Origin of the sequence: Roseateles oligotrophus, assembly GCF_014204525.1 — a bacterium.
GTDB lineage: Bacteria > Pseudomonadota > Gammaproteobacteria > Burkholderiales > Burkholderiaceae_C > Paucibacter_A > Paucibacter_A oligotrophus_A.
The window spans coordinates 113,696-199,780 of record NZ_JACHLP010000008.1 but is presented as its reverse complement, the minus strand read 5'-3'; the positions used below and the strand labels follow the sequence as shown (position 1 = coordinate 199,780).

At 65.1% G+C, this 86,085-nt stretch carries 72 protein-coding genes, 2 tRNA genes, 1 other RNA gene and 1 pseudogene (1 of these 76 running past the window's edge); 41 read left to right on the top strand and 35 right to left on the bottom strand.

The features are described 5' to 3' along the window. The 4 genes from HNP55_RS24010 to HNP55_RS19305 form a co-directional block, all read left to right on the top strand. The coding region (locus HNP55_RS24010; protein WP_221439686.1) for a hypothetical protein at positions 1 to 339 on the top strand (339 nt) is incomplete at its 5' end. Continuing rightward, positions 324 to 611, top strand: coding sequence for a hypothetical protein (locus HNP55_RS19315; RefSeq protein WP_221439685.1), 288 nt, complete (start codon positions 324 to 326; stop codon positions 609 to 611). The genes HNP55_RS24010 and HNP55_RS19315, both read left to right, overlap by 16 nt. A 127-nt stretch (positions 612 to 738) precedes the next feature. Beyond that, positions 739 to 1,128 carry a RidA family protein gene (locus tag HNP55_RS19310; protein WP_184303198.1) on the top strand — a complete coding sequence of 130 codons (390 nt, stop codon included), beginning with the start codon at positions 739 to 741 and terminating at the stop codon, positions 1,126 to 1,128. 68 nt (positions 1,129 to 1,196) lie between these two features. Then, a complete protein-coding gene (locus HNP55_RS19305; RefSeq protein WP_246448539.1) occupies positions 1,197 to 1,451 on the top strand; it encodes a type II toxin-antitoxin system ParD family antitoxin in 255 nt (84 codons plus the stop codon). 47 nt (positions 1,452 to 1,498) lie between these two features. On the opposite strand, the gene HNP55_RS19300 is transcribed toward HNP55_RS19305, so the two are convergent. Continuing rightward, on the bottom strand, positions 1,499 to 1,912 hold the full coding sequence (locus tag HNP55_RS19300; RefSeq protein WP_184303191.1) for an SRPBCC domain-containing protein: 414 nt from the start codon (positions 1,910 to 1,912) through the stop codon (positions 1,499 to 1,501). A 131-nt stretch (positions 1,913 to 2,043) separates the two neighbouring features. Between HNP55_RS19300 and HNP55_RS19295 the strand changes: the two genes are divergently transcribed. The 4 genes from HNP55_RS19295 (at position 2,044) to recD (ending at position 12,002) form a co-directional block, all read left to right on the top strand. Beyond that, on the top strand, positions 2,044 to 2,616 hold the full coding sequence (locus tag HNP55_RS19295) for a hypothetical protein (protein ID WP_221439684.1): 573 nt from the start codon (positions 2,044 to 2,046) through the stop codon (positions 2,614 to 2,616). A 149-nt stretch (positions 2,617 to 2,765) separates the two neighbouring features. Beyond that, positions 2,766 to 6,311, top strand: coding sequence for an exodeoxyribonuclease V subunit gamma (recC, locus tag HNP55_RS19290; protein WP_184303185.1), 3,546 nt, complete (start codon positions 2,766 to 2,768; stop codon positions 6,309 to 6,311). Further along, complete coding sequence (recB, locus tag HNP55_RS19285) at positions 6,304 to 10,053, top strand: exodeoxyribonuclease V subunit beta (protein ID WP_184303181.1); 3,750 nt, start codon at positions 6,304 to 6,306, stop codon at positions 10,051 to 10,053. Before recC ends, recB begins: the two co-directional genes overlap by 8 nt. Continuing rightward, complete coding sequence (gene recD / locus HNP55_RS19280; RefSeq protein WP_184303178.1) at positions 10,050 to 12,002, top strand: exodeoxyribonuclease V subunit alpha; 1,953 nt, start codon at positions 10,050 to 10,052, stop codon at positions 12,000 to 12,002. The genes recB and recD overlap by 4 nt, the downstream gene beginning before the upstream one ends. Before the next feature lie 10 nt (positions 12,003 to 12,012). On the opposite strand, the gene HNP55_RS19275 is transcribed toward recD, so the two are convergent. Next, a complete protein-coding gene (locus HNP55_RS19275; RefSeq protein WP_184303175.1) occupies positions 12,013 to 13,680 on the bottom strand; it encodes a methyl-accepting chemotaxis protein in 1,668 nt (555 codons plus the stop codon). 314 nt (positions 13,681 to 13,994) lie between these two features. On the opposite strand from HNP55_RS19275, the gene HNP55_RS19270 reads away from it, so the two are divergent. Continuing rightward, the gene (locus HNP55_RS19270; protein ID WP_184303172.1) at positions 13,995 to 14,246 is read left to right on the top strand and encodes a hypothetical protein; all 252 of its coding nucleotides are present in this window, start codon (positions 13,995 to 13,997) and stop codon (positions 14,244 to 14,246) included. Between the two features lie 18 nt (positions 14,247 to 14,264). Here HNP55_RS19270 and HNP55_RS19265 read toward each other — a convergent pair whose 3' ends face one another. The 3 genes from HNP55_RS19265 to ispB form a co-directional block, all read right to left on the bottom strand. Continuing rightward, positions 14,265 to 14,867, bottom strand: coding sequence for a 2-hydroxychromene-2-carboxylate isomerase (locus HNP55_RS19265; RefSeq protein ID WP_184303169.1), 603 nt, complete (start codon positions 14,865 to 14,867; stop codon positions 14,265 to 14,267). A 176-nt stretch (positions 14,868 to 15,043) separates the two neighbouring features. Next, positions 15,044 to 15,120, bottom strand: a tRNA-Pro gene (locus HNP55_RS19260). A 104-nt stretch (positions 15,121 to 15,224) separates the two neighbouring features. Then, positions 15,225 to 16,187 carry an octaprenyl diphosphate synthase gene (ispB, locus tag HNP55_RS19255; protein ID WP_409993759.1) on the bottom strand — a complete coding sequence of 321 codons (963 nt, stop codon included), beginning with the start codon at positions 16,185 to 16,187 and terminating at the stop codon, positions 15,225 to 15,227. A 339-nt stretch (positions 16,188 to 16,526) separates the two neighbouring features. Between ispB and rplU the strand changes: the two genes are divergently transcribed. The 4 genes from rplU to proB all read left to right on the top strand — a co-directional run bounded on the left by rplU (position 16,527) and on the right by proB (position 19,557). Further along, on the top strand, positions 16,527 to 16,838 hold the full coding sequence (gene rplU / locus HNP55_RS19250) for a 50S ribosomal protein L21 (protein ID WP_058720709.1): 312 nt from the start codon (positions 16,527 to 16,529) through the stop codon (positions 16,836 to 16,838). 45 nt (positions 16,839 to 16,883) lie between these two features. Beyond that, a complete protein-coding gene (rpmA, locus tag HNP55_RS19245; RefSeq protein ID WP_184303166.1) occupies positions 16,884 to 17,141 on the top strand; it encodes a 50S ribosomal protein L27 in 258 nt (85 codons plus the stop codon). A gap of 215 nt (positions 17,142 to 17,356) precedes the next feature. Then, positions 17,357 to 18,439, top strand: a complete 1,083-nt coding sequence (obgE, locus tag HNP55_RS19240; protein WP_184303163.1) for a GTPase ObgE — start codon at positions 17,357 to 17,359, stop codon at positions 18,437 to 18,439. Further along, the gene (proB, locus tag HNP55_RS19235; RefSeq protein ID WP_184303160.1) at positions 18,436 to 19,557 is read left to right on the top strand and encodes a glutamate 5-kinase; all 1,122 of its coding nucleotides are present in this window, start codon (positions 18,436 to 18,438) and stop codon (positions 19,555 to 19,557) included. The genes obgE and proB overlap by 4 nt, the downstream gene beginning before the upstream one ends. A gap of 73 nt (positions 19,558 to 19,630) precedes the next feature. Here proB and HNP55_RS19230 read toward each other — a convergent pair whose 3' ends face one another. Further along, a complete protein-coding gene (locus HNP55_RS19230; protein ID WP_184303157.1) occupies positions 19,631 to 20,287 on the bottom strand; it encodes an RNA pyrophosphohydrolase in 657 nt (218 codons plus the stop codon). A 144-nt stretch (positions 20,288 to 20,431) separates the two neighbouring features. On the opposite strand from HNP55_RS19230, the gene HNP55_RS19225 reads away from it, so the two are divergent. The 3 genes from HNP55_RS19225 to HNP55_RS19215 are packed head-to-tail and all read left to right on the top strand — an operon-like array spanning position 20,432 to position 23,942. Further along, a complete protein-coding gene (locus HNP55_RS19225) occupies positions 20,432 to 22,174 on the top strand; it encodes a proline--tRNA ligase (RefSeq protein ID WP_184303154.1) in 1,743 nt (580 codons plus the stop codon). 23 nt (positions 22,175 to 22,197) lie between these two features. Further along, complete coding sequence (locus HNP55_RS19220) at positions 22,198 to 23,295, top strand: DUF418 domain-containing protein (protein WP_184303150.1); 1,098 nt, start codon at positions 22,198 to 22,200, stop codon at positions 23,293 to 23,295. After that, on the top strand, positions 23,292 to 23,942 hold the full coding sequence (locus HNP55_RS19215) for a transglycosylase SLT domain-containing protein (RefSeq protein WP_184303147.1): 651 nt from the start codon (positions 23,292 to 23,294) through the stop codon (positions 23,940 to 23,942). Before HNP55_RS19220 ends, HNP55_RS19215 begins: the two co-directional genes overlap by 4 nt. Here the strand turns inward: HNP55_RS19215 and HNP55_RS19210 are convergent. From HNP55_RS19210 to HNP55_RS19190, 5 genes are all read right to left on the bottom strand, one after another. Then, the gene (locus tag HNP55_RS19210; protein WP_184303144.1) at positions 23,939 to 24,532 is read right to left on the bottom strand and encodes a UbiX family flavin prenyltransferase; all 594 of its coding nucleotides are present in this window, start codon (positions 24,530 to 24,532) and stop codon (positions 23,939 to 23,941) included. The two genes, HNP55_RS19215 and HNP55_RS19210, sit on opposite strands and share 4 nt — an antisense overlap. Before the next feature lie 7 nt (positions 24,533 to 24,539). Further along, positions 24,540 to 24,851 carry a Grx4 family monothiol glutaredoxin gene (gene grxD, locus HNP55_RS19205; protein ID WP_184303141.1) on the bottom strand — a complete coding sequence of 104 codons (312 nt, stop codon included), beginning with the start codon at positions 24,849 to 24,851 and terminating at the stop codon, positions 24,540 to 24,542. A 93-nt stretch (positions 24,852 to 24,944) separates the two neighbouring features. Beyond that, a complete protein-coding gene (locus HNP55_RS19200; protein ID WP_184303138.1) occupies positions 24,945 to 25,613 on the bottom strand; it encodes a hypothetical protein in 669 nt (222 codons plus the stop codon). A gap of 102 nt (positions 25,614 to 25,715) precedes the next feature. Continuing rightward, complete coding sequence (locus HNP55_RS19195) at positions 25,716 to 29,282, bottom strand: AAA-like domain-containing protein (protein WP_184303135.1); 3,567 nt, start codon at positions 29,280 to 29,282, stop codon at positions 25,716 to 25,718. Further along, the gene (locus HNP55_RS19190) at positions 29,279 to 30,784 is read right to left on the bottom strand and encodes an AAA-like domain-containing protein (RefSeq protein WP_184303133.1); all 1,506 of its coding nucleotides are present in this window, start codon (positions 30,782 to 30,784) and stop codon (positions 29,279 to 29,281) included. Before HNP55_RS19190 ends, HNP55_RS19195 begins: the two co-directional genes overlap by 4 nt. 113 nt (positions 30,785 to 30,897) lie before the next feature. On the opposite strand from HNP55_RS19190, the pseudogene HNP55_RS19185 reads away from it, so the two are divergent. Then, a pseudogene (locus HNP55_RS19185) lies at positions 30,898 to 32,448 on the top strand (peptidoglycan D,D-transpeptidase FtsI family protein); the annotation flags it as partial. Positions 32,449 to 32,479: 31 nt separating this feature from the next. Here HNP55_RS19185 and prmC read toward each other — a convergent pair. From prmC to hemA, 3 genes are all read right to left on the bottom strand, one after another. Beyond that, positions 32,480 to 33,415, bottom strand: coding sequence for a peptide chain release factor N(5)-glutamine methyltransferase (prmC, locus tag HNP55_RS24415; RefSeq protein ID WP_246448538.1), 936 nt, complete (start codon positions 33,413 to 33,415; stop codon positions 32,480 to 32,482). Further along, the gene (gene prfA / locus HNP55_RS19180; RefSeq protein ID WP_184303126.1) at positions 33,415 to 34,521 is read right to left on the bottom strand and encodes a peptide chain release factor 1; all 1,107 of its coding nucleotides are present in this window, start codon (positions 34,519 to 34,521) and stop codon (positions 33,415 to 33,417) included. Before prfA ends, prmC begins: the two co-directional genes overlap by 1 nt. Before the next feature lie 111 nt (positions 34,522 to 34,632). Further along, a complete protein-coding gene (gene hemA, locus HNP55_RS19175; RefSeq protein ID WP_184303123.1) occupies positions 34,633 to 35,946 on the bottom strand; it encodes a glutamyl-tRNA reductase in 1,314 nt (437 codons plus the stop codon). Between the two features lie 142 nt (positions 35,947 to 36,088). Here hemA and HNP55_RS19170 point away from each other — a divergent pair, with 142 nt between their 5' ends. Further along, positions 36,089 to 36,367: a hypothetical protein gene (locus HNP55_RS19170; protein WP_184303120.1), complete on the top strand. Its 279-nt coding sequence runs from the start codon at positions 36,089 to 36,091 to the stop codon at positions 36,365 to 36,367. On the opposite strand, the gene miaB is transcribed toward HNP55_RS19170, so the two are convergent. From miaB to HNP55_RS19150, 4 genes are all read right to left on the bottom strand, one after another. Further along, a complete protein-coding gene (gene miaB / locus HNP55_RS19165) occupies positions 36,351 to 37,697 on the bottom strand; it encodes a tRNA (N6-isopentenyl adenosine(37)-C2)-methylthiotransferase MiaB (RefSeq protein WP_184303117.1) in 1,347 nt (448 codons plus the stop codon). The genes HNP55_RS19170 and miaB overlap by 17 nt on opposite strands. 81 nt (positions 37,698 to 37,778) lie before the next feature. Beyond that, positions 37,779 to 38,165, bottom strand: a complete 387-nt coding sequence (locus tag HNP55_RS19160; RefSeq protein WP_184303114.1) for a hypothetical protein — start codon at positions 38,163 to 38,165, stop codon at positions 37,779 to 37,781. A gap of 100 nt (positions 38,166 to 38,265) precedes the next feature. Beyond that, a tRNA-Met gene (locus tag HNP55_RS19155) sits at positions 38,266 to 38,342 on the bottom strand. 109 nt (positions 38,343 to 38,451) lie between these two features. Next, a complete protein-coding gene (locus HNP55_RS19150; RefSeq protein WP_184303111.1) occupies positions 38,452 to 39,357 on the bottom strand; it encodes a delta(1)-pyrroline-2-carboxylate reductase family protein in 906 nt (301 codons plus the stop codon). A gap of 198 nt (positions 39,358 to 39,555) precedes the next feature. On the opposite strand from HNP55_RS19150, the gene ftsY reads away from it, so the two are divergent. Next, on the top strand, positions 39,556 to 40,689 hold the full coding sequence (gene ftsY / locus HNP55_RS19145; protein ID WP_184303109.1) for a signal recognition particle-docking protein FtsY: 1,134 nt from the start codon (positions 39,556 to 39,558) through the stop codon (positions 40,687 to 40,689). 174 nt (positions 40,690 to 40,863) lie between these two features. On the opposite strand, the gene ffh is transcribed toward ftsY, so the two are convergent. Beyond that, a complete protein-coding gene (gene ffh, locus HNP55_RS19140; RefSeq protein WP_184303107.1) occupies positions 40,864 to 42,249 on the bottom strand; it encodes a signal recognition particle protein in 1,386 nt (461 codons plus the stop codon). A gap of 51 nt (positions 42,250 to 42,300) precedes the next feature. Between ffh and HNP55_RS19135 the strand changes: the two genes are divergently transcribed. From HNP55_RS19135 to HNP55_RS19105, 7 genes are all read left to right on the top strand, one after another. Then, positions 42,301 to 43,155 (top strand): inner membrane protein YpjD, encoded by an 855-nt coding sequence (locus tag HNP55_RS19135; RefSeq protein WP_184303105.1) that lies wholly within the window; start codon positions 42,301 to 42,303, stop codon positions 43,153 to 43,155. 15 nt (positions 43,156 to 43,170) lie between these two features. Next, positions 43,171 to 43,425: a PP0621 family protein gene (locus tag HNP55_RS19130; RefSeq protein WP_184303103.1), complete on the top strand. Its 255-nt coding sequence runs from the start codon at positions 43,171 to 43,173 to the stop codon at positions 43,423 to 43,425. Beyond that, positions 43,422 to 45,395 (top strand): two-component system sensor histidine kinase NtrB, encoded by a 1,974-nt coding sequence (locus HNP55_RS19125; protein WP_184303101.1) that lies wholly within the window; start codon positions 43,422 to 43,424, stop codon positions 45,393 to 45,395. Before HNP55_RS19130 ends, HNP55_RS19125 begins: the two co-directional genes overlap by 4 nt. 10 nt (positions 45,396 to 45,405) lie before the next feature. After that, complete coding sequence (locus tag HNP55_RS19120; protein WP_184303099.1) at positions 45,406 to 46,956, top strand: sigma-54-dependent transcriptional regulator; 1,551 nt, start codon at positions 45,406 to 45,408, stop codon at positions 46,954 to 46,956. A gap of 951 nt (positions 46,957 to 47,907) precedes the next feature. Further along, on the top strand, positions 47,908 to 50,802 hold the full coding sequence (locus HNP55_RS19115) for a ribonucleoside-diphosphate reductase subunit alpha (protein WP_184303097.1): 2,895 nt from the start codon (positions 47,908 to 47,910) through the stop codon (positions 50,800 to 50,802). Between the two features lie 420 nt (positions 50,803 to 51,222). Beyond that, a complete protein-coding gene (locus HNP55_RS19110; RefSeq protein ID WP_184303095.1) occupies positions 51,223 to 52,404 on the top strand; it encodes a ribonucleotide-diphosphate reductase subunit beta in 1,182 nt (393 codons plus the stop codon). 350 nt (positions 52,405 to 52,754) lie between these two features. After that, positions 52,755 to 53,411: a histone gene (locus tag HNP55_RS19105; RefSeq protein WP_184303092.1), complete on the top strand. Its 657-nt coding sequence runs from the start codon at positions 52,755 to 52,757 to the stop codon at positions 53,409 to 53,411. 147 nt (positions 53,412 to 53,558) lie between these two features. On the opposite strand, the gene HNP55_RS19100 is transcribed toward HNP55_RS19105, so the two are convergent. The 12 genes from HNP55_RS19100 to HNP55_RS19045 all read right to left on the bottom strand — a co-directional run bounded on the left by HNP55_RS19100 (position 53,559) and on the right by HNP55_RS19045 (position 64,694). Further along, the gene (locus HNP55_RS19100) at positions 53,559 to 54,881 is read right to left on the bottom strand and encodes a zinc-ribbon and DUF3426 domain-containing protein (RefSeq protein WP_184303089.1); all 1,323 of its coding nucleotides are present in this window, start codon (positions 54,879 to 54,881) and stop codon (positions 53,559 to 53,561) included. Between the two features lie 60 nt (positions 54,882 to 54,941). Further along, positions 54,942 to 55,835, bottom strand: coding sequence for a 50S ribosomal protein L11 methyltransferase (gene prmA, locus HNP55_RS19095; RefSeq protein ID WP_184303250.1), 894 nt, complete (start codon positions 55,833 to 55,835; stop codon positions 54,942 to 54,944). A gap of 20 nt (positions 55,836 to 55,855) precedes the next feature. Beyond that, positions 55,856 to 57,205 carry an acetyl-CoA carboxylase biotin carboxylase subunit gene (gene accC / locus HNP55_RS19090; protein WP_184303087.1) on the bottom strand — a complete coding sequence of 450 codons (1,350 nt, stop codon included), beginning with the start codon at positions 57,203 to 57,205 and terminating at the stop codon, positions 55,856 to 55,858. Positions 57,206 to 57,214: 9 nt separating this feature from the next. Beyond that, positions 57,215 to 57,685 (bottom strand): acetyl-CoA carboxylase biotin carboxyl carrier protein, encoded by a 471-nt coding sequence (gene accB, locus HNP55_RS19085; RefSeq protein WP_184303084.1) that lies wholly within the window; start codon positions 57,683 to 57,685, stop codon positions 57,215 to 57,217. Between the two features lie 127 nt (positions 57,686 to 57,812). Beyond that, complete coding sequence (aroQ, locus tag HNP55_RS19080; RefSeq protein ID WP_184303081.1) at positions 57,813 to 58,256, bottom strand: type II 3-dehydroquinate dehydratase; 444 nt, start codon at positions 58,254 to 58,256, stop codon at positions 57,813 to 57,815. 155 nt (positions 58,257 to 58,411) lie between these two features. Further along, positions 58,412 to 58,987, bottom strand: a complete 576-nt coding sequence (locus HNP55_RS19075; RefSeq protein ID WP_184303079.1) for a TlpA disulfide reductase family protein — start codon at positions 58,985 to 58,987, stop codon at positions 58,412 to 58,414. After that, positions 58,984 to 59,619 carry a hypothetical protein gene (locus HNP55_RS19070; protein ID WP_348648733.1) on the bottom strand — a complete coding sequence of 212 codons (636 nt, stop codon included), beginning with the start codon at positions 59,617 to 59,619 and terminating at the stop codon, positions 58,984 to 58,986. The genes HNP55_RS19075 and HNP55_RS19070 overlap by 4 nt, the downstream gene beginning before the upstream one ends. Then, entirely contained in the window at positions 59,616 to 60,368 is a 753-nt protein-coding gene (locus tag HNP55_RS19065) for a transglycosylase domain-containing protein (RefSeq protein ID WP_184303075.1), read from the bottom strand. The genes HNP55_RS19070 and HNP55_RS19065 overlap by 4 nt, the downstream gene beginning before the upstream one ends. Next, complete coding sequence (aroE, locus tag HNP55_RS19060) at positions 60,365 to 61,240, bottom strand: shikimate dehydrogenase (RefSeq protein ID WP_184303072.1); 876 nt, start codon at positions 61,238 to 61,240, stop codon at positions 60,365 to 60,367. The genes HNP55_RS19065 and aroE overlap by 4 nt, the downstream gene beginning before the upstream one ends. 13 nt (positions 61,241 to 61,253) lie before the next feature. Next, positions 61,254 to 62,111, bottom strand: a complete 858-nt coding sequence (locus tag HNP55_RS19055; protein ID WP_184303070.1) for an energy transducer TonB — start codon at positions 62,109 to 62,111, stop codon at positions 61,254 to 61,256. A gap of 2 nt (positions 62,112 to 62,113) precedes the next feature. Next, positions 62,114 to 64,162 carry a ribonuclease catalytic domain-containing protein gene (locus HNP55_RS19050; protein WP_184303067.1) on the bottom strand — a complete coding sequence of 683 codons (2,049 nt, stop codon included), beginning with the start codon at positions 64,160 to 64,162 and terminating at the stop codon, positions 62,114 to 62,116. A gap of 58 nt (positions 64,163 to 64,220) precedes the next feature. Further along, complete coding sequence (locus HNP55_RS19045; protein WP_184303064.1) at positions 64,221 to 64,694, bottom strand: hypothetical protein; 474 nt, start codon at positions 64,692 to 64,694, stop codon at positions 64,221 to 64,223. Between the two features lie 85 nt (positions 64,695 to 64,779). On the opposite strand from HNP55_RS19045, the gene HNP55_RS19040 reads away from it, so the two are divergent. The 5 genes from HNP55_RS19040 (at position 64,780) to HNP55_RS19020 (ending at position 73,979) form a co-directional block, all read left to right on the top strand. After that, on the top strand, positions 64,780 to 65,550 hold the full coding sequence (locus HNP55_RS19040; RefSeq protein WP_184303061.1) for a Crp/Fnr family transcriptional regulator: 771 nt from the start codon (positions 64,780 to 64,782) through the stop codon (positions 65,548 to 65,550). Positions 65,551 to 65,830: 280 nt separating this feature from the next. Then, on the top strand, positions 65,831 to 69,025 hold the full coding sequence (locus tag HNP55_RS19035) for a TonB-dependent receptor domain-containing protein (protein ID WP_184303058.1): 3,195 nt from the start codon (positions 65,831 to 65,833) through the stop codon (positions 69,023 to 69,025). Positions 69,026 to 69,191: 166 nt separating this feature from the next. After that, positions 69,192 to 70,076, top strand: a complete 885-nt coding sequence (locus HNP55_RS19030; protein WP_184303055.1) for a Slam-dependent surface lipoprotein — start codon at positions 69,192 to 69,194, stop codon at positions 70,074 to 70,076. A gap of 149 nt (positions 70,077 to 70,225) precedes the next feature. Then, positions 70,226 to 71,671: a porin family protein gene (locus HNP55_RS19025; RefSeq protein ID WP_184303052.1), complete on the top strand. Its 1,446-nt coding sequence runs from the start codon at positions 70,226 to 70,228 to the stop codon at positions 71,669 to 71,671. 133 nt (positions 71,672 to 71,804) lie between these two features. Continuing rightward, positions 71,805 to 73,979 (top strand): prolyl oligopeptidase family serine peptidase, encoded by a 2,175-nt coding sequence (locus HNP55_RS19020; RefSeq protein WP_184303049.1) that lies wholly within the window; start codon positions 71,805 to 71,807, stop codon positions 73,977 to 73,979. A gap of 21 nt (positions 73,980 to 74,000) precedes the next feature. Here the strand turns inward: HNP55_RS19020 and HNP55_RS19015 are convergent, their stop codons facing one another. Both HNP55_RS19015 and HNP55_RS19010 read right to left on the bottom strand, forming a co-directional pair. Continuing rightward, positions 74,001 to 74,156, bottom strand: a complete 156-nt coding sequence (locus tag HNP55_RS19015; RefSeq protein WP_184303046.1) for a hypothetical protein — start codon at positions 74,154 to 74,156, stop codon at positions 74,001 to 74,003. Between the two features lie 146 nt (positions 74,157 to 74,302). Beyond that, positions 74,303 to 74,857, bottom strand: coding sequence for an outer membrane beta-barrel protein (locus tag HNP55_RS19010; protein WP_184303044.1), 555 nt, complete (start codon positions 74,855 to 74,857; stop codon positions 74,303 to 74,305). 314 nt (positions 74,858 to 75,171) lie between these two features. On the opposite strand from HNP55_RS19010, the gene HNP55_RS19005 reads away from it, so the two are divergent. From HNP55_RS19005 to HNP55_RS18995, 3 genes are all read left to right on the top strand, one after another. Further along, positions 75,172 to 75,339 carry a DUF3149 domain-containing protein gene (locus HNP55_RS19005; RefSeq protein WP_184303041.1) on the top strand — a complete coding sequence of 56 codons (168 nt, stop codon included), beginning with the start codon at positions 75,172 to 75,174 and terminating at the stop codon, positions 75,337 to 75,339. A gap of 62 nt (positions 75,340 to 75,401) precedes the next feature. Beyond that, complete coding sequence (locus HNP55_RS19000) at positions 75,402 to 75,881, top strand: hypothetical protein (protein WP_184303037.1); 480 nt, start codon at positions 75,402 to 75,404, stop codon at positions 75,879 to 75,881. Further along, entirely contained in the window at positions 75,878 to 76,759 is an 882-nt protein-coding gene (locus HNP55_RS18995) for a DUF2145 domain-containing protein (protein WP_221439682.1), read from the top strand. Before HNP55_RS19000 ends, HNP55_RS18995 begins: the two co-directional genes overlap by 4 nt. Here HNP55_RS18995 and alkB read toward each other — a convergent pair. Then, the gene (gene alkB, locus HNP55_RS18990; RefSeq protein WP_184303034.1) at positions 76,756 to 77,394 is read right to left on the bottom strand and encodes a DNA oxidative demethylase AlkB; all 639 of its coding nucleotides are present in this window, start codon (positions 77,392 to 77,394) and stop codon (positions 76,756 to 76,758) included. The genes HNP55_RS18995 and alkB overlap by 4 nt on opposite strands. Before the next feature lie 23 nt (positions 77,395 to 77,417). On the opposite strand from alkB, the gene rnpB reads away from it, so the two are divergent. From rnpB to HNP55_RS18975, 3 genes are all read left to right on the top strand, one after another. Next, positions 77,418 to 77,790, top strand: an RNA gene (gene rnpB, locus HNP55_RS18985) — RNase P RNA component class A. Positions 77,791 to 77,873: 83 nt separating this feature from the next. Beyond that, the gene (locus HNP55_RS18980) at positions 77,874 to 79,079 is read left to right on the top strand and encodes a multidrug effflux MFS transporter (RefSeq protein WP_184303031.1); all 1,206 of its coding nucleotides are present in this window, start codon (positions 77,874 to 77,876) and stop codon (positions 79,077 to 79,079) included. A gap of 181 nt (positions 79,080 to 79,260) precedes the next feature. Beyond that, positions 79,261 to 80,214: a carbonic anhydrase gene (locus HNP55_RS18975; RefSeq protein ID WP_184303029.1), complete on the top strand. Its 954-nt coding sequence runs from the start codon at positions 79,261 to 79,263 to the stop codon at positions 80,212 to 80,214. On the opposite strand, the gene HNP55_RS18970 is transcribed toward HNP55_RS18975, so the two are convergent. After that, a complete protein-coding gene (locus HNP55_RS18970) occupies positions 80,215 to 82,527 on the bottom strand; it encodes an ATP-binding protein (RefSeq protein ID WP_184303026.1) in 2,313 nt (770 codons plus the stop codon). A gap of 347 nt (positions 82,528 to 82,874) precedes the next feature. Here HNP55_RS18970 and mraZ point away from each other — a divergent pair, with 347 nt between their 5' ends. The 4 genes in view from mraZ to HNP55_RS18950 are tightly spaced (at most 5 nt apart) and all read left to right on the top strand, a layout consistent with a single transcriptional unit that may run on beyond the window. Continuing rightward, positions 82,875 to 83,303, top strand: a complete 429-nt coding sequence (mraZ, locus tag HNP55_RS18965) for a division/cell wall cluster transcriptional repressor MraZ (RefSeq protein WP_184303242.1) — start codon at positions 82,875 to 82,877, stop codon at positions 83,301 to 83,303. Beyond that, on the top strand, positions 83,303 to 84,313 hold the full coding sequence (gene rsmH, locus HNP55_RS18960) for a 16S rRNA (cytosine(1402)-N(4))-methyltransferase RsmH (protein ID WP_184303023.1): 1,011 nt from the start codon (positions 83,303 to 83,305) through the stop codon (positions 84,311 to 84,313). The genes mraZ and rsmH overlap by 1 nt, the downstream gene beginning before the upstream one ends. Positions 84,314 to 84,318: 5 nt before the next feature. Beyond that, on the top strand, positions 84,319 to 84,624 hold the full coding sequence (gene ftsL / locus HNP55_RS18955) for a cell division protein FtsL (RefSeq protein WP_184303020.1): 306 nt from the start codon (positions 84,319 to 84,321) through the stop codon (positions 84,622 to 84,624). Positions 84,625 to 84,626: 2 nt separating this feature from the next. Continuing rightward, positions 84,627 to 86,085, top strand: the 5' portion of a protein-coding gene (locus HNP55_RS18950) for a peptidoglycan D,D-transpeptidase FtsI family protein (protein WP_184303239.1). The gene runs 341 nt beyond the window's last position; 1,459 of the gene's 1,800 nt are visible here — the first part of the coding sequence; the start codon lies at positions 84,627 to 84,629; the stop codon falls past the right edge of the window.

The window sequence follows — 86,085 nt, the reverse complement described above, 5'->3', positions numbered from 1 at the left end:
AACGCGCGGCGGCTGAACGCGCGGCGGCTGAACGCGCGGCGGCTGAACGCGCGGCGGCTGAACGCGCGGCGGCTGAACGCGCGGCGGCTGAACGCGCGGCGGCTGAACGCGCTTCAGAACTCCAGGCCCAAGCAGAGCGAGAAGCAAAGCGCGCTCGCGCCCGAGCCCGGGTCGCTGCGAGAAGCACCGAGCGCAAAGCCCAGCAAGCCAGAGCCCTGGCTGCGGCTCAGCAGGCGGCGGCCCAGGAGGCCGCCGAACGCGAAAGCGCGCGCCTGGCCCGCGAAGTGCAAGCCGAGCGCGAGCGCGCCGAGCTGGCGGCTTTTTTGCACATCGACCTGAAGGCGGGCGAAGCCAATGCCGGGCCTGCGCCACTCGATCTTGGCCAGATCCAGCTGCCCGAATTCTCGGCCCAGCAGCCGCAAGCCCAGGCGCTGAACCTGGCCAGCATCCACCTGCCCCAGACCCCGCAAACGCCGGCCCTGGACCTGGGCGTCTTGGGAGATCTGAGCCAGATGCTGGCCAAGGTCACGCAAAGCTCGCGCCAGGCCGGCCCCGAGCCCGAAGCCCTGGATCTGCACAGCGTGGTGAAGGCGGCGCAGGGGCGACGCTGAGCCCGCGCACAAACGCCGGAAGGCGTTTGTGGCTGGCGAAGGCCCAGCTGCGATACACGCGGATGGGCTGAGCCGAGCTTGGACGTGGCATGCTGTGCCCCTCACAGCCACTCTTGACCCAACAGCCATGCAAACCCAAAGAACCCTGATCAGCTCCGGCTCCAGCTTCGAGGCCGAGATCGGCTACTCCCGCGCCGTCGTCCAGGGCGATTGGGTGTTCGTCTCGGGCACCACCGGCTTCGACTACGCCAGCATGACGATTGCCGAGGGTCTGCCCGAGCAAACCGAGCAGTGTCTGAAGAATATCGAGGCGGCTCTGCAGCAGGCCGGCGCCAGCCTGCAAGACGTGGTGCGCGTCACCTATGTGCTGCCCAAGGGCGATGAGTTTCCTCAGTGCTGGCCGATTCTGCGCCGTTACTTTGGCGACATCCGCCCCGCCGCCATGATGATCTCGGCCGGCCTGGCCGACCCGCGCATGCGCATCGAGATCGAGGTGACGGCTTTGAAGCGGGCTTGATGCTGGGCGCCTGAGCTGGCTGGTAAATGTGTTTTGGAGCCAAGAACATGCCCACACGGAAGATTGTCTTGAGCGAGCATCAACACGAGTTGGTGGAGACTTTGATTCGGTCCGGGCGCTACCGAAGCGCTGGCGAGGTGCTGCGCGACGGCTTGCGCCTCATCGAGGAGCGCGAGCACATTCATCAGGATGCCAAGCTCAGGGCACTCCAGCAAGCGGCCCATCAGGGCTGGGCGGATATTTCGGCCGGACGCTACGTCGATGTTGCCGACGGTCAGCTGGAAGACTTCATCGGGAAATTGGGTCGGAGCGCCAGTTCCTGATCCACTTCTTCGAGCCCGATCTGGTGGCGGTGGGCCGGGTGCTGGCTTCAGCCCTGCCGCTTCGTCTCCACATGCCGCGCAAAGCTGTCCAGAATGGCCTGCCAGCCCGTGCGCTGCTGCTCTTCGCTATGGCTGGCTTCACCGTCAAACGTAACCGTTACGCTGACGCCCGCCGGTCCCTCGGAAAAATCAACAACACCCAGCCTATCGCCGAAACGGTAGGCCAGATGAGTCGGTGCCTGCACGGCCGTGTACTCGCCCGCGAAGTCAAAGCCGAAGGAGCCGTCCTTGGCTTCCATGCGTGAGGAAAACTTGCCGCCCACGCGCAGATCGACGCTGGAGGCGGTGGTGTGCCAGTCCGGCGAGGCGGTGTTCCAGACCTTGATGTCCGCAGGCGAGTTGTAGGCGCGCCAGACTTCGGCGAGCGGGGCTTTGACGAGGGTGCTGACGGTGATTTTCATGGGAGTTTTAGGATGGGGGAAGGGCCAAATTCTGGCATCGAGGCTAAACCGCAGTACTTTGCGACTGCCCACTTTATTGGAAGGCTGGCCCGGCTGTTCCGCATCACGGCATAACCGACTGAAGGTCGAACTTGCGCAGGGTCACAATAGCTGGCAGTTATTCCATTGAACTTCTGCATATGCGCCGATTTTTTGCTGTGGCATTGTTTGTTCTTCTCGGCCTTTTCCCATTGATGAGTATTCGTGCCTTCGTCGTAGCTGAACCCTTTGGCGCGCTCGGTACTTCTTTGCGATTTCAGCCCGGCGCTGTCGCATTGCAGGCAGTTGAGCGCGCTAAGTTCGCTAACTTTGTTCACCTGCTGCTGTATCGTTATCCAACTCCTGTGCATGAATGCGATATCGAGGTGTTCGTCTTTGTAGGAGATAAGGTTAACGGAGCATCTGCCTCGTTGGAAGCGCAGGACGAGCTGTTTGAAAAGCGCGTGTCCTATCTGCGTGAGCTGCTTCAGCTATACGGACTTTCCAAGCGGATAGGTCACCTGATTCCCCCTTCTAAGGTTGGCGGTGGGCTAAGCGCTGAGATTGATTCTGTTGACATCGAGATCAAGTATTGGATTCACCAAACTGAAGGCGAAATCTCTCAGGATCATGTTGATTGCAAGTGGCCTTTGCCACCAAGAAAGTCAGCTGACGTTGTGAGTTAGAGAAGGCCAGTTTATCTTTCCATGTCCGAAGCCTGGGCGATTTGTTTTACTTTTCAGGCTTGCCCCGACTGACAATGCCAACAGGCTAGCGGCTCACAGCTTTGCCGCAGCAAATTATTCAATAAATATCGTCGCCGCTTTACCGCCTTATGACTGAGCGTCCCCCCGCCGATCTTCCTAATCTCACGCCCATCACCCCCGGCCTGCTGGTCCTGCACGGCAATCGCGCCGAGCTTTTGGGCGAGGCGGTGTTCGAGTGGTTGCGGCGCCAACCCCTGGGGCCGCTGGAGGAAGAGATTTTCCTGGTGCAGAGCAATGGCGTGGCCGAGTGGTTGAAGATGCTGCTGGCCAGCCAGACCGGCATCTGCGCCGCCACCCGGGTGGAGCTGCCGGGGCGCTTTCTGTGGCGGGCCTATCGGCAGCTGCTGGGGCGTTCGGCCGTGCCGGCGGAGTCCATGCTGGACAAGCTGCCCATGACCTGGCGCCTGATGCAGCTGCTGCCGCAGCTGCAAGCGCAGCCGGGCTATGAGCCGCTGGCCGGTTTTTTGCGCCTGGGCGGCATGGAGCGGCGCCTGCAGCTGGCCCAGCGCCTGGCCGATTTGTTTGACCAGTACCAGGTCTACCGCAGCGATTGGCTGGACGCCTGGGGCCAGGGCCATGACGTGTTGATTCAGCAGAGCGGCCAGGATCTGCACAACAGCCCCAGCCTGCCCGCCGATCAGCGCTGGCAGCCCTTGCTGTGGCGCGCCTTGCAGGCGCCGCTGACTGCCACGGAGCGCGCCGCCAGCCGGCCGCAGCTGCACCAGCGCTTTGTGGCCGCCTTGCAGGCGGGGCGCGCGCCCGTCACGCCCATGGCCCGCCGCGTCGTGCTGTTCGGCATGACCCATGTGCCCATGCAGACCCTGCAGGCCCTGGCCGCCTTGTCGGAGCGCTGCCAGGTCTTGCTGGCCATCCCCAACCCCTGCCGCTACCACTGGGCCGACATCATCGAGGGCCGCGAACTGCTCAGGCAGAGCCGCCGCCGCCAGCCCTTGCGCAAGGGCCTGGACCTGGCCGAGCTGGGCCTGGAGGCCATGCACCAGCATGCCCACCCCCTGCTGGCCAGCTGGGGCCGCCAGGGCCGCGATTTTGTGCGCCAGCTCGACGCTTTTGACGACGCCTTGCAGGCGCAAGCCCGTTTTGCCCAGGCCAAGATCGATCTGTTTGACGAGGGCGAGGGGGCGCACTGGCTGGGCCAGGTGCAGGCCCGCATCCGCGACCTGGTGCCCCTGGCCGAGCATGAGCCCGTGGCGCTTGATGCGGACGACCGCTCCATCGTCTTCCACATCGCCCACGGCGCCCAGCGCGAGCTGGAGGTCTTGCAGGATCAGTTGCTCAAACGCCTGGCCGAGGGCGGTTTGCAGCCGCGCGATATCGTCGTTATGGTGCCGGACATCGACGCCTTCGCCCCCGCCATACGCTCGGTGTTCGGCCAGTACGGCCGGGGCGACTCGCGCTTCATCCCCTTCGATATTGCCGACCTGAAGGAGCGCGGCCACAACCCCTTGATGATCGCGCTGGAGTGGTTGCTGCGCCTGCCGCAGCAGCGCTGCCGCCTCAGCGAGGTGCGCGATCTGCTGGACGTGCCCGGCCTGGCCGCGCGCTTCGGCCTGGTCGCCGCCGACCTGCCGCGCCTGAGCCAGTGGATGGAGGGCGCCGGCATCCGCTGGGGCCTGAACGAGGCGCAGCGCTCGGAGCTGGGCCTGGCCGCCTGTGGCGAGCAGAACAGCTGGGTGTTCGGCCTGCGCCGCATTCTCTTGGGCTATGCGGTGGGCGACACCACGGCCCAGGCCGAAGCCTTCCAGGGCATTGCCGCCTACCCCGAGGTGGGCGGCCTGGACGCCGCCTTGGCCGGCTGCCTGGCCGATCTGCTGGGCGCCTTGCAGGCCTGGCGGGAGCTGGCGGCCACCCCGGTCGCGCCGCTGGTCTGGGCCGAGCGCGGGCGCTGGTTGATGGAGGCCTTTTTCCTCGCTCAGGACGAGCAGGAACGCCAGACCCTGAGCGCTTTGCAGACGGCGATGACGCAATGGCTGAACGCCTGCGACACGGCCGAGTTTGCGCAAGACATCGAGCTGCCGCTGGCGCGCGAGGCCTGGTTGACGGGCATGGACCTGCCCACGCTGAATCGCCGCTTCAAGGCCGGCGGCCTCACCTTCTGCACCCTGATGCCGATGCGGGCCGTGCCCTTCGAGCTGGTCTGCTTGCTGGGCATGAATGATGGCGATTACCCGCGCCGCAGCCGCCGCAGCGACTTCGACCTGATGGGCCTGCCCGGCCAGCAGCGCCCCGGCGACCGCTCAGGCCGGGACGACGACCGCCAGCTGATTTTGGAGGCCTTGCTGTCGGCCCGCCAGCAGCTCTACATCAGCTGGAGCGGCCGCAGCGTGCGCGACAACAGCGAGCAGCCGCCCTCGGTGCTGGTCTCGCAGCTGCGCGACTACCTGGCCTCGGGCTGGGGCGCGGCCGAGGTGGCGGCGCGCACCGTCCACCACCCGCTGCAGCCCTTCAGCCGCAGCTATTTCGAGATCAAACCCGGCGCGGCGCAGGCGCAGGACTTGTTCACCTATGCCCGCGAGTGGCGCCAGGCCCATGCGCAGACGAATGGCGTTATGGAAGCGGACAGCCTGGCCGGCCAGGTGGCGCTGGGCTCGCGCGAGCTGCCGCTCAATCTGGCGGCCTTGACGGCATTCCTGAAGAACCCCGTGAAGAGCTTTTTCCAGCAACGCCTGGACGTGCGCTTCCGCGATCAGGAAGAGGCCCTGGAGGACGACGAGGCCTTTGGCCTGGGCGGCCTGGATGAATGGGCGCTGCTGAGCGAGCTGAGCCACGAGGTCTTGATGAGCTTGGAGGCGCTTGGGGAGGCCGCCGATGACGTCGACGAGGCCTTGCTCGGCGATCTGATCCAGGAGCAGACCCGCCGTGTGCAGGCCGCCGGCCGCCTGCCTCTGGGCGAGCTGGGGCGGCGTGCCGAACGCCAGCTGGGGCAGACCCTGCTGCCCATGTTGAAGGCCTGGGTGGAGCTGCAGTCGCTCTTCCCGGTCAAGGCGGCGATGGCGCGCCTGCAATTTGAGGCCACGGCCGAGGATGGCGCCACGGTGCATCTGGACGACTGGTTAGATGGCCTGCAGGCCGCGCCCGCGGCCGAGCAGCTGGTGTGGCTGACGCTCTCGCCCAGCCGGCTCTGCGCCGATGAAAAAAACCGCACACCGCGCGCCGACCATTTGCTCGCCCCCTGGCTGCGCAGCCTGGTGGCCAGCGCCTGTGGCGAGCCCGCCCTGGGCGTGCTGGTGGGGCGCGATGCGCAGATCCAGGTCAACCCCTTGCCGCAGGACGAGGCCATCGAATGCCTGAACGCCTTGCTGCAAAGCTGGCGGCAAGGCATGGACGAGCCCCTGCCGTTTGCCGCCAAGACCGCGCTGGCCTGGGTGGCCGATCAGCGCGATGTGGCCCAGGTCTACGAGGGCGGCGGCTTTGGCGGCCTGAGCGGCGAGGGCGAGGAAGCCTGCCTGGCGCGCAGCTTCCCCGACTTTGCGGCCCTCAGCGCCGACGGCCGTTTCGAGCAGTTCGCCAAGCTTTTGTTCGAGCCCATGCTGCAGTGGATGCATCGCAGCGTAAGCCTGAGCCTGCACGGCAGTGACGAGATTTCTGATGACTGAAGCACTCCATCCTCTGCGCTTCCCACTCTGGGGCAGCCGCCTGATCGAGGCCAGCGCCGGCACGGGCAAGACCTGGACCATTGCCGCCCTCTATCTGCGCCTGGTGCTGGGCCATGGCGAGCAGGCCGACTCGGCCGAGCCGACGGCCTTCCAGCGCCCCCTGTTGCCGGCCGAGATTTTGGTGATGACCTTCACCCGCGCGGCCACGCGCGAGCTGTCGGACCGCATCCGCTCCCGCCTGCTGGAGGCGGCGCGCTGCTTCCGAGGTGAAGGCGATGAGGCCGATTACGACGAGTTCTTGCGCGATCTCTTGCAAGCCTACCCGGCGGGTGCCCAGCGCGAGCGAGCCGCCTGGACCCTGGCCCTGGCGGCCGAGAGCATGGACGACGCGGCCGTGCACACCATCGACGCCTGGTGCCAGCGCATGTTGCGCGAGCATGCCTTCGACAGCGGCTGTCTGTTTGACGAAGAGCTGCAGGGCAATGAGGGCGAGCTGCAGATCCTGGCCGCCCAGGACTATTGGCGCAGCGAGTTGTACCCCCTGCATGCGGCCGAGCTGGAGCAGGCCCTGGGCATCTGGCCCCATGTCGATGCCCTGGCCAAGGACGCGCGTGGCCTGTTGGACTTCACCATGCCCGCGGCGGCGGGCGCGGGCAGCTTGGGGGCCTTGATCGAAGAGCTGAGCCTGCAGCGCGCCACCGCCCTGGCCGATTTGAAGCAGGGCTGGGTGGAGCGCGCCGCTGAAATGCAGCGTTGGCTGGACGGGTGTTACGCCCTCAAAAACTGCCCCTTCGACAAGCGCTCGCTCAATCAAAAGAATTACAGCAGCTGGCTGGCCGCCTTGGCTAGCTGGGCGGGCGAGGACAGCAGCGCGCCCGGCGCTGCCACTTACCCGGATATGAAAACAGGCCTGAGCCGCTTCAGGCCCGAGGAGATGGAGAAGGCCTGGAAGCCCGAGGCCGTGTTTGAGCTGCCCGAGCATTTCGCCGCCTTCGGGCGCTTGATGCAGGCCTTGCAAGCCCTGCCCGACTTGGCGGCGCTAGCGCGCCAGCATGCCACGGCGCGCATCCAGCAGCGTCTGGCCGAGTTGAAACTCAAGGCCGGCACCTTCGGCTTTGCCGATTTATTGAATCGCCTGGACCGGGCCCTGGACCCGGCCTTGAATGGGGCGGCCGCCGAGCGTTTGCGGGCCCGCATGCTGGCCCAGTACCCGGTGGCCTTGATCGATGAGTTCCAGGACACCTCGCCCCTGCAGCTGCGTATTTTTGAGCGCCTCTACCGCATCGCCGAGCATCGCAGCGACACGGCGCTGCTGCTGATCGGCGACCCCAAGCAGTCCATCTACGGCTTTCGCGGCGCCGACATCTACAGCTATCTGCGGGCCCGCCGTGCCACCGAGGGGCGGCATTATGTTCTGGGCACCAACCACCGTTCCACCCAGGCCCTGGTGCGGGCGGTGAACCATGTCTTCGAGCGGGCCGAGCGGCGCGAGGGCGAGGGCGCCTTCATGTTCCGCCGGCCGGACGACGACCCCTTGCCCTTCGAGGCCGTGGCCGCCAAGGGCCGCAAGCAGCGCTTTGTGTGTGGCGATGGTGAGCAGCCCGCGCTCAGCCTGGCGCTGGATGCCGAGCTGCGCGACGGCGCCAGCAGCCAGCGTCTGTTTGCCGCCCATTGCGCGCAGCGCATCGTGGACTTGCTGAACGACAGCCAGGCCGGTTTTCTGGACAGCGAGACCCAGGCCTTTGTGCGCCTGCGGCCGGCCGATATCGCCGTGCTGGTGCGTACCGGGCGCGAGGCCGCGGCGCTGCGGCGCGAGCTGCGGCGGCGCGCCGTGGCCTCGGTCTATCTCTCGGACAAGGACTCGGTCTTCAATAGCGTGGAGGCGCAAGACCTGATGCGCTGGCTGAAGGCCGTGGCCCAGCCCCTGGACAGCGTGCTGGTGCGCGCGGCCCTGGCGACGCGGACGCTGAGCTTGTCCCTGGCCGAGCTGAGCGTGCTGGCGGCGGACGACGAGGTGTTTGACCGCCGCAGCGAGGAGCTCAAGGCCTTGCGCCAGGTCTGGCGTGGGCAAGGTGTTTTGGCCATGTTGCGCCAGACCCTGCATCTGCTGGACCTGCCGGCGCGCTGGCTGGCCAGCGAAGACCAGGGCGAGCGGCGGCTGACCAACGTCCTGCATCTGGCCGAGATGCTGCAAAGCGCCAGCCGCCAGCTGGAGGGCGAGCAGGCCTTGATCCGCTGGCTGGCCGGCCAGATCGCCAGCGCCGGCCTGCGCGGCGGGGAGGAGCAGATCCTGCGCCTGGAGAGCGATGCCGATCTGGTCAAGGTGGTGACGGTGCACAAGTCCAAGGGCCTGGAGTACCCGCTGGTTTTCCTGCCCTTTGCCTGCGCCTTCCGCGGCGTGGACGGGCGCAGCAGCCATGTGTGGGTGGCGGACGAGCAGGGCGAGGCCAGCCTCCATCTGCAGCTCACGCCCGAGCTGATCGCCGCCGCCGACCGTGAGCGTCAGCGCGAGGACTTGCGCCTGCTCTACGTCGCCCTGACCCGCGCCCGCCACAGCCTGTGGCTGGGTGTGGCGGCGATCAGCCAACGCGGCAGCAAGGACAGCACGGCCCATCGCAGCGCCCTGGGCTATCTGCTGGCCGGGCCGCACAAGCTGAGCGGCGAAGGCCTGGCCGAGCAAGTGCATCTGCTGGCCCAGGGCCAAGCGGAAATGCGGGTGCTGGAGATGCCGGGCCAGCCCGCGCTACCCGGCCGCTTGCTGCCTCGCGCAGCGCCGCCGGCGCTGCGCGAGCTGCAAGCTTATGACGCTGAATTTGAGCGGCGCTGGACGATAGGCAGCTTCTCCGCCCTGGTGCGGGCCCTGCCGCATGCCGGGGCTGCGATCACCGCCGTGACCGTGGCGGCGGCGCGTGAGGATGAGTCCGAGCAAGCCGCCACGTCGCCAGAGCCTGTGCAGACCGAACCTGCAGAAACCGAGGCGGCCCCTGCGCCCTGGCATGCCTTCCCACGGGGGGCTCTGGCCGGCAATTTCCTGCACGATCAGCTGGAATGGCTGGTGAGCGAGAAAGCGGCCCAGGGCGGCAGCCTCGGCGACTCGGCCGAGCTGCGTGCCCTGCTGACGCGCCGCTGCGAGCGCGGGCTGTGGGCCGGCCATGCCGAGGCCCTCGTGGCCTGGCTGACGCAGGTCTGTGCGACCGAGATTCCCGGCGTCGGCGCCAGCCTGGACCAGCTCCAGCGGCCCCTGCCCGAGATGGAGTTCTGGTTCCCCAGCGAGGGCCTGCTGGCCAGCCAGCTGGACCGGCTCTGCCGCCAGCATCTGCTGGCCGGTCATGCCCGCCCGGCCTTGCCGCAGCGCGAGTTGCGCGGCATGTTGATGGGTTTTGCCGACCTGGTGTTCGAGCAGGGCGGGCGCTTCTACGTGCTGGACTACAAGTCCAATGCCCTGGGCGATAGCGATGCCGACTACGGCGAGGCCGCGCTGGAGGGCGCCATGGCCCAGCACCGCTACGAGGTGCAGGCCGCCCTCTATCTGTTGGCCTTGCATCGCCTGCTGCGCGCCCGCCTGGGCGAGGCCTACGAGCCGGCCCGACAGCTGGGCGGCGCCGTGTTCTTTTTTCTGCGTGGCCTCAAGCACCCGGGCCGGGGCTGTTACACGGTCGCCCCGCCGCTGGACTTGTTGGAGAAGCTGGATGCCTTGTTCCGTGAGGATGCTTTGTTGAGCGTGGAGGAGCTTGCCCAATGAGCGCGGCCTTGATCAAGAATTTGCAGGCCTGGCGCGAAGCCGGCTGGCTGCGCCGCCTGGACCCGGCGTTTGCCGCCTTTCTGCAGGAGCTGGAGCCCGGCGCGCCGCCCGCCTTGCTCTTGGCCGCCGCCCTGCTGAGCCATCTGGAAGGGCGGGGCCATAGCTGCCTGGACCTGGCCCATCTGCTGCAGGACGCCGAGGATCTGCTGAGCTGGCCCGCCGAGGCCATGACGGCTCTGCAGGCGCAGCTGGCCGAGCTGCCGCCCAGCCTGGCCGATTGGCTGGGCCAGCTTTCTGGCAGCGCCTTGGTGGAAATCCGCGCAGAACGCGAGGCGGCCAACACGCCGCTGGTTTTGCGCGGCAGCCGGCTTTACCTGCGCCGTTACTGGGTTTACGAGCAGCGGGTCGCCCGCCAGGTGCTGGGGCGTTGCGAGTTAGGCGCCGAGGCCCTGGATCAGACGGCCTTGCGTCAGCGCCTGGATCTCTTGTTTCCGCCCAGCGCTGTTTTTGACTGGCAGAAATTCGCCTGTGCCGTGGCCTTGCGCGGCCGCTTTGCCGTCATCACCGGCGGACCGGGCACGGGCAAGACCTATACGGCCGCCCGCCTGCTGGCCCTGCTGTTCGCGCTGGATCGCCGGCCCCAGCATCTGCGCGTCGGCCTGGCCGCGCCCACCGGCAAGGCGGCCGCCAGGCTCAAGCAGTCCATCGCCGCGGCCTTGATGGACATCCCGGCCGGCTTCGATTGCGGCCTGCCGCGGCCGGAGTTGGCCCAGGCCCTGGGCGCGGCCCGCACCCTGCATTCGCTGCTGGGGGCAAGACCCGACACCCGCAAGCTGCGCGCCGACGCGGCCACGCCGCTGGCGCTGGATGTGCTGATCGTGGACGAGGCCTCGATGATTCATCTGGAGATGATGGCCGGCCTGCTGGAAGCCTTGCCGCCCACGGCCCGGGTGATTTTTCTGGGTGATAAGGACCAGCTCGCCTCGGTGGAGGCCGGTGCGGTGCTGGGCGATCTGTGCAGCGAGGCGCAGGCCGGCGCCTACTCGGCGGAGACGGCGGCTTTCGCCCTGGCCACGACGGGGCGTGCCCTGCCGCCCGAGTACCAGCTGCCGCCCTTGCTGGCACCTAAGCCCCTGTCTCAGCAGACGGTGATGCTGCGCGAGAGCCGGCGCTTCGGCGGCCCCATCGGCCAGCTGGCGCTGGCGGCCAATCGCGGCGATGGCAAGGCGGCGGCCGCCTTGTTGAAGCAAGGCGCTGCGGATCTGCTGTGGCTGGACGCTCCCGGCCCGCCCCAGGTTCTGCAACTGGCCGAGCGCGGCCGTGCCGGCGCGCCCGGCGGCTACCGTGTGTATCTGGAGCTGCTGCGCCAGGGCCCAGCCACGCCGGACCGGGCCGGCTTTGAGGCCTGGGCCTGTGCGGTGATCCAGGCCTTCGAGCGCTTCCGCCTGCTCTGCGCCGTGCGCGAGGGCGAGTGGGGTGCGCAAGGCCTGAATGCGGCCGTGGAGGGGGCGCTGATCCAGCAAGGCCTGCTGAGCAAGAACGGCGAGTGGTATGCCGGCCGGCCCGTCATGGTGACCCGCAATGACACGGGCCTGGGGGTGTTCAACGGCGATATCGGCATCGTGCTCAAGCCTTTTGGCGAGGGGGGCTTGCGGGCCTTTTTTCTTGACGGCAGCAGCCTGCGTTCGGTCTCGGTCAGCCGCCTGGCCGATGTGGAGACGGCGTTTGCGATGACGGTGCACAAGTCCCAGGGTTCGGAGTTCGAGCACACGGTGCTGGTGCTGCCCGACAAGGCCAGCCATGTGATGTCGCGCGAGCTGGTGTACACCGGCATCACCCGGGCGCGCAGCGCCTTCACCCTGGTGACGGGCTGGGCGCCCGGCTTCGCCTGGGCCCTGGGCCGCCGCACCCGCCGCGCCAGCGGTTTGCTGGACCTGCTGGGCGGCTGAGGCGCTGGTCTCAAGGCAGGTTGAAGCGCTCGACCTGGTCGGCCAGGCCTTGGGCCTGGCGCTGCATGGCCGCGGCCGCGGCCACGGTCTCTTCCACCAGGGCGGCGTTCTGCTGAGTCATGCGGTCCAGCTCGGCCACGGCCTGGCCGATCTGGTTGATGCCCAGGCTTTGCTCACGGGCTCCGCCGGCGATTTCATCCAGCACCTGGTCCACCTGCTGCGAGGCGCTGACGATGTCGGCCATGGTCTGGCCGGCGCGGCGCACGATGGTGGTGCCGCTCTCCACCTGCTCGACGCTGCTGCCGATCAGGCCTTTGATCTCCTTGGCCGCGTCGGCGCTGCGTTGGGCCAGCATGCGTACCTCGCTGGCGACCACGGCAAAGCCGCGCCCTTGTTCGCCGGCACGGGCGGCTTCGACGGCGGCGTTCAGGGCCAGGATATTGGTCTGGAAGGCGATGGCGTCCACCGTGCCAATGATCTCGCCGATGCGGGCCGAGGCGCCGCGTATGCCGTCCATGGTCAGGGCCACTTCCTCGATCACGCGGGCGCCGTCGCGGGCCACATCGGCATTGCGGCGTGCCACCTCGGAGGCTCCGGCGGTGAGGGCGGCCGATTGCTTGATGGTGGCGCTGATCTGCTCCATCGAGGCGGCCGATTCCTCTAGATTGGCGGCCGCCTGTTCGCTGCGGGCCGACAGATCTTGCGCGCCGCCGGTGATCTCGCTGCTGGAGTGCAGGATCTTGTGGCTGGACTCGCGCACGCCGCGCACCATCTCGCGCAGCGCGCCCTGCATGGCGCTGAGCTCCAGCATCAGTCCTGAGACCTCATCGCGCCCCCAGGGCTTGGGCGTGGTGCTCAGATCGCCGCTGCTCATGGCTTGCAGGTGGCGGCGGGTTTCCGCCAGGCCGCCGTTCATGACGTGGAAAAAGCTCAGGAAGAGATAGCCGGTGCCCAGCAGCACAAAGGCGGCGACGGCACCGGACAACTCCAAGCGGTGCAGCGTGGCCGTGCGCAAATCGTCCACATAAATGCCGGTGCCGACGATCCAACCCCAGGGCTCAAAGCCTTGCACATAGGAGAGCTTGTCGACCGGCTCCTCGCTGCCGGGCTTGGGCCATTGATAGGCCACAAAGCCCTTGCCCGACTCCTTCACCTTGGCGACAAAGGCATTGAAGAGGGCGAAGCCCTTGGGATCTTTGTGCTTGGACAAGTCCTTGCCATCCAGCTCGGGCCTGGTGGGGTGCATGACCATGCGCGGCTGCAAATCGTTGATCCAGAAGTACTCGCGCTCGTTGTAGCGCAGCTTGGCGATCTGCTGCTTGGCCAGGGTCTGGGCTTGTTCGCGGCTCAGCTTGCCCTCGGTTTCCTGGGCATGGGCCCAGCTCAGAATGCCCTGCGCCAGCTCCACATGCTGGCGGGTGGCGTCCATGCGGGAATGCATGGCTTGCTCGTTGAAGGCTTGCAGCAGCCAGATCATCAAGGCCAGTATGGGCAAGATGAAGCCCAGGCTGATGACGGTGGCCTTGGCCTTGAACCCCATATTGCGGAAGACGCGCACACCGGGCGCCCACATGCCATGGTGAGAAAAGTAGCCATCACTCTCGACGGCCTTGAATCTTGTGAATTGGCCGGGAATGTTGATGGGCTGCGGCAGACCCAATGGCGGACTGAAAGACATAGCGTTAACTCCTCACAGATCTCGCGCTGTTCTGATGCAGTCGTCGAGATGCTCCCCGTGAGTGGGGCTATCGGTCAGCGCGGTCCGCAATGTGAAGGCTATTTGCGCCTCACTCGTGCGAGGTCGGGCCTGGCGTGGCAAATTCGGCAGAGCGTCCGGATTTGCGCGTTCAGCCTCCCCCAAAGCTTAGGGGGCAGAAATGGCGGGGCGCGGTGCTGGCTAGCAAGACCTGACCCCGCTTCGATTTATGCGCAAGCTGTTCGGCGCGCCTGACGGCAGCCATTACATTGAAGCCTGTTCAACAGGAGTTCCGCATGGCCAACACGCCCGCCCCTCACAACGCGAATGCTTCGCGCAAGATCGACGTCAAACACATCGCTTCCGACAGCGGCGTTGCCGTCGAGGCTTATGACACCTACGACACGGACGAAGAGACGCTGGCCGCCGCCCATCGTTTTGCCGCCGGCTTGCTCCAGCGGGTGGCGCAGATCTGCGAGGCCCAGCCTGGCAAGACCTTGGACGCGGCGGCCTTGCGCGGCCTGGCCGCCGGCCTGCTGCCCAAGTAAGGGCCTAGCCGGTCTTGCTTAGTAGGGGCCGCTGGCGAGCCAGCGTTCCAACTGGGGCAGGCGATCATTGCCCCAGAAGCGCTCGCCCTCGACGATGAAGAAGGGCGAGCCGAAGACGCCACGAGCTTCCGCCATATCGACCTCGGCCTTCAGACGCGCGCGGCTGGCGGAGGCGCTGCTGGCCTCGTGGAAGTCTTCTTCTGAAATGCCCATCTCGGTGGCGATTTCCTGCAGCACCTCGGTGGCCGCGATATTGCGGTCATCGACAAAATAGGCTTGCAGCACGCGCTGCGCAAAACTGCGGCCCTGTTCGGGGCTGCGGTCATTGACCCAGTGGAAGAGGCGCGCCGCCTGTTCGGTGTGCAGGCCCAGGGTGGAGGGGGTGTTGTACTTGATGCCTTCGAAGGCGGCCAGGCGTTCGGCGTCGCGCCTGATGTACTCGCTGCGCATCACGCTCTTGGGAATGCGGATGCGTTCCAGCGAGGTGAAATTGGCGTCCAGCACGATGGCATGCCAATTGACGGCACGGCCATGGCGCTCGGCGATCTTGTCGATGGCGGCGGAGGCGACATAACCGTAGGGCGAGGCGAAGTCGAAGTAGAAATCAATCGGCGCGGACATGGCGAGGGGGCTCCATCAGTTTGGCGCGGATTGTAGGGGCCAGCCTAGTCGAGCTGAATACGATCAAGGATCGCCTGTGTCCCACTGAGGCAGACGACGCAGAAACCGCGTATTTGGCGCAGCCGAATGCAAAAAGCCCAAGTGACTTATTCACTTGGGCTTTGCCGTTTTGTTCCTGGTCGGGGTGAGAGGATTCGAACCTCCGGCCTCTACGTCCCGAACGTAGCGCTCTACCAGGCTAAGCTACACCCCGATTTTTTTGATCCGATACACCGCTCTTTCTCAAGAGCGGCTGCCGGGCTTCAGGGGAAGCGGCGGCTCGGATGCTTTTTCAGCGCGGATCTGCGAACAATTCTTTTAGAAAGACCGCTCAACCGACTGAGCCGCAAATTCTAGCAGAGATTCGCGCCACTGATTGGCTGGTAGCAGCTTCAGGCAATCTTTGGCTAAATTGGCTTCGGCTCTGGCGGCTTCACGAGTGGCTTCAAGTGCGCCGGTGGCGCGCACGATCTCGACGATCTCGCTGAGCTTCTCCAGCTCGCCATGTTCGATGGCGTGGCGCAGCAAGGCTTTTTGTTCGGGCGTGCCGCGTTCCATGGCGATCAGCAAGGGCAGGGTGGTCTTGCCTTCGCGCAGATCGTCGCCCACGTTCTTGCCCAGGGCGGCGCTATCACCTTCGTAGTCCAGCACATCGTCGATCAGCTGGAAGGCGGTGCCCAGGGCGCGGCCATAGCCGGCGCAGGCTTCTTCCACCTCGGGGCCGGCTTCGGCCAACACGGCGCCCAGGCGAGCACTGGCTTCGAACAGCTTGGCGGTCTTGTAGCGGATGACGCGCAAGTAACTCTCTACCGTGATGTCCGGGTCGTGCATATTCATCAGCTGCAAGACCTCGCCCTCGGCGATCACATTGGTCGCCTCGGCCAGCACGTCAAGCACCCGCATGCGGTTCACCGACACCATCATCTGGAAGGCGCGTGAGTAGAGGAAGTCGCCCACCAGCACGCTGGCGGCATTGCCGAACAAGGCATTGGCGGTCTTTTTGCCGCGGCGCAGGGATGACTCGTCCACCACATCGTCGTGCAGCAAGGTGGCGGTGTGGATGAACTCCACCACGGCGGCCAGCTCGAAACGGCCGGGCTTGTCATAGCCCAGGGCGTTGGCGAACAGCAGCACCAGCTTGGGACGCATGCGCTTGCCACCAGCGTGCACGATATAACCCGCGATCTGATTGATCAGCGCGACGTCCGAGCTCAGGCGCTTGGCAATCACGGCATCCACTTCCAGCATTTCTGCTGTCAGGGTGGTGAGTGCCTCGCTCAGGGCGGGACGGGTGGAGGGGGACGAAGCAGACGCAGCGTGCACTCTCGGCTCTCATTGGGACGAAAGCGCGATTATAGGAACAGCGAGAAGGCCGATTCCCCGGCGGCGCTGCTTTGTCGGTGTGGCCCGTCGCTCCGGGTCGGGTCTAGGGAATCTTGCTTGTGAGTCGAGTAATGCGTGCTATACTCGCGGGCTCTGCCGCTTTCAGGGTTGCAGGGTATAGGTCTGTGTGCGCACTTCGGGGTGTTTGCCTAGGCGCTCAGGCTTGGGGCTCAGCAATGAACCCGGAGCCATGCCAGGAGGCTGTCGCCACAGATAGGTTTAATTGAAAGGGCTGATATGTACGCGGTCATAAAAACCGGCGGTAAGCAATACAAAGTTGCGGCCGGCGAAAAGATCAAGATAGAACAGATTGCTGCGGATGTTGGCCAAGAGATTGTGATCGACCAGATTCTGGCTGTCGGTAACGGCGCTGAATTGAAGATTGGCACTCCCTTGGTTGCGGGCGCAAGCGTTTCCGCCACAGTTGTGGCTCACGGTAGGCACGACAAAGTGCGCATCTTCAAGCTGCGCCGTCGCAAGCACTACAAGAAGAGTCAAGGCCATCGCCAGAACTTCACCGAGCTGTTGATCAGCACGGTGAACGGCTGAGCGCCGAGGTCTTCTTCTTTAGCTAACAGTTCAAGGAGCTAATCCATGGCACAGAAAAAGGGCGGCGGTTCCACACGGAACGGCCGCGACTCCAAACCAAAGATGTTGGGTGTGAAGGCCTTCGGCGGCCAGACCATCTCTGCAGGTTCCATCATCGTGCGTCAGCGCGGTACCAAGTTCCATCCCGGCAGCAATGTCGGTATCGGCAAGGACCACACGCTGTTCGCCTTGGTCGACGGCCAAGTGTCGTTCGCCATCAAGGGTGAGAAGAGCCGCCAAACCGTGTTCGTCACCCCGGTCTGAATTTAATTCAGACGTCGTGATGACACTCTTCGCCGATGGGGGCAGCAGCCGCCCGCCGGCGACCCAAAGCCCCGGCTCGCCGGGGCTTTTGCTTTTTTGCGGCTGACCTCTAGCGGCAGCGGGTTCTGAAGATCCGGCTTGCCCTAAAATTAGGCACTGGCCCAGCGCCAGTCCCCGCAGCCGCTTGCAAAGCGAACAAGGCTTAGAACAAAGATATGAAGTTCATAGACGAAGCCACCATCGATATCGTGGCCGGCAATGGTGGCGCCGGCTGTGCGAGCTTTCGCCGCGAGAAATTCATCCCCTTCGGCGGACCCGATGGCGGTGACGGCGGGCGCGGCGGCAGTGTGTTTGCCGTCGGCGACATCAATCTCAACACCTTGATCGACTACCGCTATGCGCGCCGTCACGAGGCCCGTAACGGCGAGGCCGGACGGGGCTCGGACTGCTATGGTGCGGCCTCTGACGATGTCATCCTGCGCATGCCGGTCGGCACCATCATCCGCGACCTGGAAACCGATACCGTGATTGCCGAGTTGCTGGAACCGGGCGAGAAGGTCCTGCTGGCCAAGGGTGGCGACGGTGGTTTCGGCAATCTGCATTTCAAGACCAGCACCAATCGCGCCCCGCGCCAGAAGACGCCCGGCTGGCCCGGCGAGGCCAAGAAGGTCAAGCTGGAACTGCGCGTGCTGGCCGATGTGGGCCTGCTGGGTCAGCCCAATGCGGGCAAGTCCACGCTGATCACGGCCGTCTCCAATGCGCGACCCAAGATCGCTGACTATCCCTTCACGACGCTTTATCCAAATCTGGGTGTGGTGCGCGTGGGCCCGGAAAAGAGCTTTGTGGTGGCCGACATCCCCGGCCTGATCGAAGGTGCGGCCGAGGGAGCCGGTCTGGGCCACCAATTCTTGCGCCATCTGCAGCGCACCCGTTTGCTTTTGCACGTCGTTGACCTGGCGCCGTTTGACCCGGCGGTGGACCCTGTCGCCGAGGCCAAGGCCATCGTGGCCGAGCTGAAGAAGTACGACGAGGCCTTGTATGACAAGCCGCGCTGGCTGGTGCTGAACAAGCTGGACATGGTGCCCGAGGACGAGCGTGCCAAGCGCGTCAAGGACTTCCTCAAGCGCTACAAGTGGAAGGGCCCGGTGTTCGAGATCTCGGCGCTGACACGCGATGGCTGCCAGGGTCTGGTGCACGCCATTTATGACCATGTGGCCTCGGCCCAGCGCGTCATCAACGAAGTGGATCCGCGCTTTCCCGAGGGCAAGCCCGCTGCGGCCGAAGACGAGGCGGTATGAGCAGCGCGCTGAGAGGCGCGCGGCGCATTGTCGTCAAAGTGGGTTCCAGCCTGGTGACCAACGAAGGTCGCGGGGTGGATGCCGAGGCCATCGCCAACTGGTGCCGCCAGTTGGCGGCCTTGGCGGCCGATGGACGTGAATTGATCATGGTGTCCAGCGGCGCCATTGCCGAGGGCATGAAGCGCCTGGGCTGGACCACCCGGCCCAAGGAGCTGCATGAGTTGCAGGCGGCGGCGGCGGTGGGCCAGATGGGCCTGGCCCAGATGTATGAGACCAAGCTGCGGGAGCAGGGCATGGGCAGCGCGCAAGTGCTGCTGACCCATGCGGACCTGGCCGATCGCGAGCGCTACCTCAATGCGCGCTCCACCCTGCTGACCCTGCTGCAGCATCGCGTGCTGCCGGTCATCAATGAAAACGATACCGTCGTCAACGACGAAATCAAGTTCGGCGACAACGACACCCTGGGCGCCCTGGTGGCCAATCTGGTCGAGGCCGATGCCTTGATCATCCTGACCGACCAGCGCGGCCTTTACTCGGCCGATCCGCGCAAAGATCCTCAAGCCCGTTTCATCGACCAAGCCCAGGCCGGTACGCCCGAGCTGGAGCAGATGGCCGGCGGCGCCGGCTCATCCCTGGGGCGCGGCGGCATGATCACCAAGATCCTGGCGGCCAAGCGTGCGGCGGGTAGCGGTGCCAACACCGTCATCGCCTGGGGCCGCGAGCCCGATGTGCTCTTGCGCCTGGCTGCGGGCGAGGCGATTGGCACGGCCTTGCTGGCCAGCACGCCCAAGCTCGCGGCGCGCAAGCAGTGGATGGCCGACCATCTGCAGCTGCGCGGTGCGGTGTTGGTGGATGCCGGTGCGGCGGCCAAGCTGCAAGGCGAGGGCAAGAGCCTGCTGTCCATCGGCGTGCAAGAGGTGCAGGGTGACTTCCAGCGCGGCGATGTGATTGCTGTGCGCGACGGCGCCGGTGTGGAGCTGGCCCGGGGCCTGACGAATTACTCCAGCGCCGAGGCTCGCCTGATCGCACGCAAGCCTTCCAGCGAGATCGAGCGGGTGCTGGGCTATGTGGCCGAGCATGAGCTGATCCATCGCGACAATCTGATCCTGCTCAGCTGAACTCAGCCGCGGCGGAATGAAAAAAGCCGACGCTTTGCGCCGGCTTTTTGATGTGCAGACGAGGCTGCAGTGCTCAGTCCTGCGGCTCCGCCATGCCCTTGCCGGGCTCTTGCTGCGGCAATTGCGCCTCGTCGGTTTCGGGCGGGCATCCCGGCTGGCGGTGCCGTGGCCTTTCGGCGCTAGCATCGCCCGCTCTTTGCTGCCCGCCGCCGTGATGCGGGCGCATGCCCGAGCGCAGATAGCGGTTGTGCTGGTTGATGCGCGGCAGATAGCGGGCCAGCTCGGTCAGCGCGTTCTCGTAGACCCCGCGCTTGAACTCGATGACCGCGTCCAGCGGCACCCAGTACTCGTTCCAACGCCAGGCGTCGAACTCGGGGTGATTGGTGGCGCGCAGATTCATGTCCGAGTCGCGGCCCATCAGCTGCAACAAGAACCAGATCTGTTTCTGGCCCCGGTAGTGGCCACGCGCATCGCGGCGTATGAAGTGATCGGGCACCTCATAACGCAGCCAATCGCGGGTGCGCGCAATGATGCGCACATGGTCGGGTACAAGCCCCACTTCTTCGTGGAGCTCGCGATACATCGCCTGCTCTGGCGTTTCGCCATAATTGATGCCCCCTTGCGGGAACTGCCAGGAATGGGTGCGGATGCGTTTGCCCCAAAACACTTCATTCCGGTGGTTGAGCAGGATGATGCCGACGTTGGGGCGGAACCCTTCACGGTCGAGCATAATCAACCTCGAATCTATAGTTGGTTTGATTATTGCATTGGGATGCCACCCCGGCATCGTCCTCGCTTACCCTGACCCCACCCTTTTCATACCCCTGGGTTTTGCTGTGTTCAGCGAAGCCTTTTTGCCGAGTCCCGCGCCGCCATGAAAGCCAGCCAGTTTTTCGTTTCCACGCTCAAAGAAGCCCCTGCCGACGCCGAAGTGGTCAGCCACAAACTGATGATGAGAGCCGGCATGATCAAGCGCCTGGGTGCCGGCATCTACAACTACATGCCCATGGGCTTGCGTGTGATCCGCAAGGTGGAAGCCATCATCCGTGAGGAGATGAACCGCGCCGGCGCGGTGGAGTTGCTGATGCCCGTGGTGCAGCCCGCCGAGCTGTGGCAGGAAACCGGCCGCTTCGACAAGATGGGCCCCGAACTGCTGCGGGTGAAGGACCGCCATGGCCGTGACTTCATCATCCAGCCTACCTCCGAAGAGGTGATGACCGACATCGCCCGCCAGGAGCTGCGCAGCTACAAGCAGCTGCCCAAGAATTTCTATCACATCCAGACCAAGTTCCGTGATGAGCGCCGGCCCCGCTTCGGCATCATGCGCGGCCGCGAGTTCACCATGAAGGATGCTTATTCCTTCGATCGCGATGTGGCTACCGCGACGCTGAGCTACCAGAATATGTACGCGGCTTACCAGCGTATCTTCGGCCGCTTCGGCCTGGAGTTCCGCGCCGTGGCCGCCGACACCGGCGCCATCGGCGGCGAGCTCTCGCATGAGTTCCAGGTCATCGCCGACACCGGCGAGGACGCCATCGTCTATTGCCCGACCAGCGACTACGCCGCCAATATCGAATTGGCCGAGGGCCTGGCCTTGCTGGCCGCCCGTGGCGCCGCCACGCAAGACCTGACCCTGAGCCCCACACCCGGCAAGAGCACTTGCGAGGATGTGGCGGCCTTGCTGGGCCTGCCGCTGACGCAGACGGTCAAGTCCCTGGTGCTGGCCAGCGATGAGCTGGACCAGGACGGCGCCATCGTCAAAACCACCATCTGGCTGCTGCTGCTGCGCGGCGACCACGATCTGAACGAGGTCAAGGCCGGCAAGATTGAAGGCTTGAAGAACGGCTTCCGCTTCGCCACGGCGGCCGAGATCGAAGAGCACTTCGGCAGCAAGCCCGGCTATCTGGGCCCGATCAAGCTGCTCAAGCCCGTCAAGGTCGTGGCCGACCGCACGGTCGCGCTGATGAGCGATTTCGTCTGCGGCGCCAACCAGGCGGATCACCACTTCACCGGCGCCAACTGGGGTCGTGACCTGCCCGAGCCCGATCTGGTGGCCGACATCCGCAATGTCGTGGCCGGCGACCCCTCGCCGGACGGCAAAGGCGTGCTGGCCATCCAGCGCGGCATCGAGGTGGGCCATGTCTTCCTGCTGGGGACCAAATACTCCAAGGACATGAACGCCACCTTCCTGGACGAAAACGGCAAGCCCCAGCATATGGTGATGGGCTGTTACGGCATTGGCGTGACCCGCATTCTGGGCGCCGCCATCGAGCAGAACCACGACGAGCGCGGCATCATCTGGCCCGAGGCCATCGCGCCCTTCAGTGTCGTGGTCTGCCCCATCGGCATGGACCGCAGCGAGGAGGTGAAGGCCGCCGCGCAGCAGCTGCATGACGATTTGCAGGCCCTGGGCGTGGATGTCTTGCTGGATGACCGCGGCGAGCGCCCCGGCGCCATGTTTGCCGACTGGGAGCTGGTGGGCGTGCCGCATCGTGTGGTGATTTCCGATCGCGGCCTGAAGGAGGGCCAGGTCGAATACCAGGGCCGCCGTGATGCCCAAGCCACCAAGCTGGGCTTGGCCGAGGTGCTGGACCTGCTGAAGACCAAGCTGGCGTGAGCCGGCAGCGGCCCGAGCCGCCCATGCGGCGAGAGTCGGTGGTCGACGGCTTGCGGGCCCTGGCCTTGTTGGCGGTGATCGCGGTGAACTGGATGGGCTATGCCAGCCTGCCCGAAGCCGGGCCCCTGGGTGCGGCGCTACCCGCCAGTTCTTGGCTGGCCCAGGCCAGCCTGGCCCTGGTGGCGGCCTTGCTGGCGGGCAAGGGCATCACCTTGCTGGCTTTCTTGTTTGGCTACGGCCAGGGTTTGTCGCGCCGTGCGCGGGGCCAGGCGGCCTTGCCGCACCGGCGCCGCCGCATGCAGCGTCTGCTGCTTCTGGGCCTGTTGCATGGTGTGTTCATTTATATGGGTGACATCCTCACCCTGTATGCCATCAGCGGCTTGTTGATGCTCGCTTGGTCGGACCTGCGCCTGCGCCAGCTGTGGCGCCGCTTGATCGTGCTGCTGGCGCTGGAGCTGCTGCTGAGTCTGGCGATCGCGGTCTGGCTGTTGCAGGGCGGCTGGGTCGAGAAATCTGCCGAATTTCGCTCCCTGGCTCAAGCCAGCGGCTGGTGGGACTGGATCCGGCTCAATGGCGGCAGCTTTCTCGCGGGCGCGCTGGGTCAGTTGCTGCTGGCCCTGCCGTTCTTTATGGGCATGATGACGGCCGGCCTGATGGCTGCCCGCCTGCGTCTGTTCAGCCATCGCCGTTGGCGCGGCCGCCTGCAGCGCTGGGCGAGTACATGCTTCTGGCCCGGCCTGGTCTTGAATCTCGTCTGGGGCCTGAGCTTGTGGCAGGCTTTGCGCAGCCAGAATGAGCGCCTGGAGCAGCTGTGCTGGACGATTTACATCTGGCTCGCGCTGTCCCTGCTGGTGGGCTTGGTGCCTAGGCTGGTGCTGGCCGCCCAAGGCGGTGCGCGCTTTATGCAGTACTTGGCGCCTGCAGGCCGCCACACGCTGAGCATCTATATCGGCAGCTCCCTCTTGAGCCTGCTGCTGCTCAGCGGTGTGGGTCTGGGTCTGGGCCTGTCTTGGGGCACGGCGACCCTGCTGGGCTTGAGCCTGCTTTACTGGGGCTTGTGGATGGGCGTGGCGCCCCGTATCAAATTTCGTTTGCCGCTGGAGGCGTGGCTGTCACGATGACAAAGCAATTGAAGAAGGCGTTGAGGCCGGCGGCTGTGTCGCGCCGCGGCCTGCTCTTGGCTGCCGGGGCCTGCGGCTTGCTGCCACGTTATGCTGAGGCCGGTGCCCAGATCGAGGAACCTCTGATCGACTCCGTGCGCTCGGCCCTGAGCGCCTCCATCGCCAACAGCGCGCCGCCCAAGCCCAATTTCGCCGATGTGGAGCAGCGCCTGGTCTATCTGCGCTGGTTGGGCGTTATGAGCGAAAAACTCAAGCGCCGCAAGAGCGAGACGCAGACCCGTATCGAGTTCCTGGAAACGGTCTGGTACGAGTCCCGGCGGGCCGGCCTGGAGCCCAGCCTGGTGCTGGGTCTGATCCAGGTGGAGAGCGGCTTTCGCAAATACGCCATCAGCTCGGCCGGTGCGCGCGGCTATATGCAGGTGATGCCCTTCTGGGCCAATCTGATCGGTGATGGCCAGGCCTCGCGCCTCTTCCATATGCAGACCAATCTGCGCTTTGGCTGCGTCATCCTGCGCCACTATCTGGACCGGGAGAAGGGCAATATGTTCCTGACCCTGGGCCGCTACAACGGCAGCCGCGGCCGGGCCGAGTATCCCGATGCCGTGTTTGCTTGCCGCAAGCAGTGGTTGCAGGAGGGGGAACGTTAGGGCCGGGCCTGCAAACCCGCCCAGGCCTTGGGCTCGGCACCGGCCACGCCGGCCAGCTCCAACACCCGCTCGGCGCTTTCATTCACCAAGTCCTCAATGCTTTGCGGCTGGTGATAGAAGGCGGGCAGCGGCGGGAAGATGATGGAGCCCATCTCGGTGGCGGCCGTCATATTGCGCAGATGGGCCAGGTTGAAGGGCGTCTCGCGCACCATCAGGATCAGGCGACGGCGCTCCTTCAGCGTGACGTCGGCGGCGCGGGTCAGCAGGTTGTCACCAAAGCCGTGGGCCACCGAGGCCAGGGTCTTCATCGAGCAGGGCGCCACCACCATGGCGGCGGTGGCAAAGCTGCCACTGGCCACGCAGGCACCGACATCGGCGGGCGAGTATGCATGGCTGGCCTCGGCCTCCAGGGCTTTGCGGTCCAGGCCCAGTTCGTGGTGGGCATTGAGCACACCGGCCGGGGTGACGATCAGATGCGTCTCCAGGCCTAACTCCCGCCCTCGGCGCAGCAGGCGCAGCGCATAGGCCGCGCCGGTGGCGCCGGTGATGCCGACGACCAGGCGCTGCGGCGTGGCAGCGTGAGGGTTCAAGCCGCCCTCAGGCCGCCAGGGCTTGTTGCAGTTCGCCGGACTCGTACATCTCCATCATGATGTCCGAGCCGCCGATGAACTCGCCCTTGACGTAGAGCTGGGGGATGGTGGGCCAGTTGGCGTAGTCCTTGATGCCTTGGCGCACTTCGGCGTCTTCCAGCACATTGAAGGTCGTCAGATCGCTCACGCCGGCGGCCTTGAGGATCTGGATGGCGCGGCCGGAGAAGCCGCACATGGGAAATTGCGCCGTGCCCTTCATGAACAGGACCACGCGGTTGCCCTTGACCAGCTCATCGATGCGTTGCTGAACGTCGCTCATTTGATCTTCACCCCAAAATAATTGAAACCAGGGTGGGATTATCGGCGAGCTTGCATGCCCTCAGCTTGACCAGGCATTCAAGCGGCGGCAATTTCAGTAGCTATAGGACAGACCCAGCTGCAGCACCGGCTTGAAGCGCAGGTCGCGCATCAGCTCTTCCATGCCCTGGCTGCGGCTATTGCCCAGGCGCAGACCGCCCAGGCCGCCCAAGCCGGTATCGCTCAGCAGGCCCAGATCGGCGCTGAAACCCCAGCCGCCCCGCAGGGATTGGCCGGAATAACCCAGGCCCAGATAGGACAGGGAGGCGTTGGGATCGCCGCCCTCCAGGGCGGGCGCGAGCGCGCTCAAAGCACTGCGCTGGCTGAGCGAGAAGTTCTGCCCCAGCCGGCTGCTCTGCCCCAGGCCAAAGCCTTGCTGGCTTTGGGAGATGGGGCCCAATAGCATGCCGCCGGTGGCACGCAGGCCGCCTTGCACGCCACGCAGGCCGGAGCCGGTGAGGAAGTAGTCGCCCATCAATTGGGCGCTGAGTAGACGCGAGCCGCTGTAGCGGGTGTTGTCGAAGCCGGTATTGCTGCTGGTGTCCAGGCTGCCCAGCTGCAGGCGGGCCTGCCATTTGGGCGCCTCCGGCGCTGCGGCCGAGAAATCGGCCGCCAGCAGGCTGGTGTGCAGGGCCAGGGCTGTCAAGCCCTGCATGCTCAGGGCGAGCAGGCGTGGCATGGAGCGCGGGGGGCGAGCCGAAAGAGGCGTGGACGCGGTCTTCATGGCGATCTCCTGCAGCAGTATTTCGGGTTTGATACTACGCCTCAGTGTCCGGAATGGACGCCAAATTTCTCGGGGGATGTGCCTGTTTTTGCACAGATTGACTCAGTCAGATCGGGGCTTGTTGCATTCGCCGGGGCGTATGGCCGAGGATCTGGAAAAGTAGACGATGCACTCGGCAGCGCTGAGTTCCCGTTTGAGCGAGGCAGCTTGCTTGTTGAGCAGGGCTGAGATTTCGTCGCTGCTGCGGCGCGCACGGCTGACATCCCAGGTCCGCAGCAGGCCCTCTTGGTCCAGGGTCAAGGCCCGCCTGCCGTCGGGGCTCAAGCGCACGAGTTTCAGTCTGCCGGCATGGCCGCGCAGCTCGATCAGCCTGGCATTGCTCGCCACGTCCCAGATGTCGACCCGACCCTCATCGTTGCCGCTGATGGCGTTTTCGCCATTTGCATCCAGGCCTGCGCTGCTAATGGAGCCACCCTTGGAGCCGACGGCGAGCGAGGCCAAGGCCTTGCTTGCCAGGGCGTCGTAAACCCAGACCTCTCGTTCCGATTCGCGGGCAATGAAGCGCATTCCGTCGCCGTGCATGAGGGTGTCGTTGACTGAGCCGGGGGCGAGTGTCGCCAGCGGGGTGTATTCGCCGCTGCGGGTATCGAGCGAGAGCACCCGCCTTGCTGCGTCAACCAGTACAAGTCGCGCCCCGGCGCTGAAATGCAGCAGCCGGGTTCTGGCGCCTGCGTCAACGGGCGGCACTGCAAGGCCAGGCGGCGGTTCAAAGTCGCGTATCAAGCGGCCGTCCATGCCGCTCCAAAGACGCAGCTTGTTTTTGGCGTCACTGCTCAGCAGTTCCTTGCCGTCTTCGGAAAAGATGGCCGTCGTGATCGGCGTTGCCTGTTTGAGTGTGAACAAGGTCTGGCCACTCAAGCCGTCATGGGCCACCCCGCGTCCGTCGGCATGAATCGTCAGAACTCGGCTGCCGTCCCGGTTGAAGCTGCCGCCGACAATGCTTTGTTGACCGGTTGTCGAGGCCAGGGTGATAGAACGCAGCTGCCGCCCATCCCAACGGTGAAGCCCGCCCTGCTCGTCCAGATACAGCAGCTGGCCCGACGAGCTTAGAAATACCCGGGCCTTGACGCCTGCCGGCAGCGTCAGCGAACCATCTCCGATGGGTCGTAAAAAATCATCGCGAAGTTGCACCTCTTGCGCTGCTTGCAGCGCGATCGTGCGACCGTCATCACTGAATCGAGCATCGGTGATGCTGGCGCCGTTCGCCGGGAGTTCTGCCATCAGCATGCCGCGATCGATGGACCATAGGCTTGCGGCGCCATAGGCATCCAGTGCCAGCGCTTTGCGTCCATCGGCTGTGAGCGCCGCGTATTCAACGGCTTGGCCGCGCGCACTCTGGGCCACCAACTGGCCCGCGGGCAGACTCCAGACTTTGCTCAGCCCGTCCTCGCCGGCGCTGACCAGGCGTCGACCGTCGGCGCTATAGCCCAGGGCGTGGACCGCCCCACCATGCGCTGCAAAGGCACTGGACAGCTTGTGTGTTGCAAGACTCCAGATCCTGATCATGCCCAACTCGTCAGCCAGGGCGACGGTCTTGCCATCGGGTGCGAGGGCGGCCGAGCGAACGGTTTCGTTCTGCGCATTCAGCCAGGCGCTGCGCGCGCCGCTGCGGGCATTCCAAAGGCTGGCACCTCCATTCCAAGCCGCGGCGATGATTTGACTGCCATCGGGTGTCATCAAGAGTATGTTGATGGGCCTTGGCGCCAACTTGATGCTGCGTTCCTGTGTGTAGCCGGTGCCGGAGAGTACGAGGAGGGTGCCGTCCGCAGCCCCCAGACACAGCGTGGCGCCGTCTCTGCTGGTGGCCAAACGAAGTTGCGGGCCGGCCTGGGATTTGAGTTGGTAAATCATCCGGCCGGTGGCGGACGCCAGAACCTGGACATGACCCTGGGCATTTGCGAGGCTGAGGGATTGCCCGTCCGGGCTGAACAGGGCGGCGTCGATGCGGGCATGCTGAGTCGGCAGGATGCGTGCCGCCTCCGCAGGCTGGCGCAAGTCCCACAAACGAGCTTGACCCCGTAAATCACCGGCGAAGAGGTAGCGACCATCCGGTGAGAATGCCAGTTTGGAGACGGTGCCAGGCAAGCCCGACAAGTTAGTTTGCTCGCCCGAGTTGGTATCCCAGAGATGGACGCCAGGCTTGTTGCCGGCGTAGGCGACAAGTCTGCCATCGGGGCTCAGTTGCACGATATGGGCTTTGAGCTCACCACCTCCCACGGGGTTGGAGGCCTCGGCCAGGTCGGCTGCATGGATGGCTGTGGCGCGCACGACGCGGTTGTGGCGGTCGGCCTGCAAAGCATGGTTGGCCAGCAGCAAGCCCAGGCCTATTTCGCCTTGCATCAATTCACTCTGTGCTTTGATGGCCAATTCGCCCGCCTGAGCCGAGCGTTCGTTCTGCTGGGCGATGCTTGCGCTTAGCTCGGCCCGGTGTTCTGCGCGCACGGCGATCAAAGCCGTCACGCCGAGCACGGTGGCGGCACTGAGCGACAGACCTAGCGCGGTCAACCAGCGGCGATTGGCGGCCAGCCAGCTCTTCTTGCGGTTCTTGCGGATCCAGTCCTGCCCGAACAAACGGCGGTAGACGCGGTTGCGCATCACCAACTGATCGTCCTCGCGCCGCACAATGCCCGACAGCCTGAGCCGGTTGTGAACCGGTGAAATATCCCGGTAGCTCACCGGCTTGTTGTGCAGAACTCGCTCGTAGACATTCAGCATTTCCTCTTGTTCATCGGCAGGTGCTGCGAGCAGGTATTGAGAAATGAACTGGAAATGCGGGTCCGAGGGCCCGGCGTCGCTGAGCAAGATTTCGCCCACTCGCTGGCCGATTGCGCCGATCTCGGGCAGGGGCCTGGCATCAAGCTCGGCACACACTCTTTGGCAGAGATAGGGTTGGCCGCCGGTCCAGCCCTGCAGCTCCTCTTGCAAGACCTGCTTTTCCTGCGCGCTGCCGTCGAGCGAATGAATGAGCCGGCTGATCTCGTCGCTATCAAAGTCGGTGAGTTCAATCTTGATGCCGATATTGAAGGGGGTACGCGTCGGATCCTTGATCAACTCCGAGGGGCTGGCCACGCCGAGCAGCACAAAGGAGATTTTTTCGAACTGCGGGTTGGCGGCCCTGGCGTTGTGGGTGGCCCTGAGGGCGGCGAAGAAATCGTCGGCAAAAGGCAGCTTGATCGTGGTGTCTATCTCGTCAATGAACACGACCAACTGCGATTGCAGCCTTGGCAGAAGGCTGTGTGCCAGGAAGAAGACGAAGCGTTGGGCATGCGATAGATGCTCATGCCGCCCCCACCAGTCAAACAGCTGCGGCTCTGTTTTGCAGACCTCCTCGAGCTCGCTCAAGATGCCCAGATACCACTGGTCTGCCGTGACGCCTTGGGTGCCGATTTCCGTCAGATCTATGGCCGCGACGGCGATATGGTTAGCCTCCAGCGCTGCCTTGGTCTTGGCCACCAGGCTGGACTTGCCCATTTGCCTGGAGGTCAACAAGAAGGCGAACTCGCCACGTTCGCACAAGTCCAGCAATTCCCTATCGGCCGCCCGCTCTACATAGCAGGGGCTCTCTGGTGCGAGCGTGCCGCCGGCGATGTATTTGGACGAGAGCCTCACGGTTTGGTAACGCGCCGGAAATAGTTGTCGTACAGCGGGTTGCGCGCCAGCAGGCGCCCGCCGATCTCTTTCACAATGCCGCCGGCAATCAGGCGATGGCGAGCCTCGTTGTCGGCCTCGCCCGATCTAAGCGCGTTGCGCAGGGCATCGATCAGGCCCGGACGCAGATGCAGGCGCGAGAACAGGGCACGCAGATGGTCGCCAAAGGGGCCGGTCTCCGACGCGGCCTCGCCCAGCAGATCTGCAAAGCTGTAGCGCCGCTTGGTCAGCAGGTACAAGGCCTTGCGGCTCAGGTAGGGATGGCCGCAGAGCAGGGTTTGCAGGGCCTGCAAATCCGTTGGCGAGAGTTGCATCTGGTGGCGTTGCGCCAGCTTCAGGGTGTCGGCGAGGGTGAAGTCCTCCAGCTTGACCGTGGTGCCGACATTGAAGGGCGACTGGGTCAGGCTTTCGATCAGCATGGCCGGTTCGGTGGAGATGGCCGTGGCCAGGCAGAATCGGCGCCATTCGGGCTTGGTCTGGCGGCAGTTGTGCCAGCTGCGCAGCATGCCGAAGAAGTCCGACCGGGAGGGCGATGCGAGCAGTGCGTCGGCCTCATCCAAAGCCAGCAGCAGGCCTTGATCGTTCAATTGCGGCAAGATGCGCCGCTCCAGAAAGCGGCGGCATTTCTGGGTCTCGGACAGGGGGCCTTGCCAGTGCTGATCGACCTGGCATTCCAGGCCGAGCGCGTCCTCGATGAGTACGCAGAACTGGTGATAGAGCCGTTTGGGGTCGACAAGCTCCTCGTGGCCAAAGGCCTGGAAGTCGATAAAGGCAACGGCCACGCCGGTGCGGCGGGCTCTGGCCATGACACGGCCCAGCAGCGAGCTTTTGCCCATCTGGCGTGCCGCCTGGATGGTCAGGGTATAGCCCGCATGGTTTTGTTCATCGGCGACGATGTGGTCGCCATCGCGTTCGAGGTAGAACACGGACTCGGCCGCCATCGTGCCCTCGGGGGCTTCCAGGCACAGCAGGGGGTTGGCCGAGGGCAGCGGAATTTCCGCGGCAAGTCCGGTCTTGGCGATGCCGGGAGCTGGCAGTTGGGCATCGTGTTCGATGGCTGCCAGCAACTCGGTCGTGATCCTGGCGGTATCGGATTCGCTGCTGCAGAACGCGTAATTGAGCCGGTTGAGGATGGCGCCCAAATCGTAGGGGAGTTGGCCGTCGTAAGCCAGGCGTACGGGCAGCAAGTGGGGTCGTCCGTGGGCTCGCTGTGAGGCGTGGGCCAGGCGGGCTTCTTCGGCCACCATTTGGCTTTGCATCGATTGTTCGGAGATCACCAGGACAAAGAAATCGGCCGCCTTGATCTCGTCGCTGATGCGCTGCACCCAGTCTTCGCCCACCCGCATGCTGAGGTCGATGAAAAGGTGGTGGCCCCGCTCGCGCAAGGCCTTGCTGAGCGCGTCCACAAAGGCGGCATCGGCCGCCGTGTTGCGCTTGTAGCTGATAAAGATCCGCTTGGACACCGAAGCTCCCCCGGTTCATCGCTGAGACAGGAGGAACATAGCAGAGGTCTGAGGCGAGTTGAAAGCTCGATTACGATTGCCTGAAGGAGCGCGTTCCGCATGGAGGGCAGCTGATGGCGGGCAATCAAGCTTGGGTGCAGGCGCCGTTGGCGGCTTTGGGGCGGGGCCTGCGGGTAGATTCATTTTCCAGTCGACCGGCGCCTTGGCGCACGCGCGGCATGGTCTGGTTTTTCGGCGTTTTACTGGGTGCTTTGCTGGCGCGCAGTGCGCAGATCCAGATTGTCAATGCCGACTTCTATCTGAAGCAGGGTGAGGCACGCTATCTGCGTGCCCTTGAACAGGAAGCGGTGCGAGGGCGCATCCTGGACCGCAATGGCGAGATCCTGGCGATGAGCGCGCCCGCTGTTTCGCTCTGGGCCAGCCCCGAGCTTTCGGAACAAGACCCTTCGAGATTGCGACAGCTGGCGCGTGTACTGGGTCTGAGCGAGCTCGAACTGGCCGCGCGGCTTGCGCCCAAAGCCAATTTTGTCTGGCTCAGGCGCCATGCCGATGACGCGCTTGTGGAGGCCGCGATGGCGCTGAAACTCCCGGGCCTGCTTCGGACGGAGGAGTACAAGCGGGTCTATCCCAGCGGGGCCGTGGCGGGGCCGGTGCTGGGCCTGACGAATCTGGATCAGCGAGGCCAGGAAGGGATCGAGCTGGTTTTCGAGCAGAGTCTGCGAGGGCAGGCCGGCCGGCGCTTGGTCAGCGCCGATCGATTGGGCCGCGCGGTCGAAGAAGCGGCGGCCGGCGCATCGGTCCAGTATGGGCAGGATTTGTTCTTGAGCCTGGATTCGGTGGTGCAGTACCACGCGTTCAGCGCCTTGCGTGATCTGGTGGAACAGAGTGGGGCTAAATCGGCCAGCTTGGTGGCGCTGGATGCGCGCAGCGCCGAGGTGCTTGCGATGGCGAGCTATCCCAGCCAAGACCCGCAGCAGCGCCGCGAGTTCAGTCCGGATCATATGCGCAACAAAAGCGTGACCGATCTGTTCCAGCCCGGTGGCTTGGTCCAGCCGCTGTTGGCGGCGCTGATGTTGGACGCGGGTCGGGTCGGCGCGGAATCCATCCTGCGAGCGGAGTTCAGGAGCTTTGGTTTTGAGGGTTTGACTTTTACGCGCCCGCCGTCTCTGGACTCCCCCACCTTGGCACAGGCCCTGGCCTCGGCCTGTGACATCTGTGTCGCCCAACTCGCCCTGGAGTTGCAGCCCCGCGAGCTGTTTGACTTCTACACACGCCTGGGCTTTGGGCGGAAGCCGGTGATCGAGTTCCCGGGGGCGGTTGCCGGATGGGTTGCGCCGGTAAAGAACTGGGGGCCGCAGGGGCAGGCCAAGCTGGCCTTGGGTTATGGGCTCAACACGAGCTTGCTGCAATTGGCCCGTGCCTATCTGGTCTTGACGGCGGATGGCCAGGCGGTGGAGGCCACCTTGCGCAAGAATCCGCAAGCGGTTCAGCCGCTGCCGGTGGTTTCCGCGAGTGTGGCCGCCCGCGTGCGAGAGATGATGGGGGATGCGCCTCGCAGGGGGGAGGCCAGCACGCCCAACTACCCGCTGATCGGGCGGGGCGCGATTGAATCCAAGCTTGGCCAGGCAGGGTATAGCAAGAGCAAGTACCGGGCGCTTTTCCTGGGCATGGCGCCCGCCGATCAGCCCAGGCTCATCATCGCGCTACTGCTGGATGAGGCCCAGTTGCCCCAGTCGCAGAGCCTGTGGAGCCTGGCTCGTTTGAGCGAGGGTCTGGCGGATCGCACGCTTTGGCGCCTGGGTGTGGTGCCCAGCGGCCCCCGCTCACCCGGGCCTGCTGGCCCAGGTCCCGGCGAAAGCCGACCTCGGCAAAGCCGCGTTGGCGCAGGGCGGCCGTGACGGCCTCGGCCTGGTCGTAGCCATGTTCCAGCAGCAGCCAGCCGCCGGCGTGCAGGTGTTCGGGCGCGCCTTCGATCAGGGTCAGCAGATCGCGCAGGCCGTCGCCGCCGGGCGTCAGGGCGCTGAGGGGTTCGTGGCGCAGCGCCGGCAGATGCGGGTCTTCACCCGCGATGTAAGGCGGGTTGCTGACGATCAGCTCAAAGCGCTGGCCCGCCAGGGGTTGCCACCAGTCGCCCAGGTGGAATTGCAGAGGGAGGCTCAGCCGGCGGGCATTTTCTTGCGCCACTGCCAGGGCCGCGGCGCTGAAGTCCAGGGCATGGACCTCGGCGGCCGGGTGGCTGGCCTTCAGGGCCAGGGCGATGGCACCGCTGCCGGTGCCTAGATCGATCAGGCGCGGCGGCTGGCTTTGGGCGGGCCGGGCGCGCAGGATCTCCAGCGCCCAGTCGATCAGGGTTTCGGTATCGGGGCGGGGCACCAGGGTGGCGGGCGTCACCTTCAAGAGCAGGCCGTGGAACTCCTTCTCGCCGACGATATAGGCCAGGGGCATGCCGGCGGCGCGTTGCTCAAACTGCGCCAGCAATGCGGCCGCGACGGCCGCGGGCAGGGGCGCATCGTCGTGGCTGATCAGCCAGGCCCGGCTTTGCTGCAGGGCGCGGCCCAGCAGCAGCTGGGCGTCCAGCCGGTCCAGGCCCAGGCCTTGGGCGTGGACTAGGGCGGCGCTGACGGTTTGCATCAGTTCTTGCCTCCCTCTTCCAGCAGGGCCAGTTGTTCGGCGGCCTGGGCGGCCTGCAGGCCGGCGGCCACATCGTCCAGATCGCCGTCCATGATGGCACCGAGCTTGTAGAGGGTTAGGTTGATGCGGTGGTCGGTCAGCCGGCCTTGCGGGAAGTTGTAGGTGCGGATGCGGTCGCTGCGGTCGCCGCTGCCGATCAGGCTTTTGCGCATGGCGGCGTCCTTGGCGGCGCGCTCGTTGCGGTCCTTGTCGCGCAGGCGTGCGCCCAGCACGGCCATGGCCTTGGCCTTGTTGCGGTGCTGGCTGCGGTCGTCCTGGCACTCGGCCACCAGGCCGGTGGGCACATGGGTGATGCGCACGGCGCTGTCGGTTTTGTTGATGTGCTGGCCGCCGGCACCGCTGGCGCGGTAGGTGTCGATGCGCAGGTCGGCCGGGTTGAGCGTGACCTCCTCGGCTTCATCGGGTTCGGCCAGCACGGCCACGGTGCAGGCGCTGGTGTGGATGCGGCCCTGCGATTCGGTGGCGGGCACGCGCTGCACCCGGTGGCCACCGGATTCGAATTTGAGGCTGCCGTAGACGCGGTCGCTGGGCGCGCCCTCGATGCGCACGACCAACTCCTTGTAGCCGCCGAGGTCGGACTCATTGGCCGACAGAATCTCCGTGCGCCAGCCCCGCCGCTCGGCATAGCGCAGATACATACGGGCCAGATCACCCGCGAACAGGGCGGACTCATCGCCACCGGTGCCGGCGCGGATTTCCAGGAAGGCCGGGCGTTCGTCGTCCGGGTCGCGCGGCAGCAGGGCCAGTTGCAAACCCTCGTGCAAGCGCGTCATCTCGGCCTGGGCCCGGCCGATTTCTTCCCTGGCCATCTCGGCCATTTGAGAATCACCGGGGTCATCCAGCCAGGCCTGCGCCTCGGCCAGATCGGCCTCGCATTGCTGGTACTGGCGGTACTGGCCGACCAGCTCGGCGGCTTCGGCTTGCTCGCGCGTCAGGGCGCGGTAACGCTTCATATCGGCGGCGGTGTTGCCGTCGGCCAGGATGGTGTCGAGCTCGCTCAGGCGGTAGGCGAGGCGTTCAAACTGCTGGCGCAGAGAGTCTTTCATGGCGGGTTCGGTCGGAGGGGCGGAGCAGGAAGTCGCCAGATCGCAGCAGGGCGGGGCGCAGGGTGGCTGCGGGCAGGCCGGAGGCCGCCGCAGCGGTGACATCAGGCTTCGCTAATGCTCGTCCGAGCGTTCGACCGCTTGGGCCGGGTTGCGGCTGCTGCCGCGCAAAAACAGGCGCGACACGGTTTGCGCCATCTGCACTCGCTGCTCGCCTTCGCTGGCGTGCAGCTCGGCCAGGGCGCCGTGCAGCATTTTTTGCGTGAGGCCGCGGGAGAGGGCGTCCAACACCTCGTCCACATCGGCGCCCTTGGCCAGTAGCTTGCGGGCACGCGCCATTTCTCTCTCTCTCCACTCATCGGCCTGGGCGTTCAAGGCCTGGATCAGGGGCACGGTGTGGCGCTGGCCCAGCCAGTGCACAAAGCTCTGCACACCGGTCTCGATGATGGCCTCGGCCTGTTGCACCGCGGCCTGGCGCTTTTCGCCCGCGGTCTGCACCAGATTGGCCAGTTCGTCGACGGTGTAGAGGTAGACATCGTCCAGCTTGGCGACTTCGGGCTCGATATCGCGCGGCACGGCCAGATCGACCATGAAGATGGGCCGGTGCTTGCGGGCCTTGAGCGCGCGCTCGACGGCGCCCAGGCCGATCAGGGGCAGGCTGCTGGCGGTGCAGGAGATGACGGCGTCGAACTCATGCAGGCGTTGCGGCAGATCGGCCAGGCGTATCGATTCGGCGCCCAGGCGGCCGGCCAGCTTTTCGCCACGCTCCAGCGTGCGATTGGCCACGGCCATGGACTTGGGCGTGCGGGCGGCGAAATGGGTGGCGACCAGTTCGATCATTTCACCCGCGCCGACGAAGAGCACCTTGATCTTGCTGAGGTCCTCAAACAGCTGGCCAGCCAGGCGCACCGAGGCGGCCGCCATGCTGATGGAGTGGGCGCCTATTTCGGTGGAGCTGCGCACCTCTTTGGCCACCGAGAAGCTGCGCTGGAAGAGTTGGTGCAGGGTCGTGCCCACCGTGCCGGCCTGATCGGCCTCGCGCACGGCCTGCTTCATCTGGCCGAGGATTTGCGGTTCGCCCAAGACCATGGAGTCCAGGCCACTGGCGACGCGGAAGGCGTGGCGGGCGGCGGCGCTGCCCTGCAGCACATAGGCATGATCCATCAGGGCGCTGGGGCCTACACCGCCGATCTGGGCCAGCCAGTCGACGGCGGGCTGCACCATGCTGCCGTCGCCCGCCACATAAAGCTCGGTGCGATTGCAGGTGGAGAGGATGGCGGCCTCGGCGCCTTTGCCGAGCCTGGGGCTTTGCAACTGCTGGCGGAAGCCCAGCAAGGTGGGGGCCAGCTGTTCCAATGTGAACGCAAACCGGCCGCGCAAATCCAGCGGCGCGGAGTTGTGGTTCAGACCCAAGGCAAAGACTGACATGAGGGGATTATAAAATTGACATCTGTCAGACCAAGGCCGAGAAGCGTTGTCTGGCGGCAAAACTTGGGGCTTTGGACTTGATTTAACTCAAGCCTTGCTCGTTTCCACGCACCTTCATCGCAGCCCTGGGCCTCTTTCCATCTTGAGTCCACTCGACGCCATCTGGCATCTCGCCAACTTCTTTGCCCCCGCCTGGTGTGTTGCCGCCCTGCTGGCCTCGGCCTGCAAGCTGCTGTGGCGGCGTGAAACCCGGGGCCTGGCCTGGCTGCGCTTGCTCAAATGGGGCGGCGCGGGCGGCAGCCTGGGCCTGCTCCTGGCCTTGGCCGTGCTCGGCCATGACGGCAAGATGATGGCTTATGGGCTGATGCTTCTGGGCATCAGCCTGCCGCAGTGGTGGCTGGCCTTCAGGCCGGCAAAGTAGCGCCCTCGCTCGTCAAGACCTCGGCGCGCAGGGAATGCGCAAAAGCCTGGGTGATGGTCACATCCACCAACTGGTTCATCAGGCGGGGCTGGCCCTTGAAGTTGACGATGCGGTTGCACTCGGTGCGGCCCATCAGTTCGCTGGCGTCCTTGCGGGCATTGCCGGTGACGAGGATGGTCTGGGTCTTGCCCACCATGGTCTCGCTGATGGTCAGGGTATTGGCCTCGATGGCGGCCTGCAGCTCTTGCAGGCGCCTGACCTTGGTTTCGTACGGCGTCGTGTCTTCCAGATTGGCTGCCGGCGTGCCGGGGCGGGGGCTGAAGATGAAGCTGAAGGAGGCATCGAAGCCGATGTCGTGCACCAGCTTCATCAGCTTGGCGTGATCGTCCTCGGTCTCGCCGGGGAAGCCGACGATGAAGTCGCTGGCGATGCGGATGTCCGGCCGGATGGCGCGCAGTTTCTTGATCGTGCTCTTGAACTCCAGGGCGGTGTAGCCTCGCTTCATGGCCATCAGCAGGCGGTCGCTGCCATGCTGGACCGGCAGGTGCAGATGGTTGACCAGCTGCGGCACCTTGGCATAGGCATCGATCAGGCGCTGGCTGAATTCGTTCGGGTGGCTGGTGGTGAAGCGCAGGCGTTCGATGCCGGGGATATCGGCGCAGTATTCCAGCAGCAGGGCCAGATCGGCATGCTCGCCCGTGCCGCCCATCTTGCCGCGGTAGGCATTGACGTTCTGGCCCAGCAGATTGAACTCCACCACGCCCTGGTCGGCCAGGCCGGCGATCTCGGTCAGCACATCGTCGAAGGGGCGCGAGACCTCCTCGCCCCGGGTATAGGGCACGACGCAGTAGCTGCAGTATTTGGAGCAGCCTTCCATGATGGAGACAAAGGCCGAGGCCCCCTCCACCTTGGCGGGCGGCAGATGGTCGAATTTCTCGATCTCGGGGAAGCTGATGTCCACCTGCGGGCGGCGCTCGTCGCGGCGGGCCGCCAGCATGGCGGGCAGGCGGTGCAGGGTTTGCGGGCCGAACACCACGTCCACATAGGGCGCGCGCTCGATGATGGCCGCGCCCTCTTGCGAGGCCACGCAGCCGCCCACGCCGATCAGCACGCCTTTTTCCTTCAAGTGCTTGACGCGGCCCAGATCGCTGAACACCTTCTCCTGCGCCTTCTCGCGCACCGAGCAGGTGTTGAACAGGATCAGGTCGGCTTCGTCGACGTTCTCGGTCTTCTCATAGCCCTGGGCGGCGCCCAGCACATCGGCCATCTTGCCCGAGTCGTACTCGTTCATCTGGCAGCCGAAGGTTTTGATAAAGACTTTTTTGCTCATGATCGGGGTGCTCTTGGTTTGCTGGCGGGCCTGAACGGCCAAGCTGGCAGCAGAGTTTTTAGAAACAGCTGACGCTGAATTTCAGCGCTTGGTCCAGGTCTGCGTGCCGGGCTCGAAGCTCCAACTGGCAGTTTCCTGTGGCGTGCGGGGCCAGGTCTTGTTGGCCAATTCGGCGGGGTTCAGCACCCACACATCCATCAGCAGACCGGCGGGGTCCAGTGTGTAATGCACCGTCAGCTTCTGGCCGGCCACGCTGGCGGGTGGCAGCAGCATATGACCGTCGCTGCGCAGGCGTGAGCCGGGGGCCAGGCGGGCGGGCTTGCCGTTGAGTAAAACGTCGGGTGTCTGCTGCACCACCAGTTCGCCGCGCAGGGCTTGGGGCGGGAAGGGGCGATGGCTTTGCGCCAGCGCGGCTGCAGAACAGCAGATGGCGACAGCCGCGAGCAGAGAGTGGGCACAGCGGGTCATGGTATTTGTCCAGGGGCTGCGTGAATCGGGCAAAGATTTGTTTTCAGGCCTTGAAAACAAAACAGCCCAAGGTTTTGGCCTTGGGCTGTTTCTCTTTTTTTGGTGGCGCTTCAGGGATTCGAACCCCGGACCTGCGGATTATGATTCCGTCGCTCTAACCGGCTGAGCTAAAGCGCCTCAAGCCCTCTACTATAGCAGCACTTTTTTGGGCTCCGCAAGAGTTTTTAGAAAAAAGTTCAGAAATCTTGTTTTGGGCGCTGGGGCAGGGCGCTGATCCGTCGGCGTATCAGGCTTGCGTGGCCAGGGCCACGCGCACGGCCGCCAGATCCCAGGCGGCGTGGCCCACGGTTTTGAAGAGCATGGGGCGGCGCAAGGCCGTCTGCCCGTCCAGGGCTTCGGCCAGCGGGTGGACCCGGCTCCAGTCAACCCCGGCCTGGAGCAGGTCACCCGCTTCGTGGCGGGCGCCTTGCAGATCGTCGACCCAGAGCTGGCGGCCGCGCACCTGGGCGGCGGGCAGCTCGGCCATCTGCGGCGTGAAGCTGCCCAGGCCGACGATCAAGGTGTCTGGTGCCACCTCCTGCGGCAGCACGGCACTGAGGGAGGTGGTGGCGGCGACGGCCACCGTCGCGCCCTCCAGTGCCTGTTCCAGCGGCAAGGCCTTGATGGGGCTAATGCCTTGCTCACTCAGGCTGGCGGCGAAGAGTTTGCTCTGCATCGCGCTGCGGCCCACGCAGCGCAGCTCCACGCCGGGCCAGCGTTCGCTCATGGCGAGGGCATGCATGCGGGCCTGGCTGCCGGTGCCCACCAGGGCGATGCTGGCGGGCGCTTGTCCCAGCAGGGTTTCTATGCCCAGCAGGGTGACGGCGGCGGTGCGGCGGGCGGTGATGACCGAGCCGTCCAGAATCATCAGCGGCGTGCCGCTCACCGCCTCGCTGACGATGACCCGGCCCTGGATGGTGGGGGCCCCCAAGGCGCGGTTGGCGGGGGTGACGGCCACCAGCTTGGTGACGGCGTAGCGCGAGTCGGTGCAAGGCATGGCCAGATAGCTGCCGCCCTCCGGCAGGGGCAGGACGGTGCGCGGGCTGGCATGGATGCGGCCATCGCGCAGATCGCGCATGGCTTGCGCCACGGCGGGGATCAATTGATCAAAAGGCAGCAAGGCGGCGGTGGCCTGGGCTTCATGGATTTGCATGGCTTGCGTCTTTGCTTCTGATGGGGGCGGGGCCGGCGGCAGATCGCTTGCACAAGGCTTGCAGAAGGGCCGCCGAAGGCTCGGCCGATTATGATTCGGGACTTCGGGTCGGGGCGTCCAGCATCGGCCCCTGCGCTGGGCCCGCTGCCGCAAAGATTTGCTTTGCAAGGCCAGGGACCCAGGAATCTAGGCGTTTAGATGTTCAGTTTCTTCAAGAAAAAATTCGGTGCCTCGCCACCTCCTCCATCGCCAGCGCCCGCCCTGGAGCCTGTGCCTACACCCTGTGCGCAGCCTGCGGAACCCAGCCCGCCCGAGCTGAAGCCCGAACTCAAGCCCGCGCCGCCGCTGGCTCCTGCGCCCGCCGCTGTGGCGATAGCAGCCGCAGAAGCCCCTGTTGTCGAGATCGCCGCCGCGCCGGCGCCCGCGCCGGAGCCGCGCCGCAGCTGGATGGACAAGTTGCGCCAAGGCCTGCGCAAGACCGGCTCCAGCATCGCCCAGGTCTTCACCGGCACCCAGATTGACGATGAGCTCTACGAGGAACTGGAGGCCGCGCTGCTGATGGCCGATACCGGCGTCAAGGCGACCGAGTTCCTGCTGGCCGATCTGAAACAGCGGGTCAAGGACACGAAAGCCACCGATCCCGGCGCCGTGCGGGCCTTGTTGGTGGAGTCGCTGACCGCATTGCTCAAACCCCTGGAGCGGGCCCTGGTCGTGGGTCAGCACAAGCCCACGGTGATGATGGTGGTAGGTGTCAACGGCGCCGGCAAGACCACCAGCATCGGCAAGCTGACCCGCCATCTGGCCGAGGCCGATCAAAAGGTGTTGCTGGCCGCGGCCGACACCTTCCGTGCCGCGGCGCGTGAGCAGCTCTCGGTCTGGGCCGATCGCACCCAGGTGCAAATCATCAGCCAGGAGGGCGGTGATCCGGCTTCCGTGACCTTCGATGCGGTCAATGCCGGCCGTGCGCGTGGCTGCGATGTGGTCCTGGCCGATACGGCCGGCCGCCTGCCCACCCAGCTGCACCTGATGGAAGAGCTGAAGAAGATCAAGCGCGTGATCACCAAGGCCCAGGCCGAGGCGCCGCACGAGGTGCTGCTGGTGGTCGACGGCAACACGGGCCAGAACGCGCTCAGCCAGGTCAAGTCTTTTGACGACGCGCTGGGCCTGACCGGCCTGATCGTCACCAAGCTGGACGGCACGGCCAAGGGCGGCGTGCTGGCGGCGATTGCCCGCGAGCGGGCCATACCGGTCTACTTCATCGGCGTGGGCGAGAAGCTGGAGGATTTGCAGACCTTCAATGCCAGGGAGTTCGCTCAGGCGCTACTCGAATAAGGCGTTAGCGCCCACTGCCGGGCCGCCCCAAAGTGGGCGCCCTAAAAAGCAAACAGGGGCCAAGGCCCCTGTTTGCTTTTACCCCCTCGGGGGGTGGGCTGCGTACCCGCAGGCCGGGGGCTAGCGTTCTCGCCTCGGGGGTAGGTGGGCTGCGTACCCGCAGGCCGGGGGGCCTCACATGCCCGGCATCATGCCCTTCAGCCCCTTCATGCCGCCCAGCTTCTTCATCATCTTCATCATGCCGCCGCCGCTCATCTTCTTCATCATGCCCTGCATCTGATCGAACTGGTTGAGCAGGCGGTTGACGTCCTGGATCTGCACGCCAGCACCCGTGGCGATGCGGCGTTTGCGGCTGGCCTTGCTCTTGCCGTCCATCAGCAAGGCGGGTTGGCGGCGTTCCTTGGCCGTCATCGCGTTCAAGATGCCTTCCATGCGCTTCATATCGCGCTCGGCCCGGTCCATGTCCTGCGGGCCGGCTTTGGCCGTCATCTGGGTGGGCAGCTTGTCCATCAGGCCGGAGAGCCCGCCCATCTTCTTCATCTGCGAGATCTGCGCCAGGAAGTCGTTCAGGTCGAAGCCGCTGCCGCTCTTGAGCTTTTCGGCCAGCTTGGTGGCGGCGGCCACGTCCACGCCCTTGGTCACTTCCTCGACCAGGGCGACGATATCGCCCATGCCCAGCACGCGGCCGGCGTGGCGTTCGGCGTCAAACACCTCCAGGCCGTCGATCTTCTCGGACGTACCCGCGAACTTGATCGGCGCGCCGGTGATCTGGCGCACCGACAGGGCGGCACCGCCGCGCGAGTCGCCGTCCAGCTTGGTCAGCACCACGCCGGTCAGGGGCAGGGCCTCCTTGAAGGCCTTGGCGGTGTTGATGGCGTCCTGGCCCTGCATGGCATCGACCACGAACAGGGTTTCGACCGGGCTCAGGACGGCGTGCAGATCGCGGATCTCGGCCATCAGCGCTTCGTCGATGGCCAGGCGGCCGGCGGTGTCGACCAGCAGCACATCGAAGTAGTGTTTTTTGGCGTAGTCGATGGCGGCCAGGGCGATCTCGCGCGGCTTTTGATCGGGCGCGGAGGGGAACCATTCGGCGCCGGCCTGGGCCGTCACCGTCTTCAGCTGCTCGATGGCCGCCGGGCGGTACACGTCGGCCGAGACCGTTAGCACCTTTTTCTTGCGCTTCTCGATCAGGTGCTTGGCCAGCTTGGCGGAGGTGGTGGTCTTGCCCGCGCCCTGCAGGCCGGCCATCAGGATGACGGCGGGCGGCTGGGCGGCGAGATTGATGTCGGCCACGCCCTCGCCCATGGTGGCGGCGAGTTCCTTCTGGACGATGGACACCAGCACCTGGCCGGGGTTGAGGGAGGCTATCACCTCGGCGCCCAGGGCCTTGTCCTTGACGCGATTGATGAAGTCGCGCACGACGGGCAGGGCTACGTCGGCCTCCAGCAGAGCCATGCGCACTTCGCGCAGCATCTCCTGGACATTGCTTTCGGTGATGCGGGCTTGGCCGCGCATCGTTTTCACGAGGCGACTGAGGCGGTCGGTCAAATTGGAAGCCATGGAGGGGTGGCGCTGTCGCAAGAGCGGGGCGCGCAAAAGTACACTGTGACCATGATTTTATCGTTCGCATCTTCAGGTGCCGCCAACTGGGTGTTGGCGGGCGCCAGTTTGTTGGCCGCCCTGGCCTATGGCTGGGTTGCAGTGCGGGCCAGCGGGACCGAGGCGGGCCAGGGTCGGGCCGATTCGGCCGGCCTGCTTTTGCTGGCCTGGGGCGCGCATCTGCTGGCCTTGCTGGTGGATGTGTCTGGTGTCGGGCAGGCGCTCAGCGGCACCCGCTTTGGCTTTGCCCCGGCCCTCTCGACCACGGTCTGGCTGGTGCTGGCCGTCTATATGGTGGAGAGCCGCTTCCTGCCCCTGCCCGGCGTGCGCCGGGTGCTGGCGTTGATGTCGGCGGCGGCGGTCTTGCTGGCCTTGGCATTTCCGGGTGAAAGCCGGCCTCTGGCGGGTTCGCCCTGGGCGCCCCTGCACTGGCTGCTGGGCCTGGCCTCTTACGGCTTGTTTGGGGTGGCGGTCTTGCATGCGGCCATGCTGAACCGGGCCGAGCGCATGCTGCGGCTGCTCAAGCCGGGTTCGCCCAATGCCGGCCCGGTGGCCCCGCCCTTGATGCCTTTGCTGCGTCTGGAGCGCCTAACCTTTCAATTCGTCGGCGCCGGTGTGGCGGCTTTGTCGGTGGCGATCTTGCTGGGCTGGTGGTTCACGCCGCACTGGCATTGGGATCACAAGAACTTTTTGGCCGTGCTGGGCTGGCTGGTGCTGACCGGCCTGCTGACCGGCCGCAAGGTGTTTGGCTGGCGTGGCCGGCGGGCCACCCGCTGGCTTTATTTCGGCGCCTTGCTCTTGCTGCTGTCCTATGCCGGCTCGCGCTTTGTGCTGGAAGTGGTGCTGCAGCGCCACCTGGCTGTCTGAACCGGAATCCGCTCGATGTTGAAGTTTCTGTTCCTGATCCTCTTGCTGGGCCTGGTGTTCTTTCTGCTGGGGGTCAAGCACTCGCGTCCTGCTCAACCCAGGAAAGAGGCGCCCGAGCCCAAGCCCACCGCCGCACCCCAGGACATGGTCAGTTGCGCGCAATGCGGCCTGCATCTGCCGGCCGAGGAGGCCTTGCCGGGGCGTGGCGGGCTGTTCTGCAGTGCCTTGCATCGCCAGGCCTATGAGGCGGAGCATGGCGGCGGCGCATGAGTGCTGAACCCACGCAATCCTGGTTCGGTCCGGGGGACGACAAGCCCAAGCCCATGTCGAAAAAGCGCTCGGACGACAGCGTGCAGTCCTTGTGGGAGCAAGACCCGGGCGAAGACTTGGAGAGCGAGTCTCGGCCGGGCGAGGATGCGGCGGCGATTGCCGCGATGGCGGCCGGCCGCAGCGAAGCCGCGCCCAGCGAGAGCGGTGCCGAGTCGCAGTTCTTTTTTCAGCAGGCGCGCCGCTTGGTGAATAGCGGCGGCAATGCCTTTGCCCGCCTCTACCGCGCCTTTCTGGGCGCGCGCGCGGCCCTGGGTCTGGCCCTGGTCGCGACCCAGACCATCGGCGGCTTGCTGGGGGCGCCGGCGCCGCCGTGGACGCTGGTGGTGTGCATGCTTTATGCGGTGCAGGCCATGGTTCTGTGGCTGTGGCCACCCTTGCAGAAAGGCGCCTCGGCGCGCAGCATGGCGCGCGTTTCCAGCCCGCCCTGGTGGACCAGCATAGGCCTGGACCTGCTCGTGTTCGGCGTCTTGCATGCTTTTGATCGCGGGGTGAGCGTCAATTACGGCGCCATGCTGGTGATGCCGGTGCTGATGGCGGGCGTGCTGACGCCGCGCCTGCTGGCGCTGGCGACGGCGGCCTGTGCCGCCTTGCTGATGCTGGGCGTGGCCGGTTGGGCCGTGCTGGCCGGGGCCGATGTGGGCCTGCGCATGACGCAGGCCGGCCTGGTGGGCAGCGGCTTCTTCGTCATCAGCCTGCTGGCCAGCGAGTTGGCCAGCCGCCTGGCCAAGGAGGAGCGCGCCGCTCGCGGCAGCATGGAGTTCGCGCGCCAGCAGGCCCAGCTCAATCGCCTGGTGATCGACGAGATGCAGGAGGGTGTGATGGTGGTGGACCGGCGCGGCCGGGTGCGCGCGGCCAACCCGGCCTCGCGGGCCTTGTTGGCCGATGGCACGGTGGTGCGCAGCGCGCCTTTCCAGCTGCGCGGGGTCAGGGCCTGGCACCCGCTGGTGCAGGCGGTGGAACAGGCTTTTGCCGACGGCGCCTGGCCCGAGGGCGGGCGCGATGTGGAGCTGCAGTTCGACTCCGGCCTGCCGCGCTGCCTGCGCCTGCGCATGCGCTTCACCCGCCGTCGCGCGCCCGACACCAGTGAAGATTTGTGTGTGCTGTTTTTGGAGGACAAGCGCCGCGTGCAGGCCCGCATCCAGCAGGACAAGCTGGCGGCCATGGGCCGGGTGTCGGCCGGCATCGCGCATGAGTTCCGCAATCCGCTGGCGGCCATCGCCCAGGCCAATGCCCTGTTGCTGGAAGATGCCGTCGAACCTCGCAGCCAGCAGCTGACCCGCATGGTGGCCTCCAATGTGCAGCGGCTCAAGCGCATCGTGGACGATGTGCTGGAGGTGGCGCCGGGCGCGGTGTCGGCGGCGCTGCCCGTCGATGCGGCCGCCCTGGTGGGCGAGACCTGCCTGGAATGGGCGCGCACCAATCAGCTTGCCCCCGGCCCCGCCGATCCGCTCGGCTGCAGCCTGCCCCTGCATCCCCTGATCGTGGCTTTCGACCCCGAGCATCTGCGCCGGGTGCTGGTCAATCTGCTGGACAACGCCTGGCGCCACGCCGAGCGCGGGCCGGGCTGCATGCAGGTGCGGCTGGAGCAGGAGGTCGAGCCGGCGCCCGAGCTGGCCCAGCCGCCGCTGGCCGATCCCCAGCCCTGGGTGCGACTGAGCGTGTTCAATCGGGGCCCGGCGATTCCGCCCGATGTGGAGCGGCATCTGTTCGAGCCCTTCTTCTCCACCCGCAGCCGGGGTTCGGGCCTGGGCCTGTACATCTGCCGCGAGCTGTGTGAGCGCTATGGCGCCAGCATCGACTACCAGCGCCGTCACGACCTCACCCCGGCGGGCAATGAGTTCAGCCTGCGCCTGCGTTTGCTGGCCGCTCCCTCGGCCCCGGCCGCCCCCGGTCGCCACCCTTCCCATTGAGCGTTAGCGCATGAGCACAACAAGCCCCTTCAGCCTTCTGGTGGTGGACGATGAACCCGATCTGCGGACCTTGTACGAGCTGACGCTGCTGCGTGAGGGCTATGAGCTGGAGACCGCGGGCACGGTGGAAGAGGGCTTGCGGCAATTGAAGCGGCGCGATTTCAGCGCCGTCATCACCGATATGCGCCTGCCCGATGGCAGCGGCCTGGATATCCTGCAATGGCTGGAGGCCCAGGGGCGCAAGGAAAAAACCCTGGTGATCACGGCCTATGGTTCGGCCGAGAACGCGGTCGAGGCCTTGAAGGCCGGGGCCTACGACTATCTGACCAAGCCGGTGGATCTGCGCCAGTTCCGCCTGGTGGTGGCCTCGGCCCTGGGCCGGGTGCCGGCCGTGGCGGCGACGGTGGTGCCGGCCAATCTGCCGTCGGAGTCGCAGGCCGCGCAGCCTCGCACTCCGGCAGCGACGCCGCTGGCGGGCGCACCCGGCAAGCCCGCTCCGGCGGCTGCTGCACCCGCAGCGGCGCTCAAATTGCCGGTGACGGCCTTGTCTCGCCTGGCCGGCTGTTCGGCCGCCATTCAGGAGCTGCGCCAGCTGATCGAGAAGGTGGGCCGCAGCATGGCACCGGTGCTGGTGCAGGGCGAGTCCGGCACCGGCAAGGAGCTGGTGGCGCGCGCCATCCACGACAGCGGTTCGCGCCTGCGCCAGCGCTTTGTGGCGGTGAACTGCGGCGCCATTCCCGAGGCCTTGCTGGAGGCCGAGTTCTTCGGCTATCGCAAGGGCGCTTTCACCGGCGCCAACGAGGACCGCGAGGGCTTTTTCCAGGCGGCCGATGGCGGCACGCTTTTCCTCGATGAGATCGGCGATTTGCCCCTGACCATGCAGAGCAAGCTCTTGCGCTCGATTCAGGAGCGCTCGGTACGGCCGGTGGGCGCGGTGCTGGAGGCGCAGGTCAATGTGCGCATCCTCAGTGCCACGCACAAGGACTTGAGCGCCGAGGTGGCGGCCGGCCGCTTCCGCCAAGACTTGTTCTACCGCCTCAACGTCATCCAGCTGCGCGTGCCGCCGCTGCGCGAGCGCATCGAGGATGTCGCCCTGATCAGCGACAAGGTGCTGGAGCGCATCGCGGCGGATGCCGGCGTCTCGCCCGTGCCACGCCTGACGGCGGCGGCGCTGGCGCTGCTGCAGCGCTATGCCTTCCCCGGCAATGTGCGCGAGCTGGAGAATCTCTTGCATCGCGCGCTGGCGCTGGCGGGTGGCGAATGGATTGATGCGGGCGATCTGGGCCTGCCCGAAGCCATGCTGGGCGGCCTCGATGAGCCGCTGGAGCCGAATTTGGCCTTGCCCGTGGGCTTGTTGCCCATCGAGCCGGCGCAAGGCCGGGAGCCCTTGCCCAGCGATCTGGTCGTCTATCTGGACGAGGTGGAGCGCGACATCCTGCTGCGCGCCCTGGCCCTGCACCGCTTCAATCGCACGGCCGCGGGCGCCAGCCTTGGGTTGTCGCTGCGTCAGATCCGCTACCGCATGGCCCGGCTGGGCATCACGGACGCCGAGGACGCTTGAGGCTGGGATTTACCCTTGCCGCGCGCGGGCTCTTGCTGGGTCTTGGGCGGTAGCGGCCCGTCTCAAACCGCTTCCGGCGGGTGATTTGCCGGCGGTTTTCTTGGCGGCCCCACGGCGTTCAAGTCTTGCCCTAGCGGCTTCGCAGCGCCAGTATTGGCGCGGCTTTGCGAGGCATTCCGGCCGCAAGGCCAAGCGCCATGCGGGCTGCTTTGCGCAGGGCCCCAAGCCATCGGGGTGAGCGCGCCGCAAACGGCTCTGCGGGCAGCTTCTAGGCCCGGCAAACAGCCGTGCAAACGCCGCTTTTCAAGGCGCTGGCTAGCGCGGCAATTCAGCCAGGTCAAGCGGGATTGATACGCTAGCCCTAGTGCTTGAATGGCTTGAAGCCCCCAGATATAGTGCGCCGCATGGTATGCTTCAGACCTGACTTCAGCACCTGGGAACGCGCTCTTTGGCGTGCGTTCCGGGCGGCCGAGTTGCAAGATTTTTTCCCGGCTTCGGCTGGCATCAAGAGGGGCTTTGCAGCCCCTCTTTGCACGCCCGGGGGAGGGTCGAGCAAGGAAGTCCAGGGTCTTGCCCCATCCGTCTTTTTCATCCCGCCTAGCGATTGCCTGGCCGCGCGTGCTTTTGTGCACCGCGAGCCGGCTCCGGCCGGCGGGATGCAAGGGCCGGATTCGGCCAAGTTCGGCCCCCGTGGCCAGATGGGACAAGCTGTGACCTCACCTTGCTTTGATGCAAAAAAGCTCGGGTTGCAGCCCCGCGCCGTTCAGAGCAGGACGACGGCGAAGGCGTGGAATGGAGCTTCGGATGCCCCTCCGACTCAGCAAAAAGAAACAACAAGTCAACAACATCAAATCTCAAAAATCCAAGCACCGCAAGGCCGCCGAACCGGCCAGCCTGCAGCAGGCTTTGATTTCTGATTCTCCCCAGACCAGCCAGGAAAGGTTTTTAGCAATGCAAACTCAAGTCGATCAAGCCCAGCCCGAAGGCGCCAGCCAGCAAGGCCCCGTGAGCGCGAGTCAAGGCGCATCGTCGGCCTTTCTGGCGTATCACATCCTGCGCCGCAATGGCGCGGTGGTGTCCTTCGAGCCCAGCAAGATCGCCGTGGCTTTGATGAAAGCCTTTCTGGCCGTGCATGGCACGACCGGCGCGGCCTCGGCCAGCGTGCGCGAGACGGTGGACGGCCTGACCGAAGCCGTGGTGCGTGCCCTGGTGCGCTCGCGTCCCAGCGGTGGCACCTTCCATATCGAAGATGTGCAGGACCAGGTCGAACTGGGCCTGATGCGCGGCGGTCACCACGAAGTGGCGCGCGCCTATGTGCTGTACCGCGAGCGTCGCAATCAGGAGCGGGCCCGCCAGGTCGAGCAGGTCGCGCCCGTGGCCTCGGCCGCGCTGACGGTGATCGACGGCGGCATCCGTGTGCCGCTGGACCTGGGCCATCTGCAAAGCCTGATCGTGTCGGCCTGCGCCAATCTGGGCGCCGACGTGAAGCCCGAGCCCATCCTGGCCGAGACCAAGCGCAATCTGTACGACGGTGTGCCCATCGACGAGGTCTACAAGGCCTCCATCCTGGCCGCCCGCACCCTGATCGAGAAAGACCCCGGCTATAGCCGCGCCACCGCCCGCCTGCTGCTGCACACCATCCGTCGTGAAGTGGTCGGTGGCGAGATCAGCCAGGAGCAGATGCAGGAGCGCTATGCCGAGTACTTCCCCAAGTACATCAAGAAGGGCGTGGCCGCCGAGTTGCTGGACGAGAAGCTGGCCCAGTACGACCTGGCCCGCCTGGGCGCGGCGCTGAAGGCCGAGCGCGATCTGCAGTTCGACTACCTGGGCCTGCAGACCCTGTACGACCGCTACTTCCAGCACATCGCCGACCAGCGCATCGAAATGCCGCAGGCCTTCTTCATGCGCGTGGCCATGGGCCTGGCGCTGAATGAAGTGGACCGCGAAACCCGCGCCATCGAGTTCTACGAAGTGCTGTCCAGCTTCGACTTCATGAGCAGCACGCCGACGCTGTTCAACTCCGGCACGCGCCGCTCGCAGCTGTCCAGCTGCTATCTGACCACCGTGGCCGACGATCTCGACGGCATCTACGAGGCGCTGAAAGAGAACGCCTTGCTGAGCAAGTTTGCCGGCGGCCTGGGCAATGACTGGACGCCGGTGCGGGCTCTGGGTTCCCACATCAAGGGCACGAATGGCAAGTCGCAAGGCGTGGTTCCCTTCCTGAAGGTGGTCAACGACACGGCCGTGGCCGTCAACCAGGGCGGCAAGCGCAAGGGCGCCGTCTGCGCCTATCTGGAGAGCTGGCACCTGGACATCGAGGAGTTCCTGGAGCTGCGCAAGAACACCGGCGATGACCGCCGCCGCACCCACGATATGAACACCGCGAACTGGATCCCCGATCTGTTCATGCGCCGTGTCATGGACGGTGGCGACTGGACCCTGTTCAGCCCCTCCAATGTGCCGGACCTGCACGATCTGTTCGGTGCCGCGTTTGAAAAGGCTTACTGCGAGTACGAGGCCAAGGCCGACCGTGGCGAAATCAAGCTGTTCAAGCGCATGCCCGCCAAGGACTTGTGGCGCCGGATGCTCTCCATGCTGTTCGAGACCGGCCATCCCTGGATCACCTTCAAGGACGCCTGCAATGTGCGCTCGCCCCAGCAGCATGTGGGCGTGGTGCACTCCAGCAACCTCTGCACCGAGATCACGCTGAACACCAACGACAGCGAGATCGCCGTCTGCAATCTGGGCTCGGTCAATCTGCTCCAGCACTTGAAGGACGGTGGCGTTGACCACGAGAAGCTGAAGAAGACGATCTCGACGGCCATGCGCATGCTGGACAACGTGATCGACATCAACTACTACGCCGTCAAGAAGGCGCGCGACTCCAATCTGCGCCACCGCCCGGTGGGCCTGGGCCTGATGGGCTTCCAGGATGCGCTGTATGCGCTGCGCACGCCTTACGCCTCGCAGGCCGCGGTGGAGTTCGCCGACCGTTCGATGGAAGCCATCTGCTACTACGCCTACCAGGCTTCGACCGAGCTGGCCGCCGAGCGGGGCCGTTACAGCTCCTACAAGGGTTCGCTGTGGGACCAGGGCATCCTGCCGCTGGACTCGCTCGACCTGCTGGCCAAGGCACGTGGGGGTTATGTCGAGGTGGACCGCAGCACGACGCTGGACTGGGATGCCTTGCGCGCCAAGATCCAGCAGCACGGCATGCGCAACAGCAATTGCGTGGCGATTGCACCGACGGCCACCATCTCCAACATCATCGGCGTGGATGCCTCGATCGAGCCCTGCTTCGGCAATCTCTCGGTCAAGAGCAATCTGTCGGGCGAGTTCACCATCATCAACGAAGCGTTGGTGCGTGATCTGAAGAAGCTGGGTCTGTGGGACGACGTGATGGTCATGGACCTCAAGCACTTCGACGGTTCGCTGCGCCGCATCGACCGCGTGCCCGAAGAGCTCAAGGCCTTGTATGCCACCGCCTTCGAGGTCGAGACGCAATGGCTGGTGGAAGCCGCCGCACGCCGCCAGAAGTGGATCGACCAAGCCCAGTCGCTCAATATCTATATGGCCGGTGCCTCGGGCAAGAAGCTGGACGAGACCTACAAGCTTGCTTGGTTGCGTGGCCTGAAGACCACCTACTACCTGCGCACCATCAGCGCCTCCTCGGCCGAGAAAAGCACGGTGACCAAGTCGGGTCAGCTCAACTCGGTGGCCTCGGGCGCCGCGCCCAGCATGGTGTCGGCGCCCGTCGCAGCGGCTGCGCCGGTCGAAGAAGCACTGCCCGCCACCGATATGAAGTTCTGCTCGATTGACAACCCGGACTGCGAGGCCTGTCAGTAAGAGGGTCATGCTTGGCCAAGGCTTGTGACGAAGTCACAAGCGGCGGCCAAGCATCAGTCGACGAGCGCACACATCGCACAAGGTCTGCGTGAATGGGGCGGCTTGCGGAGCAAGCCTCCTTCTGCATACACCCGGCGCGCCGGGTGCGAGTGAATTGAAAGTTTGGAGTTTGGCCGAGAGCCCCGTGTTCATCGGGCCAAACTCGAATCGAGATCTGCGTATCGCCTGCGTCGCAGATCTCTTGAGCCACACCCTCGGGGCCTAGCCAAAAGAGCAGCAGGCGCTCAGAACCGCGATGAACAGCGGTGACTGAGCGACTTGGACGATGCGAGCGAGCAACGCAGATCGCATCTCCATGTCAAGAAGTCCTTGGTGTTTGAACGCAACACTCTGATAATTCGATCCGATAGGAAGGCCACTATGTTGGTTTGGGAAGAAGACCTGAAGCACGCTGAAAAAGCACATGCAAATACCGCGACCGGCAATGCTGCGAACGCGGGTGCAGACGTCACCAAAAATGAAGCGACGAGTTCGCCGGCAGCGCCGAGCGCTGCAGCAACGCAGCCCGTGCTGAGCGCAACGACGCATCGCATCAAGGCCGCCGACAAGCGCATCATCAACGGCCAGACCGACGTCAATCAGCTGGTCCCCTTCAAGTACAAATGGGCCTGGGAGAAGTACCTCGCCACTTGCGCCAACCACTGGATGCCGCAAGAAGTGAATATGTCGCGCGACATCGCCTTGTGGAAAGACCCTAACGGTCTGTCCGAAGATGAGCGCCGCATCATCAAGCGCAATCTCGGCTTCTTCGTGACGGCCGATTCACTCGCCGCCAACAATATCGTGCTGGGCACCTACCGCCACATCACGGCGCCCGAGTGCCGCCAGTTCCTGCTGCGCCAGGCCTTTGAAGAAGCCATCCACACCCACGCCTACCAATACATCGTGGAGTCGCTGGGCCTGGACGAATCCGAGATCTTCAACGCCTACAACGAAGTCAAGTCCATCCGTGACAAGGACGAGTTCCTGATCCCCTTCATCGGCGCGATCATGGACCCCAACTTCCACACCGGCACCTTGCAAACCGACCAGACGCTGTTGAAGAGCCTGATCGTGTTCGCCTGCTTGATGGAAGGCTTGTTCTTCTACGTGGGCTTCACCCAGATCCTGGCCATGGGCCGGCAGAACAAGATGACCGGCGCGGCCGAGCAGTACCAGTACATCTTGCGCGATGAGTCCATGCACTGCAATTTCGGCATCGACCTGATCAACCAGATCAAGCTCGAGAACCCGCAGCTGTGGACGCCCGAGTTCAAGGCCGAGATCAAGGCCTTGTTCATGAAGGCCGTGGAACTGGAATACGCCTACGCCGAAGACACCATGCCGCGTGGCGTGCTGGGCCTGAATGCCTCGATGTTCAAGGGCTATCTGCGTTATATCGCCAACCGGCGTGCGACTCAGATCGGCTTGGATGAGCTCTTCCCTAACGAAGAGAACCCCTTCCCTTGGATGAGCGAAATGATCGACCTGAAGAAGGAACGCAACTTTTTTGAAACCCGCGTCATCGAATACCAATCCGGTGGCGCACTGAGCTGGGACTGACTGTGGACAGGAGGCAAGCCCTGCGGCTTGTCCCCTGCCTCGGTCAGGCCAGGTGGCCTGCAAGCCACCTGGCTGAACTCGGACACAAGACCCGCAAGGGGCTTGTGCCTGGTTTAGGCCAAGGCGCTTGCAAGCGTCTTGGCTGACTGTGGGCCGGAAGCCCTTTCAGTCCCCGCTCAAGAACGACGAAGTAATAGATTTGCCGAGCGCAGCCATGGCCGCGCTTGGAACCGAATTCTCCGCACTGGGGCGCTCTCCTTAAGCGACATCTGGGCGGTGAATAGCTGTGTGAGGCTGAGCTAGCGTCGACCCCGCACAGTGCTTTTTCCACTTGATCAAGGAGAACTGAAATGGCAACTGCAAAGAAAGCACCGGCTAAGAAGGCCGCCGCTCCCGCAAAGAAGGCTGCTGCACCGGCAAAGAAGGTCGCTGCTGCTCCCGTGAAGAAGGCCGCTGCGCCTGCTAAGAAGGCTGCTGCTCCCGCCAAGAAGGCTGCTGCACCTGCGAAGAAGGCTGCCGCTCCCGCCAAGAAGGCCGCTGCACCTGCGAAGAAGGCTGCCGCTCCTGCCAAGAAGGCCGCTGCACCTGCGAAGAAGGCCGCCGCTCCTGCCAAGAAGGCCGCTGCACCCGCGAAGAAGGCTGCTGCTCCCGCCAAGAAGGCCGCTGCACCTGCGAAGAAGGCTGCCGCTCCTGCCAAGAAGGCCGCTGCACCTGTCAAGCCGCCGGTCAAGAAGGCTGCTGCACCTGTCAAGCCTCCGGTGAAGAAGGCTGCCGCACCCGTCAAGCCGCCGGTGAAGAAGGCTGCTGCACCCGTCAAGCCTCCGGTCAAGAAGGCTGCCGCTGCCGCTCCGGCCAAGAAGGATGCTGCGCCCGTCAAGCCGCCGGTGAAGAAGGCAGCTCCTGCTGCCAAGAAGCCGGCTGCCAAGCCTGCTGCTGCTGCGCCCGCTGCCAAGACGGCACTGAGCCCCCAGGCTGCATGGCCCTTCCCCACGGGCAACAAGCCCTGAGCGATTCATCGCTCTGTGACGAGGGAGAGGGGTACAGAAACGGTCCCTCTCTGACGTCAGCGAAACCCGGCTTCGGCCGGGTTTTTTTTCATCCGCCGGTCAAGGGCTGGCCAAGGACGGGGAGGGCGGGCGAAGCCTAAGTCCTGTTCAGGGGTAGAAGATTTCGACGCTATAGCCGCTGACGCGCTGCTCGCCGGTCGATAGCAGGATTTGCAGCGGCAGTTCGCTACCCGCGGCTATGGACTCGTGCTTGCCGCTGGGCGCGGCTGCGCTGGCGGCCGAGGCCGCGCTGGCCGCCACTGCGGCGGCGGCCAAGCCCGGTGCCGAGGCTGCCGGCGGGTTCAGCCTGAACTCCGCGGGTGAGAGCATGCGGCGGCCCACCAGGGCGCCGGAGGCATTGGTCAGGCTCAGCTCCACCCAGGGTGTGGCCAGCTCATACCGGCTTTTATTGCGCAGGCTGATGGCTAGCTGATAGTGGTTGCCATTGCTGCCCGGGCTGAGTTGGCTCAGGGCCGTGCTTTCCACCACCATCTGCTCGATGCGTTGCCAGGGTTTGATCTGGCAGCCCGTCAGCTGGCAATAGGCTTGCAAAGCGGGCCGGCTGGCGGGTGCGACGGTGGCGATGGCATCGTGGAAATGCTGCAAAAGCTGCACGCCCAGGCCGGCGATCAGCAGGCCGCAGGCAAAGCCCGTGACCAGGCGCACGGGCCTGCGTTGCCAGGCGCCGCCGCTGGCCGGCTTGCGCAAGAACTCGGGCAGGCTGGCTTCAGCCGTATCGGCTGCGGCCGGTGCTTGTTCGGTCGCTGCGGTCTTGCCGCGCGGTGTCGCTGCGGCGATGGTCTTGGCAGGTTTCTCCCCGGCGGCATCGTCCTTGGTGGCTTTGTCTTTGCTCGCCAGGCCGCTGCTCAGGCTCTTGGACAGCACGACGTCGGGCTTGTCGTCCGCCAACGGCGGATCGATCAGGACGGCCGCAGGCGGCGTAGGGGCTTGATCATCGCCCTCAAACCATTGCGGTTCCAGGCGCGAGTCGGCGAAGGCGGGCTCGGCGGCCGGGCGGTAGGCGGGCGGCTGGCCGGGATGCTCGCTGTCGAGCACATCGGCTTCGGCCCAGCTGCTGTGCTGGGCCTGTGCTTTGGCCCTGATAACCTCCAGCTCCTCCGGCGCCGGCAACACATCTTCCTCCTCCTGATGCCAGGGCGCATGGCCAGGCGGTGTGGGGGCGTGGAAGGAGGTGCTGGCTTGCGGGCCGGGCTCAAAGCCGATGTGCGCCGGAGGCAGTTCTTGGCTGCTGTCCTGGGCCGCAGCGGGCCAGGGCGGCGGGGCTTCGCGGTCGATGTCGAAAAGCTGTTCGCCGGCGTCAAAGACTTCGGCGCAACGGCCGCAGCGAACATAGCCGTCGGAGATGCGGAGTTGATCCTGCACCACCCGAAAGATGGTGCCGCAAGCGGTACAACGGGTGGCGAGACTCATGGCCGAATCATGCCATGAGATCTCGCGGCGGCCTGGCGTTGCGGCTCCATCGGGCGGGGTTCAGATGCGCTGTGCGCTCATCAGGATCCAGCCCTCTTCGCTGTCGCTGACTTCCAGCTTCAGCCAGGGGGCGTAGGCCTCCTTGAGCTCATCGGCCTGGCGCTCCAGGATGCCGGCCAGGATCAGATGCGCGCCAGGCGCCAGATGCGCGCACAGCAGGGGCGCCAGCAGCTTGAGCGGCGTGGCCAGGATATTGGCCATCACCAGCGGGTACTCGCCCTGGGCCGCATCGGGCAAGGCGGCGCGCAGCGTCACTTGGTTGGCCTCGGCATTGGCCTTGCTGGCGATGATGGCGGCGGGGTCGATGTCCACCGCGTCGATATTCTGCGCGCCGTGCAGCGCCGCACCGATGGCCAGAATGCCGGAGCCGCAGCCGTAGTCCAGCACGCGCTGCCAGGTGGGGGCCAGGTCTTGATGGCGGGCGATCCAGCGCAAGCACATGCGGGTGGTCGGGTGGGTGCCCGTGCCGAAGGCCAGGCCCGGGTCCAGGCGCATGATCTGCCGGGCCTGCGGCGGGGCCTGATGCCAGGAGGGCACGATCCAGAACTCGGGCGTGATCTCGACCGGCTGGAACTGCGATTGCGTCAGCCGCACCCAGTCCTGCTCGGCCACGGCCTGGATGGCCTGCACATGCACGTCCTGGGCCCAGTCCTGGGCCAGGATCAGGGTGGCGCACTCGGTCGCCTCGGCCTCGTTCGGGAACAAGGCCTTGACGACGGAGCGCTGCCAGCCGCCGCGTGGTGCCGGCATGCCGGGCTCGCCGAACAAGGCCTTTTCGGCATCGGTATCAGCGTCGGCGTCTTCCACCGACACGGCCAGGGCGTCCAGTTCCATCAGCGCATCGCTGACGGTTTCGACATCGTCCTCGCCGCAGATCAGCAGCAACTCATGCAGGGTGGCAGGGTTGGGATCGCTCATCGTTTGTGCTGGCTCATCCAGCCCTCGAGGTAATGGATGTTGGTGCCGCCTTCGACGAACTTGGCATCCACCATCAATTCACGGTGCAGGGGGATATTGGTCAGGATGCCTTCCACCACGGTCTCCGACAGGGCGATGCGCATGCGGGCCAGGGCCTGCTCGCGGGTGTCGCCGTGCACGATGATCTTGCCGACCATGGAGTCGTAGTGCGGGGGCACGAAGTAGTTGGTGTAGACATGCGAGTCCACCCTAACGCCCGGGCCGCCCGGTGCGTGCCACATGGTGATGCGGCCCGGCGAGGGCGTGAACTTGAAGGGGTCCTCGGCATTGATGCGGCACTCGATCGCATGGCCGCGCATGGTGATATTGCGTTGGGTGAAGGGCAGCTTCTCGCCGGCGGCCACGCGGATCTGCATCTGCACGATGTCGACGCCCGTGACCATCTCCGTCACCGGATGCTCCACCTGCACACGGGTGTTCATCTCGATGAAGTAGAACTCGCCGTTCTCGTACAGGAACTCGAAAGTGCCCGCACCGCGGTAACCCATCTTGCGGCAGGCGGCCGAGCAGCGGTCGCCGATCTTCTCGATGATGCGGCGCGGGATGCCGGGGGCCGGCGCTTCTTCCAGAATCTTCTGGTGGCGGCGCTGCATGGAGCAGTCGCGCTCGCCCAGCCAGACGGCGTTCTTGTGCTCGTCGGCCAGCACCTGGATCTCGATATGGCGCGGGTTCTCGAGGAACTTCTCCATATAGACCTCGGGGTTGCCGAAGGCCGCACCGGCTTCCGCCTTGGTTGTCTGCACCGCATTGACCAGGGCCGCCTCGGTGTGCACCACGCGCATGCCGCGGCCACCGCCGCCGCCGGCCGCCTTGATGATGACCGGGTAGCCGATGGAGCGGGCGATCTTGACGATCTCGCGCGGGTCATCGGGCAGGGCGCCTTCCGAGCCGGGCACGCAGGGCACGCCGGCGCGGATCATGGCCTGCTTGGCCGAGACCTTGTCGCCCATCATGCGGATGGACTCGGGGGTCGGGCCGATGAAGGTGAAGCCGCTGCGCTCCACGCGCTCGGCGAAGTCGGCGTTTTCGCTCAGGAAGCCGTAGCCGGGGTGGATCGCCTCGGCGTCGGTGACCTCGGCCGTGGCGATGATGGCGGGCATCGAGAGATAGCTTTGTGCGGAAGCGGCCGGGCCTATGCAGACGGCCTCGTCGGCCAGCTTCACATACTTGGCTTCGCGGTCGGCTTCGGAGTACACCACCACCGACTTGATGCCCAGCTCGCGGCAGGCGCGCTGGATCCGAAGAGCAATCTCTCCTCGGTTGGCGATAAGAATCTTTTTGAACATCGCGAGACCTTATTCGATGACGAACAAAGGCTGGCCAAACTCGACCGGCTGGCCGTTCTCGCACAGGATCTTGGTGATGGTGCCCGAGAAATCGGAGTCGATCTCGTTCATGATCTTCATCGCTTCGATGATGCAGATGGCCTGGCCTTGCTTGATCTGCTGGCCGACTTCGGCGAAAGGCTTGGCATTCGGGCCCGAAGCACGGTAGAAGGTACCGACCATGGGCGAGGTCACGATATGGCCGGTCTCGGCTGCGGGGGCCGCGGGCGCGGCGGCGGCAGCCACGGGGGCGGCAGGAGCTGCGGCAGCCACCGGCGCTGCGACGGGCGCAGCGGCAGGCACTTGCATCATCATGGGCACGGCAACGGCGCCATCGGACTTGACGATGCGCACCTTGCCATCGGCCTCGGTGATTTCAAGTTCAGAAATATTCGACTCGGACACGAGGTCGATCAGGGTCTTGAGCTTGCGCAGATCCATAAGGTTTCTCCAGCGAGATGTTTTGTGTTTTAGGGGAATCAAATCCCGGTGGCGCGGGCGCGCCCCGTCGGGATGCAAATTCGGACAGCGACGAATTTGAACTAGCTGCTTGACGACTTCGGTGCGCTCAGCCCAATTTGCTGAGTGCAAACGCCAGGGCCGCTCGGTAACCTTGCGCGCCCAGGCCGCAGATCACGCCTTCGGCCAGATCCGAAAAATAGCTGTGATGCCGGAAGGCCTCGCGTTTATGGACATTGGACAGATGAACTTCAACAAAAGGCAGGGCAACCGCAGCCAGGGCGTCCCGCATGGCCACACTGGTGTGGGTATAGGCCGCGGGGTTGATGATGATGAACTGGCAACCGTCCGTGCGAGCGGCCTGGATGCGGTCGACCAACTCCCCTTCGTGATTGCTCTGGAAGGATTTTAGCTCAGCCCCTGCATTGGCGGCGATCTCGGCCAGATCAGCATTGATCTGCGGCAAAGTCAGCGCGCCATAGATCTCCGGCTCGCGGCTGCCGAGCAGGTTGAGGTTGGGGCCGTGAATGACAAGAATCTGTTTCTGCGACATCGTCGAATCGTGTTGCCAGCCTTAGAGTGGCGCCACTAGAAGCGAAGAAGGCCGGACTTTACGCGTTTTGAAGCCTGTTCAAGCGGCTTCCTTGTAAATAAATTGCTTGACCGCGACCCGGCTTTGCGCCAGCCAAGGCGTCGGGCGGCGCTCGATCAGGCCAGTTTGCCCCGGCCAAGAGGGCGCAGTTCCTCCAAGGTAGTCGCCCCCAATTTTCGCCACATTACCCGGCCGTTCGCAGCAAATGCCACGGAAAACGGCAGGCCGCCCTGGCTATTGCCCAGGCTGCGGCTCAACTCCGTGCCCGCCAGTCCGGCCAGGCCTTGCGGGAAATCCAGCGCCAGTTTTTGCTGGAATTCACGCACCGGCGTTGCTGCGTCAAGCGCCAAACCCAGCACCTGCCAACCTTCTTTTTGGAACTCGCGATGGAACTGGGCCAACTCGGGCAGCTCCTTCACACAGGGCGGGCACCAGGTGGCCCAGAAGTTCAGCAGCAGCGGCTTGCCGCGGAAATCGGCCATGAGCAGATCCTTGCTGCCGCTTGCTGCGTCGGCGACGGGGCGCTCAAAGCGGGCGGCCCAGAAGCTCTGCTCGGCTGGGCTCAGGCTTGGATTCTCGGCCAGATGGCGGCGCCAGGCCAGGCCCAGGCCGGTGGCGCCGGCGGCCAAGCCGGCACCCGCGAGCAGGAGTTTGCGGCGCCCGCCGGTGGCTGGGCTGTTTTCATGGCTCATGTCTTGGCACCTTGTTCCTCGGGGCTGTTGCCATCATCTTCCAGCAGCTTTTGCAGGGCGTTCAGATCGCCCCGCTCGCTGCGTCCGCGCGAGTCAAGTTTGAGCGCGCCGCGCAAATCGTCGAAATCGAGAATGCTCAGATGGACGGTGACCCGCTCCTGCAAGGCCGGGCAGGGCGCGGCGATGGAGAGCATGTCCACCTCCCGGCCGCGCGGGCCGCTGGTGGCACCGACCTCGTAATCCACATTCATATTGATCAGCGCGATCTCTGTCGATTTGCTGTCATCGCAAAACAGCTGCAGATGAATATTGTTCAGCCTTGTCGCCGTGCCACGCCAGACCGCGCCGCAGAGGTGCGGCCGGAACTCGGCCAGCCGCGCCATCCAGCGGGCCGCCAGCTCGCGCAGGGCGCGCAGCTCGGCCGGCTGGGTGTCGGCGCAGAACAGGGCCAGGTAGTCGCGCACCTCGTCTTCCAGCTCGTCATTGCTGGGCAGGGCGGCGCGGGAGTTGCGCGCCAGGCCCAGTTGTTTGAGGGCGCGCTGCTTGGCCGGGCCGTACTCCAGGCCTTCTTCCACCACCAGGCGGGCGGCGGTGGCGGCGATTTCGCTGCTGATGGAATGTTCGGAGCTCACGGCAATTCGACGGCGGGCATGCGGGCTTCGATGGTAGCCGCGCGGGATAAGAGATAGTCCGAGCCCGGGCGCTTCTCGAAGCGCTTGGGCGCGGGCAGCATCACCGCCAGCCGGGCGGCCTGTTTGCTGGAGAGGCGGCCGGCGTCCACGCGGAAGTAGTGTCGCGCCGCGGCCTGGGCGCCGAACACGCCCTCGCCCCACTCCACATGGTTGAGGTAGATCTCCAGGATGCGATCCTTGCCCAGCAGGCCCTCCAGCATCAAGGTGATCAAAAACTCCTGGCCCTTGCGCAGCAGATTGCGCTCGCCGCTCAGAAACAGATTCTTGGCCAGTTGCTGGGTGATGGTGGAGCCGCCGACGATCTTGGCCGCAGGCAAGGCCTTGGCCGTGGGCGGCAGCCGGGCGGCGCGCTTCTCGGCCAGGGCCTGGGCTTTCTGGTTTTTCTCCCAGGCTTTTTCCAGCGCGTCCCAGTCCACCCCGCTGTGCTCGACGAAGGCGGCGTCCTCGCTGGCGATCACCGCCCGCTTGAGCTGGTTTGAGAGGCCATCGCCGTCCACCCATTGCTGGCTCCAGGCGATCTCATGCTTTTCCACCGCCAAGCGCCAGATTTCTGAGCGCTCAAAGCTGGTGGATTGCGGGGCCAGCACATTCATCAAGGCGATGCGGCCGGCAAAATAGAGCTGCAAGGCCAGCAGGCTCAGCAGCAGCAGGGCGGCCAGGCGGAGCAGGGAGCTGCCCAGCGACTTCATGGCTTGGCTTCTGCCAGCTCTTGCCGCAGCTGGCGCAGGACGGCGGCGGAGTCAGGCCTGGCGCCACGCCACAGCTCAAACGCCTCGGCCGCCTGCTCGACCAGCATGCCCAGGCCGTCGCGCGGTTCGGCGCCTTGCGCGCGGGCCCAGTCCAGAAAGGGCGCGGCGGCCGGGCCATACATCATGTCCAGGGCCAGCGCACCGGGTCGCAAGACCTCGGGCGAGACGGGCACGCCTGCGCCAGCCAGGCTGGCACTGGTGGCGTTGATCAAAACGTCAAAGCCTTGGCCGCAGTCTCGCAAAGCGTGGGCGCTGAGACGCACGCCATGTTCGAAGCTCCAATTCGCGTGTTGATCGACCAAGGCCTGGGCCTTGTCGACGCTGCGGTTGGCGATGCAGATCTCGGCGGGCCGCCGCGCGATCAGGCTGCCCAGCACGCCGGCCGAGGCGCCGCCCGCGCCCAGCAGCAGCAGGCGCTGGCCGGCCAGCGGGCGCTGGGCATTGATCTCGATATCGCGCACCAGGCCGGCGCCGTCGGTGTTGTCGCCCAGCCAGCCGCCCTCGCTGGCTGCATCAAAGCGCAAGGTGTTGACCGCGCCGGCCAATTGCGCTCTTTGCGTCAGCCTTGCGGCCAGGGCATGGGCCTCGAATTTAAAAGGCACGGTGATATTGCAGCCGCGCCCGCTGGCCGCCGCAAAAGCCTGGACGGTGGAGGCAAACCCGTCCAGCGGGCAGAGCAGGCGCTCGTAGCTCATGGCCTGAGCCATGCCGCATTGGCGGGCAAACTCGGCGTGGATCGCGGGTGAGCGGCTGTGCGCCACCGGGTTGCCGGCCACGGCGTAACGGGCCAGATGCTGGGTTGGGTCGCTCATGGAGAAGCCTTGCTCAAGGGTTGCTGCCGCTGACGCTGGTCTCCAGCCCGTCTTCACGGGTGAAGCGGAAGCGCGAGGTGATCACCAGCACCTCGGCGCCCTGGCGCATGGCCGGGGTGAAGTTGCCAAAAGGCGAGGCGGCTCGCACGATGGCCACGGCCCGGCGGTCCAGATGGGCGTTGCCCGAGGGCGCGACGACATCGGTCTCTATCACCCGGCCACCTTGATCCACGTGGATGTTCAGGGTTAGCTCGCCGTAGAGCTTGCGGCCCTTGTGCTCAGGGAAGTCGCGGGTGCCGCGCTCCTCGATGCGCTGGCGCAGATGGTCGTAATACAGCGCGTAGACCACCTCGCGGGTGGCCGGGCTGATGTAACGCTTGCGTGGGCGGGCACTTTCCTCGTTGACGCGTTTTTCGATCTCGGCCAGCAACTGCAGCAGGGCGCGGCGGCGCTCGGTCTGTTCGCGGGCGTCTTCCGAGCCCTTGTCGCGCCGCGGGTCGGGGGCGGGCAGCAGGGCCAGCTCGCGCCGTACCTGGGTCAGCAGCTGCTGCTCCTGCTCCTTCAGCTGGGCGATCTGCGTGTGCTGCGTCTCCACCGCCTCGCCCACTTCCATCAGCTTGGAGGGCGGCAGGGGCGAGGTGGCCCGGCCCGCCTCCAGCTCGCCGCCGCCCGCCAGATTGGCCTGGGCCAGGGCGGTGGCCTGGGTGGGCGCCTCGCTGCTGCGGCTGTTGACGAGGATGACCTCCAGCGGCGTGTCCTGAAACAGCCGGTCAAAGCGGTTCGGATCCACCAGGCGCAGCGTCAGCAGGCCGCCGTGCAAAAGCAGGGAGGCCGCCAGCGCGATCTGGAGGGTGGAAGGACGCCAGGCCATCGTCAGGGGGTGGCGGCTTCGGTAGCGGTGGCCGCGGCCTCCTCGCCTTCCGTCATGTCCAGGGCCAGGGTCAGCGGCCCGGCGCCGGCTTCCTCATCCTCGTCCTCGGCCTCGGCCTCGGCCTCGGGGGCTTCCGTCAGCACCTCGTCCAGGCGTTCGATCAGGCTGGCGTGCACGTCCAGCGTCATCTCGTCGGTGCCGGTGATGCGCACCTTGACGTGGGCGCCGCGCGGCAGCGGCTCGCAGCCCAGGGCCTTGAAGACCAGGGGCAGGGTGTCGGCGCGCACCAGGCCGTCCTTCATCACGGTGGCGGTCAGCTCGCTGATCTGGTTCTGCACCAGATAGCGCAGGGTCCAGAAGCGCTCGATACCGTTCTGGAAGCCGTTGTAGGCGCTGTAGGCCGCATCAAAGCCCGAGATGATGGAGAAGAGCTGGGCATCCTTGGGCTTGAAGGGCGCGACCAGGGCCGCCGTGCGGCCATTGCGCGCGCAGGCAATGATTTGCCACTGATTGACCAGGTCCACATAGCGGCGCAGCGGCGAGGTCGACCAGGTGTACTGGGCCACGCCCAGGCCGGCATGGGGCTGGGCGCGGGTGCCCATGCGTACCTTGATGCCCGGGGCCATGCTGGCCTGGCTGCGGTAGATGCCGGGCAGGCCCAGCTCATTGATCCAGGCGCCCCAAGTCGAGTTGGCCAGAATCATGGCCTCGGCCACGATCAGGTCCAGCGGCGCGCCGCGCACGCGGGTGCTGATGCTGACCTGCTCGGTCCCCTTGGGTTCCGTCGCCCCGCCCGAGTCCAGGCGGAAGTTGTAGTCCGGCCGGTTGAAGCTCTCGGGCTTGCCGCGCACCACTTCGCGCTGCTTCTTCAGCGCCTGGGCCAGGCGGAAGCAGAAGGCCAGCTCGGCTGCGAAGGCGTAATCCGCTACTTCAGCGTCCGTCAGCGTGGCCTCGGTGATGACGGCATCCAGCTGGTCGTGGCGCAGATTGGCGGCAATCCGTACCCGCTCCAGCCGGGTCTCGCTGCTCTGTATGGCCAGCGTGGCCTCGTCCAGCGTGAAGTAGATGGAGACGGCCGGGCAGTCGCGGCCCTCGATCAGCGTGTAGGCCTGCACCACCTCGTCGGGCAGCATGGTCAGCTTCCAGCCCGGCATATAGACGGTGGACAGGCGCTCGCGCGCCACCTTGTCGATGGCCGAATCCGGCTGCACCGCCAGGCCGGGCGCCGCGATGTGCACGCCGAAGGTGATGGTGCCCGTGCCCAGGCCCTGGACGGACAAGGCGTCGTCGATCTCGGTCGTGGCCGAGTCGTCGATGGAGAAGGCCTGCGCGCTGGACAGCGGCAACTCATCCTTGATCTCCGGCGCCAGCAGCTTGGGGAAACCCACGCCCTTGGGGAACTGCTCGAACAAAAAACGCTTCCAGTGGAACTGGTAGGCGCTGCTGATGGCGCCGGCGCCTTGCAACAGGTCCAGCGGCGCCTTGTGCGAGCGGCGGGTGGCCTCGACCACGGCCTTGTACTCGGGGCCGTTCTTGTCGGGCTTGAACAGAATCTTGTAGATCTGGTCGGCAATCGGCTGCGGGCAAGTGCCGGCCGCCAGCTCGGTCGCCCATTGCTCGATTTGCAAGGCCTGCTGGCGCTTGCGTTCGATGCCTAGCAAGGCGGCCTTGACGGTTTCTTCCGCGGCCTTTTTGAACTGGCCCTTGCCGGCGCGGCGGAAGTAATGCGGCGCCTCGAACAGGCGGAACAGCGCGCCCACCTGATGGGCGGTGCTGCACTTGGCGTCGAAGTAATCGCGCGCCAGATCGGCAAAGCCGAACTCGCCCTCGGGGGCAAACTCCCAGGCCAGGTCGAGGTCGATCTCCTGGGCCAGGCGCTGGCCTTCAGAAATCAACTCGGCGGGCGAGGGTTTTTCAAATTTAAGCAGCACATTGGCTGCTTTTACTTTGACGCGCTTGCCCGACTCCAGCTCGATCTGCATCGAACTATCGGCTTCAGACATCACGCGGCCGGCGAGAAATTTTCCGGCTTCATCGAACAGTGCAAACATATGGCCCGGATTGTCGCCGATTGCCGGGTTGGGTTTGGCGGGCGGCCGCCGCGAGCGCTCAATTGCTGAATCTGGCCCAGGCAGGCGGGTAGTACATGCCCTTGGCCAGCAGCACGATCAAGACCATGTGGATGAACACCGACAAGTGGGTGTACTTGAAACGCTTGTTGCTCATGCCGCCGCACAGCGAATAGCGTATTGCGACCACAAAGTGCACCAGCACACTGACGGCCAGCAGTATTTTGATGCTCAGCAGCAGGCCGAACAGGGAGTCCGCCGTGCCGCCGAGGGCGCCCAGCAGGGCATGCCGGTGGGTGCCCAGTGCCATCGCAATACCCGATAGAAACAAGGTGGCGACGAACCAGGGCATGAGTTTGCGGCCACGGTGGTGGATGCCTTCTTCGACCAGGGTCATGTAGGGGGGAGGCAGGTTCTTGCGTATTCCCTCCAAGATCAGCACTTCGAAGCTGACGATGCCGATAAACACGATGGCGCAGAACAAATGCAGCGTGACTAGCAGGCCATAGCTCACGGATGATCTCCTGTTGTTAATGATAATCATTATCAATAATGATAAACTGTCGCTTTACTCGACTCAAATGACAAATGTCAATTCAATGGACGCGCTGACCCCGCTGTCCGCCTTGCGCGGCTGCATCTTGTTTGAGGGGGTGGATGACGCTGCGCTTGAGCGATTGGCGATGACGGCGCAGCCACTGCGGCTGGACAGTGGCCAACAGGTGTTTGCATCGGGCGACCGGGCGGAGCGTTTTTATGCGCTCATCAGTGGAGAGGTGCAGCTCTATCGTCCGTCTTTTGGGGGTGAGGACATCCTGTTCCAGATATTGGGGGCGGGTGAATTGCTGTCCGAGGCGGCCATGTTTTTGGTGCCGTCCCGTTACCCATTGACGGCGCGCACCAGCAAGGAAACCCGGCTTTATGCCTATTCACGCGAGGCCTTGTTGGCGCTCTGCGATGCCGCGCCGGGCTTGATGCATACCCTGCTCGCCGCGCTGGCGAAAAGGCTGTATCAGGCGGTGAACCGCATCGAGAATCTGTCTTTGAACAATGCCGGCCAGCGGCTGGTTTCTTATTTGCTGCAATTGCATCGGCATCAAGGGGCGCGCTGGATCAATATGCCGGTCAATATCGATTTGCCGGTGAATATTGCGGTGCTCGCCGGCCAGTTGGCGATGACGCCGGAGACCTTGTCACGGCTCTTGCAGAAGTTCCGGCAGCAAGGCTTGCTCAGTGGCAAGGGGCGCACGCTGGTGCTGCTCGATCCAGCAGGCCTGTGCGATTGCGTCGGCCTGGCACCGCCCGAGGATGTGGGTGAAGTGATGCCGCCCATGGTGGGGTGTTGCGGCCTGGGATCGACGCGCCGCTGATGCGCCCCTGGATGGGGCAGGCTGACATGAACAGCCAGCATGGTCACCGCTCCAGCCGACGCTGCGCAGACTCAGGCTCTGACTCCGCCCGGGACTCCCATGCACGCGCGGAGCTTGCTCAGCCTTTGTGCGAGGGCCGAGCCGCAGCTCAGCTGATTCTGAGCGCTTGACAATTGTCATAGGGGCCCGCTTGCCCTCCTTCATATAGTAATGATTCTCAATTTCATTTGCGACCGCAAGGTGGTTGCCAATCGTTTGGAATCTTGGAGGAGGAGTTGTGATGCCGTTTACGCCGAAGAAGTTGGCGCTGCTGATGTCGAGTCTGTACGTACTGTGTCCGGTCGCGTCGGCGCAGGTGGTGGAGCCCCCTCAGCGGGCGGACAAGGAACAGGCCGTCAAAGACAGCAAGATCGAGTTGCCCGTCGTCGTGGGTGTCGGCAAGGTGGACAAGGACGCCGATGGGCACAAAAAAGTCTACGACGCCAATGTCACCACCCTTTACATGGGCCGAGAGGATCTGGGTCGCGTCCAAGCCACCAACGCCGCCGATGTGCTCAAGGGCATGAATGGCGTGTACAGCATGGACGCGCGCAACGGCACCTCCATAACGCCAAATGTGCGAGGTCTGTCGGGCGAGGGGCGAGTGCCATTGACCGTGGACGGCACCGAGCAGTCCACCAACGTCTGGCTGCAGGTCTATGGCGCGGGTAACCGCAACTATGTGGACCCGGCCATGTTCCGCAGCATCATGGTGGAAAAAGGCCCCTCCCTGAGCGCGGGTGTGAAGAGCGGCGTGGGCGGGGCGATCAATGTGCGCACCCTGGAGGCGGCCGACATCATCCCTGCCGGGGAGCGCCTGGGCATCGAGTTCAGGGCCGGGCTTGCCGGCAACAGCATCAAGCCGCAGGCGGATGCCAACGCTTATTTTGGTCAGGACTACCGGTCGATTCCCGGTGCCGTTCTGGGCATGGACAATAACGTCAACATTCCCCAGCCCGTGCCGCGAACCAAGGGCGGTGGCGACATTCTTGGCCTGGCCGATCACTCGGAGATGATTTCGGTAGCGGCCCGCAACCAGCTGACCGACCTGCTGTTCTCCTACAGCCAGCGCAGCAAGGGCAATTACTTCGCCGGCCGCCGCGGCACGGAGGATTACACCCACAACGACGCTTTTGCCAAAGACACTGCGGCCTACTACCCCAATCTGACCAAGCTGTACCACGCCGGCAACGAGGTGCTCAGCAGCTCCAGCAGCAGCAAGACCTGGCTGCTGAAAAACAACTGGCAGCTGCCCCATGAGAACAAGCTGGGTTGGAGCGTGATGCGCTCGGACCTGGGCTTTGCCGAAACCAGCCCCGGCCAGGCCGTTGTCATGCTGGGCATGGCCGAGGCGCTGGCCGCGCAGGGTTCCAACGAGCAACTGGTGGGCGAGTTTCCGCGCTCCGACTTGCGCCTGGATACCTACAGGATCACCCACGAGTGGAAGCCCAAGGGCTCGCGCTGGATCGACCTGCAAAGCAATCTGTGGATGACCAAGACCGATGGCGTGCGCCACCAGAGCGGCGGCGGCGTCTACTACATCAAGAAGAGCCCCGAGCTGGATGCCTATAGCCGCCACTTGGCCGACTGGAACGCCTGTATCAAGGGGCCGGACTGGGCCAATGGCCTGCCCAGCGGTGCGCCGGCATTCAGCTGCTATACCGATGAAAAATTGAACCCCCATCTGGGCGCGACCCAGCCGGTGGAACCCGCCCATGATGGGCGCATTTTTGCCGGTAGCTCACAGTGGACCCGCCATGACCGCAAGGGTTTTGACTTCCGCAATCTCATGCGTCTGTCTGAGCGCTTGCAGCTGACCGTGGGCGGCGCCTTCCAGCGCGAGCGCCTGGACGAGCGGGTGGCCGATGTGCAGCTCAGCGGCGGCATGGGCCCCGGTGGTGCGATGTTCCATTACGGCACCACGCACTACGGCCCGCGCTCCGGGACGCGCAGCGAATCCTCGGGCATGTTCAATTTTGAATGGGCCCCGAAATCCTGGCTGGCGCTGAGCGCCGGCGCCCGCTACAACCGCTATTCCGCCTTTGACGAGGGGCTGGCCGAGCGCCGCCGCAACAAGGTGGCGAGTGCGCAGGCGCTCAAGCGCAAGGTGGGCGTCACCCTGGAGTACGGCACGCTGTGGTCGGAAGAGGAGATGAATGCGCTGCGCAAACATGTGGAGCTGAGCAAGGAGGCGCAGAACAAACTGACCCCTGAGGATTACCGTGCTTGGCACGAAGATGGCATCACCACGCCCAATATGGCTGCCTACGAGGAAATCGCCGCTGCTTGGCGTAAATGGCTGGCGGGCCGCGAGGGATTTCTTGGTCGCACAGGCGCCCACTACTGGAAGAACACCGCTTTTGTGCCCATGGCCAATGGCAAGCTGGTGGCCTCACAAAGCCCGTTTGCCGGCGACGCGATCGACCTCAAACAGACCGTCCGCAACGCCCAGGGTCTGGAGGGTGAATTCGGCGTGACGGTTCCTAACGAGCTTGCCACCACGAGCCGCGGCAAGGCGGTTTATGAGGAGGTTGCGGAAGACCAGGCCTGGGCGGCACCGCGCAAGCAATCCGGCCATGCCTGGTCGCCGGTGATCTCGGCCACGGCCAGCCTGACGCCCCATGGCAAGGTCTTTATGCGCCATGCGCAGATGACGCGCTTCCCCAGCATCTTCGAGGTGGCCTCTACCTCGGTGGGCCTGGACGGCGTGGGCGCCTTGAGCGTGGCCGGTGCCAGCAAGCCCGAGCGCAGCATCAACTGGGAGCTGGGCTACGCCCACGACCTGACCCAGTTCTTTCCCGGCATCGCCCTGGCCGATGTGCGCCTGAGCTATTACAACACCGTGATCAAGGACTTCATCGAGCGTGACGGCACGCTCAGTGTCATCCAGTTCGACGAGAAGAAGGTCAGCGGCATCGAGCTGCAGTCGAATTTGGACAGCGGGGGCTTCTTCGGCAGCCTGGGCGCCACTTACCGCCTCAAGCAAGAGCTGTGCGACGCCGACTACGCCTATGGCATGGACGTGTATTACAAGCGCATGCCCACTTGCATGAGCGGCGGCTTCGCCGACATGCTCACCGCCACCAGCCTGCAACCCAGGTACTCCATCAACACCGAGCTGGGCGCCCGCGTCTTCAATGACCGACTGGTGTTCGGCCTGCGCTCGGTCTACCACGCCAAGGCCGAAAACCCTCAGCTGAACGCCTTGCTCAACACCTATGGGAAAGAGCTCTGGACGGAAAACAGCATGCGGCAGATGTACTGGCACTCGGTGCTGCTGCACGACTTTTTCTTGCAGCTGGATGTACACAAGCGTCTGGATCTGAACCTCAAGCTCAGCAATCTGGCCGATCGCTACTACCTGGACCCCATGTCCAAGATCCCCGTCCCGGGGCCGGGCCGCACCCTGAGCATAGGCTTGAACCTGCGCTACTGAACCCCAGGGCCGGCGCAAGCCTGCGCCGGCCGCCGTGAGGGCTCATCCAAGAACTCGGGGCAAACCAGCTTGTCGCCAGAGCCGCCCCGGTGTTTTGCTGGTTTTGCAAAACCAGCCGTGCTCAAGTTTTTGAGCATTCATCCGTCAACTTTCAAAGAAAGAACTTATGAAGAAGCATGTACTGGCTGTGGCCCTATCCTTCGCCGGAGTTAGCACCTTTGCAGCCACCGTGGAGGGCGATTCATCCGATCTGGCCAAGGTGAAGCCAGGTCAATCCACCCTGTTTGGTTCGGCCAATGCCGGCCTGTCCTTCAACAACACTTCCACCGTGATCGACCTGGCGGGCGGCCCGGTCTTGCAGGTCAGCAAGGCCATCGCTCGCGGCGTGGAGGCCAATGGCAAGAGCTATATCAAGGGCCGCGATGTCAACTTCCTGGCCGGCATTCTCTTGGGTGACAAAAAAATCGCCCAGGTGTGGCACAACGAGGTGAGCCATGACGGCGCCAGCACCAGCATCCATAGCGCACGCCAGATGATTGTGCCGCCCCTGCCCTTCATGCCCAACTTCGGCGGCCTGGTGATAGGCAAGGTGCAAGGCTCTGCCGTCTACTTCGGTGAATGGTCGCCCAAGGGGGCGAACTTTGCCGATGTGGCCAGCACCGATCTGAATATGGGCAGTGCCGAGCGCACGGCCTGGTACAGCGGTGAGAACCCCACCAAGTCCATGCCCACCTTGGTGAATGCCCAGTACAAGGTGGTCGGCATCCACCAGCACAAGCCGGAGAGCCCCAATGTCTATAGCGGGGTGCTCACGGCCAGTTACGCAAGCGGTGGTGGCGACAAGAACATCCTGACCGGCAGCCTGACCCGTGGCGCTTCGACCCTGGCCTTCAATGACGTGCTCATCAAGGCGAATGGCACGTTTGACAACTTGGGCTCTACCAAGAATATTTCTGGCCAGTTCTACAACAACGCCAATGCGCTTGCCGGCATCTACAAGACTGGCACAGCCGCGAAAGACGGCGTTGCCTTTGGAGGCGCACGGCGCTAAGTCGGGCTGATGCCTGAGCGCGCCGCAGCGGCCAGGGCCGCTGCGGCGCGCTGGTTCGATGAATCCGGCTTGGGCTCACGCGGCTCTTGCTGCCGCGCACTTTTTCTTCCTGATTTTCTATGTCTTTTTGCCTGAAAGTAGGCTGGCTCTTGTTGGTCAGCCTTGCCGTTTCCGCCGCCAGGGCCGACCGTGATGACACCCGCTTCTTGCGGGAGCAAACCCAGCGCGCCACCGAGCAGAAAGCTCAGGCTCAAGAGCCGCCGCTGCCCCAGGCAGGCACCTTGCAATACCAAGGGCAGGTTTACCAGGTGCCGGATCGCCTGGACTCGCTGGAGGCGGCCATCTATATCGCCATCAACAGCAGCCAGTGGGGCCAGCTGCCCAGTTTCATGGCCCGCTACCGCCTGCTGCCCGGCCACAGGCCGGCCTTGGCGGCGATGGCGCAGGGCTTGCTGGCGCGTTACCAGGGCGACTACCCGCTGGCGCTGCGCGCCATGCAGCAGGCCAGCGAGCAGGAGCCGCAAGATGCGCGCATACGCCTGGAGCTGGCGCGGCTGTGGTTCGAGAACCATCAAGACAGACAGGCGACCGAGGGCTTTGCCCAGGTGCTCGAGGCGGGCCTGCCAGCGCAGGTGCAGACGCTGGTGCAGCAGTATCGCCAGGCCCTGGATGGGCGTGCCCAGTGGCAGGGCAGTGCGGCCCTGGGTCTGGGGCATAACGACAATATCAACCAGGGCAATGGTCAGACCACCTGCCTGCAATACCTGGCGGACTACTGCGTGTTTGACCGGCAAATGCCCGCAGCTCTGGGCTCGGGATTGCTCAGCTACGAGCTGGCTTTGCAGCGGCGCGTCAACCTGGGCGCGAACCACAATTTGCTGATCAGGCCGATGAGCTACGGCCAGTACTACCCGCGCAACAACCCTGCCGATTCTGCCAGTATCAGGGACTACAGCAACCATCTTGCCCAGCTGCAACTGGGCTACCAATACCTGGACATCCGCAACAGCGTGTCGCTCGCGCCTTATGTGGAGCATTACTACCGCAATCGCCACAGCGACTATCTGGCCCAGGGCCTGCAACTGGAGTGGCGGCATGGGTTGAATCGCCAGTGGCAGCTCGGCAGCAATCTGGATGCCAAGCGCTATAACTACAGCGCCAAGGGGCCAGGCAGCGGCGCCGACTACCGGCAGTATCAGTGGGGGCTGTTCGCCTCCTATTCGCCCAACAACAGTACCAGCTTGTACGGCGGGCTGGATCTGACGCGCAAGCGTCATGCCGTGGCGCAAGCCAGCAGCAAAGACTGGGCCTTGCGCGGTGGCGTCTATCACGACTTTGCCGGCAATGCGGGCATATTTGTCAACGCCACCGCGATTTACCGCCATAGCCGCAACGATGGCTTCGATGGTTTTCTGGGCGCGCGAAGGCACGACCAGCAGCAGGTCTACCTCCTCAATATGGGGGCAATCGGTTGGTCCTTCGCCGGCCTGACGCCGGAGCTGCGCCTGCGTCACAGCGTCAATCGCAGCAATCTGAACTGGGCATTCGGCTACAGGCAGACCGAGTTGAGTCAGATTTGGCGCAGAAGTTTCTGAGCTCAGGGTCTGCGGCGCAGCCGCGGAACGGTGGCGGCTAACTCAGCCGCGTGCTTAAGATGCAAGCCCCAACCCCAAGCGCGCGGGCCATCCGCTTGGCGCTTGCTTCTTCGTCTTGAACGGAACTCAAACCATGAATCCACGTTTGAAGCGCTCTGCAGCCTCTTTCGGTCTGGCCTTGGTTACCACCCTGGCCCAATCTGCTTTTGCCCAGGCCACCTACCCGCCCACCCCGCAAAAACCGGTCAGCGACAACTACCACGGCACGGTCGTGGTCGATCCCTATCGCTGGATGGAGGATATGAAGGCGCCGGAGTTCCAGAGCTGGATGAAGACGCAGTCGGCTTTTGCCGCCGATCTGCTGGGCCAGCTGCCGGGCCGTGCGGCCTTGCGTGAGCGCCTGGGTCAGCTCTCGGACGCGGGTGAGAGCACCGGCGGCTATGAGGTGGTGGCGGGCAAGCTTTTTTATATGAAGCGCGCGCCGGGCCAGAACCAGGCACGGCTGTGGCAGCGCGAGGGCCTGGAGGGGGCCGAGCGCGAGCTGCTGGACCCGAACAATCTGCCGGGCGAGCCGGGCAAGCATGCGATCGACTGGTACAGCGTCTCGCCCAATGGCAAGTTGCTGGCGCTGGGCCTGTCCAAGGGCGGCTCGGAGAACAGCGTGCTGCGGGTGCTGGATGTGGCCAGCGGCAAGTTCCTGAGTGAAAGCATTGCGCATACTGGCTTGAACGAAGGCGGCGTGGCCTGGTTGCCGGACTCCTCGGGCTTTGCCTACAACCGCCACCCCGCCGACGAGCGCTACAACAAGAGCGCCGTCTATCTGCACAAGCTGGGGCAGGATGCGGCCAAGGACCTGGCGGTGTTTGGATGGGAGGTCAGCGCCAGGCACAAGTTCGCCATTCCTGACCTGCCCTATCTGCGCCTGTCCAAGGACTCTCACTTCGCCCTGGCCGAGGTGCTGCATGGCGACGCGGTGGACCATTCCTTCTGGGTCGCCCCGCTCAAGCAATTGAAGGGGGCGGCCACGCCCTGGCGCCGGGTGATTGGCCCGCAGGACCGCGTCATCCACGCCGCGCTGGCGGGCGACAAGCTCTATGCCCTGACGCAGAAGACGGCCTCGCGCCGCCAGTTGGTGAGCCTGGACCTGACAAAACCCCAGGCCAAATTCAAGGCCGTGCTACCGGCCGGTGACAGCGTCTTGCAAACCCTGGAGGTGGGCGATGACGCGGTCTATGTGAAGGCGCTGGACGCAGGCGTTAGCAAGCTCTGGCGGGTGGAGCGCAAGAGCGGCGCCATCAGCACCGTGGCCCTGCCTTTCGAGGGTACGCTGCGCAGCGTCAACGCCTTGAAGGACGGCAAGTTGCTGGTGTTGCTGGAGGGCTGGACGCAGGCGCCGCAAAGCCTGCTGATAGCTCCGCGCAAGCCGGGCGAGGCGCCGCGCCAGCTGTCCATCCAGAAGCCGGTGGCTGTGGATACTTCGGGCGTGGAGGCGCGCCGGGTCATGGTCAAGAGCCATGACGGGGTGATGGTGCCGCTCTCCATCGTGGCGCCCAAGGCTGCGGCCCTGGACGGCCAGCGCCCCACCATACTGACCGGTTACGGCGCTTACGGCATCACGCTGGAGCCGCGCTTTGCCGCCACCCGCCTGGCCTGGACCGAGCGTGGCGGCGTGCTGGCCACCTGCCATGTGCGAGGGGGTGGTGAGTTAGGCGAGGAATGGCACCAGGGTGCCCATATCCTGAACAAGCAGAACACGGTGGCTGACTTCATCGCCTGCGCGGAATGGCTGATCGCCAATAAATACACCTCGCCGGCCAAGCTGGCCGGCACTGGCGGCAGCGCCGGCGGCATCACCATCGGCGGCACCATCACCCAGCGGCCGGATTTGTTGGCCGCGGCGCAGAGCGCGGTCGGCCTGTCCGACATGTTGCGCATGGAGACGACACCTAACGGCGCACCCAATGTGGCCGAGTTCGGTACCGTCGCCAATCCGGCGCATTTCAAGAGCATGTATGCCTTGAGCCCCTACCACCGGGTGCAGGAGGGGCGAGCCTACCCGGCCGTCATCGTCACCACCGGCGCCAACGACCCGCGGGTGGAGGCCTGGATCCCGGCCAAGCTGGCGGCCCGCCTGCAAGCCGCCAATCCGGACGGCCTGGCCCGGGGCAAGCCCGCCATCTTGCGGGTGGACTTCGAGGCCGGCCACGGCATGGGTTCGGGCGTGTCGCAGCGCCTGGACGAAACCGCCGATGTGTGGAGCTTCTTCCTCTGGCAGTTTGGCGAGGCGGGCTTTGCGCCCAAGCGCTGACTCGGCCAGCCCCGTTTTGTTTCAGCCGAGTCGATTGGCCAGGTGGATGGTGCGCGCCAGGCAGTTCGTCGTCGCCGAGCCCAGGTCGCCGGCGATCAGGCCGGCCATGGTGCCACGCCCGGCGCCTACACGATCTAACTCAAATTCCCGCCGAGCCGCAACTGAGTACGGTGACATGCGTGCGGCCGATCAGGTTCAGGGGGTGGGAAAATTCATGGGGTTTGGTCCTTGATGCTGTTGGCTCGCCAATCTTGATTCCCTTGGAAAAAAAGCCCGTCCGATTGAGATGCGGACGGGCTTTTGGCGGGCTTAATTCAAGCGCATCAGAAGTGGTAGCTCAGTCCCAGGTTCACGGCCCGCACGCTGAAGTCGCCATCACGGAAGGTGGCGCGGCTGAAGTCGGCCGTCAGCTCAAGCTTCAGCGAACTGCTCAGCGCATAGTCCAGCCCCAGGCCGGAATGCGCCGCGACTTTGGAGTCGGACAGATTTGCGTTGCCCAGGCCTGCCACCACGCCGGATACATCGGTTTTGACATTGGCAACCCCCAGCCGGGCGGTGAAGCCCCAGTCGGTGGCAAAGGGGAACCGGGCCGCGACGCCCAGAGTGACCGCTTTCGGCGTCAGCTTCAGGTCAACGCCAGACACACTTGCCTTGGCCTCGCCGAAGCTCAGATAGCCCAGTTCTGCGGCAAAAGTGTCATTGAACTTATAGCCACCCAGCACGCGAAAGCTGGTGCCGTTATTGTTGCAAGACGTGGTGCCGGCACAGTCCAGCTCGCTATGCCCGGAGCCGACACCCGCTGCAACATAGGCTTGGGCCATGACCTGGCTGGATGCCAAAGCGCCCAGGACAAGGATTGAGAACGCGATTTTTTTCATGATTTCCAGTTGACGATTTATGGAAGGACCTGAAGAAATCCTATGACATTTGTCGGGGGCGCACGTTTGTGCAGTGACGAAAAAACAGCGGAAAAGATAGGGGTAGGTGAACTTTGACGAATTTGATAGTAAGGCAATCAATGGACCCGTTTGCCGCTTGAGTGCGGGCGGCGGGCACCGGTAACTGAGCCGATGCCGGGTGGCCAATCTTCATCGACAGAGTTCTCGCTGTTTGCGGCAGATCAAGCGTTGCCAGGTCCGTCAGGCGCCTAATTTCCTCAACCCCTTGGGAGGGGTGAGTACAGGAGAAAACGATGACGGCTTGGCATGTTTTGTTCTCGACCGATGTCGGTCTGATGAGCGTGATCGGCCTCAGCATCATGCTGGGCATGGGCGCTTTTTATCTGCGCTATTTTCTGAAGCACATCAAGGAAGATGGAGAGCGGGCCGCAGCGCTGGCCGAGGCGGCACGCAAGTCCTGAGTCGCGCCGAGGCACAGGCTAATATGCCGGACTCATCGGTTCGACAGGACGGCTTTTCCATCATGCCTCAGCTTCACAAGACTCTCGCTCCCCTGGCCGCGGCCTGCTGGCTGGCTCTGGCCGCCACGCCCGGCTGGGCGGCCAGCTCGGCCACCTCTTCGGTGTCGGACAGCGTCTCCACCTCGGTGGGCAGCTTGTCGGATTCCATCCAGGGCTCCAGCAAGAGCTCGACCGGCGACAAGAAAGTGGCCGCCGGTGACTACAAAATCATCGATATGGCCGCCGTGCCCGGCAAGCCCGGCATGGCTCAGCTGACCCTGCAGGCCGCTGCCACGCCCGCCGGCCAGCCGGCCGAGGCCTTCCAGCTGCTGCTGCCCGCCACCACCCTGGCCAAGACGAATCTGGCCGTGGGCGGTACGGTGACGGCGCGTGAGCACGCTTACGGCCTGGAGTTCGCCGTGGCGCAGAGCAAGCAGGCCTTCTTCCTGGTGCTGCGTGATGAGTGGTTCAAGGAGCTGCGCAGCAATCCCCTCGTGCTTTGATCCGCAGCCTGCTTGCCGCGGGCTGCCTGCTGCTGGGGACGGCGGCCCAGGCCTCCAGCACCGGCTACTGTGACCGCCCCGCGCCGGCCGACGCGGCCTCGCAGCACAAGCTGCTGCGCTTTGCCGAGATCGTCAAGAACGAGCTGAACCAGTCGGGCCGCGGCCTGGCCCTGGTGGCGCGTTCAGGCCTGGATCTGGCCCGCTTTGATCAGCGCTACTCGCATGCGGGCTTGAGCCTGCGCGAGAGCGAGAACACGCCCTGGTCGGTGCGCCAGCTCTACTTCGCCTGCGATGAAGGCCGGCCGCGCATTTTTGACCAGGGCATGGCCGGCTTTGTGCTGGGCGGCGACGACCCCAGGCTGGGCTATATCTCCTTGCTGTTCTTGCCGCCCGAGGCCTCGGCCCGGCTGGAGCGTGCAGCCCTGGACAAGGGCCTGGCCCTGCAGTTGCTGAACCCGCGCTACAGCGCCAATGCCTATGCCTTCGGCCTGCAGTACCAGAACTGCAATCAATGGGTGGCGGAGATGCTGGCGGCCGCCTGGGGTGAGGGCGTCAATGACCGCGCCCAGGCCCAGGCCTGGCTGCAGGCGCAGGACTACCGACCCACCACGATGGCGCTGGGCTGGCGCCCGCTGCAGTGGCTGGGGGCCTTCATCCCCTGGGTCCATAGCGAGGACCACCCCGAGCAAGACCTGGCCGATCTGCGCTACCGGGTCAGCATGCCGGCCTCTCTGGAGGCCTTTGTGCGGGCGCAATGGCCCGGCAGCCAGCGGGTGGAGCTTTGCCATACCGAGAACCGGGTGGTGCTGCGGCGCGGCTGGGAGCCCATTGCGGCGGGCTGCGTGGCCGGGGCCGATGATCTGGTGCTGGACCTCTAAGCCGCCTTGCGAAAGGTCAGATTGATGCGCTGCTCGCCCAGCTCCGCATGCCGGCCAGCCGCCAGCGGCATGACGCCGTGAAAGCGCAGCCGCGCCGGCCCACCCCAGACCAGCACATCGCCATGCTGCAAGGCCAGCCTCTGGGTCTTGTCGCCACGGCTCAGGCCGCCGAACAGAAACACGGCCGGCAGGCCTAGCGAGACCGAGACGATGGGATGCTCAAAGTCCTGCTCGTCCCTGTCCTGGTGCAGGCTCAGGCGGGTGCCGGGCAGATAGCGGTTGATCAGGCAGGCGTCGGGTTTGAAGTGGGCATAAGCGGCTTGCTTGGCGGCATCAGTGGCCAGCCGGGCAAAGGCTGGCGGCAGGGCGGGCCAGGGTTGGGTGCTCAGCGGGTCCGTCGATTGATAGCGGTAGCCGCGCCGGTCCGACACCCAGCCTAGCGGCCCGCAATTCGTCATCCACACCGCCATGGCCTTGCCGCCCGGCGTCAGCATTTGGCGCAGCGGCGCTTGCGCCAGCACCTCGGCCACGCCGGCCTGCAAGTCGGCGCTGGCGGCCAGGGCAAAGCCGCGCAGCAGGACGGCGCCGGGGGCGATGGCTTGCTCGGCGGGCTCATCGAAAAGAGATGCGTTCATGAATCAAGGATAATGCGCCCCGTGAAGCAAGCCAGACCGCCGCTGGTGCAAGCATGGAAACATGGCACTGGAGGAAGGTCCGGACTGCAAAGAGCGGCGTAGCAGCTAACGGCTGTCCGGCGTGAGCCGAGGATCAGAGCAACAGAGACGAGTCGATCAAACGTGCGGGGCGCAAGCCTTGCGGGACTGGAAGCGCAGCCTCCAGGGTCGGGTGAAACGGGCAATCTCTACGCGCAGCAACACCAAGTAGGCCAGTATTGATGCGGCTCGCAGAGCTGGCGGGTAGGTGGCACCGAGCCGGGCAGCGATGCCCGGCCAAGAGGAATGGCGGTCACGGCGCGGTCCTCGCAAGAGGGCTGTGCTGCACAGAATCCGGCCTATCGGCTTGCTTCACACTTTTCCCCCCGCGGCGTGTCGGGGCCACCGCTACACTGGCTCGCTGTGCTTCTGGCACGCCACCCGCTTTCCCACACTCCCTTATGAATCCCCAAGCCAGCACCCTGTGGCGCGCGCCGCGTTGGGCCCTGGCCGTCTTGCTGGCGGCCCTGGGCATGATTGGCCCCTTCTCCATCGACACCTATCTGCCGGCCTTCGCCGGCATTGCCACGGCGCTCAATGCCACGCCGGTGGAGATGCAGCAGACCCTGTCCAGCTATCTGCTGGGTTTCGCCGTCATGAATCTGTTCCATGGCGCCTTGTCGGATAGCTTCGGCCGCCGGCCGGTGGTCTTGTGGGGCATGGCCGCCTTCACCCTGGCCTCGGTGGGCTGTGCGCTGGCGGGCAGCATCGGCCAGCTGGTGTTCTGGCGCACGGTGCAGGGCATGTCGGCGGGGGCGGGCATCGTGGTTTCGCGCGCCATCATCCGCGATATGTTTGCACCCTCGGAGGCGCAGCGGGTGATGTCCCAGGTCACCATCTTCTTCGGCGTGGCACCGGCTATCGCTCCGATGATTGGCGGTTTTCTGTTCGTGCATTCCGACTGGCACAGCATCTTCTGGTTCCTGGTGCTGATAGGCGCCAGCCTCTTCATCGCCAACTGGCGCCTGTTGCCCGAGACCCTGCACGAGGAGGCCAAACAGCCCTTCCATGTCGGCCAGTTGCTGCGCGAGTACGGGCGGCTGTGCACCAGCCCTCGCTTCATCCTCTTGGCCCTGGCCAGCGGCATCCCCTTCAACGGCATGTTTTTGTACGTGCTGTCGGCGCCGGTGTTTGTGGGTGAGCATCTGGGGCTGGCACCGACGCAGTTCTTCTGGTTCTTCTGCTTCTCCATCGGCGGCATCATGGGCGGGGCCTGGCTCAGCGGCCGCCTGGCGGGCAAGGTGAGGCCGCGCAAGCAGATCCGCTACGGTTTCGTGATCATGGGCGTGGTCTCGCTGCTTAACGTAATGCTCAATCTGCTGCTGCCACCCAATCCCTTCTGGGCCCTGCCGGTGATCTCGGCCTTTGCCTTTGGCTGGGCCCTGATGGTGCCGGTGGTGACCCTGCTGGTGCTGGACGAGGTGCCCGAGCGCCGCGGCCTGGCCTCCAGCCTGCAGGCCTGCATAGGCAGTGCGGCCAACGGCCTGGTGGCCGGCCTGGTCGTGCCCCTGGTGATGCACTCCACCGTGGCCCTGGCCTTTACCTCCATGGGTTTGATGGGCATAGGCCTGCTGTCCTGGACCATCGTCAAGCGCGAGATGGCTTGATACGGTTTTGCCTTCAAACGCATAACTTCCTTGGCTTGCCTTGCCGTGCTGCAGCACTGTCTGCGGCAAGCCGCCTTGTTCTGCGCTCGAATGCAAAACCGTACAGGCGGCGGGGCTCAAGCCCGCGCCCGAATGACCGATGAAAAGACGCTAGGCCTGATCGGGCCGGGAGTCTTTATCCATGCATCGCAATCAATTTTCAAAAGTCATGGCCGGTCTGCTGGCCGGGGTGTTGGGTCTGTCCGCGGCCCAGGCGCAGCACGGCGACGCCGGCAAGTCGGAGGAATCGTTGGAGGTCTTGCGCCAGCGCCTGGCCGAGCGGCTCAGCAACAAATCCGCCACGGGCTCACTCAAGGTGGCGGGCAAGCCGGCCGCGGCCGAGGAGCATGGCAAGGCCGCCAAGGGCAAGGCCAGGAGCGAGCCCGCCAAGGCCGAGACCCATGGCGGCGCGCCCCATGTGCACTGGGGCTATACCGGCGAGGGCGCGCCCGAGCGCTGGGCGGCCTTGAACCCCGAGTTTTCCACCTGTGCCATCGGCACCCGCCAGAGCCCCATCGACATCCGTGAAGGCATCAAGGTGGATCTGGAGAAGATCCAGTTCGACTACCGCCCCAGCGGCTTCGCGGTGCTGGACAACGGCCACACCGTGCAGGTCAATGTGGCGCCGGGCAATTCCTTGCAAATCATGGGTCGGCGCTTCGAGCTGCTGCAGTTCCACTTCCACCGGCCCAGCGAGGAGCGCATCAATGGCCGCCAGTTCGATATGGTGGCCCATCTGGTGCACAAGGACGCCGACGGCAAGCTGGCCGTGGTGGCCGTGCTGCTGGAGCGCGGCCGCGATCAACCCCTAATCCAGACCATCTGGAACAATCTGCCGCTGGAGAAGATGGAGGCCTTGCCGGCCCAGGTCAGCATCGATCTGAACCAGCTGCTGCCCGAGGACCGCGCCTACTACACCTATATGGGCTCGCTGACCACGCCACCCTGTTCCGAGGGCGTGCTGTGGATGGTGCTGCGCCAGCCGGTGCAGCTGTCCATGAACCAGATCTCCATCTTCTCGCGCCTCTACCCCATGAATGCGCGGCCCATCCAGAGCGGCTCGGGCCGCTTGATCAAGGAGTCCTCGGCGCCCTGATCAGCTCGCCACGACGCCGCGGCTCAACCACAGATGCAAGGTGCCGAACAGCTGTTCGGCCACCACCGGCTTGGCGACATGGTCGTTCATGCCCGCATCCAGGCAGCGCTGGCGCTCCTCGGCAAAGGCATTGGCCGTCATGGCCAGGATGGGGATGTTGCGGCCGCGCTCCAGGCGGCGGATGGCGCGGGTGGCTTCCAGCCCGTCCATGATGGGCATTTGCACATCCATCAAGATCAGGGCGTAGTCCTTGGCCGGGTCGCTCATCATGTCCAGCGCGGCCTGGCCGTCGGGGGCCACGTCGACGGCCAGACCGGCGCTGCCCAGCAAGGCGATGGCGACTTCCTGATTGACCATATTGTCTTCGGCCAGCAGTACGCGGCGGCCGCTGAACTCGGCCAGCCGGTCTCTGGCGGCATGGTTGCGGCGCGGCGCGGCTGGCGGCGGGCCGAGCACAAAGCCGCTGCTCTTGGTCAGGCCGAGCTGGAGCCAGAAGCGGCTGCCCTGGCCGGGGCGGCTTGCCACGCCTACCTGGCCGCCCATCAGATCGGCCAGTCGGCGGCAGATGGACAGGCCCAGGCCCGTGCCGCCGTAGCGGCGGGTGGGGGAGCTGTCGGCCTGTTCGAAGTCCTGGAATAGGCGTTGCTGATCCCTGTCGTCGATGCCGATGCCGGTATCGACGACCTCGAAGCGGAGCTGCAGCTGCTTGCCCTCGTCCGTCAGGATGCGGACGGCCATGCGGACTTCGCCCTGCTCGGTGAACTTGATGGCGTTGCCGGCAAAGTTCAGCAAGATTTCGGCGATGCGCTGCGGGTCGCCCAGCAACTGCTGCTGGTTCAGGCGGTCTTCGATCTCAAGCTTGAAGCCAAGCCGCTTTTCGACGGCCCGCTGGGCCAGCATGCCGTAGACCTTGTCCAGCACTTGCGTGACGGTGAATTCGGTGTGTAGGAGCTGCAGTTTTCCGGCCTCGATTTTGGAGAGATCCAAGACATTGTTGATCACGCCCAGCAGATGCTCGGCGGCGTCGGCGACCTTTTGCAGCCTCTCCTGCTGCTTGGGTTCCTGCGCATCGCTTTGTACCAGATAGGTCATGCCGATGATGGCATTCATGGGGGTGCGGATTTCATGGCTCATATTGGCCAGGAAGGCGCTTTTGGCCAGATTGGCGGCTTGGGCGGCCTGGCTGGCCTCGGCCAGTTCGGCGGTGCGGGCCTCCACCAACTCTTCCAGGTGGTGACGGTAACGCATCAACTCCAGGGCGTCCAGGCGTTGGCTGGAGATGTCGGTGAGGAAGCCATGCCACAGCACCGAGCCGCCTTCCTCGGCCTGGGCGATGGCGTTGCCGTAGAGCCAGCGTTCGCTGCCGTCGGGGCGGCGGGTCCGGAACTCCTGCTGCCAGGGCTTGAGTTGGCGGGCCGACTCCTTCAGGCTTTGGCGCACCGCCGCCTGGTCGGCCGGATCGATCTGCTCAAACCAGGCGTTTGCACTCTCGCCCAGTTCGGCAGCGCTGAGCTGGAAGAAGTCCTTCACCGCCTCGCTGACATAGGCGAACTGGTAGTGGCCGTCGGCGTCCTTGCGCAGTTGGTAGACCACGCCGGGCACGGTTTTGGCAATGCCACGCATGCGCTCCAGCAGGGCGCGCTGCGCACCGAACTGCTCATGCAGGGCGTGGCGCATATGGTCCAGATGGGTGCCCAGCAGGCCGATCTCGTCGGTGCGCTGGCTGTTCAGCCGGGCGCCGAAGCGGCCCTCGGCCAGATCGTTGGCAAAAGCGCCCAGCTCGCGCAGGGGGCGCATCACACGGGTGTTGAGCAGGGCCAGGATCAGGCCCAGGGAGACCAGCAACTGGCCGCCCACGGTGGCGCCGTAAAGCCAGCGCTGGCGGGAGAGGGCGGCGCGACTGAGGTGGTCGTCCAACTCGATCTGGATGTGGCCGATACGGTTGTGGCCGCGCACGATATCGCGCTCGCCCAGCAGCCGGCGGCCTTGCTGGCGTTCCGGTTCGCTCATTTCGATGAAGGGCGCTTCCTGCGAGGCGTCGCGGACCCTGACCCGCAGCACATCGGGCGATTTCATCACCGCAGCCACCACCTCGCGGGCGGCGACGGTGTCCAGATTCCACAGCAGCTCGGGCAGGCTGCTGGTCAACACGTCCAGCTTGTTCTCCAGCCCGCGCTGCTGCTCCTGGCTGGCCACCTGGGGTTCGCGCAGGCCTATCAGCCAGCCTCCTACCATCAGCGCCGGGAGTAGCAGGCCGATGCTGGCGCCCAGGGCGATGGCATAGAACAGGGAACTGGCTGCTTTGCTGCTCAAAAACGCCTCTATCGGTTCATGCCGCCGGACGGTCAGGGGCCCGGAATGGATGGGCGGATCGAGCGCTTGCGCGGACTCGAGTCCTGGGGTTTCTTGAGAATCGGCCGCTTGGCCTGGGTCTGTAGCCCGAAATCGTGACAGGCCGTATTTGAAATAAGTTCATCTAGCACTTGCAGACAGTTATGCAAGTCCTTAATTTTGAACGAATTTCAGTTTCGAGGCCTTGTGAGGATATGTACCTAAGTGCTTGATTTCATTGGAACTTTTTACGAATTGGCTTGACCTGCCGAAGTTCGCTAAGTAAAGTGGGAAGAAGTGTACTTTGGTGGGTCGCCGTGGCGAATTTTGTGTTTCAGGGGGCTTCCTCCTTGGCAATGGATGCCAAGGGGCGTTTTGCCGTCCCGACACGCCACCGCGAGGTCTTGCAGGCCCTGTGCGCCGGCCAGCTGACCGTGACCCGCCACCCCGAGGGCTGCTTGATGGTGTTCCCGCGCCCGGCCTGGGAAGCCTTCCGCGACCGCATTGCCGCCCTGCCCATGTCGGCGGCCGGCTGGAAGCGGGTCTTTCTGGGCAATGCCATGGACGTGGAGATCGACAGCGCCGCGCGCCTGCTGATCTCGCCCGAGCTGCGTGCGGCGGCCGGGCTGGAGCGCGAGGTGATGCTGCTGGGCATGGGCAGCCACTTCGAGCTGTGGGACGCCCCCTCCTATGCCAAACATGAAGCGCAAGTCATGCAGTCCGAACTGCCCGACGCCCTCAAGGATTTCAGCTTCTGATGGAAACAAGCCCTCCCTCTTTTTCGCACACCACCGTGCTGCTGCACGAGACGGTGGAGCAGGTGCTGACCTCGCCGGACGGCATCTATGTCGACGGCACTTTCGGCCGCGGCGGCCATTCGCGCCTGCTGCTGTCCAAGCTATCGCCTCAGGGGCGGTTGATCGCCATCGACCGCGATCTGGAGGCGATCGCTGCGGCCACGACGGGCGAGACGCGGATCACGGATCCGCGTTTTTCCATCATCCATGCCGCCTTCGCCGATATGCGCGAGCAATTGCGCGAGCGCGGCCTGGAGCAGGTGCAAGGCATTTTGCTGGACATCGGCGTGTCCAGCCCGCAGATCGACAACCCTGAGCGTGGCTTCAGCTTCCGTTTCAACGGCCCGCTGGACATGCGTATGGACACAAGCCGTGGTGAAAGTGCCGCGGATTTCCTGGCCCGCGCCGATGAGCGCCAGATTGCGGAGGTCATACGCGACTATGGGGAAGAACGGTTTGCTGTTCAGATTGCAAAGGCGCTTATTGCTCGCCGGACAAGCGGGCATCCCGTTAGAAGCACCGACGAGCTGTCCGAGGTCGTGGCTCGTGCGGTCAAGACCCGGGAAGCGGGACAAAACCCCGCAACGCGCACCTTTCAAGCTCTTCGGATTCACGTCAACGGGGAGCTTGAAGAACTAGAGCGCGGCTTGAACGCGGCCCTGGCCTTGTTGGCGCCGGGCGGCCGCATGGCCATCATCAGCTTCCACTCGCTGGAAGACCGCATCGTCAAGAACTTCATGGCCGGTCATAGCAAGCAGGTGGTGGATCGCCGCGCCCTGTTTGCCGAGCCCAAGCCCCTGGCCCTGGAGGCGGTGGCCCGCATCAAGCCCAGCGAGGCCGAGGTGGCGGCCAACCCGCGCGCCCGCTCGGCCGTGCTGCGCATTGCCCAGCGCACCGCCACGCCGCTGCCGGTGGAACACCACAAACGTCGCCGCGCCGCCCGCGGCGAGGGCCGGGACGAGGCGTCCTGAGTGCCATGAGCCGGCTCAACTTCCTTCTGCTGATCGCCGTTCTGCTGAGCGGCGTGACCTTGGTGCGCAGCGCCTACGAGGCACGTCGGCTGTTCACCGAGCTCGATCGCGCGCAGGCGGAAGGTCGCCGTCTGGAGGCCGACAGCCAGCGCCTGCAGGCCGAGCGCCATGCCCAGGCCACCAATCTGCGGGTCGAGCAGGTGGCGCGTGAGCGCCTGCATATGCGCGCCATCAGCCCGGCGGTGACGCAGGAAGTGAAGGATCAGGCGGCCAAGGCCGCTCACGATGCTGCCTCGGGAGCCAAGTCTTGAAGCTGCCCGGGGCCAAACGCAATGGCGGCGGCGCGGCCGCTGCGCGCGCGCTCAGCACGCGCGGTGTCAATTATTCGACCAGCCCGCTGCTGGCCTCCAAGACCCCGCCCTGGCGTTCGCGCTTTCTGGTCGCCTTGGTGGGCCTGGCCTTTGCCGGCCTGCTGGTGCGCGCGCTCTATGTGCAGGTGATAGGCACCGAGTTCTACCAAAAGCAGGGCGAGGCCCGCTACGCCCACACCATGGAGCTGCCCGCCAGCCGCGGCCGCATCATCGACCGCAGCGGCCAGGTGCTGGCCGCCAGCGTGGCCGTGCCGTCTTTCTGGGCCATCCCCAAGGAGCTCGATGCCGACCCTGAGAAGCGCCGCGCCCTGGGCAAGATCCTCGGTTGGTCTAATGCCGAGCTTGAGCGCAAGCTGGACCCTGCCAGCAAATTCGTCTGGCTGCGCCGCCAGGCCGATGACCAGACGGCCCAGCAAATCAAGGCCTTGGGCTTGAAGGGCGTGTTCGCCGACCGTGAGTACAAGCGCAAATACCCCGAAGGCGAGGCCGCCGCCCATGTGGTGGGCTTCACCAATATCGAGGAAAAAGGCCAGGAGGGCATCGAGCTGGCCTTCCAGAAAGAGCTGCAGGGCCGCGATGGTTCGCGCTCGGTGGTGCGCGACCGTCTGGGCCGGGTGGTGGAAGACATCGGCGACCGCATCCCGGCGGCGAACGGGCGTGATATCGAGCTCTCGGTCGACTCCAAGGTGCAGTTCTTCGCCTACCAGCGCATCCGCGATGCCGTGGCCGAGAACAAGGCCAAGGCCGGCTCGGTGGTGGTGGTCGATGTGCAGACCGGCGAGGTGCTGGCCCTGGCCAACTACCCCAGCTACGACCCCGGCGAGCGCAAAAACCTGAGCGGTGCCCAGCTGCGCAACCGCGCCCTGACCGATATCTTCGAGCCCGGCTCGACCATGAAGCCTTTTATCGTGGCGCAAGCCCTGGAGAGCGGCCGCGTCACGCCCGACACCGTCGTCTCCACGGCGCCGCGCAGCGTGAACATCAGCGGCTGGTCGCCCAGCGACCACACGCCGCGCGATGCCATGACGGTGACCCAGGTCATTCAGCGCTCCAGCAATATCGGCGTGGTCAAGCTGGCCATGCAGATGCCGCCGCGCGAGATGCACGAGCTCTACACCGCCATCGGCCTGGGCCAGCGCCCGCAGCTGGACTTCCCCGGTGCCATCACCGGCAAGCTGCGGCCCTACAAGGCCTGGCGGCCGATCGAGCAGGCCACCATGTCCTATGGCTACGGTCTGTCGGCCTCCTTGTTCCAGCTGGCCCACGCCTATACCGTGTTCGCGCGCGATGGCGAGGTCATCCCCCTGACCATGATGCGGCGTCCTGCCGGCGAGCAGGTGCATGGCATCAAGGTGTTTTCGCCCAAGACGGCCGAGACCATGCGCGGCATGCTGGAGATGG

Bases quoted from the DNA above. Each gene is read 5' to 3' on its own strand.
- recC (WP_184303185.1), top strand. From the start codon at position 2,766: ATGACTGAGCGTCCCCCCGCCGATCTTCCTAATCTCACGCCCATCACC.
- HNP55_RS19100 (WP_184303089.1), bottom strand. From the start codon at position 54,881: ATGAGTCTCGCCACCCGTTGTACCGCTTGCGGCACCATCTTTCGGGTG.
- aroE (WP_184303072.1), bottom strand. From the start codon at position 61,240: ATGAGCGACCCAACCCAGCATCTGGCCCGTTACGCCGTGGCCGGCAAC.
- alkB (WP_184303034.1), bottom strand. From the start codon at position 77,394: ATGAACGCATCTCTTTTCGATGAGCCCGCCGAGCAAGCCATCGCCCCC.
- prmC (WP_246448538.1), bottom strand. From the start codon at position 33,415: ATGCAAACCGTCAGCGCCGCCCTAGTCCACGCCCAAGGCCTGGGCCTG.
- ftsL (WP_184303020.1), top strand. From the start codon at position 84,319: ATGAGCCGGCTCAACTTCCTTCTGCTGATCGCCGTTCTGCTGAGCGGC.
- HNP55_RS19000 (WP_184303037.1), top strand. From the start codon at position 75,402: ATGCCTCAGCTTCACAAGACTCTCGCTCCCCTGGCCGCGGCCTGCTGG.
- HNP55_RS19135 (WP_184303105.1), top strand. From the start codon at position 42,301: ATGATTTTATCGTTCGCATCTTCAGGTGCCGCCAACTGGGTGTTGGCG.
- HNP55_RS19075 (WP_184303079.1), bottom strand. From the start codon at position 58,987: ATGAGCCATGAAAACAGCCCAGCCACCGGCGGGCGCCGCAAACTCCTG.
- HNP55_RS19110 (WP_184303095.1), top strand. From the start codon at position 51,223: ATGTTGGTTTGGGAAGAAGACCTGAAGCACGCTGAAAAAGCACATGCA.
- HNP55_RS19300 (WP_184303191.1), bottom strand. From the start codon at position 1,912: ATGAAAATCACCGTCAGCACCCTCGTCAAAGCCCCGCTCGCCGAAGTC.
- HNP55_RS18975 (WP_184303029.1), top strand. From the start codon at position 79,261: ATGCATCGCAATCAATTTTCAAAAGTCATGGCCGGTCTGCTGGCCGGG.
- hemA (WP_184303123.1), bottom strand. From the start codon at position 35,946: ATGTCAGTCTTTGCCTTGGGTCTGAACCACAACTCCGCGCCGCTGGAT.
- HNP55_RS19120 (WP_184303099.1), top strand. From the start codon at position 45,406: ATGAGCACAACAAGCCCCTTCAGCCTTCTGGTGGTGGACGATGAACCC.
- rplU (WP_058720709.1), top strand. From the start codon at position 16,527: ATGTACGCGGTCATAAAAACCGGCGGTAAGCAATACAAAGTTGCGGCC.
- rsmH (WP_184303023.1), top strand. From the start codon at position 83,303: ATGGAAACAAGCCCTCCCTCTTTTTCGCACACCACCGTGCTGCTGCAC.
- HNP55_RS19215 (WP_184303147.1), top strand. From the start codon at position 23,292: ATGACAAAGCAATTGAAGAAGGCGTTGAGGCCGGCGGCTGTGTCGCGC.
- grxD (WP_184303141.1), bottom strand. From the start codon at position 24,851: ATGAGCGACGTTCAGCAACGCATCGATGAGCTGGTCAAGGGCAACCGC.
- HNP55_RS19115 (WP_184303097.1), top strand. From the start codon at position 47,908: ATGCAAACTCAAGTCGATCAAGCCCAGCCCGAAGGCGCCAGCCAGCAA.
- HNP55_RS19105 (WP_184303092.1), top strand. From the start codon at position 52,755: ATGGCAACTGCAAAGAAAGCACCGGCTAAGAAGGCCGCCGCTCCCGCA.
- aroQ (WP_184303081.1), bottom strand. From the start codon at position 58,256: ATGTCGCAGAAACAGATTCTTGTCATTCACGGCCCCAACCTCAACCTG.
- HNP55_RS19020 (WP_184303049.1), top strand. From the start codon at position 71,805: ATGAATCCACGTTTGAAGCGCTCTGCAGCCTCTTTCGGTCTGGCCTTG.
- prfA (WP_184303126.1), bottom strand. From the start codon at position 34,521: ATGAAAGACTCTCTGCGCCAGCAGTTTGAACGCCTCGCCTACCGCCTG.
- HNP55_RS19265 (WP_184303169.1), bottom strand. From the start codon at position 14,867: ATGTCCGCGCCGATTGATTTCTACTTCGACTTCGCCTCGCCCTACGGT.
- HNP55_RS19200 (WP_184303138.1), bottom strand. From the start codon at position 25,613: ATGAAGACCGCGTCCACGCCTCTTTCGGCTCGCCCCCCGCGCTCCATG.
- HNP55_RS19160 (WP_184303114.1), bottom strand. From the start codon at position 38,165: ATGACCCGCTGTGCCCACTCTCTGCTCGCGGCTGTCGCCATCTGCTGT.
- recB (WP_184303181.1), top strand. From the start codon at position 6,304: ATGACTGAAGCACTCCATCCTCTGCGCTTCCCACTCTGGGGCAGCCGC.
- ffh (WP_184303107.1), bottom strand. From the start codon at position 42,249: ATGGCTTCCAATTTGACCGACCGCCTCAGTCGCCTCGTGAAAACGATG.
- HNP55_RS19130 (WP_184303103.1), top strand. From the start codon at position 43,171: ATGTTGAAGTTTCTGTTCCTGATCCTCTTGCTGGGCCTGGTGTTCTTT.
- HNP55_RS19010 (WP_184303044.1), bottom strand. From the start codon at position 74,857: ATGAAAAAAATCGCGTTCTCAATCCTTGTCCTGGGCGCTTTGGCATCC.
- ftsY (WP_184303109.1), top strand. From the start codon at position 39,556: ATGTTCAGTTTCTTCAAGAAAAAATTCGGTGCCTCGCCACCTCCTCCA.
- HNP55_RS18980 (WP_184303031.1), top strand. From the start codon at position 77,874: ATGAATCCCCAAGCCAGCACCCTGTGGCGCGCGCCGCGTTGGGCCCTG.
- HNP55_RS19065 (WP_184303075.1), bottom strand. From the start codon at position 60,368: ATGAAGTCGCTGGGCAGCTCCCTGCTCCGCCTGGCCGCCCTGCTGCTG.
- HNP55_RS19035 (WP_184303058.1), top strand. From the start codon at position 65,831: ATGCCGTTTACGCCGAAGAAGTTGGCGCTGCTGATGTCGAGTCTGTAC.
- miaB (WP_184303117.1), bottom strand. From the start codon at position 37,697: ATGAGCAAAAAAGTCTTTATCAAAACCTTCGGCTGCCAGATGAACGAG.
- HNP55_RS19005 (WP_184303041.1), top strand. From the start codon at position 75,172: ATGACGGCTTGGCATGTTTTGTTCTCGACCGATGTCGGTCTGATGAGC.
- accB (WP_184303084.1), bottom strand. From the start codon at position 57,685: ATGGATCTGCGCAAGCTCAAGACCCTGATCGACCTCGTGTCCGAGTCG.
- proB (WP_184303160.1), top strand. From the start codon at position 18,436: ATGAGCAGCGCGCTGAGAGGCGCGCGGCGCATTGTCGTCAAAGTGGGT.
- HNP55_RS19150 (WP_184303111.1), bottom strand. From the start codon at position 39,357: ATGCAAATCCATGAAGCCCAGGCCACCGCCGCCTTGCTGCCTTTTGAT.
- HNP55_RS19275 (WP_184303175.1), bottom strand. From the start codon at position 13,680: ATGTCTTTCAGTCCGCCATTGGGTCTGCCGCAGCCCATCAACATTCCC.
- rpmA (WP_184303166.1), top strand. From the start codon at position 16,884: ATGGCACAGAAAAAGGGCGGCGGTTCCACACGGAACGGCCGCGACTCC.
- HNP55_RS19310 (WP_184303198.1), top strand. From the start codon at position 739: ATGCAAACCCAAAGAACCCTGATCAGCTCCGGCTCCAGCTTCGAGGCC.
- HNP55_RS19050 (WP_184303067.1), bottom strand. From the start codon at position 64,162: ATGTTTGCACTGTTCGATGAAGCCGGAAAATTTCTCGCCGGCCGCGTG.
- HNP55_RS19040 (WP_184303061.1), top strand. From the start codon at position 64,780: ATGGACGCGCTGACCCCGCTGTCCGCCTTGCGCGGCTGCATCTTGTTT.
- accC (WP_184303087.1), bottom strand. From the start codon at position 57,205: ATGTTCAAAAAGATTCTTATCGCCAACCGAGGAGAGATTGCTCTTCGG.
- HNP55_RS19270 (WP_184303172.1), top strand. From the start codon at position 13,995: ATGGCCAACACGCCCGCCCCTCACAACGCGAATGCTTCGCGCAAGATC.
- HNP55_RS19230 (WP_184303157.1), bottom strand. From the start codon at position 20,287: ATGCTCGACCGTGAAGGGTTCCGCCCCAACGTCGGCATCATCCTGCTC.
- obgE (WP_184303163.1), top strand. From the start codon at position 17,357: ATGAAGTTCATAGACGAAGCCACCATCGATATCGTGGCCGGCAATGGT.
- HNP55_RS19030 (WP_184303055.1), top strand. From the start codon at position 69,192: ATGAAGAAGCATGTACTGGCTGTGGCCCTATCCTTCGCCGGAGTTAGC.
- recD (WP_184303178.1), top strand. From the start codon at position 10,050: ATGAGCGCGGCCTTGATCAAGAATTTGCAGGCCTGGCGCGAAGCCGGC.
- HNP55_RS19055 (WP_184303070.1), bottom strand. From the start codon at position 62,111: ATGGCCTGGCGTCCTTCCACCCTCCAGATCGCGCTGGCGGCCTCCCTG.
- HNP55_RS19225 (WP_184303154.1), top strand. From the start codon at position 20,432: ATGAAAGCCAGCCAGTTTTTCGTTTCCACGCTCAAAGAAGCCCCTGCC.
- HNP55_RS19220 (WP_184303150.1), top strand. From the start codon at position 22,198: ATGCGGCGAGAGTCGGTGGTCGACGGCTTGCGGGCCCTGGCCTTGTTG.
- HNP55_RS19015 (WP_184303046.1), bottom strand. From the start codon at position 74,156: ATGTCACCGTACTCAGTTGCGGCTCGGCGGGAATTTGAGTTAGATCGT.
- HNP55_RS19125 (WP_184303101.1), top strand. From the start codon at position 43,422: ATGAGTGCTGAACCCACGCAATCCTGGTTCGGTCCGGGGGACGACAAG.